At 60.6% G+C, this 114,931-nt stretch carries 104 protein-coding genes, 2 tRNA genes and 4 pseudogenes (2 of these 110 cut by a window edge); 52 read left to right on the top strand and 58 right to left on the bottom strand.

The window, feature by feature from the left end; all coding sequences use genetic code 11:
* The 5 genes from I6F17_RS10025 to I6F17_RS10005 all read left to right on the top strand — a co-directional run.
* A protein-coding gene (locus I6F17_RS10025; RefSeq protein WP_225125817.1) for a DUF692 family multinuclear iron-containing protein crosses the window boundary here: on the top strand, positions 1-561 show its 3' portion. 360 nt of this gene lie to the left of the window's left edge; the window shows 561 of its 921 coding nt (coding positions 361-921); the start codon falls outside the window, past its left edge; the stop codon is at positions 559-561.
* 68 nt (positions 562-629) lie between these two features.
* Positions 630-1,526, top strand: a complete 897-nt coding sequence (locus tag I6F17_RS10020) for a hypothetical protein (protein ID WP_225125819.1) — start codon at positions 630-632, stop codon at positions 1,524-1,526.
* Positions 1,513-3,288 (top strand): class I SAM-dependent methyltransferase, encoded by a 1,776-nt coding sequence (locus I6F17_RS10015; protein ID WP_225125821.1) that lies wholly within the window; start codon positions 1,513-1,515, stop codon positions 3,286-3,288. The genes I6F17_RS10020 and I6F17_RS10015 overlap by 14 nt, the downstream gene beginning before the upstream one ends.
* 104 nt (positions 3,289-3,392) lie before the next feature.
* Entirely contained in the window at positions 3,393-4,820 is a 1,428-nt protein-coding gene (locus tag I6F17_RS10010) for a radical SAM protein (protein ID WP_225125823.1), read from the top strand.
* 24 nt (positions 4,821-4,844) lie between these two features.
* Positions 4,845-5,585, top strand: a complete 741-nt coding sequence (locus I6F17_RS10005; RefSeq protein WP_225125825.1) for a methyltransferase domain-containing protein — start codon at positions 4,845-4,847, stop codon at positions 5,583-5,585.
* 802 nt (positions 5,586-6,387) lie between these two features.
* Here I6F17_RS10005 and I6F17_RS10000 read toward each other — a convergent pair.
* A complete protein-coding gene (locus I6F17_RS10000) occupies positions 6,388-6,948 on the bottom strand; it encodes a LuxR C-terminal-related transcriptional regulator (RefSeq protein ID WP_225125827.1) in 561 nt (186 codons plus the stop codon).
* A 1,163-nt stretch (positions 6,949-8,111) separates the two neighbouring features.
* Positions 8,112-8,831 (bottom strand): DUF4365 domain-containing protein, encoded by a 720-nt coding sequence (locus I6F17_RS09995; protein WP_225125838.1) that lies wholly within the window; start codon positions 8,829-8,831, stop codon positions 8,112-8,114.
* A gap of 199 nt (positions 8,832-9,030) precedes the next feature.
* On the opposite strand from I6F17_RS09995, the gene I6F17_RS09990 reads away from it, so the two are divergent.
* Together I6F17_RS09990 and I6F17_RS09985 are read left to right on the top strand one after the other, a co-directional pair.
* Positions 9,031-9,477, top strand: a complete 447-nt coding sequence (locus I6F17_RS09990) for an MbcA/ParS/Xre antitoxin family protein (RefSeq protein ID WP_225125840.1) — start codon at positions 9,031-9,033, stop codon at positions 9,475-9,477.
* On the top strand, positions 9,474-10,178 hold the full coding sequence (locus tag I6F17_RS09985; RefSeq protein WP_225125842.1) for an RES family NAD+ phosphorylase: 705 nt from the start codon (positions 9,474-9,476) through the stop codon (positions 10,176-10,178). The genes I6F17_RS09990 and I6F17_RS09985 overlap by 4 nt, the downstream gene beginning before the upstream one ends.
* A 110-nt stretch (positions 10,179-10,288) precedes the next feature.
* On the opposite strand, the gene I6F17_RS09980 is transcribed toward I6F17_RS09985, so the two are convergent.
* The 4 genes from I6F17_RS09980 to I6F17_RS09965 form a co-directional block, all read right to left on the bottom strand.
* Entirely contained in the window at positions 10,289-10,810 is a 522-nt protein-coding gene (locus tag I6F17_RS09980) for a hypothetical protein (protein WP_225125844.1), read from the bottom strand.
* A 24-nt stretch (positions 10,811-10,834) separates the two neighbouring features.
* The gene (locus I6F17_RS09975; RefSeq protein WP_225125846.1) at positions 10,835-11,413 is read right to left on the bottom strand and encodes an aminodeoxychorismate/anthranilate synthase component II; all 579 of its coding nucleotides are present in this window, start codon (positions 11,411-11,413) and stop codon (positions 10,835-10,837) included.
* Entirely contained in the window at positions 11,410-12,801 is a 1,392-nt protein-coding gene (gene pabB / locus I6F17_RS09970) for an aminodeoxychorismate synthase component I (RefSeq protein ID WP_225125848.1), read from the bottom strand. Before pabB ends, I6F17_RS09975 begins: the two co-directional genes overlap by 4 nt.
* A 547-nt stretch (positions 12,802-13,348) precedes the next feature.
* On the bottom strand, positions 13,349-13,633 hold the full coding sequence (locus tag I6F17_RS09965) for a Dabb family protein (RefSeq protein ID WP_036015810.1): 285 nt from the start codon (positions 13,631-13,633) through the stop codon (positions 13,349-13,351).
* Between the two features lie 2 nt (positions 13,634-13,635).
* Between I6F17_RS09965 and I6F17_RS09960 the strand changes: the two genes are divergently transcribed.
* The 10 genes and pseudogenes from I6F17_RS09960 to I6F17_RS09915 all read left to right on the top strand — a co-directional run bounded on the left by I6F17_RS09960 (position 13,636) and on the right by I6F17_RS09915 (position 25,560).
* Positions 13,636-13,797: a hypothetical protein gene (locus I6F17_RS09960; protein WP_225125850.1), complete on the top strand. Its 162-nt coding sequence runs from the start codon at positions 13,636-13,638 to the stop codon at positions 13,795-13,797.
* 142 nt (positions 13,798-13,939) lie between these two features.
* The gene (gene bioB, locus I6F17_RS09955; RefSeq protein ID WP_225125852.1) at positions 13,940-14,977 is read left to right on the top strand and encodes a biotin synthase BioB; all 1,038 of its coding nucleotides are present in this window, start codon (positions 13,940-13,942) and stop codon (positions 14,975-14,977) included.
* A gap of 1 nt (position 14,978) precedes the next feature.
* Positions 14,979-15,332, top strand: coding sequence for an aspartate 1-decarboxylase (gene panD, locus I6F17_RS09950; protein WP_225125853.1), 354 nt, complete (start codon positions 14,979-14,981; stop codon positions 15,330-15,332).
* A 74-nt stretch (positions 15,333-15,406) separates the two neighbouring features.
* A complete protein-coding gene (locus I6F17_RS09945) occupies positions 15,407-16,561 on the top strand; it encodes an 8-amino-7-oxononanoate synthase (protein WP_225125855.1) in 1,155 nt (384 codons plus the stop codon).
* Complete coding sequence (bioD, locus tag I6F17_RS09940) at positions 16,558-17,187, top strand: dethiobiotin synthase (RefSeq protein ID WP_036015817.1); 630 nt, start codon at positions 16,558-16,560, stop codon at positions 17,185-17,187. Before I6F17_RS09945 ends, bioD begins: the two co-directional genes overlap by 4 nt.
* Position 17,188: 1 nt before the next feature.
* Positions 17,189-18,451: an adenosylmethionine--8-amino-7-oxononanoate transaminase gene (locus I6F17_RS09935; protein ID WP_036015819.1), complete on the top strand. Its 1,263-nt coding sequence runs from the start codon at positions 17,189-17,191 to the stop codon at positions 18,449-18,451.
* A gap of 1,555 nt (positions 18,452-20,006) precedes the next feature.
* A pseudogene (panB, locus tag I6F17_RS09930) lies at positions 20,007-20,838 on the top strand (3-methyl-2-oxobutanoate hydroxymethyltransferase); the annotation flags it as partial.
* Between the two features lie 234 nt (positions 20,839-21,072).
* A complete protein-coding gene (locus tag I6F17_RS09925) occupies positions 21,073-21,408 on the top strand; it encodes a hypothetical protein (protein ID WP_157784119.1) in 336 nt (111 codons plus the stop codon).
* 678 nt (positions 21,409-22,086) lie between these two features.
* On the top strand, positions 22,087-24,084 hold the full coding sequence (locus tag I6F17_RS09920) for a methyl-accepting chemotaxis protein (protein WP_225125857.1): 1,998 nt from the start codon (positions 22,087-22,089) through the stop codon (positions 24,082-24,084).
* A gap of 888 nt (positions 24,085-24,972) precedes the next feature.
* A complete protein-coding gene (locus I6F17_RS09915) occupies positions 24,973-25,560 on the top strand; it encodes a GNAT family N-acetyltransferase (protein ID WP_225125859.1) in 588 nt (195 codons plus the stop codon).
* A 595-nt stretch (positions 25,561-26,155) separates the two neighbouring features.
* On the opposite strand, the gene I6F17_RS09910 is transcribed toward I6F17_RS09915, so the two are convergent.
* Positions 26,156-26,341, bottom strand: a complete 186-nt coding sequence (locus I6F17_RS09910; RefSeq protein WP_225125869.1) for a hypothetical protein — start codon at positions 26,339-26,341, stop codon at positions 26,156-26,158.
* A 2,770-nt stretch (positions 26,342-29,111) separates the two neighbouring features.
* On the opposite strand from I6F17_RS09910, the gene I6F17_RS09900 reads away from it, so the two are divergent.
* Positions 29,112-29,381, top strand: coding sequence for a hypothetical protein (locus tag I6F17_RS09900; RefSeq protein WP_225125872.1), 270 nt, complete (start codon positions 29,112-29,114; stop codon positions 29,379-29,381).
* 746 nt (positions 29,382-30,127) lie between these two features.
* Here the strand turns inward: I6F17_RS09900 and I6F17_RS09890 are convergent.
* The 6 genes from I6F17_RS09890 to I6F17_RS09860 all read right to left on the bottom strand — a co-directional run bounded on the left by I6F17_RS09890 (position 30,128) and on the right by I6F17_RS09860 (position 35,278).
* Positions 30,128-30,322 carry a nucleotidyl transferase AbiEii/AbiGii toxin family protein gene (locus tag I6F17_RS09890; RefSeq protein WP_249782455.1) on the bottom strand — a complete coding sequence of 65 codons (195 nt, stop codon included), beginning with the start codon at positions 30,320-30,322 and terminating at the stop codon, positions 30,128-30,130.
* 549 nt (positions 30,323-30,871) lie between these two features.
* A tRNA-Ile gene (locus I6F17_RS09880) sits at positions 30,872-30,947 on the bottom strand.
* A gap of 101 nt (positions 30,948-31,048) precedes the next feature.
* The gene (locus I6F17_RS09875; protein ID WP_225125875.1) at positions 31,049-31,876 is read right to left on the bottom strand and encodes an energy transducer TonB; all 828 of its coding nucleotides are present in this window, start codon (positions 31,874-31,876) and stop codon (positions 31,049-31,051) included.
* On the bottom strand, positions 31,873-32,334 hold the full coding sequence (gene exbD / locus I6F17_RS09870; protein ID WP_036015839.1) for a TonB system transport protein ExbD: 462 nt from the start codon (positions 32,332-32,334) through the stop codon (positions 31,873-31,875). Before exbD ends, I6F17_RS09875 begins: the two co-directional genes overlap by 4 nt.
* 6 nt (positions 32,335-32,340) lie before the next feature.
* Positions 32,341-33,090 carry a tonB-system energizer ExbB gene (exbB, locus tag I6F17_RS09865; protein ID WP_225125877.1) on the bottom strand — a complete coding sequence of 250 codons (750 nt, stop codon included), beginning with the start codon at positions 33,088-33,090 and terminating at the stop codon, positions 32,341-32,343.
* A gap of 103 nt (positions 33,091-33,193) precedes the next feature.
* Positions 33,194-35,278 carry a TonB-dependent receptor gene (locus I6F17_RS09860; RefSeq protein WP_225125897.1) on the bottom strand — a complete coding sequence of 695 codons (2,085 nt, stop codon included), beginning with the start codon at positions 35,276-35,278 and terminating at the stop codon, positions 33,194-33,196.
* A gap of 224 nt (positions 35,279-35,502) precedes the next feature.
* Here I6F17_RS09860 and I6F17_RS09855 point away from each other — a divergent pair, with 224 nt between their 5' ends.
* Entirely contained in the window at positions 35,503-35,958 is a 456-nt protein-coding gene (locus tag I6F17_RS09855; protein WP_036015841.1) for a Fur family transcriptional regulator, read from the top strand.
* 351 nt (positions 35,959-36,309) lie between these two features.
* Here I6F17_RS09855 and I6F17_RS09850 read toward each other — a convergent pair.
* A pseudogene (locus I6F17_RS09850) lies at positions 36,310-37,179 on the bottom strand (DUF4238 domain-containing protein); the annotation flags it as partial.
* Positions 37,180-37,544: 365 nt separating this feature from the next.
* Between I6F17_RS09850 and I6F17_RS09845 the strand changes: the two are divergent.
* Both I6F17_RS09845 and I6F17_RS09840 read left to right on the top strand, forming a co-directional pair.
* Positions 37,545-38,252, top strand: coding sequence for a phage exclusion protein Lit family protein (locus I6F17_RS09845; RefSeq protein WP_225125899.1), 708 nt, complete (start codon positions 37,545-37,547; stop codon positions 38,250-38,252).
* A gap of 117 nt (positions 38,253-38,369) precedes the next feature.
* Positions 38,370-38,939 carry a hypothetical protein gene (locus tag I6F17_RS09840; RefSeq protein ID WP_225125901.1) on the top strand — a complete coding sequence of 190 codons (570 nt, stop codon included), beginning with the start codon at positions 38,370-38,372 and terminating at the stop codon, positions 38,937-38,939.
* 54 nt (positions 38,940-38,993) lie between these two features.
* Here the strand turns inward: I6F17_RS09840 and I6F17_RS09835 are convergent, their stop codons facing one another.
* From I6F17_RS09835 to I6F17_RS09825, 3 genes and pseudogenes are all read right to left on the bottom strand, one after another.
* The gene (locus I6F17_RS09835; RefSeq protein ID WP_225125903.1) at positions 38,994-39,209 is read right to left on the bottom strand and encodes a hypothetical protein; all 216 of its coding nucleotides are present in this window, start codon (positions 39,207-39,209) and stop codon (positions 38,994-38,996) included.
* 75 nt (positions 39,210-39,284) lie between these two features.
* On the bottom strand, positions 39,285-40,229 hold the full coding sequence (locus I6F17_RS09830) for a 5'-nucleotidase (RefSeq protein ID WP_225125905.1): 945 nt from the start codon (positions 40,227-40,229) through the stop codon (positions 39,285-39,287).
* Between the two features lie 9 nt (positions 40,230-40,238).
* A pseudogene (locus tag I6F17_RS09825) lies at positions 40,239-40,388 on the bottom strand (SOS response-associated peptidase); the annotation flags it as partial.
* 544 nt (positions 40,389-40,932) lie between these two features.
* Between I6F17_RS09825 and I6F17_RS09820 the strand changes: the two are divergent.
* The 3 genes and pseudogenes from I6F17_RS09820 to I6F17_RS09810 all read left to right on the top strand — a co-directional run.
* Positions 40,933-41,004: pseudogene (locus I6F17_RS09820) on the top strand (SOS response-associated peptidase); the annotation flags it as partial.
* Between the two features lie 692 nt (positions 41,005-41,696).
* Positions 41,697-42,056 (top strand): hypothetical protein, encoded by a 360-nt coding sequence (locus I6F17_RS09815; protein ID WP_225125907.1) that lies wholly within the window; start codon positions 41,697-41,699, stop codon positions 42,054-42,056.
* Positions 42,057-42,108: 52 nt separating this feature from the next.
* Positions 42,109-42,636: a hypothetical protein gene (locus I6F17_RS09810; protein ID WP_225125918.1), complete on the top strand. Its 528-nt coding sequence runs from the start codon at positions 42,109-42,111 to the stop codon at positions 42,634-42,636.
* On the opposite strand, the gene I6F17_RS09805 is transcribed toward I6F17_RS09810, so the two are convergent.
* The 16 genes from I6F17_RS09805 to I6F17_RS09730 all read right to left on the bottom strand — a co-directional run bounded on the left by I6F17_RS09805 (position 42,633) and on the right by I6F17_RS09730 (position 57,378).
* Entirely contained in the window at positions 42,633-43,580 is a 948-nt protein-coding gene (locus tag I6F17_RS09805) for a hypothetical protein (RefSeq protein ID WP_225125920.1), read from the bottom strand. The genes I6F17_RS09810 and I6F17_RS09805 overlap by 4 nt on opposite strands.
* A 34-nt stretch (positions 43,581-43,614) precedes the next feature.
* Positions 43,615-43,983 carry a glyoxalase superfamily protein gene (locus tag I6F17_RS09800; RefSeq protein ID WP_225125922.1) on the bottom strand — a complete coding sequence of 123 codons (369 nt, stop codon included), beginning with the start codon at positions 43,981-43,983 and terminating at the stop codon, positions 43,615-43,617.
* 12 nt (positions 43,984-43,995) lie between these two features.
* Positions 43,996-44,502: a DDE-type integrase/transposase/recombinase gene (locus I6F17_RS09795; RefSeq protein WP_225125924.1), complete on the bottom strand. Its 507-nt coding sequence runs from the start codon at positions 44,500-44,502 to the stop codon at positions 43,996-43,998.
* 14 nt (positions 44,503-44,516) lie between these two features.
* The gene (locus I6F17_RS09790; RefSeq protein WP_225125926.1) at positions 44,517-46,874 is read right to left on the bottom strand and encodes a hypothetical protein; all 2,358 of its coding nucleotides are present in this window, start codon (positions 46,872-46,874) and stop codon (positions 44,517-44,519) included.
* Positions 46,871-47,929 carry an ATP-binding protein gene (locus I6F17_RS09785; RefSeq protein ID WP_225125928.1) on the bottom strand — a complete coding sequence of 353 codons (1,059 nt, stop codon included), beginning with the start codon at positions 47,927-47,929 and terminating at the stop codon, positions 46,871-46,873. Before I6F17_RS09785 ends, I6F17_RS09790 begins: the two co-directional genes overlap by 4 nt.
* 15 nt (positions 47,930-47,944) lie before the next feature.
* A complete protein-coding gene (locus I6F17_RS09780; protein WP_225125930.1) occupies positions 47,945-48,643 on the bottom strand; it encodes a Mu transposase C-terminal domain-containing protein in 699 nt (232 codons plus the stop codon).
* 20 nt (positions 48,644-48,663) lie between these two features.
* Positions 48,664-51,054, bottom strand: coding sequence for a hypothetical protein (locus I6F17_RS09775; RefSeq protein WP_225125932.1), 2,391 nt, complete (start codon positions 51,052-51,054; stop codon positions 48,664-48,666).
* A 28-nt stretch (positions 51,055-51,082) separates the two neighbouring features.
* Entirely contained in the window at positions 51,083-51,388 is a 306-nt protein-coding gene (locus I6F17_RS09770) for a hypothetical protein (protein WP_225125934.1), read from the bottom strand.
* A gap of 11 nt (positions 51,389-51,399) precedes the next feature.
* Positions 51,400-52,134, bottom strand: a complete 735-nt coding sequence (locus tag I6F17_RS09765; RefSeq protein ID WP_225125936.1) for a Tn7 transposase TnsA N-terminal domain-containing protein — start codon at positions 52,132-52,134, stop codon at positions 51,400-51,402.
* Positions 52,135-52,957: 823 nt separating this feature from the next.
* Positions 52,958-53,224 carry a hypothetical protein gene (locus I6F17_RS09760; protein ID WP_225125938.1) on the bottom strand — a complete coding sequence of 89 codons (267 nt, stop codon included), beginning with the start codon at positions 53,222-53,224 and terminating at the stop codon, positions 52,958-52,960.
* Complete coding sequence (locus I6F17_RS09755; protein ID WP_225125940.1) at positions 53,212-53,991, bottom strand: hypothetical protein; 780 nt, start codon at positions 53,989-53,991, stop codon at positions 53,212-53,214. The genes I6F17_RS09760 and I6F17_RS09755 overlap by 13 nt, the downstream gene beginning before the upstream one ends.
* Entirely contained in the window at positions 53,988-54,584 is a 597-nt protein-coding gene (locus tag I6F17_RS09750) for a hypothetical protein (protein WP_225125942.1), read from the bottom strand. Before I6F17_RS09750 ends, I6F17_RS09755 begins: the two co-directional genes overlap by 4 nt.
* 79 nt (positions 54,585-54,663) lie before the next feature.
* Positions 54,664-55,485, bottom strand: coding sequence for a metallophosphoesterase (locus I6F17_RS09745; protein WP_225125944.1), 822 nt, complete (start codon positions 55,483-55,485; stop codon positions 54,664-54,666).
* A 39-nt stretch (positions 55,486-55,524) separates the two neighbouring features.
* Positions 55,525-56,022, bottom strand: coding sequence for a hypothetical protein (locus I6F17_RS09740; protein ID WP_225125946.1), 498 nt, complete (start codon positions 56,020-56,022; stop codon positions 55,525-55,527).
* A 1-nt stretch (position 56,023) separates the two neighbouring features.
* Complete coding sequence (locus tag I6F17_RS09735) at positions 56,024-56,293, bottom strand: hypothetical protein (RefSeq protein WP_225125948.1); 270 nt, start codon at positions 56,291-56,293, stop codon at positions 56,024-56,026.
* A gap of 857 nt (positions 56,294-57,150) precedes the next feature.
* Positions 57,151-57,378: a helix-turn-helix transcriptional regulator gene (locus I6F17_RS09730; protein ID WP_225125950.1), complete on the bottom strand. Its 228-nt coding sequence runs from the start codon at positions 57,376-57,378 to the stop codon at positions 57,151-57,153.
* Positions 57,379-57,786: 408 nt separating this feature from the next.
* Between I6F17_RS09730 and I6F17_RS09725 the strand changes: the two genes are divergently transcribed.
* Positions 57,787-59,256 (top strand): TM0106 family RecB-like putative nuclease, encoded by a 1,470-nt coding sequence (locus I6F17_RS09725; RefSeq protein WP_225125952.1) that lies wholly within the window; start codon positions 57,787-57,789, stop codon positions 59,254-59,256.
* A gap of 24 nt (positions 59,257-59,280) precedes the next feature.
* Here I6F17_RS09725 and I6F17_RS09720 read toward each other — a convergent pair whose 3' ends face one another.
* The 3 genes from I6F17_RS09720 to I6F17_RS09705 all read right to left on the bottom strand — a co-directional run bounded on the left by I6F17_RS09720 (position 59,281) and on the right by I6F17_RS09705 (position 66,495).
* Entirely contained in the window at positions 59,281-62,973 is a 3,693-nt protein-coding gene (locus I6F17_RS09720; RefSeq protein WP_225125954.1) for an SNF2-related protein, read from the bottom strand.
* A 683-nt stretch (positions 62,974-63,656) separates the two neighbouring features.
* Complete coding sequence (locus tag I6F17_RS09710; protein ID WP_225125958.1) at positions 63,657-65,348, bottom strand: ThiF family adenylyltransferase; 1,692 nt, start codon at positions 65,346-65,348, stop codon at positions 63,657-63,659.
* Positions 65,341-66,495 carry a cyclic GMP-AMP synthase DncV-like nucleotidyltransferase gene (locus I6F17_RS09705; protein ID WP_225125960.1) on the bottom strand — a complete coding sequence of 385 codons (1,155 nt, stop codon included), beginning with the start codon at positions 66,493-66,495 and terminating at the stop codon, positions 65,341-65,343. Before I6F17_RS09705 ends, I6F17_RS09710 begins: the two co-directional genes overlap by 8 nt.
* A gap of 192 nt (positions 66,496-66,687) precedes the next feature.
* Between I6F17_RS09705 and I6F17_RS09700 the strand changes: the two genes are divergently transcribed.
* The 6 genes from I6F17_RS09700 to I6F17_RS09675 all read left to right on the top strand — a co-directional run bounded on the left by I6F17_RS09700 (position 66,688) and on the right by I6F17_RS09675 (position 73,185).
* The gene (locus tag I6F17_RS09700) at positions 66,688-67,668 is read left to right on the top strand and encodes a CBASS cGAMP-activated phospholipase (protein ID WP_225125962.1); all 981 of its coding nucleotides are present in this window, start codon (positions 66,688-66,690) and stop codon (positions 67,666-67,668) included.
* A gap of 19 nt (positions 67,669-67,687) precedes the next feature.
* Positions 67,688-69,265, top strand: coding sequence for a DUF2235 domain-containing protein (locus I6F17_RS09695; protein ID WP_225125965.1), 1,578 nt, complete (start codon positions 67,688-67,690; stop codon positions 69,263-69,265).
* Positions 69,266-69,334: 69 nt separating this feature from the next.
* Positions 69,335-69,739, top strand: coding sequence for a hypothetical protein (locus I6F17_RS09690; protein WP_225126107.1), 405 nt, complete (start codon positions 69,335-69,337; stop codon positions 69,737-69,739).
* A 14-nt stretch (positions 69,740-69,753) separates the two neighbouring features.
* Positions 69,754-70,203: a hypothetical protein gene (locus I6F17_RS09685; RefSeq protein WP_225126109.1), complete on the top strand. Its 450-nt coding sequence runs from the start codon at positions 69,754-69,756 to the stop codon at positions 70,201-70,203.
* Positions 70,204-70,205: 2 nt separating this feature from the next.
* A complete protein-coding gene (locus tag I6F17_RS09680) occupies positions 70,206-70,955 on the top strand; it encodes an SOS response-associated peptidase family protein (RefSeq protein ID WP_225125975.1) in 750 nt (249 codons plus the stop codon).
* Positions 70,956-71,028: 73 nt separating this feature from the next.
* Positions 71,029-73,185 carry a 3'-5' exonuclease gene (locus I6F17_RS09675; protein ID WP_225125977.1) on the top strand — a complete coding sequence of 719 codons (2,157 nt, stop codon included), beginning with the start codon at positions 71,029-71,031 and terminating at the stop codon, positions 73,183-73,185.
* Positions 73,186-73,401: 216 nt separating this feature from the next.
* Here the strand turns inward: I6F17_RS09675 and I6F17_RS09670 are convergent, their stop codons facing one another.
* Entirely contained in the window at positions 73,402-75,093 is a 1,692-nt protein-coding gene (locus I6F17_RS09670; RefSeq protein WP_225125979.1) for a recombinase family protein, read from the bottom strand.
* A 245-nt stretch (positions 75,094-75,338) separates the two neighbouring features.
* On the opposite strand from I6F17_RS09670, the gene I6F17_RS09665 reads away from it, so the two are divergent.
* Complete coding sequence (locus I6F17_RS09665; RefSeq protein WP_225125981.1) at positions 75,339-75,608, top strand: hypothetical protein; 270 nt, start codon at positions 75,339-75,341, stop codon at positions 75,606-75,608.
* Here I6F17_RS09665 and I6F17_RS09660 read toward each other — a convergent pair.
* Positions 75,605-75,769: a hypothetical protein gene (locus tag I6F17_RS09660; RefSeq protein WP_225125991.1), complete on the bottom strand. Its 165-nt coding sequence runs from the start codon at positions 75,767-75,769 to the stop codon at positions 75,605-75,607. The two genes, I6F17_RS09665 and I6F17_RS09660, sit on opposite strands and share 4 nt — an antisense overlap.
* A gap of 434 nt (positions 75,770-76,203) precedes the next feature.
* Here I6F17_RS09660 and I6F17_RS09655 point away from each other — a divergent pair, with 434 nt between their 5' ends.
* Complete coding sequence (locus tag I6F17_RS09655; protein WP_249782419.1) at positions 76,204-76,494, top strand: response regulator; 291 nt, start codon at positions 76,204-76,206, stop codon at positions 76,492-76,494.
* 26 nt (positions 76,495-76,520) lie between these two features.
* On the opposite strand, the gene I6F17_RS09650 is transcribed toward I6F17_RS09655, so the two are convergent.
* Together I6F17_RS09650 and I6F17_RS09645 are read right to left on the bottom strand one after the other, a co-directional pair.
* Entirely contained in the window at positions 76,521-76,817 is a 297-nt protein-coding gene (locus tag I6F17_RS09650) for a hypothetical protein (protein ID WP_225125993.1), read from the bottom strand.
* Between the two features lie 116 nt (positions 76,818-76,933).
* Positions 76,934-77,860, bottom strand: a complete 927-nt coding sequence (locus tag I6F17_RS09645) for a Ku protein (RefSeq protein ID WP_225125995.1) — start codon at positions 77,858-77,860, stop codon at positions 76,934-76,936.
* Positions 77,861-78,048: 188 nt separating this feature from the next.
* Here I6F17_RS09645 and I6F17_RS09640 point away from each other — a divergent pair, with 188 nt between their 5' ends.
* On the top strand, positions 78,049-78,978 hold the full coding sequence (locus I6F17_RS09640; protein ID WP_225126008.1) for a 3'-5' exonuclease: 930 nt from the start codon (positions 78,049-78,051) through the stop codon (positions 78,976-78,978).
* A gap of 131 nt (positions 78,979-79,109) precedes the next feature.
* Here I6F17_RS09640 and I6F17_RS09635 read toward each other — a convergent pair whose 3' ends face one another.
* Entirely contained in the window at positions 79,110-79,529 is a 420-nt protein-coding gene (locus I6F17_RS09635) for a hypothetical protein (RefSeq protein WP_225126021.1), read from the bottom strand.
* 15 nt (positions 79,530-79,544) lie between these two features.
* On the bottom strand, positions 79,545-79,745 hold the full coding sequence (locus tag I6F17_RS09630; protein ID WP_225126026.1) for a hypothetical protein: 201 nt from the start codon (positions 79,743-79,745) through the stop codon (positions 79,545-79,547).
* Positions 79,746-80,564: 819 nt separating this feature from the next.
* Between I6F17_RS09630 and I6F17_RS09625 the strand changes: the two genes are divergently transcribed.
* Positions 80,565-83,492, top strand: coding sequence for a PAS domain-containing protein (locus I6F17_RS09625; protein ID WP_225126027.1), 2,928 nt, complete (start codon positions 80,565-80,567; stop codon positions 83,490-83,492).
* A 489-nt stretch (positions 83,493-83,981) separates the two neighbouring features.
* Positions 83,982-84,710, top strand: a complete 729-nt coding sequence (locus I6F17_RS09620; RefSeq protein WP_225126033.1) for a Crp/Fnr family transcriptional regulator — start codon at positions 83,982-83,984, stop codon at positions 84,708-84,710.
* Between the two features lie 802 nt (positions 84,711-85,512).
* On the opposite strand, the gene I6F17_RS09615 is transcribed toward I6F17_RS09620, so the two are convergent.
* The 9 genes from I6F17_RS09615 to ligD (I6F17_RS09575) all read right to left on the bottom strand — a co-directional run bounded on the left by I6F17_RS09615 (position 85,513) and on the right by ligD (I6F17_RS09575) (position 91,383).
* On the bottom strand, positions 85,513-86,184 hold the full coding sequence (locus I6F17_RS09615; protein ID WP_225126044.1) for a 50S ribosomal protein L11 methyltransferase: 672 nt from the start codon (positions 86,182-86,184) through the stop codon (positions 85,513-85,515).
* A 274-nt stretch (positions 86,185-86,458) separates the two neighbouring features.
* Positions 86,459-88,450, bottom strand: a complete 1,992-nt coding sequence (locus tag I6F17_RS09610) for a protein-L-isoaspartate(D-aspartate) O-methyltransferase (RefSeq protein WP_225126046.1) — start codon at positions 88,448-88,450, stop codon at positions 86,459-86,461.
* Between the two features lie 93 nt (positions 88,451-88,543).
* The gene (locus I6F17_RS09605; RefSeq protein WP_225126048.1) at positions 88,544-88,711 is read right to left on the bottom strand and encodes a hypothetical protein; all 168 of its coding nucleotides are present in this window, start codon (positions 88,709-88,711) and stop codon (positions 88,544-88,546) included.
* Positions 88,712-88,805: 94 nt separating this feature from the next.
* Positions 88,806-89,273 carry a hypothetical protein gene (locus tag I6F17_RS09600; RefSeq protein WP_225126049.1) on the bottom strand — a complete coding sequence of 156 codons (468 nt, stop codon included), beginning with the start codon at positions 89,271-89,273 and terminating at the stop codon, positions 88,806-88,808.
* A gap of 245 nt (positions 89,274-89,518) precedes the next feature.
* On the bottom strand, positions 89,519-89,704 hold the full coding sequence (locus I6F17_RS09595; protein ID WP_225126051.1) for a DUF3606 domain-containing protein: 186 nt from the start codon (positions 89,702-89,704) through the stop codon (positions 89,519-89,521).
* Positions 89,705-89,785: 81 nt separating this feature from the next.
* Positions 89,786-89,989 carry a hypothetical protein gene (locus tag I6F17_RS09590; protein WP_225126053.1) on the bottom strand — a complete coding sequence of 68 codons (204 nt, stop codon included), beginning with the start codon at positions 89,987-89,989 and terminating at the stop codon, positions 89,786-89,788.
* A complete protein-coding gene (locus tag I6F17_RS09585) occupies positions 89,986-90,156 on the bottom strand; it encodes a hypothetical protein (RefSeq protein WP_225126055.1) in 171 nt (56 codons plus the stop codon). Before I6F17_RS09585 ends, I6F17_RS09590 begins: the two co-directional genes overlap by 4 nt.
* Positions 90,153-90,458, bottom strand: a complete 306-nt coding sequence (locus I6F17_RS09580; protein WP_225126057.1) for a hypothetical protein — start codon at positions 90,456-90,458, stop codon at positions 90,153-90,155. Before I6F17_RS09580 ends, I6F17_RS09585 begins: the two co-directional genes overlap by 4 nt.
* Before the next feature lie 34 nt (positions 90,459-90,492).
* Positions 90,493-91,383 carry a non-homologous end-joining DNA ligase gene (gene ligD / locus I6F17_RS09575; protein WP_225126060.1) on the bottom strand — a complete coding sequence of 297 codons (891 nt, stop codon included), beginning with the start codon at positions 91,381-91,383 and terminating at the stop codon, positions 90,493-90,495.
* Between the two features lie 535 nt (positions 91,384-91,918).
* Between ligD (I6F17_RS09575) and I6F17_RS09570 the strand changes: the two genes are divergently transcribed.
* The 3 genes from I6F17_RS09570 to ligD (I6F17_RS09560) are packed head-to-tail and all read left to right on the top strand — an operon-like array spanning position 91,919 to position 95,121.
* Positions 91,919-93,598 carry a DNA polymerase/3'-5' exonuclease PolX gene (locus tag I6F17_RS09570; protein WP_225126062.1) on the top strand — a complete coding sequence of 560 codons (1,680 nt, stop codon included), beginning with the start codon at positions 91,919-91,921 and terminating at the stop codon, positions 93,596-93,598.
* Complete coding sequence (locus tag I6F17_RS09565; RefSeq protein WP_225126064.1) at positions 93,598-94,161, top strand: MOSC domain-containing protein; 564 nt, start codon at positions 93,598-93,600, stop codon at positions 94,159-94,161. Before I6F17_RS09570 ends, I6F17_RS09565 begins: the two co-directional genes overlap by 1 nt.
* Before the next feature lie 12 nt (positions 94,162-94,173).
* A complete protein-coding gene (ligD, locus tag I6F17_RS09560; RefSeq protein WP_225126075.1) occupies positions 94,174-95,121 on the top strand; it encodes a non-homologous end-joining DNA ligase in 948 nt (315 codons plus the stop codon).
* A 29-nt stretch (positions 95,122-95,150) separates the two neighbouring features.
* Here the strand turns inward: ligD (I6F17_RS09560) and I6F17_RS09555 are convergent, their stop codons facing one another.
* Positions 95,151-95,975, bottom strand: coding sequence for a ribonuclease HII (locus I6F17_RS09555; RefSeq protein ID WP_225126077.1), 825 nt, complete (start codon positions 95,973-95,975; stop codon positions 95,151-95,153).
* A 464-nt stretch (positions 95,976-96,439) separates the two neighbouring features.
* Between I6F17_RS09555 and I6F17_RS09550 the strand changes: the two genes are divergently transcribed.
* The 8 genes from I6F17_RS09550 to I6F17_RS09515 all read left to right on the top strand — a co-directional run bounded on the left by I6F17_RS09550 (position 96,440) and on the right by I6F17_RS09515 (position 105,911).
* Positions 96,440-97,447: a helix-turn-helix domain-containing protein gene (locus I6F17_RS09550; RefSeq protein ID WP_225126079.1), complete on the top strand. Its 1,008-nt coding sequence runs from the start codon at positions 96,440-96,442 to the stop codon at positions 97,445-97,447.
* 808 nt (positions 97,448-98,255) lie between these two features.
* The gene (locus tag I6F17_RS09545; protein WP_225126081.1) at positions 98,256-100,217 is read left to right on the top strand and encodes an alkyl sulfatase dimerization domain-containing protein; all 1,962 of its coding nucleotides are present in this window, start codon (positions 98,256-98,258) and stop codon (positions 100,215-100,217) included.
* A 21-nt stretch (positions 100,218-100,238) separates the two neighbouring features.
* Positions 100,239-101,639, top strand: a complete 1,401-nt coding sequence (locus tag I6F17_RS09540) for a DUF1254 domain-containing protein (protein ID WP_225126082.1) — start codon at positions 100,239-100,241, stop codon at positions 101,637-101,639.
* 15 nt (positions 101,640-101,654) lie between these two features.
* Positions 101,655-102,161: a hypothetical protein gene (locus I6F17_RS09535; protein ID WP_225126084.1), complete on the top strand. Its 507-nt coding sequence runs from the start codon at positions 101,655-101,657 to the stop codon at positions 102,159-102,161.
* Between the two features lie 102 nt (positions 102,162-102,263).
* Positions 102,264-103,691: a DUF1254 domain-containing protein gene (locus I6F17_RS09530; protein ID WP_346657015.1), complete on the top strand. Its 1,428-nt coding sequence runs from the start codon at positions 102,264-102,266 to the stop codon at positions 103,689-103,691.
* A gap of 11 nt (positions 103,692-103,702) precedes the next feature.
* Positions 103,703-103,948: a DUF3302 domain-containing protein gene (locus I6F17_RS09525; protein WP_225126114.1), complete on the top strand. Its 246-nt coding sequence runs from the start codon at positions 103,703-103,705 to the stop codon at positions 103,946-103,948.
* Complete coding sequence (locus I6F17_RS09520) at positions 103,945-104,886, top strand: biotin/lipoyl-binding protein (protein WP_225126088.1); 942 nt, start codon at positions 103,945-103,947, stop codon at positions 104,884-104,886. The genes I6F17_RS09525 and I6F17_RS09520 overlap by 4 nt, the downstream gene beginning before the upstream one ends.
* Positions 104,887-104,900: 14 nt before the next feature.
* Positions 104,901-105,911 (top strand): transporter, encoded by a 1,011-nt coding sequence (locus I6F17_RS09515; RefSeq protein ID WP_225126090.1) that lies wholly within the window; start codon positions 104,901-104,903, stop codon positions 105,909-105,911.
* A 636-nt stretch (positions 105,912-106,547) separates the two neighbouring features.
* Here the strand turns inward: I6F17_RS09515 and I6F17_RS09505 are convergent.
* The gene (locus tag I6F17_RS09505) at positions 106,548-107,270 is read right to left on the bottom strand and encodes a hypothetical protein (protein WP_225126094.1); all 723 of its coding nucleotides are present in this window, start codon (positions 107,268-107,270) and stop codon (positions 106,548-106,550) included.
* A complete protein-coding gene (locus tag I6F17_RS09500; RefSeq protein ID WP_225126096.1) occupies positions 107,270-108,031 on the bottom strand; it encodes a hypothetical protein in 762 nt (253 codons plus the stop codon). Before I6F17_RS09500 ends, I6F17_RS09505 begins: the two co-directional genes overlap by 1 nt.
* A 230-nt stretch (positions 108,032-108,261) precedes the next feature.
* Between I6F17_RS09500 and I6F17_RS09495 the strand changes: the two genes are divergently transcribed.
* Positions 108,262-108,657 (top strand): hypothetical protein, encoded by a 396-nt coding sequence (locus I6F17_RS09495; protein ID WP_225190420.1) that lies wholly within the window; start codon positions 108,262-108,264, stop codon positions 108,655-108,657.
* Entirely contained in the window at positions 108,654-109,118 is a 465-nt protein-coding gene (locus tag I6F17_RS09490; RefSeq protein WP_225131407.1) for a DUF3883 domain-containing protein, read from the top strand. Before I6F17_RS09495 ends, I6F17_RS09490 begins: the two co-directional genes overlap by 4 nt.
* A 44-nt stretch (positions 109,119-109,162) precedes the next feature.
* Here the strand turns inward: I6F17_RS09490 and I6F17_RS09485 are convergent, their stop codons facing one another.
* Positions 109,163-110,341: a hypothetical protein gene (locus I6F17_RS09485; protein ID WP_225131409.1), complete on the bottom strand. Its 1,179-nt coding sequence runs from the start codon at positions 110,339-110,341 to the stop codon at positions 109,163-109,165.
* Positions 110,342-110,751: 410 nt separating this feature from the next.
* A tRNA-Ile gene (locus tag I6F17_RS09480) sits at positions 110,752-110,827 on the bottom strand.
* 1,011 nt (positions 110,828-111,838) lie between these two features.
* Between I6F17_RS09480 and I6F17_RS09475 the strand changes: the two genes are divergently transcribed.
* Entirely contained in the window at positions 111,839-112,105 is a 267-nt protein-coding gene (locus I6F17_RS09475) for a DUF3551 domain-containing protein (protein WP_225131411.1), read from the top strand.
* A gap of 148 nt (positions 112,106-112,253) precedes the next feature.
* Complete coding sequence (locus tag I6F17_RS09470) at positions 112,254-112,430, top strand: hypothetical protein (protein ID WP_225131413.1); 177 nt, start codon at positions 112,254-112,256, stop codon at positions 112,428-112,430.
* Positions 112,431-112,661: 231 nt separating this feature from the next.
* Here I6F17_RS09470 and I6F17_RS09465 read toward each other — a convergent pair whose 3' ends face one another.
* Positions 112,662-112,850, bottom strand: coding sequence for a cold shock domain-containing protein (locus I6F17_RS09465; protein WP_225131415.1), 189 nt, complete (start codon positions 112,848-112,850; stop codon positions 112,662-112,664).
* Between the two features lie 849 nt (positions 112,851-113,699).
* Entirely contained in the window at positions 113,700-114,050 is a 351-nt protein-coding gene (locus I6F17_RS09460) for an avidin/streptavidin family protein (protein WP_225131418.1), read from the bottom strand.
* A gap of 784 nt (positions 114,051-114,834) precedes the next feature.
* Here I6F17_RS09460 and I6F17_RS09455 point away from each other — a divergent pair.
* On the top strand, positions 114,835-114,931 hold the 5' portion of the coding sequence (locus I6F17_RS09455) for a hypothetical protein (RefSeq protein WP_225131419.1). 443 nt of this gene lie beyond the right edge of the window; only the first 97 of its 540 coding nucleotides appear in the window; it begins with the start codon at positions 114,835-114,837; the stop codon falls past the right edge of the window.

Below are 114,931 nucleotides of genomic sequence, written 5' to 3'. Positions count from 1 at the left end.
TTCTCGCGGGCTGAATCTGTTCGTGTGGCGGCGAGGGCGCGCGCGCTTCAAGATCTTTATGGCGTTCCGCTCGCGCACGAAAACGCTGCGTACTACCGCGTATGCCCCGGTAGCGATTTGCCCGAAGAGGAATTCCTCGCGCGAATGCTTGAATTATCAGGCACCTACCTGCACCTGGACTTGCACAATCTCTACGCGAACGAGCAGAACCACCGCGCGAGGGGGTATTCCATCCGTCGGTTTCTGAGCACCATCCCGCTCGACCGCATTATCACTATTCATATGGCGGGAGGGCGGTGGATCAAGGGTCAATATCACGATCTTCACGATACCCAGGTTGCAGAGGCAGTTTGGGACCTGCTCGATGATGTTCTGTCGCGTGCGCGACCTGGCGCCGTCATCCTCGAATATGAGACCCAATCTCTCTACTGCGATGGAGAAATGGCGGATACCGCGCGTACCACCGATCTAATCCTCTCGGACCTCGAACGGGGACGTAAGGCGTGGGATCGCGCCTACGGGCGGGCGAGCAGACGTACGACGCGCAGCGAGGCTGCCTAGTGGACGCGCGGCTGGTCTGGGATACGTGGCGGCGCGTACTGAGGGACGATCGCCTCGCGAATTGGGTCGTGAATCCCAACTCGAGGACCGAAGATGCCAATGGCTGCACGGCGGATGAGCTTGCAATCCTAGTGGACTATGCGGGAACTCCCGCGCCGACCGAATCCAACATTGGCATGTATCGTCGCGGATTGGTCAGGAATGCTCTGGGTGCGCTAGACCTTGTCCCGCTTACGCGCCGGCTCCTGCACGCGAGTGGGCTGGATGTTGAAGCGGTTGCCTCGGAATTTGTGCAGTCAGGCGGTTACGCGGACAATGGGCCTTACTTCTGGCGAACGGCAGCATGTTTTGTCGCATTTTTGGCCGGTCGTGCGGAGTTCTTCTCCCGCCCGCACCAGGATGTGCTTGCTATCGACGCGGCCGGCGTTGCGCTTGCGCGCCGGCTCGGCGAAGCCGTTCCCCCGATATGGCCCAATACCGCGGCGGAGGCTTTCTCGGCAGAGAGCCCGAGCAGGAATTTGCAGTCAATCCGCTTCGTCGCCCATCCGGCGGCGACGATGATCTCGTCATCCTATGATCTCACCCCATGGATTGAGAATCCGTTTGACTTCGACCCCGGCCAGGACCTCGAAGCCTCTCCACGACATTGGCTGATCTATGTTCCGGTCGCTGAATCCCCCCATGAATATGCGGAGCTTTCGCAGCGAGCTGCCCGCCTCTTTGATGTTCTTCGTGTCCCAAAGAGCTTGGTGGAATTGTCGACGGCCCTGAACGATGTCGCCCAAGCTGATGTGCTCGCGTTGACCGATTCTCTGGCGGGGCTCGGTGTCATCGTAAGCGGATCGGATAATCAACCTAACCCGTCGAAAAGTGCAATTGCCTCCCGAAAAGGAACGCATGCCGTAGATGAGCTCCCTCTTGCTTCACACCTGATCTGCTGCGGCGCGCCCCATGAAGCTGCTTGAGCGCCTTAAGACCTCCAGACCGGACAGCCTTTCCAAGAAGCTGCCGGACGATGCATTTGTCATGCTCGACCCGGCTGTCGAGGTTCTGGATGCCGAGATTGCCGAACATCGATTGCTCAGTCACGGTTACCTCGAGATCGGCATGGTCGTGCCGCCTGGCGAGGGCCTGGTGGATTTTGTCACCACGCTCAGCAACGAGCCTGTTAATGTGGCAGTTCTACGCGCTCAATTCGACGATCAGTCCATGATTGACGAGATGCTGGCTTCGTTGCGCCAGCACGGCTTTATGCACATTACCTCGCAAACAAAGCCGTCGACCGAGGAGCTTGAGCATCTGCGACGCATTGCGGAATGTGCACGCACCGCAAGCTTGCGCCGCTCCATCGTAATCGACCTCGATGGTGAGATTTCGCTTGAGCAGATCTCTACGCGCCTGAAGGACGAAACGCATCCGCCGGAGTTGCTGCTGCGTTGCGCGCAGCTGGCAGATTATAAGTTGACTTTGGGTGAACTGGCCCGCCTTCGCGAGAAAGGCATTATTCGAATGCACCAGACGGTGGTGCAAACGCATTGCCTGTCGAGCAACAGTGAACTCCGGCGTTCCCTTATTCGTCTCGGTGCCGCGGTCTACCTGGACGGAATTTCTTGGGCGGCGCCGAACCATCCGATTGCCGGGCTTGAGGAGATGGTTCGCGATTGCGTCGCCATCCATCTGCTCATGACTCCCGGCCTGTCGATCGTGGACGAGGCTGAGCGGAGGCGCGTTCTGACCTGGGCGACCTCGGCCTTCATCTCAGGTCTGTGCTTACGGCTTGATCCGGACGCTCTCTGGCCCGCCGGAGATGCCGCTGAAGATGATTTTGATGCCATTTTCAAAGCGGTCCGCGCAATCGAGAACGCGCTCGGTGACGTCCTGATCGTCAATTTGCCGAGCGATGAAGTATTGCTGGGCAATGCGGCGTCTTCTGCGTCTCCCGGCCGGGTGTCGGATTTTGCAAAGCGTTTTCGAGCCGCGTACTTGCGATGGCGTCTGCCTTTGTTGAAGGCATGTGAGAACGACAATAGCTGGAGCCAGGTACCTGAAGTCGAAGACAAGCTGGTCCGTGCGCAAGAGGATCTGCTTCCGAATCACCCGGAACTGCTGCTGCTCAAGCCCGGGAGCATCGTGGTCGACGTCTGCGGCGGGCTCGGACGCGTCGCACGACGCTTGTCGCCGGCTGTTGGGGAAGACGGACTCGTCATTTCCGTCGAGATGTTTCGCTGCCTGAGCGATCGGGCGCGCCGGTTCGCCTGTGAACGAAACTTCACAAATCTCGATTTTCGCCCTGGTCTCGCGCAGCGTCTCGCTCTGCCCGATGCGTCAGTTGATGCGGCCGTCAACGAATGGACCGGGGGCATTTGGGAACTGGGACTCGGAGCCAGTATGGTCAAAGAAATGGCGAGGGTCGTACGGCCCGGAGGCCGCATCGCGGTCACCCATCGGCTCGTGCAGCTTCATCTCGCTTCGCTCCGGCAGCCATGGGTCCAGTATGACGAAATCTATGCGTGGATTCGCGAAGCCTTCGTGCATCCGGATCTGACGATCATCGCGGAACGCATCTGGGGTCAAATCGTCCCGTCGCTCATAGGCGAGCATGCAACCCTTTGGCGTAAGCAGTATATGCCGCGCCTGATAAATCCATACGACGTAATCTACAGATACGACGACAGTCCAGATACGCGCGCCGACGTTTATCTTACCGTCATCGCGCAACGGCGATGATCTATCAACTAGGTAGCGCGATAACGTGAGGTGCGACCATGAGATCGAGAGAATCCGCTCTTGAGCAAGCATGTTCGTCGCTGCGACGGCTCGGAATTCCAGCGATGTTGCCGGCACTTCATGCCGCCGGAATCGGCATCAGTCGGGCGGTTCTGGGCGGATCGCACTCGGTGGCGATCTACCCGCCCATCAACTCTTTGACACCGCTCGATTCAAGAAGCGTGATCGATACGATCGAGTGGGGCGAAGAAGCCAGTCTCTATGTTCATATAGCGTTCTGCGAAACCCGCTGCACCTTCTGTCACTACACAGTCGATCACTACGCTGGCCGGGCAAAGCACTCTATCGAGGACGCTAAAGTTGCTCGTTATCTGACCGCGCTAAAACGTGAACTCGCGTTTTGGGGCGCGCGGCTCGCTCGAAGCGGCACCGTGGTGTCATCGCTCTATATCGGCGGAGGCACGCCGCTCGTTCTCGATGAGTCAGCGTTGCGAGATTTGATACGTGCCATTCGAAGCGAATATGATCTGCGGTCCGGCGCGGAGTTTTGCATCGAAGGCAGCCCCCTCACGATCACCGCGCCTGAGGGCGAACACAAGCTGCGGTCTCTTAAAGCCCAAGGCGTTACGCGCCTGAGCTTTGGAGTACAGTCGTTCGATGATGAGGTCCTCAAATATGCGGCCCGCGGCTACCAGCGCGAAACTCCGATTCGTGCATGCGCAATTGCAAACACGATCTTCGAAAACTGGAATCTTGACCTGATCCAGGGGCTCTATAGGGGGTCGACGTCTGAAGTATGGGGCAATCTTGAAGCCATTGCCGAGATCCGTCCGCCACACCTCACCTGGTATCACGGACGATTCGGGGACCGTCCTCAGGGGCACTGGTATAGGACGGAAACAAAGCGAGCGGAGTTCGAGGACGAGTTCACGACACTTCTTGGCCGGATGCTTATTTGGCAGGAAATGGCCGCGCTCGGCTATGACCAGACAGACGGCAACCGCTTTGTGCGATCGCATGAATTTACCGATCCATTCAAGAGGATCCGAACGACGGCGGCGAGCGATCTTCTTGGGCTGGGGGCGGGAGCCTATTCCCATGGCGGCGTCAAAGTGGCGAAGGCAAATTGTCTGGGGCACGTGTTTCGCAATGACCCGAATATTCCGTCATATGTGGATGCCGTCTTGACGGGCAACATTCCGATCGCCACCGGACGCGCCGTCGACGAAGAGGAATTGCTGGCCGCCTCTTATGCGACAGGACTACGTATCGGACGCATCGAGGACGAGAGCCTGCGGTCGCTCCGCTCCGCTCATCCCCAGCTTTCGAGGTATTATGACGCTCTTGTCGACGAGCTGAACAATGCCGGCGCATTAGAGGCTTATCTCGACGATAGGGGCCAAGGCGGGCTGAGACTTTCCGCACTCGGTAAACTCTTTGAAGACGAGGCCTTGTCCCTCTTTTTCAGCCCCGCGGTCAAAAGCGAATTGGCCAGAAGAACGACAAGCGAACGTAAACTGCAGCTCGCATAGCCGGAAAGACCGGGAGAGGTGGTCATGGACAGCTTGGAGCAGTCTGCTGCAAGAGAGAGGGGCCCTACCGGAGATGGCATCCGGGCCGAACGCGCCGGCTGGAGCTTCGGCGGCGACACACCTCAATATTTTGATCGCCACGTCGCACGGTCCATTCCCAACTATGAAGCGGGCCATAGCCTGATTGAACAGGTGAGTGATTTTTTCGTGAAGAAGGACTCAGTCGCGTATGAAATCGGTACTTCAACCGGAACGCTCCTGCGGCAACTAGCGAAACGCCATCCGCACGGCACGCGCTGGATCGGGATCGATAACGAGCGCGCCATGATCGAATACGCGCGTAGCGCTCCGGGCAAAGCGCCGAACGTCGAGTACTTGCTCGCAAACGCATGCGAGGTAGACTACGAAGCCAGCGATTTTATCGTCTCCTATTATACGGTACAGTTCGTTCCGCCACGACACCGCCAGAACTTGATAGACTTAATCTATAAGTCACTCAATTGGGGCGGAGCATTCCTGTTTTTCGAGAAAGTCAGGGCGCCAGATGCGCGGTTTCAGGATATTATGAGCGCGATCTATACCGATTATAAGCTGGAGAACGGCTACTCCCCCGAAGAAGTTCTGGGAAAAGCAAGCAGCTTGAAAGGCGTTCTTGAGCCGTTTTCGACCAAGGGCAATCTCGACATGTTGCATCGTGCGGGGTTTATGGACGCCATGACCATATACAAACATGTCTGTTTCGAGGGATTTCTGGCCATCAAATAGGACTATGTAGCCTATAGTTTACCTTGGGCAGCTGTTTGGTAAAGATTGTCCCTGATCCATTGATCAGGGTGCTGACCCCGCCAACTCTCGACCATCGAGACCGCTTTCCGGACCTTCCCACCATTCCTTCATGGTCGCTGCAGCCAACGCGACCTCCGGCCGTTGCCGTCGGTCAGCCCGGGCGGCCCGTCCATGGCGGCTGAGGCATCGCCGAGTTAGGGCGATGCGGGTCGCCATGCGCCCACCGCAATACGACGAGCTATGACGGCCGGACGCATGATGACGCTCAGGACCACTCGCTTGCGCGCCTGGTTGTCCTTGGCGCTGCTCTGCGCGTCCTCGGGCATCAATCTCATCGGAGAATACTTGAGGTCAATGCCTCCTGGAAGCCAGCGCGTCCCGAGTCACAAGTTCTTGCCCCTGATACTGAGCGATGACGAGCGCGCCCAACTGAAGTCTGACGATGGGGTGGAGGACGGCACAGACACTGGCTCTGAGAGCCTGGATCGTGCTGACCTGTGCTTGACACCGAGCTCGGCATTCAGCGTACCCCGCCCTGCCGAGCGCTTGCACCCCTATCAGGTTGATTTCCTTGTTGAACATCCAGCGCACGTCGTATTCGCGGAAAGCCGTGGCCCATCGCCTCGGATTCGAAGGCATTGGTGCAGCACGGATTTCGGCGTGGGGAGCATCGAGAGAATTTGTCAGAGACGAGGAAGTTGACTGCAGCCACTGCGTTGCCACAGCATGCGCTGGCGTCAGAACGAATGCCTCGATCGCGCGAGCGGACCTCGATTGAAAGTTACCGCAGGCGGGACAACAGAGATACCAACTCGGCTTGCCGTCTCGTCCCGGTCCGTAGAAAAACGGCTTTGAGATGATTACGCGCTGTCCCTGGAGAAATTTTCATATCAAGGGAAATTTCCTTGAGCGTCTTTCCTTCGACCAGCAGCGATCCGAGCCGGGCCTGAGAAGGCGTCAGTCCGAAGATCTCCATCACAGAATTCTGCGACACCTGGAGGGTTTCGTTGAGATCGGTGAGGAGAAGAAGGGCACCCACAGCCGGAAATAGGTCGTCCTCCAATCCTTGCACAAAGGCATCAACGACGACCGGACGGCCTTGGCGTCTGGTGACGACAGTTTGCAAGGTGGTACGACCCGCTTTACTCGATGCGAGACGAATCTGGTTGACCAGCCGATCCAATCTCATTCGTGATTGAAGGTCCGCCGCGAACAGGCGCTTTCCCTTGATCGAAAGATCACCATCAAAAAGACTATAGGCGTCTTCGTTGACATCCAGAACCATGCCGTGACGATCGACTACAATCGCCGGCCATTTCAGCAATCCAAGCGCACCAATCATCCTGCGCTGTTCCCACGAGTGATGCGCATTTCGCTTGGGCAAAATAAAACTCTCTTTGGAACGGCGCCCGTTTCCTCTTCAGTCTTAAGCATTGATTAAATGATCGTGCTTGCCGTCACTAAATAAAACCAACAACCCCACGGATCAGCCGGCAACTTATAGCTGCGTGCTTCTACGTCGACAGTCCCATTTGGGATATGTGTCCCCTTAATCCTAGTCAGTTTCAGACTGCGTCGTCTGCAGCCGGACTTTCGGTCCGGGTCTGCTTGGCGCGTTTTCTTGTTCGATCCGCGCTTGTTGGGCGACATTTGATTGCGTTCGATCCAGAAGCGAAAGCTCAACATGTCACACGGAAGTACAATGGCTTGCAATTTCGTGTCTGCATACATCACGCAAGAGTCGCCGTTTCGCGCCGAATTTTATCTCGTCGGGCCCTGCTGTGCGGGAGTTCTGTTTGATTCTATGTCGTGTTTCTAATTCTGAATGTGGATAACGATAGGAATCCGGCGGAGATTGGAGCATTGAGAGCAAAGGCATTTTTCGATGGATTGGCGATCAAGACCGGGCAACAGCACGCGGCTGAACCGGTTGCGGTGCGTACGAATGGCGGCAAACGTTCTCACTGATCATCGAAGGACTCCATAAGCAAGAAGCCGCGAAGGCAGCTTGGAGCCGCCGATTGTGTCTATGGCGCACCAGTTCGGTGCGTTACGTACTATCAAAACCAGCTGGCATCTCGATCCTGACGTTGGCAACTCCCACGTCGTCAGCGAAGAGCCCAAGAGCCAGGGGGGCGCACCTATCGGTTGATCGAAGAAAACAGCCTATCGGCGCGCACGCTTGCAGATGATGGGAGCTCGGTTGCCACCTCTGGCCAGCTACCGCCATGCGAAGATTCGGAAAGCGCATCACCCGAACGCGAGCGGGGGAAACGTCGCGAACATCGGGCAGACGGAGCTCGGCACTTGCGAGCCCGTTCCATAGCGCCAATGGGCGGTTGCGCCATTCAAATGGTGCGATCAGGACGTGACCTCGCCACAGCGCCCGAGTCTTCCTAACGTCGAGGCCCATTGTGCGTCGCCGAACCACGACCACGCTCTGCGTGCACTCATCAAGTCGATGAAGCCAAAGGTCGTCTTACCTTATCCGACCATCTCGTCCCTTCATCCGCCAGGACAGCCTCGAAGTCCTGGATCTAACTCTTTCGCTCGACCGGTCAGCTTCCCGAAAGCTAGACCTACGATCCTGGGCAAGTGGAGATATTTCGGGGCTGATCTGCGACTGCAGCAAACGTAAACATCGTCAAACGGATTGCGAGATAGTTCGAATCCAAGACACGCTCGATACGGCAACGTTAGACCCCGCCAGCACATCAGCCGCCACCTAGCGCTCTCGCCAAAGTTCAGCGGCGGGATGTGGACGCCCGGTGCGCGCCGGTCGATAGTAATTGCTGCCAATCTATCCGCACAGCTTGGATCGAAAACATCGTCGGCCTTGTCGAACTTAAGGCGCCGTTCATCCCCGCGCAGGCCGCTGGACACGTCCTGCCAGTAAGCCGAGCCGTCCGATTGTCGCCATAGAACGATGATGACCGGGATGTTGTATTTGCGCCAATAGCCGAGGTCTTTGGATTTAAGCGTGTACTCGAAACTCTTGTCGCTTTCGCGAATGTATTTTCCTTCAGCTGTGGCTTTGACCTGGACGCCAAGCAGCTTCCCAAGCGCAGCGCCGGACTTTGGATCCCGGAGTTCGATCAGTCCGTCCACCCCAGCTTCAAGACGCCCGCGCTGCTCATAAATGAAGCCCGTCTCAAGGACGATCTTCTTTACTGCGGTCTCGCCCAGCTCGCCGAGGAGCTGATTGTCGCTGACGGTTTTGGTCATAGCTTGAGCATAGGCGGTTTTTGGTTATTTGCGAGCTATTGTTCTTGTTATGTTCTCGCAGAGCTGGCAGATTACGTCGTTGGCGGACTTCGATTCTCACATCTCAGTTCTATTTGTGTCGATATATCAGTGTCTTAGGGAACACTTGAAAAAAGACGGCTCTGTGTCTATACTTGGATGTGGAGGATACATATAGACAATGACACCCGAAGCATCCACAGAAATCCGGCTACCTACGGATGGAATCCTTGCTCCAGACGCCTTGCGCGATTCGAAGATGCGCGAGCGCCTGTCGGCCCCGGCAGTGTCGCTGTTCCTCAAGCTGACGGATTTGTGGCATCTCTCCGTTGATGACCGCCGTGCGCTCGCTGGCGATATCTCAAGGCCGACCTATCACAACTGGCGCAACGGCAAGATCGGTACATTGACGCGCGATCAGTTGGAGCGCGTTTCGCTGGTGCTCGGAATCCAAAAGGGATTGAGGACGCTCTTTTCCGACGAGGCAAGCGCGACCCGTTGGTTCACCAGTCCGAACCATGACCTTCCGTTTGGCGGTCTCTCCCCCTTGCAGCGCGCGCTCCGGGGCAGCATCGACGATCTCTACTCGGTTCGCCGCTATCTGGATGCCTGGCGCGGGATGAAATGAGTGAATCCCGCGCGAGCATCCGTGCACATACACATCGCCTTATTGCCAGCCGGTATCCAACGGTCGGCATCTTTGACGATTTGAATTTAAGCCAGGAAGAACTGACCGTTGCGTTCCTGCTCGAGTCTGTCACGAACGATCGACTGACGTCCCATTCGGGACGCTTGCAATTGTTGCCTCCTTCAGAAATCGTGCAAGGACCGACCGCCAATATGGTGATGGCGGCCTTTCTGCACGCGGATGAGACTGGCGGCCGCTTCACCGACGGCCGTCTCGGTGCGTGGTATGCGGCGCTTGAAATTGAAATAGCGATTACCGAGACTGTGCACCACAATACGCGTCGGCTTCGCCTCTCAGAAGGTGCCTTTCCTTCAAACATTCAAATGCGGCAGTTGATCGCCGGGATCGATTGCTCGCTGATTGACATTCGCGGACAGCAAGAAACAGGGCCCGAGCTGTACGCTGCAAACGACTATTCAAAGTCTCGCGCCTTTGGACTTGCATTGCGCTGGCCGTCTTCCGGTGACGGTGAGAACGGCATTGTCTTCGATAGTGTCCGACGAAAGGGCGGCAACAATGTTTGCGTGTTTCGTCCATCCTTAATCTTGCTGCCCGTCATGCAGGGCGATCATTATCAGTATAGTTGGGACGGCGAGGGCAGCGTGACGGTCTCGAAGCTCGCGAATATCGACCATAGGTGAGTGAAAAGCGCGTTTAAGGTGCCTTTGGCTGCGGAGCCTTTGCGTATTTCAAATTGGTCAAAGCGACCATTGTTTCCGCGAGACCGGAGTGAATGCTGGAAGGCAATAAATCATAATGGAAAATCATAATGGATTAAACGTTCCAGTTCGATCGCCAGCAATTTGGGAGCCTCGATAGCGGCCTTACCGCAACTGATCAGCAGAACATCGTCGTCCCACTTGTCCGAATTGTATTGCTCACCTGGCTCTTTGACTTTTTGCCATTGTTCGACACTGGGAATGTTTCTTACCCGCTCGACTATATTATTGAAATGGAGCAGTGGCGCGAATGACGTCTTCCTTCGTGCTTCTAGATCGGGTGTTTCGCCATATAGGATAGCTCGGATCGTCTCATTGGTTTCAGTAAGATCTGGGAATGCCATCGCCATAGCGGCGCGAATGCGCGACACTGTTGTGTCGACCTTCTTTGCGGCCAAATGAAGCGGATGACTCTTGGAAGATAAATGAACAATCAAGCCGTTTCGTATGGACTCCAGCAATTCATTTCGTCGCTTCTCGATGTCCTTTTTGATTGCTTGATCGAAATCGAATGGGACAAACCCTCCTTGGGAGATGTTCAGCTGTCTGCTCACGTCGATTGGGCCTACATGCTCGGTTCAACGAGTGGCTGCGAGCCGCAAGAAATTGCTGAGCAGCAGAGACCCGCATTCGGTGAGTATCGATTCCGGATGAAACTGCACGCCGTAAGTTGGTTGATAGCGATGTGCGAGAGCCATGATCTCGCCTTCCTCGGACCGCGCTGTCACCATCAGGTGCGGTGCGGAGGTCGAGTCAAGCTTGATCACAAGCGAATGATAACGACCGACGGAAAGTGCGGAGGGCAATCCCTCGAATAACGGCCCCCCTTCATGCATTATGCGAGAGGATCGCCCATGCATGGGGCGTAGCGCTCGCCTCACTCGTCCGCCGAAAACGCTTCCAATACATTGATGCCCGAGGCAAATTCCGAGAATCGGGGTGCGGCCGGAAAGCTCGCGGATAACGGCCATAGATATTCCCGCCTCGGTTGGAGTGCAGGGACCAGGAGAGATAACGATCGCGCGGGGATTAAGCTTGATCACGTCGGCGACGCTGATCGCATCGTTCCTGACAACCTCGGTTGACGCGCCTAGCCTCTGGAAATACCGGCCGATGTTGAAGACAAAAGAGTCGTAGTTATCGATAATGAGGATCACAGCGGATCAGGTCCTTCACAACCAAAAGCTTCAAAGATTCGCTGTGCCTTCGCAAGCGTCTCAGCATACTCGGCTTGCGGATCCGACATCGCTGTTATCCCGCCTCCCGTATGAAACATGGCTTGATCGCCATCAATAGTTACGGTGCGAATCGCGATGTTGGTATCCATATGCCCGTTAAAACCAATGAAGCCGATTGCCCCGCAATAGACCTGTCGAGCCACTCGCTCGATTTCCGTGATGATCTCCATGGATCGCACCTTTGGCGCCCCCGTGATCGAGCCCCCTGGAAAGCAAGCTCGCAGCAGCGTGACGGCGTCTTGGCTCTCTGAAAGTTCACCTGTGACGATCGAGACGAGGTGGTGCACCGAGGCGTGGGATTCGAGGTTGCACAGCCCTGCAACTTCGATCGAGTGCGGCGTGCAAACCCGCGACAGATCGTTGCGCAGAAGATCGACAATCATGCAGTTTTCGGCGCGGTCCTTCTCGGACGCGACGAGGACCTGTGCGCGGTGCTGGTCCTCCGCGGAATCATTGCTGCGGGCTATCGTGCCCTTGATAGGGCGTGTTTCGACGTTTCGTGCGTCGAGTTTGAGGAAACGTTCCGGTGAGCTTGAGGCAATGGTGAGCGCGCCATAGCGCAACAGGGCCGCAAACGGCGCCGGATTGTGGGACCGAAGCCGGCAGTAAAAGCTAATCGGCTCGAATGAGATCGGCATCCTCGCAGTGAAACGCTGCGCGATGTTCGCTTGAAAGACGTCTCCTGCCAAAATGAGGCCGATGACGCGTTGTATGGCCGCGATGTAGTCGTCAAGGGTGAAGTTGGACTGCCATGCGCCTAATGTGCCAGGGAGTTCCTTTAGAGCTGGGGTCGGCATGTCAAGCAAGGCGGCGAACTGATCGGCGCGACGGCGTGCGCGTTCAAGTCGAGGCGCAGGCTCCTGAGCCGGCCATCCGGTAGAAACGATCCAGCACTTGTGATCCCGATGGTCAAAGCTGATGACCACGTCATAGAAATGTAGGACACATTCGGGCAAAGCGCGATCGGCAATCGCAGGTGGCGGCAATCGCTCAAGTGTCCTGTTTAGGTCGTAGCCCAAATAGCCGGCTGCACCTCCCTGAAAGGGAGGCAGATCTGTTCGGTTCTGTTGCGGATATCTAGCGAGTAGACTGCGGAGAGCTTCCCACGGATTGCCCCCAAGAGCGACGCCGTTGCAACTGGCTTGCCCATTGTTGACCATATAGCTACCGAATGGATCACAGGTAACATATGAGTAGCGTCCCAACTCGCTCCTGGCGGCGCTATCCAAGAAAGTCAGGTTCGGTTGATTTCCCAGACGCCGCATAGCAACGGCCGGTTCGATCCATGGAAGTTCGCGGACATGCATTTGAGAACCAGTTGCTCTGCTCTGTGAGAGGTGTTCCGTTCCATCTGGCCACGCGCTTTTTGCCGGTTGCTGTGTGGGCAGGCGGTCCTCTAAGGAGCCGCCCGCATCTGAAGAAAAGCGCGATCAATCTGATATTCGAGCTCGATTGCGTTCACTGAGCGTCCTTGGAAAGCGAAGTCCGTGCCGAATTCTCCCGGTGAAGCTGCCTTCACTTTCTCGGTGAAATCGGGGTCTGACCATCACGGATTGTCTGTGCGCTGCGACTCACGGGCTCGGTCTTGCTCTCGGCGCTGGCACAGGCCAGCTGTTTGTGGGCCTAAAGAGCTTAGAGGAGGAAAATCAGCCGAGACGAACTCGCCATGCATAATTTGGAGGTTGTTCTTGTTTTGTTGCAGAACTTCCTCAGGAGGCCCCTCGTCAGAGTAACGAACTGGCTAAATTTCGAACTTGCCCCTTCGCCCGACGACCGAGAAGCGACTGTTTGAGCGCCATTGTGTGACGCCCGCAGTGTGCTTTGGCCCAGCTGTCTTTCAGGAGCCCGTATCCATTAGACACTATAGTCCGCCGCGAACCGTAGCTCCCGAAGAGGTCGCACACGCCTGATTGATTCCTGGTATAAAGGATGCCGCTTGTAAGCTGCGAGTTCGGCGTCGCTGTCGAATTCACCGTAAACGACGACATCGATATCGTTCCCGAGTGCATCGCTCTTGCGATTGCGGGCAATCTCCAGCCGACGTGGATGTGGGATTTTCGTGAGGATCGATAGACCTTCGATTATGCCCTCAATCTGAGCTTGGTCCTTGGCGGTGAACAACACGATGTGACGAATCATGGATGGTCGGCGATCTCGGGAAGTGTAGCTGGATTTACTATCTCGAACGTGAGCTCGCTGCAATGGCGGCGCCGGCCGCGCAGCCCCCCCGGTTGGTGCGTGAGCCTTTGCTGACGAACGGCCGCAACATGATCTCGCTCAGCGTAGAAATCGATATTGCGTAGGGCTCTTTCGCAGGAATCATGCAATTTGGATGCATTTCCGCCGTCTTTGAGCGAGAGTACGCCCTTATATCTTTGCCCTCGAAAAAGCGCGAGCTTCACGTGAGTTTCAGAAGGTTCCTACCAAGCTGACAATGATGAATGCATGAATCCTGCCGCAGAAGCCAGGCACTACAATCGCGATAGCAAAGGGCTTGTCCGCTTTGATTGGACGGTCGTCGAGGCTAAAGCTCTGTATGGGCTGCCGTTTGCAGACCTGATATTCCAGGCGCAGAACGTTCATCGCGAAAGCTTCGATCCAAATCACGTCGAGACCGCTAGCCTACTTAGCATCAAGACAGGGGGCTGTCCGGAGGATTGCGGCTATTGCTCCCAGAGCGCGCACTTCGCTACAGATCTGAAGGCCACCCGCCTGATGGATGGTAGCGATGTACTGGCCGCAGCAAAACGCGCCAAGAATGCAGGTGCAACTCGCTTCTGCCTGGCTGCGGCTTGGCGTAGTCCAAACGAGCGCGATCTTGATCAGGTGTGCGACATGGTCAGGGCCGTGAAAGGTCTTGGCATGGAGAGCTGCGTCACGCTCGGTATGCTGACCGCGAGCCAGGCGGCAAAGCTCTCTGAAGCTGGGCTCGACTTCTACAACCATAACGTCGATACCTCGCCTGAATTTTACGGCAGCATCATCAGAACCCGTACGCTAGCAGATCGCATCGATACCCTAGCGCACGTTCGCAGCGCCGGGATCAAGATCTGCTGCGGGGGCATCATCGGCATGGGCGAGCGCATCGAGGATCGTCTCGGCATGCTCGTGCTGCTTGCAAATCTCCCAAGCCATCCGGAAAGCGTGCCGATCAACCTATGGAATGAGGTCAAGGGCGTGCCGGTCAATGAAACCGCCCAGCGTCCTGATCCCATTGCCGTGGCGCGCCTGGTCGCGACTGCTCGAATCATGATGCCAAAGAGCGTGGTCCGGTTGTCGGCCGGACGACAGTATATGACGGACGAACTGCAAGCTCTGTGCTTTTTGGCTGGCGCGAACTCAATCTTCATAGGTGATACGCTGCTGACGACAGAAAACCCCAAGTTGGATCGCGACGCGCACTTGTTGGCGCGGCTCGGCATCACGTCTGAGCTGGCCGAGCGAAAGAGCGCCGAGGATCAAGGCGCTGACTGGCGAGTGTGAAGTGAACATCACCCTCATGAAGGGCAAAATCCATCGCGCTTCCGTGACCGAAGCCGATCTTCACTATGAAGGATCAATCTCGATTGATCGTGCGTTGCTGGACGCGGCGGGGGTTCTGATCTATGAGCGCGTTGAGATCTACAACATGGATACCGGAGCGCGCTTTGCAACCTATGTCATCGAAGCACCGCGTGGGTCCGGTATCATCGGTTTGAATGGTGCTGCGGCACGATTCGCGATGCCAGGAGATAAAATTACTGTCATTGCTTATGCATCCTTCGACGAAGCCGAAGCAAAGGTGTTCCAACCGCGTGTCGTGCTCGTTGACCGCAACAATGGCATCCTCACCCGTTAAGACCTGAGTGGCATGTTCAAGCTCGTCGTCGGCGGCTAAAGCCAAAGCGCCGGCAGCATGGGGTAGAGTGCGCAATGAGCTCGTCGCGAATGGATAAATTCGGACCCTACGTCAAGGCCTTGCGCGCCCTGCAAGATGGTCACCGCTTGCGCGGTCTCAATCCGCGTGCCGGAATTGATTTTTCATCTAACGATTATCTGGCGCTTGCGAGTGCATCGCATATGAAAAAGGCCGTCTTGGCCGCCATCGAACGTGGCACCCCGCTTGGTTCTGGCGGTTCGCGACTTCTGCGCGGCAATTGTCAAGAGCATGAATGCCTCGAGGCGGAAGCCGCTCAGTTCTTTGGCGCAGAGACGGCGCTGTTTCTTGCGAGCGGTTACATCGCAAATTTCGCGGTCCTGACGACGCTGCCACAGCGTGGCGATCTGCTCGTCCTCGACGCTCTGGTTCACGCCAGTATTCATGAAGGCGCGCGAGCTGGCAGGGCTGAGTTTCGCATAGCTGGCCATAACGACCTCGGAGCCATCGAAACTGCGATCCGCGACTGGCGTGCGGATGGGGGAATGGGACGGGTCTGGATCGTCGCGGAAAGCCTTTATAGTATGGACGGCGATTTCGCACCCCTCGATGATCTGGTCGCGCTCGCCGATCGCCACGACGCGTTCCTGGTCGTTGACGAGGCTCATGCTACCGGCGTTTACGGGGAGCAGGGCCGAGGGCTCACCAGCCATTACGGTCGCCGTGAAAATCTCCTGGTTGTACATACCTGCAGCAAAGCGTTGGGAGTGGCGGGAGCGCTTGTCACTGCTTCCGGTGTGCTACGCGACTTTATGGTCAATCGTTGTCGTCCGTTCATCTTCGCGACCGCGCCATCACCTCTAATTGCCGTTGCCGTCACCGAGGCGCTGTTCATCTTGCAGCGGGAACCCGAGCGTCAGCGGCGCCTCACAAGGCTGGTTGCGTTCACGCATCGGAAGATGGAAGCCCGTGGGGTGCGATGTCCTTCCAGCTCGCAGATCCTCCCATTCATGGTCGGTGACAATGCTCATACGATGCGGCTCGCCGCTGCGATGCAGGATCGCGGCTTCGATATTCGCGGAATTCGGCCGCCCACAGTGCCGGCGGGGACAGCGCGCTTGCGAATTTCCCTGACGCTGAACGTCAACGAGGATGATGTGGTCTCCATGGTCGACGCGCTCGCTGAGGAGACGAAGGGGAAGGCTCGATGAGTTTGCGGATCGTCGTGACCGGAACGGATACCGGCATTGGGAAGACTGTGTTCGCCGCAGGCTTGGCCGATCTTCTCGGCGCGAGTTATTGGAAGCCGATACAAGCCGGCCTCGACGGAGAAACCGATACCGAAACGGTCACCAGGTTGGCTCGTCTCTCAACCGATCGAGTCGTGCCGGAGCTCTACCGGCTTCGAACGCCCGCATCGCCCCACCAGTCTGCGGAAATGGACGGGGTTCGCATCGACGCAGCTTCCATAAATCCGCCAGACACGGAAGGGCGGCCTCTTGTCATCGAGGGCGCCGGCGGGCTTATGGTCCCGCTAAGTGGGGATACACTCTACATCGACGTGTTTGAGAGGTGGCAGCTTCCGGTCGTGGTTTGCGCCAGCACAAAACTCGGTACAATCAATCACTCGCTGCTGTCGATCGAAGCTCTTCGAAAGCGGCAGATCACGATTCTGGGTATTGCGTTCATCGGCGAACGCAACCCGGAAACTCAGACTGCCATTCGTGAGATTGGCCGCGTGCGCTGGTTGGGGCGACTGCCTCTGCTTTCGCCTCTCACGCCAGAGGCGCTTCAGACGGCATTCAAGTCTTCATTCCGTGCCGACGATTTCAGTTGAAATGCCGATCCCGAGCTCGCCAATTTGGCATCCGTTTACGCAGCACGCGCTTCAAGGCGAGATGACAAGGATCGTGCGCGGTGAGGGGGCTTACCTTCACGTCGCCGACGGTCGACACATTATGGACGCAATTTCGTCCTGGTGGGTCGTGACCCACGGCCATTGTCACCCACATATCGTCAGCGCCATCCAAGACCAGGCGGGCAAGCTCAATCAGATTATCTTTGCTGGTTACACGCATGAGCCAGCCGAGGAGCTTGCAGTGCAACTCTTGCAGCTCACGCCGCCTGCTCTTGAGTACGTCTTCTTCTCAGATAGTGGCTCGACGAGTGTCGAAGTCGCACTGAAAATGGCGCTCGGCTATTGGAAGAATATCGGCAAACAGCGGACTCGCATTGTGGTGATGCAACACTCCTACCATGGCGACACGGTCGGAGCGATGTCGGTCGGAGCCCGCGGCGTGTTCAATGCGGCCTATGAGCCTCTGCTATTCGATGTCACACCAATCCCGTTCCCGGCAACAGGTCGCGAGCAGGACACGCTCAGTGCGTTATATTCAGTGTGTCGGGAGCAGATGCCGGCGGCCTTCATCGTGGAGCCTCTGATTTTGGGGGCGGGCGGAATGCTGATGTACCCCGCCTGGGTGCTGCGGGAGATGAAGCGGATCTGCGAAGACTGGGGCGTTCTCTTCATTGCAGATGAGGTCATGACGGGCTGGGGTCGAACCGGAACGCTGTTTGCGTGCGAGCAGGCCGACGTCACTCCGGATATCGCCTGTTATTCGAAAGGGCTCACTGGTGGATCGCTTCCGCTCGCAGTGACACTCTGTCGCGCTGATATTTTCGAGGCGCACTATTCGAAAGATCGCAATTTGACGTTCTTCCATTCGAGTTCATATACGGCGAACCCGCTTGCCTGCGCCGCCGCAAAGGCCAATCTGGATCTTTGGCAGAGCTCCGATGCGCGCACGCGCGTGTCAACCCTCGCCTCCATGCAAGAGCACGCAATTCAGCCGTTTCGGGCTGATCCGCGCTTTGCAAACGTTCGTCGGACCGGCACCATCACTGCGCTTGATCTGAAAACAAATGACGCCGGCTATCTCGCCGGCATCGGTCCGAAACTTCAGGCCTTCTTCAAGGACCGAAATCTTCTGCTGCGTCCGCTCGGGAATACGATTTACGTGATGCCACCTTATTGCGTTACAGCCGCAGATATTGATCAGATTTATACCGCGATCAGAGAAGCTGCCGATCTGTTCGCTTGATGCACGGCGAGCAAGAATCGCGAAAGATCCGGAATGACCTCTTGCGGTGAAGACCCTCAAACAGAGCTGAAATATTGCAGGATTTACGCGGCCAAATGCCGTTCATTGCATTATTCAGGATCAAAGTAGCAGTTATAGGTTGGGAAGTTTGGGGCAACTGCTTTCAGGGGCCGCGCCAAGAAGGCGCGCGTCAGGGTCATTCTGCTGCGGCGGCTGCTTCTTGCATGCCCGAAAGTCGGAATTGGCGACGCCGCACGTGATGTGCGGGCGCTGTGACGTGGAAGTGGAGAATGCATGGGACTGATCTAAGTGGCGCCGATAGGAGGCAACATGCGCAATAACTCTCACGATTTCCATGGTGGTTCAGGAAGGTGCTGCGCTATTTGTGGCGGGAAGTTCGGGCTGATCCGCTACTACAGCTGGCGAACGGCGCTTTGCTCCAAAAGGTGCGTCGACCGCTTCAAGTCGCGGCGGGAGGCCGACCAAAAATGGTTGCGCTGGTTGCGAGCAGCTTGACAGGTGCCGCTGAGTGACCTCCCGGCGACAGTGCCTTAGCCGGGCGATGTTTTCGCCCCGACAGGCCATCGAGTCGAGCGAGGCGTTTTCAGGAGTGGTGTGGAAAATTAAGTGACACGGACCTCGGCAACAATCTTTGATTTCAATGCTTACAGGCTGAACAAGGGGACTACGGCTAAGCTGTCATCCGGCCGACCTTGCGCGACCGCCTCCAATGATGCGCTCACATCGTACTATTTCTTTTGGCTTTCTCTCGCATGGACCCCGTTCGCCCTGATGGGTCTGTCCGCAGAACGGGACCCTTCCTGACCGATCGACAGGAATCGGTGTGATGCTGGGAGAAGCAGCTTCCGACTCATTCTTCGGCATTTGCCGCAGACAGGCTGAGAGATTGAGCGGCTATTATGGTATTGGCCACGAACTTCTTGCGAACTCTAGCCCGCCCACGCTCTCCGGCACTCGCATCGATCAGCCTTGCCGAGGTGGGCGGGCAAGGAGGCCCCCAGGAACTACTGCTGAAGCGGCAGAATCCGGTTCTTCGAAATTGGTCTGCCCGCATTGCGCAGTCTATCGGATGGCGATTATCGACCGCCTCGCCGGCGTGCATGCGACACCCGGGAACGGAGCGGCGGCCCCGGTGAGCTCCATGCGGTGGAATAGATCGTGGGTAGAGCTATGGCTTGAGCGGGGGATGCCATGTCTGATCGATTTTCGATTTACAAAGTCTCGCTTGAACGTTGCGGTCGAAGGTGGTCGTGGTCCATCTCCGCGACGAATGGCCCGTTGGTCGTGGCGGGAACGCAACGCAGCCGAGCCGCGGCGCGCTATGAAGCCAACAAAGCACTCTTCCTGTTGTTGCAAAGTGCGCCGTATCGACGGCGGCTTCCGTGTGGTTCGAGCAAATAAATCTGTATCGTCGCGCTTTGGATCGTGCCTTGATCGATGCTTCCGAGGCGGGAGGTGAAGCCGCTCTCCCCTTCTATTAACGAAGCTCTTTCCGTGTCCCGTCCAACGATCAGTGTCGTAGGATCTTCCGCGCATGAGCCACACTTCAGAGTCGCCTTTGCAAGGCTTCACCATTCCAGTCCTGCAGCAATGGAAAACGGAGTGACGTCCCATCGCGATGACGACAGCTTACGATGCGGTCACGGCGCGCATCGCCGACACAGCGGTCGAAATCATTCTCGTCGGTGATAGTGTTGGCAATGTCTGCCTGGGCGCCGACGATAAGCTTCCCGTCAGCATGGAAATGATGAATCATCACCTGGAAGCAGCCTCGCGCACAAGGCCTCGTGCCTTGGTTGTGGCCGACATGCCGTTTCTCAGCTTTCATCTCAGTCTCGATGAGACAATACGCAATGTGGGAGGTTTCCTGCAGCGGGGTGCCGGCGCCGTGAAACGCGAGGGCGGCGCCAAGCGTCTGGGGATCATGCGTGTTTTGGTGGATTGCGACATCCCGGTGATGAGGCATCTTGGTTTTACCCCTCAGAGCGTCAATGCCATGGGCGGCTTCAAGGTGCAGCGAAAGACAAGAGCCGAAGCATTACGTCTGCTCGATGATGCTCACCGTTCAGGAGGCCGGCTGCTTCGCTTTGGGCCTCGAGGGCATTCCGGCCGAGCTCGCGGGACGCGCAAACCGATGCGCTGACCATACCCACCATTTGGATTGCAGCCGGGCCAAGCTGCTCGGGCCAGCTGGTCGTACTCCACGACGTCTTAGGGCTGGTCGAAGGTAAAAGGCCAAAATTCGTCGCGCCTACGCGAATGGGGAGGTTCTACAGGAGGCGCTGCTACGCTGGGCGGTCAGATGTCCGTCAGGGCACACATTCCCTGGGAGTCAGGGATGCTATCGGCTTCCCGAGGAGCTCCGCGAGACCATTGCGAACTGGAAGGCTCCCCGCCAATGCCGGAGATCAGGTCCTAGAGCCCACTCAGAAGAAGCCGTGATGCGGAAATTGGACGATAACCGGCGCGCGAGCGCGGAATTTGAGCGTCGATATGTCGTTGATTGCGTCAAATCAGTGCCGCGAGCGCACTAGTGTGCAGCATTACGCTCCGGTCTTGGCAGGTCGGATAGTGTGTTTGGAAAGGGCAGGGAGAAGGATATGGTTCGCCATTTCTACCGGCTCCGAATGCGCACATTCGCAGCTGCATTGCGGCAGCACAGCAGGCGCGAAATGCTGCAAAAAGTCCGGTTTCAATACAGTCTCATGCAGCTTGGGAATGAATTGAAGTCCTCCGACAAACGCTGTATCGCGGCCGGACATCCATTAGAGCTTGAACGGGGTGCGATCGAAGTCGTTCCTCACAGCCTCGCTTCCCAAGATCCCGCGGAGCTCGACGGCATTGCCGTCTACCGGGAAGCGGATCAACGCCCTGACCTTCACCAGCTCTCCAGCCCTGCGCTGCAGCGGCCATTTCGCAGGCGCGTGAGGCGCTAGCCTGCACGCGATCGCCTCGCTGATATGGTTGCGTGCGTTCGCCACCAGCCCAGGGGCGGCCTGGCTGACTAACGCCTTCGCAGCTTCGCAGAGGTTGCAGCACAACCATGGGCTCCAACGTAGGGCCACAACTTAGGTCGAAAATTGTGCGATTGACGTGAGCGATCTGCTTTCGTCGGATTGCGAAAAAAGGCCGTGCGAAAATTCCGCACGGCCAAGTCAGGGAGGAAACGCCCCAAAGGGCGGCTGAAGAGAGCATAAAGTGAGTGCCCACACTCACTGGAGCTCCAAGCTTGCGCCTACGGTCAAGTCGCGCAAGCCGGATGTTGAAATATCCGTTTCTTGCGCTGATTGAGCCCAAAGTTAGCGCATGCGTCGCATGTTTTATGCGAATTGGAGCGTTCAGATGCAGCTATTCCGTGAGACGCTCAATTCAAAATGATCACGTCATGCCCACGCTCTGTGTTCGTCAAACTGACGCAACAGCAGTTAGGTCGTGCACTGGCGCGGGGCGCGGCGTTTTGCGCACGAGTTCAGGATTTGGAAATCAATCTAAATTAGCCAGCGCTCGTTGTTGATTGAACGAAGCAGGTTGACCCAGTCCGATCAACGTCGCGCGACTTGCTGACCTGCGATTGTCAGCACCGCTCAAACAGATCCGGTCACTTCGAGGGACAAATGGTGAGCAAGAAATTCTCCGGCACTCGCGAACGTTGGTCCGTCCGATGGGGCTTTCGAATCAGATTGCGCGAGCAGATGGCAGTGCTCGGGATTTCTGGTGTGCTGGTCACCGGCGTAATCTGCGTCGCAGCTCTGCACTACGCGAGTATCGTTCAACGAGAGGCGAGCGCGAGCAATGAATTGAAAGCCCGTGTCGTTTCATTGTCACAAAGCTTTCTGGAGTCTGGCCAAATCGCGACCGAGTTCCTCCGCAAGCCCACTGAAATGTCGATCAAGACGCATGCGGATCTTCTTGATCGCCAGCTCGACGATTTAAGTCGGGTCGAAAAACTGATCGGGGAGTTGCCCGGCGATGATCCGCTGCGGCAGGCCGCCTCCCTGCGGCCGGTAATTAATCTCTATGCGACCCGCTTTGGAAACGTCGTTGCAGCACAACGCAACCTAGGCTTCAATGAAAATGAGGGATTTCAGGGCAAGTTGCGCATAGCCGTGCACGCGGTCGAGGAGCGATTGAGACAGGTGAAGCAGCCGCGCCTCACGATCTTGATGCTGATGATGCGCCGCCATGAGAAGGATTTTATCTTACGGGGCGAGGAAAAATACGCAGATCAGCTTTCCGCCAGGGGGATGGAGTTCGAAACCGAACTTGCTCAGGCAAGCCTGCCTACGGAGGAGAAATCCCAGCTTCTCGAGCTGATGCGGGCGTACAAGGCAAATTTTATTTCATTCATGGTGACGCAGCAGACGCTAAGCGATCAGGTGGATGATCTTCGACAGATTCACGGCCGCATTCGCCCGGCAATCGCAAAGGTCGTGTCCGCGGCAGACGCGCATGCGCACGCTATGGAGATCCGAGCCGGAGAGATTCGGCAGAGGCTGGTCTGGCTCATTGGACTTGCAACGCTGCTCGCGGGCCTGTTCAGTATGCTTTTCGGGCAGCGCATTGCCAAAACCGTCGCCTCGATGACCGCGGCCATGCGCCAGCTAGGTGAGGGGCGGTTCGATGTAGTATTGCCGGGCCTCGGTCGAAAGGATGAGCTCGGCGATATGGCTGAAGCGGTAGAAATGTTCAAGCTGAGAGCTCGTGAAAAGCTGCAGGCGGAGCTCGATGCTAAGGTCGAACGGGACCAGGCTGCTGCTGACCTGCGTAAGGCCGATATCGCTCGGCTTGCGGGCGAATTCGAAGCAGCCGTAGGGCAGGTGATCGAAGCCGTTTCGTCCGCCTCGACGGAGCTGGAAGCCTCCGCCCGGAGCCTTACCTCCTCTGCGGTTGAGAGCCGCCAACTCTCGATGGATGTTGCCTCATCATCCGACGACGCGTCCGCCAACGTTCAACGCGTAGCGACCTCGACAAGCGAAATGGCTCTAACTATCGCTGATGTAGGCTGGCAGGTCGAGGAAGCAGCGGAAATGGCGCGCGAAGCGGTCCGCAAGACCGAGCTCAGCGATCAGCGCATGGTTGCTTTGGCGTCCGCGGCGGAGCGGATCGGCAGCGTCGTTCAACTTATTGCGGCGATCGCGCGGCAGACCAATTTGCTCGCGTTGAATGCGACAATCGAGGCTGCTCGCGCAGGCGATCTCGGCCGCGGCTTTGCAGTTGTCGCCGAGGAAGTCAAATCCCTCGCGATGCAAACCGCCCAAGCGACCGTTGAGATTGGCAAGCAAATCAACGACATTCAGGCTGCGACAACTGAAGCTGTCGGCGCGAATGCCGAAGCCGGCGCCATCGTTGCTCGCATTTCCGACATCGCTATGACTGTTGTCGAAGCCATCGGCGAGCAAAAAGAGACCAGCAAGAATGTCGCGCTCAACTTACACGAAGCTGCGAGCAAGACCACTCAGGTGGCGGCGAGCGCTGGTGAAGTTACTCATCGCGCCAAGGCAACAGGAGGGGCTTCGATGCAAGTGTTGAGGTCTGCCGAACTGCTGTCTGAGGAAAGCTCTCGGCTGAAGCACGAACTTGGAGGTTTCCTCAGGAGAGTCCAAGCGGCATAATTAGACAAACCGCAAGCTCGCATCTTGCGCGCGGTGACGTAAGCGCCTTTCGGCTGGAACCAACCGGAACGGCGCTGCGCGGCGAAAAATGTTGCAGCGTGCTTCTCCAAGGGAGACGAGTCTCTTTCGTCATCATGATCGCGGTAGCGATCACAGGTGTCTAACAAATCGACGCGACCTGACGTTACAGCAGACCGACGGTAGAGTGCCATCTCAGTCAACCTGCATCAATAATTGCCGCGCTACTCGGGCTGGCCACCTAAATCCTCACGCGAACTTGATCTTCCGGATAGACTTAGCAGTGCAGCGGATCCCTGTCGCCCCGCGATCGCTGCGGGCTTCGCAACATTGTTTATAGAGCGATCTAGAGTTACAAACGGATCGAGAGAAAATCGTCATGGAGGCGAGAACGCTCTCGGAAAGGCGAATTGGCTCGCCTTGCAAAAAAAAGCTGCGCGTCGTGAATCTTAGAAAGGTAGTTCTCCGGTTAGGCCGAAAAAGAGTTTGTCTTCGACTGGGCTTGGTCCGTCGTTGTCTGAGACTGTTCGTTCGTCAATAGTGCTCTCCTGAGAGGAGCGCTGATGAACTGGAATGAGGTCGTTGACGAATCCGTGTAGAGGGTAGGCGCGGGCAAACAATGGTTCGTGTTGTCACGTGCATCAATTCGGGTCAAACGTTCGGAGAATGAGAAGGCGTCGCGTTCACTTTCAAGCGTTTCGTTGTCCTTACAGCGGTTAGCGACATCAACGCCTATTGCCTCCAAATGTTGTGAACAGGGCGTCATCTGAATGTCGATATGGGGGCATATCTGCACGAGCACGTATGCGGCGGCACCTTTTGCTCTAGGCTGGTGGTGCGGGACGTGTTCTGGTTGAAGGAGCTTGTGACATGGTGAGCACGCGTGAAGTGTCTGTCGATGACGCCAGAACCGTGACCCGGATGGTTGGAGCTCTACTTACAGAACTCGGCGCTCGCCACGTGCAGGCTGAACTGGATGCTCGGCTGGTGGCCGACCTGCTTGTGAAAGAGCGCATTCATGGATTTCTCGGTTTTGTCGAAGAGCGCGCTGTAGGCATTATCATGGTGGCGGAAAGTATCTCGCTTTTCGCGCGCGGCTCCTACGGAATCATCACTGAACTCTATGTCGTACCGGATCACCGCTCGTCTGGGGTAGCGATGAGCCTCATCGAGGCGGCCGTGGCCCTCGGTACCGAAAAGGGCTGGGGGCAACTTGAAGTCGGGGCTCCCAGGCAACCGGTGTGGAGTCGCAGCCCGAATTCAGCGTTGTATTTGAAGGCCGGCTTTGCTGAAATCGGTCCGCGCCTTAAATTGCCACTACACCAGGTAACTAGTTCCCCGGCAAAACCTCCGACCCCTTCGCGATTAGAGCGTAGGCGACGAGATGTGCTGCGCCGCCACACTCCGGACACAGCTGTTGCAGGGGCGGGTTCGCCTGCGCCCAATTTGTCCTGGTGAGGCTTGCAAGGCTGGTTTGAACGGGGCCGACAACTAGGGCCGCTACCGCTGCCACCGCTGCTACATTCCATGGAATGGAGTTCGCCGGCGAGGGGCCTTAAGCGCCGCGGCTGCCTCTGTTGTGTCGTTCCTATACACGAAGCCACCATGCGGGTTGCAAGAAGCCGGAGAACGATCTTCTATGGCACGATCGCACGCGCGTGGCATGGCGGACCTGCCATCCGCGGACCGTTAATAAGGGGGGACAGAGCCCCTCTCGAACTGGCAACAGGGTCTTGGCAGCGAAGTCGAGACACCCGATTAGATTAAGAGAATTGCGGAGCAATAGCCTTCAGGAGGATGGAGGAGCACGGTGCTCGGACTTTCTAACCTTCAGGGCTCGCCTTTTCATGGTCGCGGTCAGTTTCTTGGTTTTGGATCTTTCCGGTAGTTTAGGATGTGACCGCTCAGACGATCCAATTGACTCTCCCTCTTGATTCCTTTTCATCCGTCCCTCTCTAACAAGGGGCTTACGCCCGAGTGACTCATCAAAACATCAGGAGTCGAGATCACACAAAGGATACGCCGCGCATTCAGAAGATTGTCGGATTACACCTCAGGATTCTTGTTGGTCTGCCAGGCAAGCGTTCTGCAGCCGGTGCCTGATCGCGCTAAGTCTGTTGCCCAGCTTGCCCACCTCCTGAACAGCAAGGTCTCCAAAAACGAACCGATCGAGCTTTTCCTGCTTCGCGGCGATAATCGCGAGACGTTTGCTGGCGTTGTCTGCCAATGAAAGATGCATGACCCGGGCATCCCGCTTGCATGGCTTGATGATGCAGCAATCTCTTCCTCTCCAGTAGCTTCGATTGCGTGGTGACGAAAGATGGATCAACCTTCATCAACTTTGCAAGCACTTTGACCGGAATACCCTCGTCCTCGTCCAGGTCCGCCAACCATCAAGAGCATCATTTGCGCCCCGGTAATGCCAAGCGCAGCAGCGCGCCGCAATGAAGAAGATCATTCAGGCACGCATTGATCAACCGGATCTCGCGCGTGAAGCGACGGACCTCCTCGCCATTCTCAGCAGGTCTGTTTGCGGGGGGTGTTGTTAGGGCGGACGAGTTCGGCGCCATTGTATCCAAGGTGCTCGATCGTCAACTTTGTTTGGGCTCAACATTCGACAGAGACCAGGCTGTTGGGCCGACCGACTGCGAGCTGCGGAGTACCGGGCGTAGGTCACTATCCTGTCGCTCCGCTCCCGGTAGTCGCCGCTTCGATGCACATGTGCCGCAACTTCGCACGATCGCGAAGGTGGAATTCGCCGAAAATCTCCACTCGAGCGAGGAATTTTGGCGTTTAGGGGCGCCGCATGCGCGATGACCGTCTCGCTAGGGCTGCAAGACTACAATCCAAGAGTGAAGCATCGGAATTGGCCCAGCAGGCGGTAGGGGCAGACCGGGAAAGGGTAGGCGAGCGCACAGGGAGCAGGGAGCTGAGGCAGACGATCGATTGAAGCAAAGCGGTATTGGATTTTCGGCTACTCGATCAATTCAACTAGAAAGCGCGCTGTGCTATCATCGCCTTTCAAGTTGGGGGATTCTCCGATGTTGGACGCCACTACAACAGCACTTCTGCGGGAGATCCTAAAAGCCGTCTGTGTAAACGTGCCTGGGAGTGATGGTGGCGTGCGGGCACATGTCGCCTCGAAGCTTCTGGAAGCCGCCAGCAAAGGTGAGAGGACGCGCGAGCGTCTCGAGCAGATTGGCCTCGATGCGCTTCGCCACGCGCCGAGCATGTGGCGGTAAGCGACCGGAATGATGCCGACGTCAGGTGAACATTCCGAATCTCAGAGTTGACCGTCTCGGAGAAGAAGGCGCTCCACGCAATCTTAGGTCAGACCGCTTACAAGAGCTCATTCCCTGAAAACTCAGCGTTGTGGGCAGATTTAGAAGCCGCCGTCCAGCCAACCGACCGGGCTCCATGCACTCGGTACACTTGGTAATCCTGTCGATGGGGCGATATGGCGTCAGAAAATCGAACTTGGGAGAGTTACCAGAGTCTCAGCTCTCGCTTGCTTCATCTTGCTCCCGTTCCCGCGATCACCGCCGCGATGAGGCCGGGGCTCCCGCAAGCAGGCCGGTTTCGAACGAGTTGCAACTGCCATAGACGGCAGCCATTTCGGAAGGTTGAGCTTAACAGGAGCTTAGGAGCTAAATGGTTCGACGTAGGGCTTAGGTGCCGCTGCGGCAGTTCTGCATTCGTAAAAGACTTGGCTAACCGACCCGAGGGCGGGCCGAGTGCTCGCGACGCATGCTGCGGTGAAGATCGAAAGTATTGTGTGAGGGTGGCTATGTTCCCTCGGGTTTGGAAGCCCACTTAAATTGCTGCGGCTCCAAACGTCGTTGAGCTATGGTGCATTGACCGGTGGCATGGGCGCAGTCGGTCGCGGCACGAAGTCAGTATGGAGCTGACCGCGTGCGGACACCATGATCGCAAAGGTCACAAGAAGAATGAAAAAGCCGCGCATTTGACGAAATCAATCCGAAAGCCATGTAGCAACTATGAAACGTCTCGCTCCGATGCTTTCACATGGGCCGCGAATCGATAACTGCGAACCCGCGGCTCGTGAGGCGCGAACACCTTCGGTTCGCATAGGCCGGTAATGCATTATGCTGGTAGTGCTGCCGCAAAACAGCAAACTCGCCCTGATAACGACGAAAACACGCATCCTCAACCGAGAAAGGAAGGAATTTTGCATCGGATTTGAACAAAAATGCTGATCGGGCGGGAAAGCAGCGGCGGCTGTATTCGCTTCTTTGGCGCAGTCGAGGACGGCTCCATGCGCGATCACGACCTTGTTTCGGGTAGCCTCTTGGCCCTTACCGTTGTCGGTATCGCGCTTCTCTGCTCTAGCTTGCTCGCATTTGCCTTGATTTAGAGCGCGGTAGCAGAAGTCAGGGAAGCCGCAGAGTTCTGCCTGCCGACCGAGGCAACAAGCGGATCCTGGAATACTCGTGGTGGACACAGCACTGCCGCCAAGAAGTGCCTGGGCTGCTTCGGACACGACGAGAGCACTATCGCTATTTCGATTTGAGCTAGGGGCGGCACCTCGATGACAGCAGATCTTCTGGAGCCACAAGAGCTGTTTGATTGACCACGAAAAGGTATTATTCTGATATCCGCGACGGCGGCCAATTCATCCGCGACGATGAAGGTGTGGAGCTGCCCATATCAAGACTGCGCTCGAAGAGGCGACAACTGCGCTCTCCGAGATAGCGCACGAATGGGCTAGAAGCAGGCCCGCATCACTGAATGGCAGTTGAAGTTCGCGATGACCATGGCCTTGTCTTGCAGCTGGCATTTCCAGCGTCCAAGGGGAATGTGATGAACAACCACGTTCCCATCCGGAGCGTTGATGCTGTTTCAACAGGCGGCCGCCCCAATCTATTAGATAAGCGGCTGGAAGATAGAATCCCATCGTGTTGCGCGAGGGGAAACCGAATTGGGTGGGGCGAGACTGAAATCGACGAGTGGCCCCGCGGCAAAGTTAGCGGCAAGAAAGTGCCGACTCGATGAGCAAAAAAACGGCGAGTGATCGGCCATTTTCGCCGCTAATTGTCATGGACGCAATGCTAAGTTGTTCCGCAGCAACTGGCTGGGGGAGCAGCATGGTCAACGCATTTCGCAACACGGTTATTGCTGTCACTTTTATTGCAAGCGCCAGCGTCAGCATTGTGTGGGACTTTAACAGCTACATCGCCTGTGCCCTTGCGCTAGTAGTCTCATTCGCGGCCGGCTATTGCGTCGAGCGCGCCTTCATCCATCGGTCACATCGCGAGTGATCCACCTCCACGGCGCGGACTGGCATTCGGCAGAGGACCTACACGACGGTATATGATCGCCATTCAAGCTTGTCGGATGAGCGACCGTTGAGACACGTCGCACAGTTCACGCTGATCGGCCTTTATACCGGTACGCGTGCCGGCGCCATAGCCACTGCTTCTCCGTTTCGGGCCGAAGGGAAATCATTCGTTGACCTCGAAAGCGGATTTTCAACGGCTCGGCGCTTGGCAAGCAGGCAAGCACCAAACGTCAGCCGCCCGTGCTTTGCCCGGCATGCTTCTTGCCCGTCTTCGACGATGCGCGCGCTTGTTGTGGGCCTTGTAAGCGTCGGTGCCGATGAAGTTCTGAACGTCAGGCTGCTTGAGTAGTTCATAAACATCGTAATAGTGCCGCATGAATTCGACCGAATCGCTGCCGTCGGCCTGCTGCTTACGGAATTTCGGTCTGGAGCTTTTCAACGAAGGTGTAGCGGGGATCATAGCAAGGCACCGCCTTGGCGCGATTGTCGATCACGTCCACTTTGTGTGCTGCAGCATGATCATACACCCAGGAGCTGATGTCCTTCGGTGCGTTCGGGGCCACGGTATCGAAGCCCGCCTCAGCAGGACGCCGTCGCGCAAGCCTTCCATAGCTTCGACCACCGTCTTGTAATTCAGCTTGATCCCACCGCTTCTGTAGTTGGGCACATCGTCAAACTCGCTATCGCGCTCGACACTGCTAATGCCGTCGATCTTGATCGTCTGGGCTAGAAGTCTTTGCGCGACTGGATATGGGCGGGTTTGTTCTGGTTCTTGCCGGTCTTTACGTCTCGGCCGGGCGGCGGCTCGATCAGAATATCGATGTCCTCCGAAAACCGGCCAATGATCTTGTCACCCTTGGACAGCGATGTGCCGCCTTTAGTTGGAAAGTATAGCTCAGCTGCTGAAGGCCATAGAGGCAGTGCATGATCCAGTAGTCTTTTTCGGCCAGGGCCGGATCAATGCCCTTCTCATCCGCCACAATCCGGATCAGATCCGCAAACTGCGGGTGATTGTGGAGGAAATCACGCGGCATGCAATTTCGCCCGCCCTCAGTGCACGTCCGAAGAACTTCTTGGCGCGCTCGCTTCCGTACTCGCGCACAGCACGACGCAAGCGCTTTTGATCGCATTCAGCGGCACGCTCCGCCACACGCCTGAGAACTTCATCCCTGGCCTGTCGACACGGCCCACGAATTGGCCCGATCTCTCAGCCTGCGCCTAACCAAGAAAGGCCGAATCCGGTTCGGGTTCCTTCGCACCGGCCATCGAGACCCCCCTCGGTTTTCTCAAATCCTAAAATCGACAGAAAATAGAGACGAAATTCGTCAGTTGCGCCAGGAGGATCTGAGATCGGGTCGTTCACAAAATGAAATCGAGTCGTTCTTGAAGCGGAAATCGAGTCGTTTTCAAACTGTCCGCATACACTACTACTACTAACTACTACTACTATCGAAGGAGGAGGGCGAAGCGTGGTGGGCCCGGCAGGACTCGAACCTGCAACCAGACCGTTATGAGCGGCCGGCTCTAACCATTGAGCTACAGGCTCCGCCGCGAGGCGGCTGCGGCAAGCGCGGCCAGCAACGGTGCGCGGTTCGTCACTACGATGCAGTCCAGCACTGTCACCGCAATTCCGTCCATACCGTTCGGTTAGCTACGATCAAACCTGATCGGGACGGAAATCGTCAGCGTGTCTCCGCCGTGACCGGCAGGAGGCGTCGGCACCGGACTTGCGCGTCGCGCGAGGGCGACAGCCTCGCTGTCGAGAGCGCTGTCACCTGAGGAGCGCGCCAGACGCGCCGACACGACACGGCCGCCCCGGTCGATCGTGAATATGACCGACGCAACCCCTTGGCCGGCGCCCGGGGGGTAGCGCTTGTGTCGATTGAGATGCGCGGCAAGGGCGCTTTGCCAGCTTGCGGCAGATGCAGCCGGGGCGCGCGCTGCGCTTGGCGCCGGTGCGGCGAAGCTGTCCGCGCGCTGTTGCGTCCTGACGCTGGGCGCACTCGTCTGTGGAGCGGCCCGTTTCGGCGCTGGCCTCTTGGGCTGTGGTTCAGGTGGTTTCGGCGGTGTCAGCACAGCATCCGCACGCTCCGTCTCGGGCAGCTTGGGAATGTCGACCTCGGGATTGCGGGCGGCGGGCGGTTCGATCGGTTGGGACGTCTCTTTCGATTCTTCCGGCGGCTTCTCCTGCGGGGCAGGAGTTGGATCGGGTGGGGTTTCCGTCACCTGCGGTCCGGGAGCGACGTCGGCCGCCGTCGGCTCCGGCGCGGCGGTGAGTGGTGCGAGCTCGATCATGATGGCGTCCGGCGGCCCACCCGGCATGGCCTGCGGCGCCGGCCGGTTAATGCTGAGCCACACGCCTCCCGCATGCAGCGCGACCACGGCGAGGCCGGCCGCCGTCCAGCGCAACGCCGAGGGCAGCGTCGCCTCGCCGCCGATTCTGCCGTCAGGGTCGCGCCAGTCGATCGCCGTCATGGCTGCGTCGCGGCGCCCGAGACCGGGATCGTCGCCTGCCCGGTATCTTCGAGGCCGACCAGCGCGATCTTGAGGTAACCCGCCTGCCGCAGCAGATTCATCACGTTCATCAGTTCGCGATAGGCGACGACGCCATCGGCACGCAGGAACACGCGCTGCTCGCGGTCATGGCCGGTCTGTTGATCCAGAATTGCCTGCAAGACGCTGCGCGGCACATCCTCGTTGCCGAGCGCCAGGCTCAGATCCTGCTTGACGGTGAGGAACAGCGGCTTGTCCGGGCGCGGTTGGGGCTGCGCATTGGACACCGGCAGATCGACCGCGACATCGACCGTCGACAGCGGTGCAGCCACCATGAAGATGATGAGCAGCACCAGCATCACGTCGATGAACGGCGTAACGTTGATCTCGCTCAGTTCATCGATGCCGCCGTCCTGCGGGTCCTTGAGTGATACGGCCATGGCAGCTCACTCCGCAGCGGCGCGGCCGCGCTCCAGCGCCACCACTGATGAGAGCAACCCGCGGTCCTGCCGCTCCAGATCGCGCGAGACGTGCTGAATGATCTCGCCGGAAGCATCGGACAACAGCGCCCGGTAGCTTGCGAGCGCGCGAGCGAACACGTTGTAGATAATGACGGCCGGAATGGCTGCCACCAGGCCGAGTGCGGTCGCCAGCAGCGCTTCGGCAATGCCCGGCGCGACCACCGCAAGGTTGGTGGTCTTGGACTGCGAGATGCCGATGAACGAGTTCATGATGCCCCACACGGTGCCGAACAGGCCGACGAACGGGGCAGTCGCTCCGATCGTCGCCAGCAATCCGGTGCCGCGGGCGATGTCGCGGCCGGCCCTGGCCTCGATGCGCGACAGCGCAATCGCAAGCCGTTCCTTGATGCCGTCGGCCGACAGATTCGGCGAGCGACGGCATTCGCGCTCGGCGGCTTCCATCAGGTCGGCGACGTCGCCCTTGCCGGTCCAGCCGGCTTCGATCTCCTCGCGCGCCGCTTCCAGGTTGCCGGCGCGGACAAGTTTGCGCACGCAACTGCGTGCCCGCCGCCGGGCGGCCATCAATTCCAGGCCCTTGGCAAGCCAGATCGTCCAGGTCACCAGCGAGGCGAAGGCCAGCCCGATCATCACCGCTTTCACGACGATGTCGGCCTGCATGAACATTCCCCACGGCGACAAGTCGTGAGGTAGCGTGGCCGCAGCGTCACTCAACATAACCTAAGTCCTTCCTCATCGCGCGAGCGATGTCCGCAGTTGCAATGGCTGCCGGACATCGCTCGCCGTTCTTTCGATCACTTGGCGACCGGATCCGAGCCGCTCAGAATTTCACGGAGGAGAACACCCGGATATTGCGTCCCGGTTGCAGAACCTCGTCCTTCTTGTAGGATTGGTGGAAGCGGATATCGTCATTCAGCAGGTTCTCGCCTTTCAGGCCCAGGCTCACCTCCATGGGCAGGGATCCCGTCGGCACTGTGGTCGTGTAGCTCAGCTCGGCGTTGAGAAGATTATATCCAGCAGTCGGCGTCTCGAACGCTCCGAGATTGTGTTGCGCGAAGGCATGCAGCAGATTGACCCGCGCGATCCAGTTCGGATCCCGATAGAAGATTCCGCCGCCCAGCCGGTGAGGCGGAATCTTGGGAACGAAGCTGCCATCCGTGAACGTGGCGCGGACGAAGTCGTACTGTGCCTCGACGCCCCATACGCCGTTCCAGACCTTGGCAACGTCATGCTCGACCTGAAGCTCGCCGCCCACGAACTTGGCGTCGCGCTGCGAGTAGATGATCTGGTCGAACGTCGCGCCGGGAGTGCCGCAGGAGGCGAAGTCGTCACCGCACCTGACGCCGGTGAAATTCTTGAAGATGAAGTTGTCGAACTTCGTGTAGAAGATCGACGCATCGAACCTTGTATCGCCACGGCCGCGCTTCAGCCCGAGCTCGAGAGAATTGGCTTTCTCGAGCGTCATGGTGGGGTCGCCGATCTCGAACGTCCGCGGCGTGTCGTGCGGTCCCTTGTAGAACAATTCGATCGGATCCGGCGCACGCTCGACATGCTGTGCCGTGACCCGCGCGACCATCTCGTAGGGGAGGTCGTACAACAGTCCGGCGCTGGCGCTGACCGGCGCGAAATCGCGGCTGACCGGGAACGTCGTCGGATCGTTGGGCGGCGGAAGAAACGAGGCCGGGAAGCGCGCGCCGGTGCCGTTGATGTCCGTGCGCTCGGCGCGGACGGCGCCTTGGGCGCGGAGCGCGGATGTGACCTGCAGTTCCTCGAACACGAAGGCCGCGACGTTCTGTGCGCGGGCGGGGGCGAGGAGCTGTTCGTCCGCGCCTCCGACCGACAGATCGCGCCGGCCCCATTGCAAGCCGACGGCGCCTCTGAGCTCGCCTAGTGCGGTGTTGACGGGCAGATGCGAGATTTCCGCACGTGATTCGAATTCCCGGTTCCTGAACGTCGAACCAACCTCGGCTGCTGCGCCAACGCCGTCGATTTCCAGATGCTTGTAGGCGGTATAGCCGAGCCAGTACTTGATCGTGTCGATTCCCCCTTCGCGAAGCCGCCACTCGCCGCGGCTGCTCCACTTGGATTGGCGGAGGTCGATATGGTTCTTCACCCGGGCCGACTCGATGCCCGGAATGAAATAGGTCATCGCCATGCTCTGGTAGGACAGTCCGACAAAGCCATCGTTGAAAATGTAGGAGCCGCCGAGGCTTTGCCCCTGGGAAGAGTAGCTCGAGTTCTCCTGGACTCCGCCCGGAATGCGGTAGTCGCCGGCGCTTCGTTTGAATGCATCGAGGTGGAGCGCAAAATTTCCGCCGCCCGCGTCGAGCAGGACGGCTCCGTCCTTGCCGTTGCTGACGCTGTTCAGGCCGCCACGCGCCTGAAAAGCGATACCGTTTGCCGGCACAAAGGTCGGAATTCGCCCGTTATTGGCGCTCACGACACCACCGATGGCCTGCGAGCCATAGCGCAGCGTACCGGGTCCGCGAATGACCTCGACTTGGCCGCTCATGAGCGGATCGATCGTCACCGCATGGTCTTCGCCCAGGTTCGCCATGTCGCCGGAGCCGATGCCATCTTCCTGCGTGCGGACGCGGAAGCCGCCGAGACCGCGGATCACCGGACGACTTGCGACCGGGGAGAACGATGTCGATGAAACGCCGGGTGTCGTACTCAGGGTGTCGCCAAGAGACGCTGCCCCGCGGCTCAAGGCCTGCTGAGGGGTGACCACCGACACCGAACTGAATGACGGCGCCACCGGTATCGACTGAGAGGTGGCCCACCAAGGGACGTTCTCGCCGGTCGTCTGGCCCGATTGTGCGATCGGGCTGGGCGATGTGACCACGATCTCCTCGAGTTGGACCGTCTGGGCATGCGCACCCGTCGACAAGGCGAGCGCACTCACCCCCACAGCCCATCGATACAACCGCATGCCAGCTGCCCCTTATTGCGAGTTATTTGCAATAAGGGAATTGCATGCCTGCTTCCGGAAGTCAAACTATTGCAACTAAGTCGCAAAGGCAGAAGGGCCTTGGACGCGGGCTTATAGCGGGAACTGCAGGAAACGAGTAGGGAGGTCACGTGCTGATCGCAGGTAAGCTGTGACCCGCGCCACCCGATAGGGCGCTGATGCAATCAAGGCTGAATGAAGAGTTTGAGCGGCTGTGCCGCGAGAAGGGTTTGCGGCTGACCGGGCCGCGCCGCGTCATTCTCGATGTGCTGGCCACGGCATCCGATCACCCGGATGCGATCGAAGTGCACAGGCGCGCGATGTCGATCGATCCGAGCATCGCCATTGCGACCGTTTATCGCACCGTGCGACTGCTCCAGGAGTCGGGGATTCTGGAAAGCCATGCTTTCGGCGATGGCCGGGCAAGATACGAAACGGCAGGCCGGGAGCATCATGATCACCTGATCAATATCGAGACCGGTGATGTCATCGAATTCCGTTCCGATGAGATCGAGCGCCTACAGGAAGAGATTGCGCGCGCTCACGGCTTTGAGATCGTCAGTCATCGCTTCGAAATATTCGTCAAGCCGCTGGAAGCGGGCAAGCGAAAGAAGGCGTCACGGAGCAGGCGGTAGGGAGCAGCTCTGCGGGTTTCTCGCGTCGACGTCCATCGTTTCGCGACAACCGTTCCTTTGCCTATAGCCGTGATAATGTTGTGGGGCCACTATTAGAACGACTCGGCTATCCCGTTGATATCACACGATCCAGCATTTTTAGAGCGACTCGATCCTGACTATTAGAACGACTCGATTTGCCGTTTTTCGTTTTTAGAACGACTCGATCTCGCAAGCCGCTTAGATGACTACCAAATTGGGCGCGGATTTTTCGCAGCTGGTGTTGGCAAAAGGGCGGGCCGGCATTGTCGTCTATTTAGGTTTCAGCGCCACGACTATCGCGTCTTCAGGCTTTTTACCGGCATCCAGGAATCACTTATCCTGCGCAAGTGTGGCGCCGCTCCGCAGCTCCCCTGCCTCGTTCTTGAATTTGAACTCGTGGTCACGCGCGTAGACCTGATTTCGCGCGTTGCTGATGATAAAGCTGTTGATCTCACCGACTGCTTTGGCGTCGGCTTCGATCACGTTCTCTTCCCCTTCGAACGATCCACGGAGGCAAAGAGTGGGCGAGAGCGCGAATATTACTTCGGTTTCCTTGAGGCCAAATCCCGGCGACAGCCCTCCAGGACCCTTCCCGTCTTTCCATCGCAGGCAAATCGGGTCATCCGTCGTGACAAACGTCCCTTCCTGCGCCTCGATGATTTGCCACTTCCGATGCCAAAGCTTCTCGGTGAGAGGGTCGTGCATGTCGATTTCGAGTGCCATGAGCAGCGGTTTCGGCATCGGGAAGCGTTCGTCCGCCAAGACTTTCTGGACCTCCGCGACCGTCGTGCCGGTCGCGAGCATGCCGGCGGCAACAGCCTGATCGACCGCGGCTTGGGTTCTGAATTCCTCTGCGAAATGAAGCCGAGCCAACTGATCGTGGATTTGGCTGAGCGCGTCTCGTGTGGAGGGGTTGCGTAGCGCAAGGGCAGCCATAAAATTCATGATGTGCGCACGGTCCTCTTCTCCAGCGAGCGACTTTGCTTCTTTCACTCGTTCAAGAGCCGGTGCCATTTCCGCTTCGAATTCGGCGAGCGCCTTTTCGAGCTCGTTCTTGTCCATACCTTCCAGATCGATGCGATTGAAATAATTCTCCGCCGCCACACCTTCTGGGGGCGGGCGGAAGGAATGCCCGGTCGGACGGTTCACTGCGAACAGCTTCCCCTTCTCCCCTGAGAAGCCCCGAAGGTAGAAGCGGGGGACGTAGTGGTGCGATGGGTAGCCCGATCAGAGGGGCGGTCCACCGGAGTTGCTGCGGTCCCAACGCTTAAGACGATGCTCGATGAGGGCAGCAGACTGCCCAGGCCGTCAACAAACGTCGCCAAATAGAATGCCGTTAGGTTGTCCGGCGAGGTCAAGTTTCGAAGTTCTATAAGTAAGAAGATCGACAACCGAAACCCGAAAGGCGAACTGAAATGACCTAACCCTACGAACCGCTCCCGGCGAACGACACTGCGGTGCTTATGGAGCCTTACTTCCAGCTGCTTGGAAGCAACCCGTCGTACATCGCTCCGGAGCGCGCGGACGAACTGGCGACCAGCGTCTTCGGAGGCGCTCTATGGGATTTGATCGCCAAGAAAGGCGCCCCGCCCGGCGGCGTTCAGCCGTTCCTGGCGAACCCCGAAAACCGGAGCATCGCCGTCTCGTATTCCGGATTGGCGATGGTGTGGTGCATGGCCGTGTTCGGCGTCTTTTTGCTCGACGTCGTCAAGGCCAACCGCGGCGTCGTCGAAGGCCCTGTCAACATCGGGAGGGAGATGCAGAAACTGCGCGGGTATCTCGTCTACGCGAACAAGCTGCGGCAGGTCGACATTCCATGGCCGGACGATTTGATGCCTCCGGATGTCAACTCCAGCCATGAAGTAATCCAGGAGATCAACAACGTCATCCTCGGCGCGGTCGCCTGGATCCTGCTCCATGAGGTCGATGTGCATCGGCAACATGAGGTGGAGAGCTCAAGGAGCCTGAAGGACGAAGAGGAAGCCGACGAATTCGCGGCCGCCTGGGTGTTCGCGAAGGTGCCGGACGACCGACAGCGCGAGTTCAGGATCCTGGCCGTCGGGGTTGCGCTGGCCTGGCTGCTCCTGTTCGCGCCCGTCGCCGGCGACGCCAAGCACCCTGCAGCCTACTCGAGGGTGATGCACGTGTCGTCCTATTTCGAGCCGGCGGTGGACAGCGTCGCTCTGGAGGTGGTCGCCCATCTGTTCAAGGCTCTCTTTTTTCCGACGGAGATGCCGCCGACATTCACCACGCCGGCGGAGCTCTTCGACTAGACCGTCAGCCAGCTTCGGAAGCGGTCGACGTGATTTGGAGCCCTAATGGATACTCTGGGCTTGCCGCAAGCTAACTAATCCGTTAAGTACCGAATTCGTAACATAACGGGATGTGTCGTGCTCGAGTTCAAGAGTGTCGAAGATTACATCGATGCCTTCCGCCGGAATTCACAGCTGGCGGTGGTCTCCGTGCAGATGGCAGCCGATTACCGCGGCGTGACCCGCGCCGCCATCGAGCGGATGATCGCCACCGAGCAGCTTGAGGTGATCAAGATCAACAGCACCCGATGCATCAAGCTTCAGGGGCTGATCGACCTTGCCGAAGCGTTCGAACATCAGGTCCAGGTCGCGCGAAAGTACCTGGAGGAGGCCGCTGTCGCCCAGGTCATCCTTTTCTACGAACAGGTGATGCAGGCGCTGGGGCTGTCGAGGACGGTGCCGGCTGACCGCACCAAGGTCGGTAGGGTGCTTGGGCGGGTGTCGGAAATCAGCTTCGAGAAGGACGGCATTTTGCTGTCCGCCATCGTGCACAGAAAGACCGCGGGTCACACCGTGCCCGGCCCCGGCTTTTTGACCTTGGCCGAAGAACTTGGTCTCGAGTGGGATGACGAGCGCACCTTCGTCGACGAGCACGTCAAGCGCGTTTTCGACCACTACGCCAAGGGTAGCCGCCGGAAGCGCTCCTGACGCGAGCGTCGTTGGCCACGATCAATGTTCTATCGTACACGGCCAGGCGAAACGTCACGACTCGCCGGGCCCGGTGAAGATCGACGTCGGCGGTGTCGTGCGCGACAAGGGCAAGGGCAGGGGCCGCTCGGTTGGCGCCGATCGCGATGTGCCGCCCTTGGCATCGTACCGCTTGGCTAGATCCAGCAGGCGACGCCGAGTGAAAGGGTCGGCCCGCTCGGCGATAACGCGAACCCGATGGGCGAGACCTTGGTAAAACTCCTGCTCCATGACGCAACCCCACGACCTTGATCGGTGAATTGGCGGCAGCGACGCTCGTGGAGTCAAGCCCGGCGGTGGTCGCAGTTAGAGCCCCGCCGGGATAATCGGCTCGTCGGGATCGTGCGGGCCGGGGACGTGGCCGGCCGGCACCACTCCGGCTGCGCCGAGCACATGCTTTATCTGGTCGTCGAAAAAGATGTGCGCGCCCAGGGCCTTCAGGATCGGACCCTTGGAGCGGACGCCCACGAAATGCGCTTCGTCGGCCGGCGTCCCCCAGTCACGCAGGGTGTGCACCACGCGGGCATGGGCGGGCGCGTTGCGCGCCGTGACGATGGCGATCCGAACCCTGCTGACGCCTTGCTCGTTCAGGAAGATCTTCCGCAGGATCGAGAGTTTGCGCAGGAACTTGCCGAAGGGTCCGCCGGCCATCGGCGTCTTCGCGTTCTCCCGTTCGTGGGCCAGGAAGGCCTGCAGCCCCTGGTTCTTGAAGAGTTCGTCTGACTCCGCGCTGAACACGACGGCGTCCCCGTCGAAAGCGATGCGGACTTCGTCGCTGGGATCCTCTTGGCGGGCTTCCGGAGCCGTGCCCAGCTTCGCCGCGGCAGCTCCCGCCTCGATTGCCGCCTGCACGTCGGCGATCTCGTTGGACAGGAAAAGGTCGAGCTCCCAGGCGGAGATGAAGGGGCCGAGAGAGCGGCCGCTGGTGAAGCTGCCGGCTTTGATTCCCAGCTTGTAGTGGTCGATGGAGTTGAACGCACGAAGGGAGAGGTCTGGTGAATTCCTCGAGAGCAGGAACACCTCGACGTAGGGCTTTTGATCGGGCTCGTTCAGCCGCAGAAGCCGCTCCACGACCTCGAATCCCGGACCCTTGCCGATGAGCGTGTCCTCTCGCTCCAGCTGCAGCGCCGCATAGGCCTCGACGCCTTGACTCTGGAAGACCGCGTGCTCCTCCTCGAGATTGAAGAGGGCGCGGGTGGAAATGCCGATGCGAAGCGGCTGCGCTCTGAGGGTCTCGCGGATGTCGGTCATGAGGCTCGTCTACCCGACCTGATCTTCCTTTGTACCCCGTGCCACGATCCGGAGCGTACCGTCCGGAAGTGGCCGCTGCAGTTTCAGGGCCTCCTCGGCGGGTGCCGTCATCCAGGTCTCGACCTCGTCCGGCGTCGTCAGGATCACCGGCATCGCCTTGCCGGGGACCTTCAGAACCAGTACGCCGCGCCGAACCCCATCTTCGAGGAAGTCGCCCACGACCGCTTTGCACAAAGCACTGATGTGCTGTCCGACGCTTTGGCTCCTCGTCAGGTCCAGCGCCATTAGCATCCCCAAGGGGACATTCGTGTTCTGGTACGCCGCGGTCTGCTCTCCGTAACTCTCGAGCAGAGCACCAAAGGAGCAATCATCCGACTCCCGCTTGATCTCGGTGATGATCCGGACCCGCCCCAGATCATGAAAGACATCCGCGCGTCCCGCAGCCACTCCTCTTACTTCGTCATGCGTACCCAGCTTCGAAGTATGAAGGAAGCGCAAATAATCCTGCTGCAACTCCTTCTCGAGAGGCTCGCTCCCATCCGCGCTTTCAAAAAGGTAAGCGCCCGTGGGATCCTGCGCCGCCGTTGCGTCGAGGCGGAATTCGAGAAACAGCAGGGTCTTCAGGGCGAGCGCCAGAAAATCAGATCTGACCTCCTAATACCGCGCAAAGGCCTGCACTTCCGCGAACTCGATCCTCACGTAAGGCGAGACCACCAACGACCTCTACGCGTTCCTGACGACGGAGGCCAACGTGGAAGTCTTCGCCATCCATCCGAACCGGATCTCGCCTGCAGTCGCAACGCAGAGGGGGCGGAAGCGCAATCAAGGCGGCAATTCGCAGCCAGCGAAGCCCAGTCGACGCCGATCACCCAAGAAGGCCGCGAAAGGCGCCTAACTGGATCCGAGGTCGCGCAAAACGGAAAAACACCCCCCTAGAGTCCATTGCTCTCGCGCTTAACCGCACGGATAAGCCAGGCGGAATAACTGAGTGGCACCAGTGACCTATAAAATCGAGTCACTCTTAAAGCCGGGAATCGAGTCGGTCTTATTCCGGAATCGAGTCACTTTTTCGATGTCCGCACACTATTATTTGTGCGGCCACTTTGAAAACGACTCGGCTATCCCGCTGAATTTCCACGACCCCGCTTTTTGAAAACGACTCGATTTCCACTTTGAAAACGACTCGATCGCCCCGTTTTTCCTTTTGAAAACGACTCGATCTGGTAAGTGCCTGACAAGGCGCTGTTATTCAGGCTGATTTTTTCGCGAAACGCCCGCGAGTGACCCTGTTTTTCGGCGCGAGCAAGACGCTATGGACGGCCTGCTCACAGGTTGCAGCAGCGGGACTTTTATATGGCCAATAAGGTTTGCCTTCGCGGCAACAAATATTGCCGCAGTGGCTGCGAATGAGACCCTCGTGAAACCTTCGGCGGCTATACGCTCCAGATCGAAATAACGGAGCAAGTCATGACAGCCCGCCGACGCACGGAATTCGCCGCCTTCGTCCTCGATCTGATGGACTTCATCGAGGAGAAGATTCGCGAGGCCATGGACGACGAGCGCTCGCGGGCGCCCGCTATCGGCGAGGCCGCCGGCGCGGTGCCGGTGCTGCGCGACCGGCTGCAGGAGAACGACGTCGTGAACGCAAACTTCATCCTCGCCCTCGGCAACGTGATCGAGACGCGGTACGCCCCCGACTGGTGGGGCAACTTCGCCAAAATGGACCGGAGAGAATTCGAAGATGCCGCCCGGGATCTTGTTGGGCCGGAAGGGCGCCTCGCGCTCTTACGGAAGATCGTGGCGGAGGCGGAGGCGGACGCCTCCTAGCAAGCTTTTCCAGTCGTGACCGACTCGGTTAGCCTTTCGTTGGATCTTCCGGATGACGGCAGAGACCGCGATGGCCACTGAGCCGAAGCTGAAGGCGCCAAGGAAAGCGAAGCGGCGGCGCAAGCCGGCGGAGGCGTTCGTCGACTACGTCGTAGAGATCGAAAGCTGGGATTTTAGCTACTGGCTGGCACTCAACACGCTGCGCGACCCGCTCGATCCCTATCACGAACACCGGCACCTGCAGATCAAGGGCCGGCTGCTGCGGCCGGCGGGCCTGAGTACCGATCGGGCGGAGGTCTCGCTGTTTCCATCGACTAACATGGAGGAAGCCAGGCGCAAGGACTTCAGGCCGATCGCGGTTGGAGCGATCGACGTCTATCCGGAGAGGCTGGACGCGAACCTCAGCATCCCCTCGGACGCGTTGGTGCCGATCCTGCATATGCTGACAGCCGAACGCTTCAAGTTCGTCGTCATGAGGGGATCGAAATTCCGCTTCCGCAGCGCTCGCCTGCACAGTTTAAGCTTGGCCGCGGCGCTCGGCGAGGACGACTTGCCGGCGGAGGAGGAGGCAAGTTCTTAGCGCGCCCGACCGATCATCAGCAGTATGCCGCCAATTTGCGGCAGCAGCGCCAACAGCATCAAGCGCAGCATGGCGAAGCCATCGGCCCCTGGTTTGGCAGTTCCGGCGGTGAGCCAAGCCACGATCTTCGCGGCCGCGTCGGTTTGCGGGTCTGCTGCGCGTTCGACCGAACTCAACACGGACTCGAGCGCGCGCTGGCGATCCGTCACGGCTTGCTCGCGCTCGCGGCAGAAGCGGCCGACCCCGCCGGCGCATTCTCGGTTACGTGACGTCACGGCATCACGTAACGCGTCTCGCGCCATCGTTACGGCGGGCGTGACGCGTGACGCCCGCGCGAGCGTCACGTCGGCGATGTTGACTGAGGCGAACCCTATGCCAGAGGTGACGGCGAATACGAAGGTCATGGACCATACCAGCCAAGCCACTGTTGCCGTGGCCCGCCGACGTGCCTGCCAAAGCTGGATGGCCGTTGGGGGCACAGCGAGGGCAACGAGATCGCTCGCGACGCCGATCGCGAGAAAGAGCCATCCGGCCAGATCGGTCGAGCCCAGCGTATGGGCAAACCAGCCGTTCATCGTGAGACCTACGCCGGCGAGTGCGAGGGCTGCCGCCGTCAAGCCGTAGGAGCTGATCGAGCGCCCGCGCGTCACCTGGCGATGTGACTCCGTGACGTTGGCCGTGAATGGCAACGTGACGGCGAGGGTGACGGGGGTAACAGGTAATGCGACGGGGGTGTCGTGCGTGAGGGTGACGTTGGGCGTGACTGGCGGCGCGACGGTCGTTGCGTTCGACGCATCGTTGTGCATGACGGGCAGCGCAGGAGCGAGCCCAATCTGGCGCTGCTGCCGCTTGCGCTCCCGATAGGCACGCTGCCGTTCGGCGCCCGTTTTGGGTCGACGAGCTTCGTGCTGGGAGATGGTCGATGAAATGCCGTCGTCAGCCATTGGAAGCCGCTCCTGTCAGCTCTGAAGGGGTTGGTTAGAGCGGGTCGTTGCCGCCAACGGCATCGAACACCGGCTCCTCCATCGCCTGCCTGGACCACGACCCCGTCGGATTCGCGCGGTCCAGGAGTTCGCGGGCGGCGGCGCCGAGACCCGCGGACTCGAGCACGCGCATCTGGAATGCGTCGCGGGCGGCGAAGTCCTCTTCCGAGAGGTCTTCGTCGAGGAGGCTGAGGGGCGCTTCCAGATCGCGGCTCAGGAAGTGCCGCCAGTCCTGAAATCCGCACAGGCGGGCGGCGAGCTCGACGCAGGCGTAATGCTTGAATTCGACGCCCAGACCGCGCAGCACCTTGCGCAGCCGCTTCGCCAAGCCCTTCATGCGCTTCTCGGACATCATGACGATCATCGTGTACTCCTCTTACTGGGTGACGTTGGGAATGTGCGTATCGGCGGCCGCGACGTAGGACTGGCGCCAGCGTTCGATGTCGTGGCCGAGCTCCATGAGGGTCGGGAACCGTTTGTCGCGGAGGAAAGTGCTGAGGTCGCGGAGGAGCCGCTCGGCGGCAGCCGTCGTGCGGGGCGTCGGGCTGGCAGTGACCGAGATGCCGTGCCGCCGGGCCCAAGCCTGCAGCGCGGGGTGGAAGTCGCCCATCAAGGAGCGGTATGCGAGGCTATGGTCCATCCAGATCTGTTCTGGGCGGCCCGAACGCCGAACCAGCCGTTCCAGCGCGGCGATGATGTCTTCGATGACGACGAGGCTAACGGCGGCGCTCAGCGGACGGCGCGTGCCGACGTCGGCAACCAACATGACGTAGGGCCGGCTAGGGAAATCCAGGACCATGAAATCGACCGCCCAGGTCTCGCTCGGGCGCGTCTCCCGCAAGGCCGGCGTCCTGGACATGAACGGCATCTTCAAGATCTTCACTCGAATTCCTTTCTTCATTTCTCAGGGGAGGGGGCGCGGTCCGAAGGCCGGCGCGTTGTCGGACCGTCATGGGTCGCGAGCGCGATCCCGAAGCGCTCGAGCGCATTCCAGACCGAGGTCTTGCTTGTCTTCACGCCGCGGTCGGTGATCGCTTCGTAGATCTCCGCGAGCTTGATCGTCGGCTGCCTGGCGACGAGATCGCGCAGGAAGGCTTCGTGCTCGTCGAGCTTGGAGCGATAGCCGAACTTGCGCTCGGCGGTGGCGCCGGTCTCGCGCCAGACCTCGAACCAGCGCTTGGCCTTGCGGTAGGGAAGGCTCATGGCCTCCGCGGCCGCCTTGGGGCCGGCGCCGCCGGCGACGGCCTTGATGAACCTGGTCCGGACGGTGTCGTCGGCCGCCGCGAGCGAGGCCTTCATCTGCGCGGTGTCGGCGACGGCTGCCTCCAGCAACGGCTGGACGGCGAGGCGCAGGTAACCGAAGTCGCGGTTTTCCTGCAGCGCGATCTCGGGATGGACGCCGTTCGACCGCAGCCACGTCGGCACGCTGCGCGGATGCTTCCCGCTCCGGTGGGCGATTTCGGCGACGAAGATGTGGACGCCGGCGAGGGCGTGGACGTCCATGGTCGAGTAGGGCGTGAAGCCGGAGCCGCGCTGCGGCAGCAACTCGGGCCTTGCGTGAGCCAGGCGGGAGACGAAGGCCACGTTGACGTGCAGGATCTCGGCCGCTGTCGACTGTGCGATCCACTCGGACGGTTGGTAGTCCAGGGGAGCGCGCATCACGTGCTCGGACACTCCCGCGACAAACGCATCGACGTCTTCGACGGCGAGGCTGAAGCGGAGATTGCGGCTCTTAGTGCCCTTGTCGAGGATCTCGACGTCGCCGGCGACGATGGCCGAGATGATGGCCGCCCAGGGCGTCTCGCCGGGCCCCATCGAACGGGCGGCGTACGCGATCGAGTGGCATTTGTCGCGGGCGGGGCGAGCCTTCGACCAGATATTGTCCATGAGTTCGTCGACGGACGACTTGGTGTAGCCGCGATAGCCGGGCACCAGGCCGCGGACCGGCCCTTCCAGCCGGCGGATCAGGCCGCGATCGACAAGGCTCGGCAGCACGGTGGGCGGAAGCCCGAGCCGGCCGGCGGTGGCGAGCTCGCTCAAGGCGTCCTTCAACTGGGCCAACAGGGGGATCACGTCCGAGACCTTCATGCGCACCGGCGACCGCACATGGGCGCGGACGACGGGGATGAGGCCGCTCTTGGACAGGCGCCGCACGACGAAGGGGCGGATGCCGAGCGTCTCGGACAGGGTCTCGATCGTCATCATCGACCGGTCGGCGTCCGCACCCTTGCGCACCAGGTAGTCGTTGCGGCTCGTCGTCTGCATGGAGGCCCTGATCATGCCGCCGAGCAGGTCGCGAATCTTCGGTTCGATGTGCTTGTCGTAGGTGATGTAGGCGAGGGCGCCCAGCTCCTTGCGCCGCCCGAAATACTGGGGACGGGCGTCCATGTCGGCGCGATAGCGCTCGGAAAGAGCGGCGAAGCCGGCCTCGCTGCCGATGATGCCGCGGCCGGCGGCCGCGATCATATCGGGCGTCAGCGCCTCGAAGTGTTCGGCGGTCTTGCCGCGCCCTTGGGCGTTCTTCGCGCTGCGGGCCGGGTCCAGCGTCAGGCCGGACGCGAGCGCGATCGCGGTCTCGAACAGATCGCCGTTCGAAAACTCGCGCCATGCTTCCGGCAGCAGCCGGCGGGCGGCCTGCTTCTTGACGGGATCCGGATCGACGAGCCCCACTACGAACCCATAGGCCTCTTCGTCCTCCACCGACGCGACCGGCTGCGGAAAATCGCGCAGGTCGGCGTCGCACTTGTCGCAGAGGGTCGGCACGTCGGCGCGCAACCAGCCGAGCTTGCGCGTGCACGCCGGGCAGACGCCGAGCAGCTTTTCGTTGGTCTGGAAATCGTATCCGAACGGGCGGAGCTCCCAGGGCGCACGGTGGTATTGCGCGATCTCGAGGGCTCTCGGCGACACCCGACGGTACTTGGTTTCGCGGAAATGAAGCCGGATCTGGGTGCCGAAAAAGTCGATGCTCTCGGAGCCGGAATGCCCGAACTCGCCCAGCCGGTATGTGCGCGAGACGATGTCTTCGGGCGTGCACCCGATCAGGGCGGCGATGCGTGCGATCTCATCCGGATCCGTCAGCGTCGTCGCGATCGACACCGCATTCGGCTTGGTGGCATCGGCGAGCTTGAGCATCGTGGCGTGGTTCCTGACGGCCGTGACCGACAGCGCGCGGCCGAGGTAGCCGCGCAGGCTCTCGTCGACGTGCGGCGCGCCGACGGTCGCGACGAATCTCCGGAGCGGCGTGCTGATCGTCATGCCGCCTCCTTGCCGCCGCGCTTGTTCTTGGCTTCGGCCTCCGCCTTGAGGCGCCCCAGCGTCGATTTGTTCGGCCCCTCCGCGAAAGGATCGAAGCCGGGCTTCGTCTGGTTGCGATTGAAAGCCCGGAAAGCGGACTCGATGTCGCTCCATTCCAGGGAGCCGCGGCCGTCCCGGAACGCGCGCTCGAGCGCCATGCGCAGCACGCGGCAGGCGACGCCCAACACGCCTTCGCACATGTCGTAGACCTTGGCGCGGTCCTCGAGCGTGTCGACCCAGCCGAGGGCGTGGTCGACGACGCCGGCGGCGACCATCTCGTCCTCGAGCCGCTTGAGGAATTTGAAGAAGTAAACGCGATCCTTGGCGGACTTGATGTCGAACGCTTCCAGGGTGACCCTTTCCTCCGGGACGCAGCGGTTCTTCAGTTCCTTCGAGATGTGGAAGAGATTGAGCACCTCGTCGGTCCCCAACATGACGATGCTGAAGACGCCTTCGTTGAGCATGCTTTTGATCAGCATGGCCATGCTCTTGCCGACCTTGCCGCCGTCGTGGCGGAGCATTTCGTGTGCCTCGTCGATGATGAGCAGGACCGTGCGCTTCCTTCTGGCGATGTGATAGATTGCACGCGAGACGAGTTGGGCATCGATCGGGCCCGACTTGGGGATGACGTCCTTGGCCGCGTCCCCGTACTGTTCGAGGACGACGCCGAGGAAGGCGCGCGTGTTCTTCACTTCCCGCATCGTCACGAAAAGGACGGGGATGTCGTCGGCCGGGAACGCTTCGTCAGCGTTGATCTCCTGCAGCACCTTGCGGATCGAGGTGCTCTTCATCGCGCCACTGGGCCCGATGATCGGCAGCAGCCACATTTCCTCGAACTTGATTGGGCGACCTCGCGCGGCGATGCGCTCGGCTTCGTTGTCGTCGACGACGCTCTTGGTGTCGTCGAGCATCCAGCGGATCTTCTTGCGGATATCGCCGAGGCGCGGATGTTCGAGGACGATCTTACGGAAGCGGCGCATGCGCTCGATGCCGTCATTGATGGTCTTGTTCGTCATTTCGGTTGCTCCTTGTTACTTGCGCTTGATGCGGGAAACCCGCGTGGGAGCCTTGGTCTTGGCTTCGGCCGTCTTCAGCCTCTTCGTGCGCGTGGTCTTGGCGATCGCGGCCTTGCTCTGCTTGCGCTCGCGCGGACTGGGCTCAGCGGCATCGCCCTGGTCGAGCTCGACTTTCACGATGTCGTCGTCGGCGTCGCGCCGCACCTGGCGGCTGCCGCGCATCGGCATCCCGCCGGCGAGCTTCTCCCAGTGCTCCCGGAGCAGCTCACGGGCTTTCGCCCGATCGGCTTCCGTGATGAACGCGAGGTCCTTGTTCCTCGCGAAATCGCGCAGGCGCGCATGCTCTGCGAATGACATCGCCGGGATGTCCACCGCCGGCACCGTGATCCAGCGCGGAGCCGGTCGGGCTGTGTCGTCCCACACGAAGATGCTGGAGGCGTCGGACGGATCCTTGATCCTCGCCTCGACGCGCATGCGCGCCTTCGTGCCTGCCAACATGTTGGCGAGCGCGGAGTTGTAGTAGCGGATCCCCTTGAAGAGGATGCCCGCCGGCGTGAGCGTAGCGAGGTGCGAGCCCGCCGGGACGATCGCGGGAACGGGTTCGTCGAGGGCGGGGATCGTCTCGCCGGCGACCGGCTCTTGCGCCGTCTCGCGGGCTTCGTTGCGGATGAAGCCGCGCAGTCCATTGATGATGTTGCGGATGAAATTGCGCATTTCTCTTGGTCCTTCTGCTGCTACCTGCCTTCGTCGGCTGCGGTTTCGTCTTCGGGTTGCTCGGTGGCCGCCGTGGCGGGGGCCTCGTCGGGCTCGCCCCAGCCGACGTCGTCGCCGTCGTCGTCGACGGCGGGAGTGCCGCGCGCCTGCGGGTCGCCGGTCGGATCGCCGCGACGTTCCTTCACGTAGGCGTCGTGCTCGGCCTGCTCGGCTTCGGCCTTCTTGCGCTTCTTCGTGCGCTGGCCCTTGGCGACGGTCGCCTTGCTCGGCGTGCGCCCCTTCGGCGGCTGCTGATCGCGGTCGAGCAGTTCGGCGGCGAGCTGATCGGGCACGCCTTCGGGCTCGACGCGGTTGAGGCCGGCGGTCGACGCCTCGACCTCGACGTCCTTGATGTCGTCGAGCGTGATCTCGGGCATCTCGTTGGTCGTCGTGTCGTCGAACTGCCCAAGGTGCCAGGCGAGCCCGCGCCGCGCCTGGCGGCTGTTGCGCATCGGCATCTCGCCGGCGAGCTTTTCCCAGTGCCGCCGCAGCCGGTTGTAGGCGTCCCAGCGCTGCTCCTCGGTCGAGAATTCGAGGTCCTTCGCCTTCGCGAACTCGCGCAGGCGGTCGTGATGCCAGAAGCTCAGGCCCTTGAGGAATTCCGGATCGGCGTTCGGCATCGTCACCCAATACGGCTTGGGCTCGCCGCCGCGATTCCAGACCGAGATCGAAGAGGCGTCGGCCGGATTCCACTTGACGACCACGCGCGCGCGCGACTGCCCGAAGGTGCGCGGGTCCTGGCTGCGCTTCTTTTCAAAGCGGACGAGATCGTTCAGGAGCAGCGAGGTCACGTTCTCGTCGTGCCAGCGCATGTTCTTGAACTTGATGCCGGCGCCGGAGATGGTGGCGGTGTCGACCCGGCCGAGGATGTGGTCGAGGGCCTTCACGTCGCCGATGAAGCGGCGGCGCTGGATCGCGAGGCCCTCCTGCCAGACGCGGGCCGGCACGGCGCCGATGCCGTCGTGGCGGTCGTAGATGTAGACCTCGATGAATTCGTGGATGAGCTCGTCGAGATCGTCGAGCGTGACGAGCGCGTCCTTGCTCGGGTCGAGGCCGACCTGACGCATGATGTAGGGGTTGTATCTGACGGCGCCGGCCAGCTTGTGGATGACGCCTTCGTTGATCGTCCTGAAGGGGCGCTCGCCGATCGCCTTGTACTGGGGCGTGTTGGCCGGCGCCCAATGGATGTCGGTGCCCAGGTTGCTCATCGCGTGCTGGAACGACGGCGCCTGGTGCGCCCAGTCGCGGTCCAGGAGCAGCTCTGTGAGATTTCCCCAGCCGTCCCAGGGCCGCTTGATCCACGGATAGAGGCGCTGGACGTAACGCTTGTTCTTGTTGACCCGCTTCAGGGTCAGCAGCGCCGAATACAGCGACGGCGGCTCGAAGGTGATGCAGTAGCCGAGCGGCATCCTGGTCGCCACGTCGAAGCACATGGTGAGCTGGGGGCGGCCGAGCGGCATCAGCGTCGTGGAATCCAAGACGAAGACGTCGAGCGTCGTCGAATCCATGATGCCGAGCTCGAGCGGGCGCTTGGCGGAGATGTGCCGGCGGAAGCCGTGGATCTTGCGCCAGGCCTCGCGCGGCGTCGTCTTGCGCGCCAGGTTGTCGTAGGTCATCGCCTTGTCGATGCGGCGGCGCAGGACTTCCGCCTTCGGCAGCTTGAACCGCTTCTCCTCGGGCAGCCCGCGATTGAGCTCCTTGATCTCGTCTACAAGGAAACCGTAGGCCGACTTGTGGGTCTGCGCGCGGGATGAGTAGTAGTGGTCGACGGCCTTCTTGAGCGCGACCTCGACTTCGTCGGCGCAGCGGCGCTTCGACGACTGGCCCGTCATCTTCCTGAAGGCCTCGAGGGGGCGCTCGCCGGGCCGGCCGCAACCCTTGGCATAGTGGCGCAGTCGCGCGACCTGAACGCGGAAAGGCTTGTCCTTGCCCGGGGGGATGTCGTTGGTTTCGAAGCCGAGCTGGAAGCAGATGGGCCGCCAGCGGCTGATCAGATTCTGAAGCCCGATGTCGCCGAGCGGGCCGCCGCCTTCCTCGTCCCACTTCTTGGTATAGAACTGGAAGGCGAGCGCCCGCCGGCCTTCGGCCGTGCTCTTCGCCTCCTTCTTCTCCTCGGTGTCGTCGGGATCGGTCCAGCCCTCGCCGGGCCCGAATTCGCGGAGCTCGATCGGATTGCCCTCGGCGTCCTGCTGGACGAGCCGGATCTCGCTGCGACCGTGCATCTCGACGAACTTGTGCTCGAGCAGCGGGAATTCCTTAGCCCCCTGCGGCTTGAACATCATGACGTTGTGGTTTTCCCAGCGGTCGAACTGGATCAGCCCCTTGGTCGGGTGCTGAAACAGGTCGCCCTTCTTGACGTCGATCGTGGACATTCGCGTCTCCGCTGCCGTGGTCCAGCGATCACTCGGGACGCGCGCCGCTGTCCGGCCCGCCGTCCGGATGGGCCGGGTACGACGGGATCTCGGTCGGGCATCCCCGGGCGTTCCACTCCGTCTCATGGATGGCCTGCCGCAGCGCGAGCAGCGTGCTCTCGATGCTCAGCGGCTCGAAACCAACGTGGTGACCGAGCGGCATTCGCGTCGCGAGGTCGAAGAACACGGTGAGATGCGGGCGGAGTGTCGGCGCCTTGGAGCCCAGGGCGGAGTCGTCGAGGGTCGTGCTGTCGATGCTCGCGGAGGGCTGCGGGCGGGACTTGCGCTGCGACATGTCGGGACTCCTCATTTGCCGGTTTGAACGGCGGCCTCTTCCGTCAGCACGACGGAGGTCCGCTGGGTGATGCGAAGATCGATGTCGACGCGCACGTGGCGGCGCACGATCAGCGCGCGCAGGCGCGCGGCGCCGTTCGGGCTCCATGGATCATCGATGCGGCTGAGGGCGGCGACCGCGTCGCCCCAGGTCATGGTGCCGCCGCAGCGCCGGGCGGCCTCGCCGAGGCGGAGGTAATCTTCGGCCGCGACCGCGGTGAAGCGGTCCATCCGGATGTGCTGCGCGTTCGCGAGCGCGTGGCCTTCGGCGAATTCCTTCTCGGCGACGACGACGCGGAATTTCCAGCCGCGGAGCCGGCAGACGGAACGGGCGAGCCACAGCTTGAAGCCGTAGAGAGGGTCGCGCTTGAGATCCTTCTCGGTCTTCTTGATCTCGACGATCTCGATCTCGCCGCCCGCGAGGGAGAGCTCGAAGTCCGGCAGGTACTGCAGGATGCTACCGTCGCTCATCAGGAACTCGAGCCGGAACGGCTGGGCCAGATAGTTGCGGACCTCCCAACGGACCTCGCAGATCCACATGAACTGGCGCTCGGCGATGGACTCCCATCCGAATGTCCGGCCGGCCTTCAGCGAGTTGAAGTTGCCGGTCGGCTTGCCGACGACGGCGGCAACGATGGTCCGCAGGGGCCCGCCACCCTTGGCGCGCACGATCCGGACGGACTCGAGCTTGGGGCGGTGCTTCGACATGGCGGCTCGCGGACTAGCCGGCCCGGGCAATGCTCCGCCGTTCGCCGGGAACGGGGTTCCCGGCGTCTAGGCGGTGAATTGCGGGGATCTGCGAAAAACCGGACAGCGCGAGGCTTGCCATCCCCGCCCCGAGCTGCTCAGGTGCGGGTCTCTGTGATGGTGGTGTCCGGTTTTTCGCAGAACTGGCTACCCCCTGAACGAAGGGCGGTCCCGTACCAGCGGGGCCGCTTTTTCGTTTTGGGCCTTGAGGGGTCGTCCTTCTCCTTCGGTTGGGCCCTGGGTTGCGGTTACGGGCGCGACCATGACGATCGCGCTTTTCGGAGTCGAGTCGGTTTTGGGCCGCTTACGGGCTGCGAACCGCCCGTTTCGGCCTCCTCCAGACCCGGTTCAGGGCGGATCGGGACCCTTCCTATGGCGCCGCGGCATCGACCGAAGCCGGGATCCGGCGCGCAGGATTTCAAGGATTCGACCGCCTGGAGTCGTCGTCGCGGAATTTTCGCTCCGCGGCCTCGAATCGAAAATCGCGGAATTCGAGTCCTTGAAATCCTGTCCACGAGCCTGGTCGGTCCGCGCCGCCGCCGGGCGAGCCTCTGCGGGGGTCTTCATTGCCGGATTTCGGACCCCCTCGGAGCGTGCCGATGACCCTCCCGAGGAGGCCTGCGATTGTTGTGGATAACCGCGGAGAAACGTCCTTGACGGACCGGATTCGACCTCCACTTCGGCCGGAATCGTTGCCCACGCGCTCGGACCGCGTGTCGGGATTGCCTTGTCGGTCCTTGGACGGGGGTCGAACAGCGTGAACATTTCGCTCTCCTCGGACGTCCTAGAGCTCGACCCAGTCCGCCGTCATGGCCGCTTCGCATGCCCGCTGCAGCAGAACCCAGACCCTCTGCCGGCGGGCATGGGCGAGGACCTCGAATTCGGCCAGGCCGGCCGGCTCCCCGGTCAGAGGGCTGGCCGTTTGCATGGCGATCACGTGATAATCACTGATATCGGACAGGCCGCTGACGTTTCCGATGTGCATGGTCCCGACCGGCCGACGCAGCGCGCCGCTGCCTCCCGGCCACAGCTCGATGGTCACGACGAGCACGACGACGCCTCCCTGTCGAATTCGGCGTGAACCCGCAGCGCGGCGGCGGCCGCCGCGAGCCGCTGCACGATCCGGGCCGGGCCGGAGCCGGGCCGGAACGCCGCGACGAGGTCGGGAAGGTCGAGATCGGCGGCGATGGCGTCGTCGATCTCGATGGCCGGCGCCCGCTTGGCGAAGCGGCCGATCGCCGCTCTCAGCACTGCCGCGTTCGGGGACGCGAGCCGGATCGTCATGTCGGCGGCTCCGATCAACGCGCGCGGGAGGAGGCCGAGGTCGGCGGCGATGCCCACAACCGACTGGCCGGCCGACAGGGCGAGCGAGACCGACGCCGAACTGGTCGAGAAGCCTCTCTCGCCGGCAGTCGGGCCGTGCCGGGTCTGCTGCTGCCAGCGCTCGCCGAACGCGGATCGGAAGTAGACCGCGACCGGCAGAACCCACGCCACGCTTGGCACGTGGACGATTGCGCATAGCGCCTGGTTATGGCGAAGCCGGCGGCGCTGGTCCGGCGTCGTGGCGGCGTCGAAGACCGCTTCGACGACTGCGGTCACTGCTTCCGGGCGGTCGCCAGGCGGAGCCGCTTCCTCCTCGGGGTCGAGCTCGAATTTTCCCTCGATATCGAGCTCGTCGTCCTCGAACCGGCCGAGCTCTCGGTCCCAGATGCGGTCGATCAGGACCGTGCGCTGCGGCTTCGCGTGATGGCTGTCACGTCCTTTCGGAGTCATGCGGATGACGGTGCCGGAGGAGCGGCCGCGTGTGGGCTTTTTCATGTGCGGGATCTCACTTGGGTGGATGGACCGAGCGGTCCGGACGTCAGGTCGATTTCGAGGAGGTCGGCGCAGGCGAGCGCCATCACGGCCGGCGACGGGTCCAGGCTGCTGCGGAGGGTCTCGAGCAGAGTGCCGAGCGGCATCGGCCCTTCGTCCGCGAGGACCTTGAGGATGCTCAGCCGCAACGGAACGGCGACCGGCCGGTCCTTGTAGGACCAGGCCAAGCGCGCGTTGGATCTGCGGGGCTCGGCGCGCAGGTCCCCCGCGGTGACGACGAGTTGCTGAAGGCCGAGCTCGCGCAACGCGATCTGGACGAGGCCTTCGGCATCGAGATCGCGGACGCGCCGCGCGGGGACGACGTCGAGATGGAGGCGTGCGTCGTCCCGGGTCAGGATGATCGCATCGAGGTCGACTTCTACTTGCGGGGACCCAACATGCGCCGTCGCAACGTGGGAGATCGCGCGGACCGCCGGATCGAGCGACGCGTGAACGAGCGCTTCTCGGAGCGCAGGGTGGCGCGCGGGGACCGGGGCCGCGCTCTTTGCGGACGAGAAGAGGTGGGGATGGCCGCTGCGGGGACGGGGACGGAACATGATGAAGCATCCGAGGTCATGGAAGGAACGGGCAGGCTCTCGGTGTGCGTCTGGCTGTCGGTATCCATGGCCGTCCCTTTCAGATCTCGATGATCAGCTTCTCATTGAAGTTCGGATTGTCCCAGGCTCGATCGCGGGGCGGCCACGGGCCATACCCTTTTGCGTTGCTCACGGCGCGGGTCTGACCGATCACGGCGTCGAAGGACTCATGGGTATGCGCGAAGACCCATAGGTCTGCGGGCCGCAACGCGCCTCGGCCGTCGTCCGGCGCCGGCTCCATTAGTCTCGTCAGATCGCTGCGGTAGGCCGGATCCAGGGCGTGGTCGCTCCCCGGCCGCGGCGCTTCAGAAATCTGTCGCACCGGCGCATGATGCGTGGCGACAACCAGGCGGTCCGCGCCGCGCTGCTTGCGCATCTCTTCCTGCAAAAACGCTACCGACTTGAAGTGTCGCGCGACCGCGTGGTGCGGTAGGAAGCGTTGCCGGTAGTGGTTGATCCGGATTTTCCGGAAGTCGTTCATTCTGTCGGCGGCGAGGGCCATCGCGCCGTGGGCGTCGCCGTGCAGGGCGAAGTCGGTCCAAAGGGTCGCGCCTGCGAAAATGACGTTGCCGATGCGGACGCTCTCGTTTTCGAGCACGTGCACGTTGGTGCCGGCGGCGGCTTCCTTGGCCTTCTCGAGTGTGCGGTCGATGTCCTCGCCATAGGCTTCGTGGTTGCCCATGACGTAGATCACGTGCCGGTCCGGCACGCGCTCCATCAGCCACTTCACACCGCGCTCGGCCTTCGGGACGAGATCGCCGGCGATGATCAGCACGTCGAAATCCGGACGCTGCTCCGCCGTCGGAAGGTCCCAGCCGCGGGTCAATTCGAGATGGATATCGGACATGATCCACAAGCGCATGTCAGCGATCCTGCTTTCGCGAGGGCGGCGGCACCTCGGTCAGGTGTCGGTCTCGCGGCCGTACGTCGCGAAGTAAATGTCGGCATGACCGCGCCACCTACTGAACCGGCGCACGTTCTCGAACCTGGCCCCGTAACGGGGCGGGAGGATTTCGCCGACAGCGTCATCGGTGCAGCGGGTTTCGAGCCAGCCCCCGTTGTTGAACAGGCGACCTTCGCGGCCGCAGACCTCGCACGTACAGATGGACCGGGCGACGGCTAGATTTACGGCATGGCCGACCTTGTCCTCGGTGTCCTCGGAAGCTTCGGCGTCCCAGACGGCGCGCAGGATGCCCATTTTCTGCTTGATTTGGACGAACTCGAACGTCTCGCCCTCGCGCAGCGCGACTTCGATCCGAGCGCAGAGGCGATCGAGCAGGTGGCGCCAGCCGCGTCCGCAGAGCGGGTACCCGGCTGAGCGGAAAGGCTCGTCGGCATTGATCTTGAAGAGGCGTCGATGACGCCGCATGAGGTCGAGACCCCAGTCCTCCGTTGCCATCTCAATGTTCCTCCCGGTCCGGGGTGAACGGACCGACGTCGACGAAGACGTCCGTCTCGCGGTTGTAGTGCCGGCGCAGCGCCTGGCGGCGCCTCCGAGAACACACCATGACCTGGATGTCGTCGCCGGGCTGCGCCGCCGCGATTGGCCGCAGGCCCTCGGCACGCGCCTCGCAGCGGGTCGTCAGCCAGGCCGGGCAGAGAGTGGACCAGCCTTCGGCGCTGGCCCGGTCACCGACCGGTTGGAAGAGGTCTGAGTAGGTCCCAATCACACGATACTCCAAGCGTGGATGACGCCCGACATTCAGGCCCCCACCACGACGGTGCTCGGACCCAGTGGAACATCGTGCAGATGTAGCTGCACCAGATTCTCGCAGGCGAGCGCACAGACGGCTGCAACAACATCGCAGTCAAGTCGAAGCCGGTCCTCCAGCTCCACAATGGGTTGGGGGCCTGCGTGGAGGGCTACGGAAAGCTTTAGTCTGTCGGCGAGCGATACGCGCCGGCTTGCGTGCGTCCAAACGTTTCGCGCGTTCGAATACTTCGGCTCACTAAAAATGTCTCGCGCATCTCGCTCGAGCAACTGCAAGCAATAGCGACTCAGAACGAATTTGTGACGGGCGTCGTCCTCTTCGCTGTATTCGGGGCGTGCCTCTTGGGCACGGAGGAGAAACGCACCGATTTCCGTTCGAAGCACAACACCCGCGAGCGAGACCCGTGGACATTCCAGCAGGGGACCGTTTCGATATTGGATTTCTTGGACGGAAGCATCCAAGCAAGCTTGTTCAAGCGCGTGAAGAAGAAGAACATCGTGCGCCGGTATGGAAACCAGGCCTCGGCACTTTGGAGATCTCAAGAGCCACGGCCGAGGATCGCGATGGGAAGACGTTGAGACTCGAATAAGCATGATCGAAACCTGAAGAACCCAAACTCTGGCTGACCAAAGTTAGCCCGCGCCTCGTCGCTCAATTTCGGCAGCGCCCAGTCGTCTCGCCGTTCTCTGAAAATGATGCCCGGAGCGCAACCACTCTCGATGTCCGCTATAACGGACATTCTGATTTTCGCAAAGCTTCCCTTAGGTCCTATCGGAAGGTTGTCCAGCTCGACGGAAGTATCTTTCGAGGTAGGTTCAGCGATCGAGAACCAGCAATTCGGACGGTTCCACCCTGAGCGCCGCCGCGATGCGAACGATGGTGTCCAGAGTGGGATTGGCCTGTCCTCGCTCGACGTCAATCACCGAGGCGCGGCGGATACCAGCTTCGTCGGCCAAGTCGGCCTGGGTCAGCTTGAGCGAGCGCCGAAGGTGCCTGACCTTCTGCCCCAGGGCTGCTCTGACCCGCTTTTGGGATTTCGCCAACGACTCAGATCCCGCCACGGGCTCCCCGCAAAATCCTTCTTTCGTGCAGCAAACACGTCAAGACGACGATCATCCCATGCCATGGCGCTGTCGCGCACGCCATAGCGAACTCATCATTTTCAAGGACTCGAACGCTGCCCTTTCCCAAGGGCTTAGCCCTTCCCGTCAATTCGCGCGAACAATTATAAATTGGTTTTTCCGAAATTCAACGCCGCGATCTTTGTCCGGATGGGCTTCGATTTCAGCCAAGCCGCTTTTAGTTCCGCGCGATGCTCCAGCGCTGTCTTACCGCTCAGCAGCACAGAGGAGGTGGATTCACCGCCCCTATCGAAAGTGCAGAGCGGCACCTCTTGCGTGCTCTCGATACGGAAAGCATTCTAAAGATCGAGAGCGCCCTGGAGGCAGCACGTGACTGTGACAGCTTCGATACTGTATAACCTTGTCGAATGCCCTCAGCGCGTTGCTTTGGACGCGTTCGGTGATGTCGAGAAGCGAGACCAAATCAGTCCTTTTGTCCGGTTGCTCTGGGAAAGGGGCAGTTTGTTCGAGCAGGAAACGATATCCAACTTGCAGATCCCCTTTCTCGATCTTTCGGCCGCCAACGAGGTCGACCGTGAGCGGCTCACGCTTGATGCTATGAGCAAGGGCGAGCCGTTGATCTACGGAGGATGCATAAGAGCCGCTGATCTGTTTGGAAAGCCGGACCTGTTGCGCAAAGAAGTCGGCGGCTACGTCCCAGGCGACATCAAATCAGGGCGCGGCAAGGAGGGTGGAGATGACGATCATGACGGCAGGCCGAAGCGCCACTACGCCGTCCAGCTCGGTCTGTACGTAGACATCCTCGAGCATTTGAATCTTTCGGCGGGACGTCGGGCGTTCGTCTTGGATATTCGTGGAGACGAAGTCACCTACGACTTCAGCGACCTTTCCAGTCAAGACCTTTGGGGTGACTACGAAGATGCGCTCGCCGAAGCGCGATCGATACTGGCGCGGCAAATCGTCCCGCTTCCCGGCTATGCAACTTCCTGCAAACTTTGTCATTGGTATAGCTTTTGTATCCAACAGCTCGTCTCGACGGACGACCTGACGTTGATCCCATTTCTTCGACGGTCAGATCGCGACACGATGAATGATCAGATACCCACGATCGCCTCGCTTGCGGCGATCAATCCGGAAGCGTTCATCAAGGGCAAGAAGACCTCATTCGCCGGCGTTGGTGCGGATCGCTTCCGCGCCTTGCAGGCACGCGCCGTCATGCTGAAGACACCGTCGCCGAAGCCCTATTTGCGCGCGCCGATAAGACTGGACTCCTTCTCAGTCGAGCTGTTCTTCGATATCGAGGTCGACCCTCTCCGTGGAGTTTGCTACCTGCATGGATTTGTCGAGCGGAAGAATGGGGACAACGACACTGAGCGCTTCATTTCATTCTTTGCTGACGAGCCGACGCCGATAGCAGAGCGCGAGACTTTTGCCGCAGCTCTCGACTATTTTGCCTCTCGGGAAGGCGCTGCGATATATTATTACAGCAAGTACGAACGGACAATCTACCGGAAGCTTCAGCAGAAGTATCCGGACATCTGCACACCTGAGGACATAGAACAGTTGTTCGACCCACGAAGGGCGATTGATCTGTACGGAGATGTCGTTCTGAAAGCGACAGAATGGCCCACCAGAGATCATTCGATCAAAACCTTAGCCAAATTTCTGGGCTTTGAGTGGAGGGACACGCATCCCTCGGGAGCCGCTTCCGTTGAATGGTTCGACCGCTGGTGTCGGGAACGAAGTCCGATTATCCGGCAACGTATACTCGACTACAATGAAGATGATTGTCGCGCCACCCGAGTGCTGTTGGACGGAATCAGAGGACTTGCTGATTGACGCCGGTAGTTGCTCGGTCCTGGACTAGACAGCCGCCGGAATCCATCCCTTCGGCGTGCGTTTGCCTAAGGCCAAGCGGCCGACGAACAAACCTTCGTCGATCGAGTATAGCAAACCGGCGTGTTGAACTCGCAAACCTAACATTGTGCGAACCTCAGAACATAGGGCCAGATGCCGCCTATCCGGCGAACTGAGGGCGGATACAACACGGCAACGACCTCCGCGCAAGGCGTCGGATGCCTTTAGGGCGATCTCGGTCCAGCGATCCGATGCGTCCGTCGTGTGGCGGATGCCATGCAGCAAATCACTCAGCGGCTGAAAATAGGGACTGGCGCCGGCGGCGGCGAAGTCGACGTGGAAGGAAATTCCGGTAATGCTACAGACCCTAAGATCGTCCGGGTGCGATCTGCGCCCGCTCCAGATACAAGGTCGTGCTTCGCTTGGAGCACAGTATTTGCCCCCAGCCGAACGGATCGCTAGGCGATGCTGGACGCGAGCGCCAGAAGCGCTGCTGACAACAAGCAACCTTCTCAGCACGCGAGAATCCGTGACCGTGCAGCGTTCAAGCTCGGACGGCAAGACGGCCTTCCCCGTGACGCTGCAGTGCTTGAGTACGCCGGGCCGAACGAACCTCCCGGTGATTTCGCACCGTTCAGCCTCTTGTTGTGTTATCGGTTGCCGTGTCTCATGACAAAGGAGAAACTCGTCTTTGTGGCCCGTTTGATCAGATACGACTGATTTCGACGTCTGGTCGCGACGATAGGGTCTCCCCGAGATGTCACTGATGGCCAATTCGCTCTTCAGTATCTCGATGCCGGTGAAATCGCACCGACCAAAGTGCTCTGGTTCCGCCCGTTTACCCGTCAGACTACAGGTTTTGAGAAGCACACTAGCGACAGCATTTCTTGTGACCGCGGAGAGTTCCGCTTCGTCCGTCAGGACTAGTTTGCCGCTTTGGCTGCAGCGCAGCGCGTGGTCCGGGAGGGCCATTCGGCCGCTGACTTCAGAGGTGACAAGTAGGTGCCGCAAGACATCCAGGCCTGTCATGGCGCAGTGGCCTAGGCATTCCTTCGGCGCGAACGTGCCGCTGCTATCGCATCTGCCCAATTCCGGAGCGGAAAGGCAATCGCCCGTCCGCGGGATCACCGTCAAACGGCTCTCATAGTGCCGGCCTTTGTCGAACTTATAGTGCACCTCCGTGGTCACCTCGCGATGAATGCCGCCCTCGAGCGCGACGACAGTTAGCTGGAGCCGCGGCGTGAAGTCGTCTTCCATCTTCTTGCGCTTCCGGGCGTCATCGCCAGCGGCAGCCATTTCCTGAACGCGCCGTTCGACATAGAAACGACAGAACTCAGCGATGCCCTGATCGCGACCCGCTGCATCGGCCAGGCGATCGGTATCAACTCCGAGATGCTGAGCGTTCTCGATGGTATCAGCTAATTTATAGAGACCCGACCGGACGGCGTGTGCTCGGTGTTCGCCGGCCAAACACTCCACTTCGACGAGGCGTTCGTAGCTGTCGTGAGCCACAGTCGCGCGTACTCGGACAAGCGCTTTACCTTGAAAGCAGCGGCGCACCCCTTCCACCTTGGTCGTGATAAGCGATGCGCCGAAGCTGTCGACCCAGCGACGCGAGATTTCATTTGCCTGGCCGGCCGGGTCTTCGTCCGAATCCTCCACCTGATGAACCCCGGTGGCGATCATTCGGCTCACTAATCTCGAAAACGCGGCTGAACCGGGTGCGTACAAAGTAGCGCGGCCCTTGCGGTCGGCTTCTTCGAAACAAATCAATTCGCGTCCAGTGTCCTCTTCCAGTAGATAAAGGCCCCCCTCTTTAGGCGTCACCGTCGCTCCAAGACTCTTGAGACCGGCAAGCGCGAACTCCCGTGACTCCATCGATCTCACGATCGGAGGAAGCTTGGGGGCCCGCGGTCCGACATATTCCGCACCATCCATGCTGCCGAGCATGTCGTTGATGTTAGCCTCTTCCGCTTCCAGCTTTTCCTTAGCGTCGAGAATGCTTTGTTCTGCCTGCTTCGTGGCTTTTTCGAAGTCCTTACCAGCGAGCGCCGCCAGCACTAGCCGAAGGATCCTGTCCTCGAAATCGTCCCCATCCTCATCATCTACGCCAGACGCCTCGAGAAGCGACTCGATGTCGCCTATGGCATGCGAGGCCATCTGCAGCTTTTCCATTAAACGACCGACGATATACTCTTCGAACGTTCCCTTCAGCGTGATGTTGAGGATGCTGACGCTCGCATGTTCGGACGCGAGCCGCTGGATTCGGCCGATGCGCTGCTCGACTATCATCGGATTCCAGGGCAAGTCGAAATTCACAAGCACGTTGGCGACCTGCAAGTTCACGCCCTCTGAACCCGCTTCGGTCGACACGATCACATGGCAGGCGGGGGGATTTTCCCAGAAGCGGGCGATGGTGTCTTGATTACGCTGCCCTGAGGTGCCGTTGATAATTCCGACCCTGAGGCCCCGCGTCTCCAGGAAAGCCTGAACCGTCGTCTGCGTCTCGAGCCGGCCAGTGAACACCACCATGCGCCACCGCTCAGGGTTTTGACGCATCAATTGATCGATCAGCGATCCGAGGCCGTTCAGCTTAGCGCAGGTGCTCATGCCATCGACGATGCTGCATACGGCGGCGGCCAACTCCCGTGGCACGGTTCCATTCCGAGCCATGTTGGTGAGTTGGGCCATCAGTGCATGAGGACTGCTGGTGAGTGCCTGCAGAATTCCAATTTGAGCGAGCCGATTCAGCTTTTGAATCGGTTTGCTGATGACTCGGATAAGCTCGAGCTCGGCGACGGTCGGTTCGACCCGGTGAAGCTGGACGACTCTATCCGGGAAGTACAATTTGGCGTCGCCGCGCCGCACCCGAGACATGTAGCCATACACTATCGAGCGAAACTCCTCGCGAGCTTCACTCTTGAGCTGACGAGCGGTATCGCGCTTGTCGGCGATGAACTTGCGGGCGAACATGCCCTCGCTTCCGAATGGGTTCTGGTGGCCTCGCGCGACCGTAAGGAGGTCGACGAGAGAATAGAGGTCCCACAACCGGTTTTGAATTGGCGTTGCCGTAAGCATCAGAACGTAGCGAAAGCGCCTTTTTTCAAGAGCCTCCTTGAACCGCAGCGCAACCTGTGGCGGTGGATCGACGCCATAGAGGTTTCGTAGTTTGTGGGCCTCGTCGAGCACCAACATTTGAAAACGATCTTCAGGGATCTTCTCGAGGTGCAGGCGTGCTGAAGCATATGTCGTTATCACCGCGCCAACATCGTCCGGTTCGGCGGTTATCAGCTCTCTGCCGGTTGCGATTTGAGCAGGGATATCGAATTTTGCCTGTAACTCCGCTTGCCATTGCGGTCCGAGGAGTTTTGGACAGACGATGAGGATCTTAGAGATCCTTGTGCGCGCGATAAGCTCGCTGGCGATCAATCCTGCGCTGATGGTCTTACCCAAGCCAACGTCGTCGGCGAGCAGTGTCACCGGTAGCCGGCGGCAGAACGTGATAAGATTAGAGACCTGATGGTGGTAGGGTTGTAGGCGGTCTCGCCATCGCTTTTCGGATTTCAGGTCTTTCCGCGTCTCGATGACGATTGGATCGGTCAAATCCCATTCAAGCGCCGCTCTGTACAGTTTGTATTCGTCTGGAAGGACGCTGCGACGCAAAATTTTCGTCTGAAATTCCGATGAGAACGCCGCCATTCCTCGCAAAACCTGAGCACTAGTTGTTCAAATTCCGGCAGCATGCCCGGTTTGGCGACCGTGGGCAACCTTTGCGAGTAGTTGGGGGCGGCGAGCGCGTCTCCAATGGAAAAGGACGACGCCGGCCTCGACCGGGAGTTCACTGAAAAGGTGCTCTCGTCGCGCGACATCGAGGCGCTCATGCGCCAGGGCTGGCGGTGACCAGTCCCGAGAGCGTAATGACGTCTCGGACAGGTCAACCGACTTTCGCCATCGCGGTTAGTTGCCCCTCACTCCCGATTTCGCAGTAGGTCGTCGCACTTCCCGCTATAAGAAACACCATCGGATACGGGTCATGCTTTCCATTTGCTTGCGCCACGATCGGCGGTCCACCCAAGATGGGGTCGGATGCCTCTCAGGATGGGTGTGCCATTCGCCTACGAAGCTGACAGCGCCGGCGCTCTCCAACCATTCCCCCTCGGCCGCAAGCTGATGTCCCCTGTCCCGTCGGACGAAGCCGAACCGGCTTCGACGATCCCCCGGCATCGGAACCGTGCAGCGCACGACTTGGATGTGGGGTCCCCGATAGCTTCCGAGGAGAATCCCGCCTGCCTCGCGATCGGCTTCGGAGCCGGTGGTGTACCGCGAGATCGCTTGTGCGACGCCCTCGGCCACCGTCACCAAGCGCCCCTTCGTGAGGAAGATCATGCGACGGAGCCGCCGCACGCCGGACAATGATCAAGCCTCTTTGGGTTAGTGTCTCCGATCTGAACGGCCTTTCGGTGATCCATCGTCACCGACCTCCACCTACGCCGAAGGTCACCGTTCGCCCAGTCCAGAGCCATGTCGCAGGCGAGACCGGCGGCCGTCGCCGCTCGCGAAGACGGAAAGGGAATAAAGTGGGCGTCGCCACAGGCAAGATTTCTGCCGCTCTCGATGTCAGCTTCGTCACGCACCAAACGAAACCTCTTGGGGCCGCTCAGGTCGGGTCTCAGGCACTTCAAGCAAGCCCAATCCGGGCCGTCCGACATGAAGCTGACCGCGGCCGCCCCGTTTCCCTCGATCCACACGTACAGCATGGGCGGGAAGTTCGGCCGGTTGGCCACGGCGCGGTCGTTCAATGCGATCGAGAGTGCTTCCTCGCCCGTGGCGTCGACAACGAGGTCATGCCGGTGAAGCGTCTCCAGCGTGTTCAGTATCGAATCCGGAACGCTCTTGATTTCCAGCTGCGGAAGCTGCTCCCGCAAAAACTCTGCGCAAGCGTCGGCCTTATTCCGGTTTAGGTAGGGCGCTCCCAGAAGATGTCGGCCCAAGTTCGCACCCTGAAGGATGTCTGCGTCGGCGAGCGTCAGGCGGCCGCCGTCGGAGCCCGTGCCGCTCTGCGCGAATTGCTGCGCCAGGAAGCCGCCGATCGTGCCGCATCCGATGAGCAGTATCCGCTTCCCCGCTAGATTTTTCATGCGGCCAAGATTCCTCGAGAAGATGTAGTTGCCATCCACCGGCACGCCGACGTAGCCGGAGATCTTCACAGCGCCCTCGATGCGCTTGAGAACCTTCGCCATTCTTGCGCGCCTGTTTTCGAGAAATTCCGACTTCCGGTAGGCTTTCGCGATTTCGGCGGACACGAAGAATCTGCCGTTCGGCGCTGACAGACATATCCATTGAACGTGCCCCGACTTCGAGCGGCCAAATGCCGCTTCCGTCGCACCCAAGGCCTCGGGCGCCATCGATTTCAACCACGTGTTCAAACCGGAGAGGTCCTTCGGGGGCCAGGGAAGCTTGGGGTCGAAAGACAACGAGGAAACGCGTATGACCGGGCAGAGGACACCTGCGTCGGGATCTCTGCCTGTGTTCTTCTGGTGAAGACGCGCGTATGGCGATTTTCCCTCGGAGACCAATATAGCTTCATTGTCTGGGTTGGCATCGAAGCGCAGAATCTGAATCTTGGCGTCGCCCTGGAAATCCAGTGGAAGATCCACCAAAACCTTGCCGTCGGACCAATAGTCTCCGAATTCGTCCGCCAGATCGCCGGCGAGGCGACCGCGCATAGCATCGCGAAGAACCTTGTCGGCCTGCTCCAAACATTGAATGATCGTCTCCCCGGGCTTGTACCGGTCGAGCACGATCGATTTTGCGTCGAGGTAGCAGAAGGTGCCGTTCGACCTGAGCACGTGCGGAATCTGGCCGTTCGATCCGGCCTCCGCGTCGAGCAGCCTGATGACGGGCGGTTTTACGAAGTCGACGTCATCGACGGAAACGACCACGGGCACCTTGAGGCCCGTTTCGTCGAGCAGCCCTTTGTAATGCAGACCACTCCGCGAGGCGTCCCGCCGAAACTTCCGTTGCGTGAACGCGTCATGGATGCGACGAATCGCGGTGGCTTCCCTTTTAGGCACTGACCGACTTGCCGACCGTAGGAGCCGCCGCGATCCGCGCAGGATGAGAGCGAACCTCGGCGTGCGCCGCCTTCGTGACATCGATGAGGCCAGGCTGGTCAGGAATCCTTTCCCCGAACAACTCGGTCAATTTGACGATGGCCTCATGCGGATCGAAGCACTTTTCGACGATTTCGGTCAGCGTCCGGTCGAGCCCCTTCGCCATCGCGATGGCCATTTTCCGACCTTCGTCGCTAAGTCGAGAATCAATTCGTTCATCGTCGTCGGCCGGGTTGTAGACTGGGCCCTGAAGAAGCCGGGGAAGGCGCTCGGCCACCCGCAACAGAGCCAGGTCGTCCCGGCTCGGCACGTTGGGCCGCCCCAGATCCTCGAACGACTCCCACGCGCAGACCATTAGCAGGATGGACGAAACCTCATCGAGGTGAGGGCTGTTGTGATCGCGCCATGCCTTGAGGTATCGGCAGACGCGGCGCAACACCTGGTCATAGATCTGGACCGCGTCCACGAACCAGTCGTGGATTTTTCGAGGGTCCGACGAGATCCAGTCGTGCTCGCGGTGTGCGAGAAGGACGCAGTCCGAGGGAAGCGCGTCCCACCGGTCGACGCCATCGGCTCGGGCATCCAAGGCGATGCCGTCCAGCGTCTTTGCCATCTTCGATTCGACGAGCCTGGAGAACTCGGCATCTGGAATCGCGTAGAGCGGAACGTCGATATGAGCGATCGAGGATATCACCAGCCTGGTGCAGGTCGGCTTGCGCGCGAACTTCCAGCCTTCCTTCTTGGCGAGCTTCTCGAGCGCCGCATCGACGAACTTGAAGAAGCTTGCGGCCGCTACGGATGGTCTCTTCTCGCCTTGAACGAAGGTCATCGGCAGATACGTGCCGTCGTCCAGGTCCATCTGCTGGGGTGGGGTCCACGCCGGATTGTTGATGGTCCTATAGACGTAGCTGCCTTGCATGTAAAATTTGGGTCGCACTGTCACCCCGAGCTCGGCCTTCGTCGCAGCGGCGAAGGCCTCACGAAGGCATTGCCTGATCTTCTCGCGGGCATCCATGAGGTCCCTGCGGTCGCCGTCCGAAAGGTTGAGGTTCTTGAGGAAGGACGGTGCGTCGCCAGACGCATGCAGCAGCTTCGAGACGTTCGCCATGATCTAATCTCCGAATCTCAGCGAGGGAGATGTAGACGGTGGACAAAGCCCCCTGTCGCACAACCGCGCGGTATCGAACTCTACTCTGAGTCGTTAAAATCCTTGCAGAACATAGATCGAACATCCATGTGGTAAATGGGTTCCGCAAGTGCAACCCGTTAAAATACCGCCTTTTTGTCTTCGGGAGATCCGATGCCTTTTCAAATACTTGCATTAAGTGGCGGCGGCTATCGGGGTCTGTTCACCAGTTCGATCCTCACCAAGCTGGAAGCACAAGCGAAACAGCCGTTGGCGGAATGTTTCGACCTGATCGCCGGTACGTCGATCGGAGGCGTGATCGGCCTTGGCCTCGCTCTGGGCAAAAGCGCCGAATCGATCAGGCAAATGTTCATCGATCATGGCGAGGCGATCTTCACTCGGGGCGAGCCACCTACCTCCCACTTCGGGAAATGGAAGGCGTTCCGATCCCAATGGCGTCGTCCCAAATACGACGGCACCGTCCTGCGGGAGAAGATTGAGGCGGTGGTCGGGTCGACGACCCGGCTCAGCGACGCGAGGACCAGGCTCCTGATTCCTTCCGTCAACATGACGAAAGGGAGCGTGCAGATGTTCAAGACGGCGCATCACCCCAACTTCATGAACGACCACAAACTGCTGGCCGCCGACGTCGCGATGGCGACGGCTGCAGCGCCGCTGTATTTTCCGATGGCCAAGATCGAGAACAGCAATTTCATCGACGGAGGCGTGGTCGCCAACGCTCCTGACATGTGCGCCGTGCACGAAGCCGTGCACTTCCTGGGTCAGGAGATGGAGGACATCCACGTCCTCAGCATCGGAACCACGACGAGCAAGTTTTCCCTGCCGAGTTCGCTCGGCAGAGACTTCGGGCAGAAACTCTGGCTCGAAAACGGCAGGCTCATCTCCACGATCCTATCGTCGCAGCAGCAGCTGGTCGACTTCATGCTGAAACATCAGCTTAGCGACCGCTACGTGAGGTTCGACGAGCAGCCGTCTCCTGAACAGACTACGGACCTTGGTCTCGATCTTGCGACGGCGAACCGCCGGCAGACTCTCATCGGCATGGCCGACGGCTGCTATCAGGCGCTCAGCAACAATCCGAGAGTCATCGATATGCTGGCCTACCGCCGGCCCGATCCCACATTCCATCATTGACGATCGAGGATGATGCACGATGGTCAAAAACATCATCATCTTCTCGGACGGTACCGGCCAGGCCGGCGGCTTCCGTTTCGACGAGGCGCGCACGAACGTTTACAAGATGTTTCGGGCGACCCGCTGCGGGCCGGACTCCGACATCGATCCGCGCGAGCAGGTCGCCTTTTACGATCCTGGCCTCGGTTCGCAGGCGGACGGAGCCAACGTATTCGGCAGAGCATTGCGGTGGATACACAACACCGTGGCGCAGGCGACCGGCTTCGGCATTACCCGCAACCTCATCGACTGCTATACAGCGCTGATCCAGCTATGGCGCCCCGGTGATCGCATCTTTCTGATCGGATTTTCACGGGGCGCCTATACCGTGAGGTGCCTGGCTGGCATCGTCGCGCGTTGCGGAATTCCGACGCACGCCGACGGCAACCCCGGGGCTGCCATCAAACTCGACGACCGTTCCGCGAAAAAGCTCGCCTCGGAAGCCGTCAAGCACGTTTACCAATTCACCGAGCCGCGCAAGACCAGTCAAGCGACGCCGCGCCAGAAGTTTCTATTGGAGACCCGCGAGCGCCTCGCGCGCAATTTCCGGCAACGTTACGGATCCGCCGATCCGACCACGCCCGACGGCGCGAACGTTTACCCCTATTTCATCGGCGTGTTCGACACCGTAGCGGCACTCGGCAATCTGCCGACCTTCCTCCTGTTCTCCGGCATCTTCGTCGCCGCAGTCGCGGCATTCGCCGGCATCATCCAAGCGGTCGTCGGGCTACTGCCGACCGGAAGCATTTTAGCGCGCTTCACGTTCGGCAACGTGTTCTCAGGCGTGATCGCGCTCGCAGCGTTCGCGGCCGCGGCCGTCTACGTCTATACGCACGTCAAGTGGGATTTCACCGTCGAGGGCCACGGTTGGAAGGACAAGCTGCGCACGGTCCATTTCAACGAGCTATGGATGAAGTTTTACGATACCGAGCTCAGTGCTCAGGTGAGTTACGCAAGGCACGCGATCTCTATCGACGAGAACCGCAAGGACTTCGCTCGCGTCGGCTGGTCGAGCCCGCGCGGCGCCGGCAAGGACTCGAACGGCATGCAGTGGTTCGAGCAGGTCTGGTTCGCCGGCAACCACGCCGACATCGGAGGTGGCTACCCTGAGAACGAGTCGAGACTGTCCGACGTCGCTCTCGATTGGATGACGCGCTGGGCTGCGGCCGTGCCGAACGGACTGAAGTTCGATCGGAGCGTGCTGAAAGTGCGCCCATATCCGGAAGGACCGCAACATGACGAAGTCGCGGCCGGCTTCGCCTCGATCCCGCGGTGGACTGGCGTCACTTGGATGGAGAAGCATCGGGAGCTGCCTGGCGATGGCGCCATCATGCACGCAAGCGTCTATCGTCGCTTCGATGGTCGCGACGTTCGCCTGACCGATGCTTTCGGGGCCTATCGGCCAGTGACGCTCCAGACGCATGAAGATTTCAGGCGGTTCTATGAGGGCAACGCACCGTTCCCCGCGAATTCATACGACGGCCAGAAGCATCTCGCCGGGGAGCCGCCCAGGTTCCCGGTTGAAGGAGGTTCGGAAGGCGGTGCAGCGGGGGCGTAATCGATGTCCCGTCTTGCCATGCATCGCTTCCTTCTCGACTCTTTGTTCTTGATATGTTCTTATCGTCGCATGACAGACCGTCCCGCGAGCTGGCGCATGCCGACCCGAGCCCAAATGGAGAAGATGGGCGCTCCCGTCGGCAGAAAGATGCTTCCTGCGCGCGGGCTGGCACCGAACGACGACCTCCCACCCGAATATTGGCAAGCGCTCCTAGCCGACGCTCGCGCCGACGAGGCCAATCCGGTCGCCCGTGCATCCGGACGCGCGCTGCGGCTGAACGAAATTCCCAAGCATTTACTGAGGGTGGGCTGCCGGCGCTGCGGCCGAACCGTCGAGATTCAGAAGGCCGACGCCGTCCGGCTGTACGGTCCGGACGCGGTCTGGAAGGACGTCGGGCAGCGGCTGCTGGACAACACGTGCACGATCCGGACCGGGCGCCATGAGGAAGACGGCTGTTGGCCGTCATACGACTGATGGCGGCCCCGGCCGTGGCGCCGAAGCACCATCCCACCCCGCTTAGCGGCGGCGACCGCAAGGCCCTGCAGAAGGAGCTCGGCCGGGCCCGCGCCATGACGGGCATCCTCGCCGCCCAAGCCGCCGAGGCCCGGGCCAAGGGAGAGGCGCTGATCCGGACGGCCGACAAGCTGCTCGCGGAAAGCTGGAACGAGCGCATGTGGGCTGATGGCGAGCCGATCGATCCGTCGCCAACCGTCGACCAGGCAATCAACGGCGGCTATAGCTGGCTGCAGATCGAATGCTCGCGCTGCAAGGCCGCTCGCGACGTCGATCTGGCATCGCTTGCTCACCCATCGACGACCTTCGTGCACGACTTGGCCAGCCGGCTTCGTTGCAGCAAATGCGCCAAAGCCGGCAAGCGCCCGGCTGCCAACCTGCTGCAGCTCGCCCAGCGCGCCCGGCATCCGGATCCGGAGACCTAAGCTTGTGTAATCTCTACTCGATCACCACCAACCAGGCTGCCATCAGCGCGTTGTTCCGTGTCGTCAACAGGTACGTCGGCAACCTCGCGCCGATGCCCGGCGTCTTTCCGGACTACAAGGCACCAGTCGTTCGCGATGGCGCCGAGGGCCGTGAGCTCGTTACTGCTCGCTGGGGCATGCCGTCGTCCTCGAAGGCGCTTATGGACGCTACGAAGAAGCGGGCAGACAAGCTGCAGGCCAAGGGCAAGACGGTCGATTTCAAGGAATTGCTCCGGATGGAGCCGGATTCCGGAACCACCAATATCCGCAACGTGCAGAGCAAACACTGGACCCCATGGCTCGGTCCGGAGCACCGCTGTGTCGTCCCGTTCAATTCGTTCTCCGAGTTCAACAAGGCCGAAGGCGGCGACATCTGGTTCGCCCTCGAGGAAAGCCGTCCTCTCGCATGCTTCGCGGGCATCTGGACCAACTGGACCTCGGTCCGAAAGGTCAAGGAAGGCGAGACCACCAACGACCTGTACGCGTTCCTGACGACGGAGCCGAACGCGGAGGTCGGCGCCATCCATCCGAAGGCGATGCCAGTGATCCTGACGACGCCCGCCGAGGTCGAGACATGGATGACGGCGCCCGCCAAGGAGGCCCTTAAGCTGCAGCGGCCGCTACCGAACGGGACGTTGAAGATCGTTGCTCGGGGCGTGAAGGAAGATGCTGCGCCCGCGACCACCGAAGTCCGCGGCTCGGGCCACCTGTAGCCGTCGCGGCGCTTGACTCAGAGGACTGCCCTCGAACAAAAATAGAACGAACGATTCTGCCCCGAAGGTCCGCTTGGCCAAACTGCCCCAACTGCCCGTCTACTATTATCTCGACCACTTCGCCGAAATGCTGGGGTTCGTGCAGCGGACGTACGCCTCCGTGCTTGGTCCGGAGCATCACGCCTTCATAGCGCGGTTCGAGGCCCTTCCGAGAGATGCGCGATGCCTGCTGGTCCGAATGATCAACAGGCGCGGTGCCATATTCAACCGATCCTTGTTCAGCTACCCAGAGATCGATGACGTCGAGCGTGCGGCATCCGATCTGACCGCGGCCGGTTACGCACGGGAGCTCGGCGAAGCGGACTATGCGGCCTTCGTCTCATGCCTGCCAAAGGACATCCTCGTCACCGGCGCGCAGGCGGCCGGGCGAGGAGACGTCCGCAAATCCTGGTCCAAGCCGAAGCTCATCGATTATTATCTACAGAGCATTCCTTTCTCCGTCGCCGCGCAGCACTGCGGCGCCCGCAACTTCATCGCGCTCGATGGCACGCGGCCAATCGAGTTCCTGCTCTACCTTTATTTCGGCAAGACTGAGGTAGACCTGAAAAACTTCGCGCTACGCGACTTGGGCATTCTCCGCACGAATCGCGAGACCTCGTTCAGCGCACGCTTCACCGATGCCGAGGAGGCGCTCGTTTCGTTCTATTACAGCCGGGTGCTGGACAGCCTGGAGGACCGATCGGAAGCCGTTCACAGACGGGCCGCCGTCGACGTGCTGGCGGGCCCTGCCTGCCCGAGCGAGTTCGCCGCCGATCTCCGCAGCCGAGCCGCGCATCAAACTGGGCTTTTCTTCGAGAAAGCGGGCGAGAGCGATCTCGCCCGGCAGCTCTATCGTGCTGGGCCTTCCCCCAATTGCAACGAGCGTTTGGTTCGCCTGCTCTACAACACGGGCGACAAGGCCGAGGCCGAAGCGCTGCTGCAGCGGATGATCGATGATCCCGCAAGCGATGGCGAACTCCTCTTCGCCACGGACTTCTACGCCCGTAAGTTCGGCGGCAGGCGTACAGGGCTCTACACCGAACTTCTGCGGTCCGGCCGCACGATCACGGTCGACGACACCTATCGCGGCAATCCCGAAGCGGGCGTCGCCGGCGTGCTGCGGCGCAGGCGCACCGAGGTTTTCTTCACTGAGAACGTGCTGTGGCACACACTGTTCGGCCTGCTGTTCTGGGACGAACTGTTCGAGAGCGCTCGCATGCCCAGCGGGTTCGATTTGCTACCCCACTGTCTGAAGGACCGCAGCTTCCGTCGACTTTTCGCCGCGGCGATCGACGAGAAACTAGCAGCTATCGTGTCCGGATCCGCCCTCCCGTTGATCCTCCGCACCGTCGCGGCAAGATGGGGCCGTCCGAACGGGGTTTTCAGTTGGGACCATGTGCAAGTGGAGGCGTTGCGCGCGCTGCTCGAAGGGGTCGATCCCGCCAGCATCGCCAGCATGCTCCGCAGCATGTGTGAGGATTTCCGCGGGATGCGAGACGGCTTTCCCGACCTGATGCTAGTGCGAGCCGGCAAGGCGTCCTTCATGGAGGTCAAGGCGGAAGGGGATGTGATCCGCCGGAACCAACTGACCCGTCTCCGTCAGCTCGGTGAAGCCGGCATCGTGGCCGAGATCGGTCGGGTCGACTACCGCTTCGACCCCGAGCAGGATTACGTGGTGGTCGACATCGAGACCACCGGCTCATGGTCGAACGGCGACCGAATCACCGAGATCGGCGCGGTAAAGGTGCGCAACCACCGCGTCGTGGACGAGTGGCACTCTCTGCTCAACCCGCAGCGTGCCATTCCGGCAAAAATCGTCCAATTGACCGGCATCACCAACGAAATGGTGCGAGACGCGCCTTTGTTTGCAGAGGTCGCAGATTCCTTCATGCAGTTCATGGCCGACGGCATCTTCGTCGCCCACAACGTCAGCTTTGACTACGGTTTCGTCGCCTATGAATTCGACCGCATCGGGCGGCGCTTCAGATTTCCGAAGCTCTGCACCTGCGCCGGAATGCGGCGGCGGTATCCGGGACACAAGTCTTACGGACTCGGGAAGCTTTGCGAGATCTATGGAATTGAGCTTGAGAATCACCATCGAGCCCTCTGCGATGCGCGAGCTTCGGTGCATCTGTTGAACCTCATCAATCAAAAGCGCAGCGAGGAAAGAGATATCGGTCAAGCCGCGTAGCCCTTCAGAGTCCGATCAGACCCCGGGAAGCAATTCCTCTAAATCAATTCCGATAATGCGAATTTTCGCTTGTGCCGTCGGGCAAAACAGTGGTTCATAAGGTGCTGGTCCTCGCAGATACCGGAGCCAGCCCGATGGCAAACGACGTCGACACCTCCTCGGAACTGTCCAAGATTGCGAAACTCAACGGTGACTTCCGAAGGAACTACGGCACTTTCATCGGAGCGATTTTGTATCTCCGCACTGTGAGCGCCGCGCGCCGAAGCCCTTGGCTCTGGGCTGGCGTGATTTCGATCGCTTTTTCGGCGGTGCTGAGCTGGCTGGGGCGGCACGGGTGGTCTTTGCCAGCGTTGCCTTGATGGCCCTGAACAATTCTCTCCTTTCTCGGTAAAGCTCGCCGCGATGGCGACGCAGGGAACCTGATGAGAGCCAAACGTAGCGTCCGGACTTCAACGAGGCAGGCAATAGCACATAGTCGTCGATCCTCTTGTTTGCCGCATCCAGCCGCATCACAGCGAGCAACCCCGATGGGATCTGCCTACGGTAGGCTTTCCATTGTGGCGCGCGATCCTCTCCGCGCCGCGCCAGACGTCGCGCGACGAGAAACGAAACCAGGCGTTTGCCTCCGACATCAAGGCCTATGCCGTCCAGAACGAGCTCCACCTGAAGACCAAGGTCGGTTCGCAGCGCCTCCGCGAGTTCGTCGGCATGCCTCGCTTGTTCTGCGGCCCAAAGCTCCCGGGTGTCGATCCAGTCGCAGTCGCGCGGCGGCACGTATCCGATCAGCGCATAGGCCTTTCGCAGCGAACCGAAGTGCTTCACGTACGAAGAGACGTGATTGAGGCCGAGAGTCGTGTTGATGATGCGCGAATTGAGCTTACCGCGCCGGCGGAGCGTGAGACGAAGGCGCAGCAGCATCTCATTTTCCGGAATCTCCACGCGGCGCTCGGCAAGCAGTTTTTGGGCGCGTGCGAAGATGCCGGGGTCCACAATTGGCTCGATCGCCGCAGCGCCCCGCACCCAGGCATGATCCGGATTCTTGACCAGCTTCTGCCCCAGGCGCCGTGAGGTGCGATTGTAGATGGTCTTGCCGATGTAGTTCTCGTTCGCGAGGATGGTGGGGATCATGCCGTCCGTCCAGGGGCGGCCGTTGTGATTGGCGATGCCCGCGTCGTTCAGTTGGCGCCTGATGTCGCTGTACGATTTCCGCCCGTTGACGAACTGGTCGAAAATAGTCCGGATCACGGCGGTCTCCTCGGCGGAGCCGGTCTGCAGTCGAACGCGATCCGATTGCAGAGCCTTGAACTGGCCCTTTCCGAGGAGGGCCTTGGGATGTTCGCTTTCGTCGACCATCAAGCGTCGAAGGCCGTAACCGACGGGAGCGCCCACCCGGTATCCGAGGCTCGCGACCCGACAGTGTCCCGCATGCACCTTGACCGAGAGTTCTCGGCTCCATTCGGCGGCCATGCCGCGCTTTAGGTTTTTGGCAATCCCTGAAACGAAGGTGCCGTCGTTCCTGAAGAGCTCCGCGCAGTATTCGACCTGGACGCCGCTCCGCTTGCACAGGAATTCGTAATAGGCACTCTCGTCGACGTCCTGGAAGCGGCCCCAGCGGCTGACGTCGTAGACGAGGATGTGATCGAAGTCGGCTTGGCCCGACTGAACGTCCTCGATCAGTTCGATGAGACCGGGCCGCCCCTTGATTCGGAGGCCGCTGCGGCCCTCGTCCGCATAGGTGCGGACGATGGTGAGACTGTTCGCGTCGGCATAGGCGGCGATGGCCGTCATCTGGTTTTTGATCGAGTAGCGCTGGAGTTCCCGCGACATCCGAACGTACTGCGCCGCCCGCCGCGCTCGGGTCCGCCTCGCCAAGCTTGTCCCTTTGGGAACAACGAGCCAGTTACCCATGCACCCCTCCTGCTACTTAGAGGTACTCTTGACCGCAAATACGCCCCCGCATGCCGAATAGCAAAGCCGGCCCAAAACTGCGGAGAGCTGGCTTCCTGGGGCGGCGCTGCGCCCAGGGCGTTCTGCACAGCGCTGCGGGAACACGGGGACAACCCAAGCTCTGCCGATCGCGAATCCCTGGCCCGTGCTAACCGCCCGGAACGAGCGGGCGGGCTGAAGGATTCGTCCCGGCAGGAGCGATCTCGATGCTGATGACGAACGAACGGCGGCCGGCGATCCGGACGCTACGCGGCTGGGCAATCGGCGTGCTGCAGGAGGCAGGCGCCATCCATGAATGCGAGGAGCACGGCTGGGCCAAGGACCGGGCAGACCCCCACGCCCGAGAGCGTGCCATCGATATCGCGCGGCATGAGCGGCCGCCTGGCGTCTCTCCGGAGGAAGCCCTGGCCGAGGTGCGCGATGTCCTGGATTCGATCGGTGAAACCTGCCCGGAGTGCCCGGCAGGCCCCGGTTAGTTCGGCTGCGCTGTCGCACTGCTCGGACGGCAACGGATGCGGGCGAGCTCGAGCCAAGCCTGCGCGAGCAGGAGCCAGCGCTGCCGCTCGGACCCCTCCGTCAGGACTGCCTCCTTCACTGCCTCTTCCGCACGGAGTTCGGGATCGAAGTCGTTGTCCATGATGCGGAATATCGTAGGCGGCCAAGGTTAACGGCAAGTGGCACCGGGTCCGTAGGAATGCGGGCTGCAGGTTTGCCGGCAACCTGGTGGTGGCCAGATCGCGAAACTCCGCCCGCCGCGCGTTGGAGCGGCATGCCTCGATACTTCTTCAACATCACTAACGGGCGGCCGCACGAAGACCCCCTCGGCGAGGAGCTCCCGCACGATCGTGCCGCTTGGCGCGAAGGGATGCGCAGAGCGTGCGAGATCGAAGATGTGCTGGCGCCAGGCGGCACCTGGGAACTTGAGGTGCGGAACGGGGAACGTCCAGTCTTTCGCGTCGAGGTCAGATCCGAGTGGTTGGGAGACACGGAAGCTTAGCGCCATGAGCGACCCGGTGAGCGTACTTCTGGTCGAAAGACGATCCTCTGGTCCGTGAGTTCGTCGTCGCAGCCTTGCGCGATGCCGGCTATCACGTGATCCACGCGAGCACGGGCGAGGAGGCGCTCGCCTGGTGCAAGCGCCGCGTCGCGGATGTGCTGGTCACGGACGTGCGGCTTCCCGGTGAGGTCGACGGTTGGCAGATCGCGGAGCGCTGCCGCGAAGATGACCCAGACCTGCCGGTCATCTACGCCACCGGTTATTCGCCGACACCGTCGCGCCCGGTGTCCGGCAGCCGCACCCTCCGGAAGCCTTTCCATCCGGACGAAATCGTCCGGATGGTGAAAGAGCTATCACACCAGTAGCAGATCGCCCGCCGCCGACTTCGCCGTCACTGCTGACCCGGCTTCTTGGCCGGCGGGCCGCTCTTGTTGCCAGGCAGCCCCTTGATGTTGGAGGTGTCCTGCTGCTGCACCGTCGGATTCTGCTGGTTGAGCGTCGAGCTGGAGCCGACCGTCTCTCCCGGTTTTGCGGCCGGACCATTCTTGTTGCCAGGCTGGCCGGCGATGCCCGCGCCCGAGTTCTGGGCGCTAGGCGCGGACGAGACATCAGGCTTCGTCGTCTGGGCAAATGCGGCCGGAGCCAACATCGCCGAGGCCAACACCAGAGCGCTCGCGATGGATCTCATTTTGAATCCTCCACTGTGAGTTTCGGAATCGCGGATTGCGATTGCTGGAGCCCGAACGTGCGGTCACGTCGTACGTTCCTAGCTGCCGCAAGTAGGTGAGGTCTCCGAGGGGCTCCTCAAGCCGACTTCCGACGCGCCCCTGATGCAGGCTTTTTTGCCGCTGCTTCCTTGGCCGTCTTCTCGCCGGCGATCGGCATCAGCATCTCCTTCTGGCCGGCGGACGCCTTTCTCGCCTTCTTGGCAGGCTTGCCCGCCGTCGTCGGCGCGGCTTCCTTGCCGACCGAGCGGCGAAGCGCCTCCATCAGGTCGACGACGTTGGTCGCCGCGGGCTTGGACTTTGGCGTGATCGGCGTGCCGGCCCGCTTCTGGTTGATGAGATCGATCAGCGCGGTTTCGTAATGGTCCTCGAACTTCTCCGGATCGAACCGCCCGGCCTTCTGGTTCACGATGTGCTTGGCGAGATCGAGCATGTCCTTAGTGACCTTCACGTCCTGGATCTCGTCGAAATAATCCTGCTCGCTGCGTACTTCGTAAGGGTAGCGCAACAGGGTGCCGACGAGGCCCTTGTCCATCGGCTCCAGCGCGATGATGTGCTCGCGGTTGGTCAGCACCACCCGCCCGATCGCGACCTTGTCCATCTCGCGGATGGTCTCGCGGATCACCGCGAAGGCGTCGTGGCCGACCTTGCCGTCGGGGCGGATGTAATAGGGGCGGATCAGATAGCGCGGGTCGATGTCCGACCTGTCGACGAACTCGTCGATCTCGATGGTGCGCGTGGACTCCAGCGCGATCTCCTCGAGCTCCTCCTTGGTGACCTCGATGAACTGGTCCTTCTCGAGCTGGTAGCCCTTGACGATGTCCTCGTTGGGCACCTCGTCGCCGGTGTCGGCGTCGACCTTAAGGTATTTGATGCGGTGGCCTGTCTGCCGGTTGAGCTGATTGAAGCTGATCTTCTCGCTCTCCGACGTCGCCGGGTATAGCGCCACTGGACACGTGACGAGCGAGAGTCTCAGAAACCCTTTCCAGTTGGCTCGGGGCGCCATGTACGCAGAACTCCGGTTCGGGGCGGCCTGGATTCAAGACGAACGGAGCCTGCCGGTTCCGACATGCTCCGGGCCGCCAACAGGAAAATTGGCCACCTGCCCGCAGCGCCCTCGGGCACGTCCGAAAACGTCGTGAATCGCTTGTTTTCCAGGTACCTCGTGGAGCTTTTGGCCGGTATTGTGGGCCCATGGACGCGCTAACCCAGCCCCTCAGAGACGGGCAAACTCTGAACCCGGCGGACCTAGCCGCAATGGCCGAGGCATTGAGCCTGTCGCCCGACTACCGCGTGCTTCGTCGTCTGGTCGCCCGGACTACGTACATCCCAACCATCGGCCAAGAGGTCAGGACCGGCATTCTGCTCGACACCGAGACGACGGGCCTCGATCACGCCAAGGACGAGATTATTGAACTCGGCATGGTCAAGTTCGACTACACGCAGGGCGGGCGGATCGTCGGCGTCAGAGACACGTTTTCCGCCTTCAACGAGCCGAGCGCGCCGATCTCCGCCGAAGTGACGGCACTCACCGGCATCACCAATGAAGACGTTGCCGGCCAAAAATTCGACGATGCCGCGGTCACGGCATTCGCCGAAAGCGCAGTCATAACGATCGCGCATAACAGCGCTTTCGACCGGCGGTTCGCGGAGCGCTACTGGCCCGTGTTCGAGCACAAGGCCTGGGGCTGCAGCATGAGCGAGATCGACTGGCGTAAACATGGCTTCGCGGGCTCGCAGCTCGGCTATCTGCTGAACGGCGCCGGCTACTTCCACCAGGCGCACCGGGCGGTCGACGACTGTCACGCTCTGCTGGAGGTGCTGGCATCCGAGCTTCCGACCACCGGTTCGACAGCGCTGGCGCTGTTGCTGGAGACCGCCCGCAAGCCGACGATGCGGGTCTGGGCGGAGCAGACCGCATTCGAGCTCAAGGACTCGCTGAAGCGGCGCGGCTATCGTTGGAACGACGGTAGCGACGGGCGCCCCAAGTCCTGGTTCAGGGACGTCGACGAGACCGCGCTCGACGACGAGATCGCGTTCCTCCGGACCGAGATCTACATGCAGGATGTCGAGCCAACCGTGCAGAGGCTGACCGCTTTCACTCGCTTCTCCGGACGGATCTGAGGCTCAAGCGGAGCACCGCCGCACAAGTGGTTTGCCCGATGGCAAGCGGTCTTTAATCGCGCTGTCATGGGCGCAAACAAGTTGCGGCGCTACGCTTGAGGGCTCAGCTTCGCTGGCGGACTTTTCTTCGACTAGGAGGCGTTTGCCCTGGCTCGTTCGCCGGCCTCGCGGCGGCGTTCTCGGCGTTCACGCCGCCGCTTCGCACGGCCGGCGGGCTGCCGCAGCGGACGAACCGGCGCTATCTCAGTTGCCGGCGGCGTAGCCTCGCGGACCGCAGCCGCCTGGACTGGCTCAGGCCGCGGCCGGGCTTCCATGAACCCGAGCACCTCCCGTCCCTTGGAAGTCAGCCTCCATCCCCCACTTGTGCGCTCAACTAAACCTTGAGACCAAATGTCGAGGTCCGGCACCCGCGACGCAAGACGCTTGGTCCGCTGGGCCCAATCTCGTCCGCTGGTCGCCAATATGGCCATGTCGCGCTTGAGGTCCTCCATCACAGCAAACCCATCGGGATATGCTACCAGGATCTTGAGGACTGTGACCTGGAAGTTCACGCCCGGCCCTCCGGATCAGCGCCACATCGTCGGGGCCTGCGAGAGGGCATCGCGACCGACTTGCTTAAGGCCCTCCCGAGAAACCTCGCCTCTGGTAGCCGCCTCCAGGATCTTCGAGGCCACGTGGGTACGTGCACCGATCTCGCGGTACGGGACTCTTTCGCATACTTCATCGAGGATCGCGCGCAAAAGCGCGGTGGTTGCCGTGTCGAACATGAGATGCCCCCAGGAGGGAAAGTCGCATCTTAGCTCACTTTTCCCGACTTGGATTCAGACATGTTAACGTTTTTGCGGCAAATGCTCCGGAATGAGGAGCGGAGTTACGGACGCGTCAAACGCGAGGCGATCGCTCGCGCCGTCGGCCCTGAAATCTCTGCATAACGACGTCTGCATTCTGACAAAATACAGACTCAGCGCGGATTAGGATCGACGAGGGCTGTTGACCCCGGCTGTGTAAAAACACGAAAGATCGAAACACGACTAGAATGAGGTCGACCTTTAAGACGGTCTTGAACGAGTAACTTCTTCTATCTCCCTCAAGCATCCTTCCGTTTCCACACAGCCAGGACCCACAGCCGAACGGCGAGCGCGGGGTGTTCGCACGCAACGCACGGCGATGGCCTTGCCTCCGATGCAGCGGGTGCTTTTCAAAACGCGCGAGGGACTAGAGCGTGAGCTCACAAAGCTCGACGACGGAACGGGGGAAGGCCGACACTGCCAACCTAAGTTAAGGCCACCCGACGGCAGCGCTGCTATGCCTGATTCACGTACTAGCCGGGGCGGTCACGTCTCGGCTGCGCGTGCTCCGTCACCAGCAGCATCCGTGACCCTTCCTTTACCGTCGCGACACCATGGAGGTGCTCCAACCCTGATGGTAACCCGTTCACTCGTTCGAGAAGCTCTTGGGGGCCGTAGTGCTGCCGCCCGCGAGTTGATCGCCGACCGCGTAGTCGGCATTGAGATCGACTTCGGCTGCCCGGCCAAGGCTGCGAGGGGAGCGGCCACGGGCCGATCTTGGGGCTTCAGTAAACTGCAATGACGAGCACTGCCGATTCCGGTCCCTTGGTGAAGGGGGTCGATGACGTCCTGATCACAGCCGAGCTGTCGAGTCGAGCATCCTCGATCCCAGACTACGAAGCCGAGAGCCGAGCGCTCGGGCTCCTGGCTCAGAAGATGGCCACCAATCCACGCGGCGTACTCCAGAAATGCGCCGAACTGGTCATGGAATTGTGCCATGCGGACTCAGCCGGCATCAGCATTCTGGAACCCGGCGGAACAGGCGGTATCCTCCGCTGGCATGCCGCAGCAGGCAGGTTTGCGCCGAACCTTCATCGCACCATGCCCCAGGAGGCGAGCCCCTGCGGGACGGTGATGGAACGCAACAGCATCCTTCTGTTCAACGAGGCCGAACGGTTCTTTCCGGCCCTTCGGGATGTTGAGCCGCAGATCTACGAGAACCTGCTCGCTCCTTGGCACGTGAAGGGAAAGGCGGTCGGCACCATATGGGCCATCAAGCACACGCCCGAGGGACGGTTCGACGCGGAGGATGCGCGCGTGCTGCAAAGCCTCGCCCGCTTCGCCGCAGCCGCGTTCCAGATGACCGCCGCCCTCGACGAGGCCACAGCCGAACGGAATGAATTAGAGCAGCGCACCAAAGCCCTGCACGCGAGCGAAGCTCGGCTCGCGGCAGCCATAGACCTCGTCGGTCTGTCGCCATACGCCTGGAACCCGACCACGGGAGCACTGGAATGGGATGTCCGGCTCAAGGCGATGTGGGGGCTGCCGCCCGACGCTCATGTTGACAAGGATGTGTTTCTGTCCGGCATCCATCCTGAGGATCGCCGGCGTGTGGAGACGGCTATCGCCGAATGCATCGATCCTGCTGGTTCTGGCCTCTACGCCATCGAATACCGCGTCATCGGGATCAGGGATGGGATCGAGCGCTGGGTCTTCTCCCGTGGCCGAACCGTATTCGAAAATGGTCAGCCGATAGGGTTTACCGGAGCTGTGCTCGACATAACGACACGCAAGTTGGCGGAGGAGGCTCTGCATCTGAGCGGGGAACGGCAGGCTTTCCTGCTGAAGCTCAGCGACGCGCTGCGCCCTTTGGCCAATCCTTTCGAGATCAAGAGCGAGGCAGCCCGCGTGCTCGGTCGTCATCTCGGGGCCGGCCGAGCGGCCTACGCCGATGTGGAGGCGGATGGCTCACACTTCAACGTCGATCGCGACTACACTGATGACGTATTGAGCTTCGCCGGCCGTCATCGGTTCGAAAGCTTTGGCCGCGCGCTCGTCACGGGTCTCCGGGCCGGCCGCACCGTCTCGGTGGCCGACGCGGAGCGCGACGGGCAGTTGGACGAGGCTGAGCGGGCGGCCTACGCCGCCGGCAAGGTCCGCGCCGCGGTCGCGGTCCCCCTGGTCAAGGGCGGACGGCTCTCGGCCGTCCTCTTCCTGCACTTCCCCGCGCCGCAGGAGTGGACCGCCCACCGTGTGGCGCTCGTCGAAGAGACGGCCGAACGCACTTGGGCCGCGGTGGAGCGCGCCCGCGCCGAAGCCTCGCTGCGCGAGAGTGAGGAGCGGTTCCGGCAATTCGCCGACGCGTCCGCGGCGGGTCTTTGGATCAGAGATGCGAACAGCTTGGAAATGGACTTCGCGAGCCCTGCTATCGGCTCGATCTACGGCGTCTTACCCGATGAGTCGCTTGGGAACGTAAAGCGGTGGGCGGCGCTGGTCGTGCCTGATGATCGAGATGAAGCGCTTACTCGTTTAGAGGCTGCGCGCGGAGGCCAGACAGTCATCCACGAATTTCGCATCCAGCGGCCGTCGGACGGTGCATTTCGGTGGATCAGGAACACCGACTTCCCGCTCGAGGATGCCGATGGGCGCGTTCAGCGGGTCGGCGGGATCGCCGAGGACATTACGGTCGCCAAGCTGGCCATAGAACACCAAGGCGTGCTTCTGGCGGAGCTTCAGCACCGGGTGCGCAACATCATGGCGGTGATCCGATCCATGGCACTGCGCACCGCAGACGGCGCTGCTGACGTCACGGACTATCGGTCATTGCTGGAGGGGCGCCTGTTGGCACTGGCGCGGGTGCAGTCCCTGTTAATCCGCGAGGCCAATGCCGGCGGTTCTCTTCGAGAGATCATCGCAAGCGAGGTCAGTGCACAGGCGCGTCGGGACGATCAGTTCGACCTGGACGGGCCTGAGATCAGGCTGTCGCCCAAGGCGGTTGAGGTGCTGACCTTGGCCTTCCATGAACTGGCGACCAACGCGCTTAAGTACGGCGCGTTCTCGGTCCAGGACGGCAGGGTACGCGTGTCGTGGAAGCCATTCGAGAAACGCGGACGCGCGTGGCTGGCGCTGGAATGGACGGAGACCGGCACTCCGCCACGCGAACCGTCCAAGCGTCGCGGGTTCGGCAGCGACCTCATCGAGGGCCGCATCCCCTATGAGCTTGGAGGAACGGGGAAGATTAATCTCGGCCTCGGCAGCGCGCACTGTCGAATGGAGTTTCCACTCAAAGAGGGAGAAAGCATTCTCGAGACGGATGCGCCGACGCCTGTGACCATTTTCGGAGGAACGCTCGATATGACAAATGCACCTGATCTGACCGGTCGAAAGGTCCTCGTCGTCGAGGATGACTACTACATCGCTGGCGACACGGCCGCGGCGCTCCGCGGAGCCGGCGCAGAGGTCCTCGGCCCTTGCCCAGACGAGGACGCTACGCTCGAACTTTTGGGTTCACAGATGCCTACTCATGCGGTGCTGGATCTGAACTTGGGCGGCGGCGGTCCGAAGTTCGCGGTCGCTCGCTTGCTGAAGGAACGCGGTGTGCCATTCGTCTTCCTAACCGGCTACGACCCCAATGTTATCCAAAATGAGCTGGCGGACGTCGTCCGACTGCAGAAGCCCATTCCCCAGCGGAAGATCGTGGAGGCTGTCGCGGATCTGAAGGCCTGACGTCCACACGTGGCCCATCGGCATAGTTGCGCCCGACAGTCGGCAGCCCGCTCGCGAAGGCATTGCGGACTAAACTATCACCCCCGCGAGGTCGCGCACCTCTGAAACTGGGAAAACTCCGACGCCGAAGCGCCGGAGCCTCCTGTGGCCTCGGTACTCCCGGCGTGCCAAGGATCATCCCGGAAACCACTAGCTTCTATCGCCGTGTGGCGCCCTGAACAATGCGTGTTCTGGGCTCACGTGTCATTGACGAATGTCAAGCGCTGGAGGTGCGAAGTCGAAATTCACGCGGACCGACCCCGGGCTAAAGTTATACTACGTTAGCTAAATACTGATCCATGATGCGTTTTTGGAACGATCCAATAACACCGCGTTGGTTCCGTATCGCGGGCAGACGAGTATTGGGCGCCGGCGCTGAGAGTTCACACTCCCGCCTACTAAGGCCGGAGTGTCAAAGACATTTCGGGCCGCCCCTTACAGGAAGATCCAATGTCAGCGAACCTAGCTTCTGCATTAATCACCAAACTGACTGTATCTAACCGTCTCGACAGTGATGACATACGTGCCATCCAGGCGCTTCGGATACGACAACACCGTCTCGGAGGCAGAGAGATAATCGTCTCTGATGGCGAACGACCTGAACATTGCTGCCTGATCGTGGAGGGGTTCGCTTTCCGTTCAAAGACAACGCTTGATGGTGAGCGACAGGTTCTTTCTATCCATATCCCCGGGGAGGTGCCTGATCTTCAAAGTCTACATCTCAAGGTGATGGATCATGACCTGATGACCGTCACGCCGTGCGTGCTAGGCTTTATCTCGCACGAAGACTTGAGACACCTGACCGGCGAGCGACCGAACCTTGCGGCAGCGCTTTGGCGCGAAACGTTGATTGATGGCTCCATATTCAGGGAGTGGATCGTCAACGTGGGAAGACGGGAGGCTCTGCCGCGAATGGCGCACTTGCTGATCGAGCTTTACAAAAGGCTCCAAACCATTGGGTACGCGCGGAATGGAGAGTTCGTCTTGCCAATTACTCAGGTCGATCTTGGGGATTGCCTTGGACTATCTGTCGTCCACACCAATCGTGTGCTTCAGCACCTCAGGAGAGAGCGCCTCTTGGAGGCAGACAGATCGGAGTTCCAAATACTCGACCACGATAAAATCGAAGCTCTCGCGGGATTTGATCCAACCTATCTTCATCTTGCTCCCGACAACTAGACCTTCCTTTGCGCTCCCACGTCAATTCGCAAGCAGACGCATTCTTCACGTACTACAACGAGAGACCAACTGAGCTTCCCGGAACTCAGAGCCGACTCGGCGTCCCTCAAGGTGCGAATGGCCTGCAGCCAAGCGGCCTCGTCGTCCGGCAAGTCCTGCGTGTCTGTGAAGTCCTCACCGGTCGAGATCGTAAAGGTGTAGAGGGGCATTGGCAGAAAACCGCCGGTCATTCGGCCGGTTCCTGTCGAGAGGATCGAATAAGCAGAAGGGGCGAGTCTATAAGGTCTCCTGTTGGCTCTAGCCGACTCCCCAGGCCTGCTGCGACGTCAACTTTGTAGAGGTGAGCTGACGAGGCAGTGCAGGCTATAGAGGCAGCCTACGGCGCTTCTGCTTACCTGGCTTGAATGCACTAGGCCGTCACGAAATCGAGGGAGTGTGACACCGAATCGGCCGGTCAGGTGGTACACAGCAGTGGTCACAAATCTCGCAGCCGGGCGTTCTAGGAATCCTTGATTTTCGGCGGATTTGGCGCGTCGGCTTCGACCCTATTGGACCGGCTCGGATCGAGGTTCGTCACACGGTTCATGTCGAATTTTTCGACGCTTCAATTTCGAGAACCCCAACTACACCAGCCTGAGCGACGAGGCTCATGCCGGCTGGATCCGGCTGCAGACCGAAAGCCGTCAAACGGTTCTGACGGAAACCCCTGTTCTGGAGGCGGGCCCTGTAGAGGGCTGCAGCATCCGGCTTAGTGTCGCGCGCCTGAATTCGTCGCGACCACGACTAACGCCGCGCAACCCAATTACAGACAATCCGGCGAGATGGTCCAAACCGCCGTATGCTTGATCTCGGCGTCTTCTAGGTCGCGGGTCACCGGTACGCGATAGTCGGCGAGACGGACAAGTTTTGCCTTCGGAAGGAAAGAGCGCCCGGGATCGCCGATTAAGATGGTTGCGCCGGCGCGCGCGTGGTCGGCCAGAAATGCGAAGGCACGCGCCGCGGTGTCCCGTTCATAGAAAATGTCGCCCGCGAGGATGGTGTGCCATCGGTCGTTTAGTTGAGTGTCGAGCAAGTCCCCGCACGAAGTGAGGTGAACCTGGTTGACCTCCGCATTGAGTTCGGCCGCCGCGATCGCGAAGGCGTCGATGTCGGACACGGTCACCCCCACCGCGCCGGCCTTCATCGCCGCGATGCCAACGAGTCCGGAGCCAGAAGCGATGTCGAGAACGCGCCGGTCCCGTACTGTATCGGGATGATCGAGCACATAACGCGCCAAGGCTTGGCCGCCTGCCCAGGCAAAGGCCCAAAAGGGCGGGGGGAGGCCGGCCTCGTTCAGCTCATTCTCGGTCTGCTGCCAGAGCGGCAGCGATTCATGGGCGAGGAAGACCGTGATTTCGGGCACCAGCGGTACCGATCGCAGCCGGGTGTTGGCGCGGATGAAGGATTGCGGGTCGGCAATTGTCGTGGCTGTCAAGGCGGGCCGTCGCTGTCTCGGTCCCCTGATGACTAGCACAACCGTCTCGCACCGCGAAGGCGGTCGCAGTCCGTTCCTGTTCGGACATCGCATCTCCTACCACTTGTCCCTTCTAGTGTCAGACCAAATGCTGGACCATGGCGGGGGCGACGCCGAGCATGCTGGCAGCCTCGAGATCAGCGAACATCAAGGAAGTCGGACGTAGGTTTAGGGTGCGCTATGTCCTCCAGCGCGCGGTGCGTAACGGTCGCGCGGGCGTTCGGCGAAGCGGCCTTCACAGCCCGAATGGATAGGTGTCCGGGACGCTGGTAGGGCGATGTTCCATTTCCAAGGGGCAGACGGGGTGCGTTTCGTCGAACCACACGAAGGCGTCGAACTGCTGAGGCAGCGAGCATTCCGCGTAATGGCTTTGCAGTTCGGTGTTTGGACGGTAGATGACGCCGATGAAGCGTTCGAGGCGCGGCTCGAGCAGGCGACGCCGGAGACCTTCGTCCCGACGGAATTCCAGCAGGCCGCTCGCCGCACCTGCGTCATGGAAGAGACGTTCATAGCTATCCGGCCGAGAAGGCCGCACCGGCATCACTTCCATTTCGGCGTCCCAATCCGACGCGGCAGCGACGGTGCCGGTGTGCGTACCGAATCCGATTAAGGATGCTGCTTCCGCGAACTTCTGCCGGCAAAGTTGACCGATGTTGAGTTCGTCACGAACGGCGCCCATCTCGGTATAGCGGGCGTCTCCGATGTGCGAGTTGTGGGCCCAGACCACGGCCTTGGATCGAGGGCCTTGCGCGTCAAGAATATGGCCCAAGGTCTCGAACATGTGCGTGTCGCGCAGATTCCAGGATTCGGCGCCGCCATAGTACATGATGCGATAGTAGCGCTCGGCCGCGGCGATCAGCCGGGCGTTCTGGGCGGCGTCTAGGAAGCCGTCCGGATCGTTCGCGGCGTAGTCCAGTTCCTTCTTCAGGATATCTTGGCACTGTCGAAGGATCTCCGCCTCGCATTTCCGATAGCCTTCGGTCAGGACGGCGCGGCCGTAGGTCGAAGGCTCTCGCTGCCAAGGGGTCAGGCATCCGTAGCGTTCGCGGGCTACCGCCGCGGCGTCGGGATCCACCTCGTTGAGGTAGGCGAGAACGGCTCCGATCGAACCCCGCATATTGTAGATGTCGAGGCCATAGAATCCCGCCCGCTCGCTTGCGGGCTTCGCGTCATTATGGTTGCGCATCCATTGGACGAAAGCGGCGACATCTTTATTGCGCCACATCCAGGTCGGGAAGCGCTCGAAGGGCCTCTCGCGCGCGCCGCGGGACGTTCGGTGACGAACATACCGGTCGACGGCGGCGGCGTCGGGCCAATCCGCTTCGACCGCGACGATCTTGAAGCCATGCTTCTCGATCAGGTGGCGCGTGATCGCGGCGCGAGCCTGGTAGAACTCCGACGTGCCGTGACTGGCTTCGCCCAGCAGAACGACGCGAGACTGCGCGAAGCGATCCAGAAGGGCTCCGAAGGTGGGATCGCCGAAGTCCGGCAAGGGTTCGATGGCGGCGCCGATCATTTCCGGCAGCGAGCGGAAGCGCGTGCGCCCGGGGACGTGATTGCTGGCGGAGCGCGTGCCGTCCTCGGCCCATCCGTGCTCTCCGATCAGGGGCACGAAGCGGACGGCGCCGAAGGTTTCCTCGGCATATTGCGTCTCGCTCAGGCGCGTGACCCGCAGCAGCGACTGTTCGCCTTCGAGATCGCCGACCGGCATGACGAGGCGCCCGCCGACGGCTAGTTGCGCCTTGAGCACATCCGGTACGGTCGGGCCGCCGGCGGCGACCAGAATGGCGTCGAACGGGGCTTCTTGCGGCAGGCCGCGGGTGCCGTCACCGGTGTGAACGATGCAGTTATCGTATCCTAGCGCCGCGAGACGCTTTGCGGCGATCCTCGCCAGATGCCCATGTCGCTCGACGGTGTGAACCGTTCCAGCGAGCCGCGAGGCGACCGCCGCGGCATAACCCGAACCGGTGCCGACCTCGAGCACCTTGTCTGCCGGCTTCAGCTCGGCCGCCTCGCTCATCAACGCGACGATATAAGGCTGCGAGATGGTCTGCGCGTTCGCGATCGGCAACGCACAATCCTCATACGCGAATTCCTCGAAGCCGGATTCGACGAACCGCTCGCGTGGGACCTCTGCCATGGCATCCAGAACGCGTCGATCGCGAATGCCGCGGCCGGCAAGTTGCACCTCGACCATGCGATTGCGAAGTTGGACGGATTCGGCCATCGCAGCACCTCCTTCGAAGTTCTGGTGCGAGAAGCCAATCGGGAGAGGCCAGTCCGGTTCCTTTCGATGCGCCGAGTGCCCGCCAAGTCGTGGCTAAGCCGCCGGTTCGGGCTTGCCTGCGGGCGACGGACCGGGGACTCGGGCAATCTCCTGCCACGCCAGCGCGAACATGATCCAGCGTTGCCGTTCGGCTCCATCGGCCTCCGCAGCGAGCTTCATCGCCGCGACCGCCTCGCGCTCGGGGTCATACTCGATGTCCATCGGCGAATATATAGACGCCGATGGTAAACGATCACGGAGCGATCGGACCGTAGGAATCCGGGGATCCGATCAGAGCGGATCCCGCTTCGGACCACTACTTGCTGCGAAGTGACAGGCTGATGCGCGTGACGATGTCGTCCCAGTCGTGCTCCTCGCTGGCGGGGTAGTTGATCAGCACGCAATGAACCAGCCGGCCGGCGAAGTTGCAGCGGTTGTACCAGACCTTGTCCCCCTTGTAGCTAGAAACCGCGAAGAAGCGAGGCGTCACTCGCTTGTACTGAATGCGCGGCGGCGGATGCTTTTTGGCGAGGAACGCAGCCGGCGAATCGTTCGCAACATTGGGGGCGGACTGTATCGTGATGTCGGCGCGGCCGTCGGCGGTCCGGAAGCGCTGACCGTAGCCATCCAGTCGACCCGCCTCCTCGGTGAAGATCGAGGACGGGAAGTCGACCGATGTGCCGGTCTGGGCGATGCTGTAGGTCGTCCACCTGACCGGTTGCGCCGAGACGGCCGATGCTAAGGCAGCGCATGCAAACGCCATCGCCCATGCCGTCGCTTTCATCGAAATCTCCTCCCGACCTTTCCCAGCGCTTTGCTGAATGTCTTGGCGTGGGAAAAGCTGAACGACGGAGTACGTTCCAAGAAGTCCGTCGGTCGAAGAGCTACCGCCTTCCTCGCGTTGCCCAGACCGCTCTCGAAGACGAGATCGCGTTCCTGCGGACCCAGATCTACATGCAGGACGTCGAGAGCCAGCCGTGCAGAGACTGACCGCATTCACACGGTTCTCCGGCCGGATTTGAGGGAAGCCTAGCGGCCGAGACGTTTCTCGACGCGCTTGCGGCTGTTGCCGACCTTCATGACGGCCTTCTTCACCGCCGATGCGGAGCGGCCGGTCTTCTTCGCTTCGTAGCGGACTTCGTAGTCCTGCCCCTCGGCGACGCGAGCCCGGTCCTGCTCGCGTCCACGCGCGGTCTTCTTCTTCGCTGCCGCCACGGGCTCCTCCTCTTGCGAATGTTTGATGAGGTGCAACGCCGCAAGGAATCGCGAGTTCCGGGCCGGCTTCGCTGGGACGCTTCAGTGACCGCAAGGATGGCTCGGAACGATGGGCGCCCACCCGTCAAGCAAAAGGCCGTCCCAGGAAATGATGCCTTCATCCCATTTCGACGCGTGCTCGCGGTACATCGAAGCCCACTGAGGGCTCCATTCGATGATCTGGTCGTTGAGACCATCGTGAACGCGGCACGGCATATCGGGATCGAACGTGTCCATCGAGTTCATGCCGGATGTCCGGTATCGACGTCCTTCGGCGTCTTCTTCTCGCGCTGCGGCGTCATCTTCGCCGAGCTTTCCTTGCCGGGCACGCCGCAGGGACCGAGCTCTTCGCGCTGGACGTCATCCTCGGGGCGTTCGGGCTGCACGCCATTCATCGGCTTCTCGGGGCTCATTCCATCCGCGCCTTGTCTTTCAGATCGCGGATCCGGATGTCGGCTTCTTCCTTCGAAGTCACGATCTCCGATTCGTCCGGCACGCGCGCGATTGCACTGAGCCTCTTGAGCTCGTCGAGTTGTCCTACAGTGGGTTTTTCCATCTTCGAATCCTTGAGGGCCTGCACGACAGCTTCGTCGTCGAGCACATCGAGCAGCTTGTTTATGGTTTGCTCGCAATCTCTGGGGCCGGGCTCGACATGCCGGGCCAAGATGCCTTGTGCGTCCTCCAAGGCCTTCGCAACTCGCCTTTCCGGATCCATGCCGGTACTCCACATACTCCGCAGGAAAACGCGGCTATGATCGGCGCGTTCCTTTGCTCAGCCCCTTGAACGAGCTGGCCCGCAGCAGACCTTCGGAGGTGATGTCGCGGTACTCAATGTCGGCATAGAACTTGGGTTCGACCCAAGTGGCCTTCGGCTTTCTGATGGCCTTGGTCAGCTTTTGCTTCGGGCTTACCACGGTGTCGAGCGCCTTGCGGATCTGCGCTGAGGTGGTTCGGCTCCATCCGGTCCCGACCTTTCCCATGTAGACCAGATCCTTGCCTTCCTTCTTGCCCAGATAGAGCGCGGCCACGCCCGATGGGTCCTTGATGAAGCCGACCACGGGAAACTTGCCCTTCTGAACGACCTTGATCTTCTGCCAGGCCTCCACCCGGTCCGATCGGTATGGTGCATCCACCCGCTTGGAGACGATGCCTTCGTAATTCAGCTTGCTGGCTGCCGCGAACAGTGCCTGGCCGTCCCCTTCGTGGTGCTCGCTATAGAGGACGGGCTCCTTGAAGTCGCGCTGCTCAATCAGATCCTTGAGCAGCCTCTTCCGCTCAATCTGCGGCTCCTTGCGCAGATCTCTGCCGTCCAGCCAAAGCAGATCGAAAGCGAAGTAGACCAGTCGATCCTGATCGCCTCTGCCGAGGTCTGCCTGCAGCTCGGAGAAGTTCGTGCGCCCATCAAGGATGACGACAACCTCGCCGTCGACGATCGCCTGTCCTTCGATCTCGAAGGCGGCCGCAATCCTAGAGAACTTGCTGATCCAGTTGTAGCCGTTGCGGGTGTAGGCCCGCCGGTCGTCACCGTCGATCCGGAGCTGGATCCGGTAGCCGTCGTATTTGACTTCGTGAATCCATTGGGATCCCGAAGGTGCCTTGATCTTCAGGGTCGCCAACTGGGGTTGGATGAACCCCGGCATTGTAGGGACCTCGGTCTTTTCGGCCCGAGGCGCCTTTGTACGCTTTGCCACGCTACTCAACTCACAAAAAACCCGCCGCTGGGTTGGGGCCGACGGCGGGCAGTCTACCTACCTCAATCAACGAGTCTCGCAACTTCGAAGGCGGCGAGGAGTTCCGGGGACCGCACTCTTCGCGCATTTGCGCCGGGCCGCGACGGGCGATCCAGTCTTCGCCGAGCCCATCGAACTCCCACCGAGAACCGGCGTTTACTGACATCATGTCAGACGCATTCGATTACTTCCGCGCCTATGCCCTCCGCGCTCTCTGCAAAGCCAGATCCATGCCGCGGGGCAGGATGAAACATCTGCAACTGGTGGCCGGCCGGATCTACAATCTCCTCAAGAAGGAGGCTGCCTACGGTCCCAATGTTCAGCACCTTGAGGACTTTCGCGCAGCTCAGAAGCTCGAGGCCTCTCTCGATCGCCGGCCAAGTGACCGCTCTGGCGGACGCCCTGCTCCGGCGGCGCTGCAAAGCTCGCATAGGGAGGCCGGCTGATGCCTTCGCTCGACGCGCGCGGAGTGGCAAGTCTTCTGCGAGAGTACGCGCAGCGCACCGCCTTGCGAGGCGGCAATCCCTACCGGGCGAAAGCCTACTCTCGGGCGGCCGACAGCCTGGCGGCCCTAGCGGTTCCTCTGGACGTTCTCATCGCCGAAGATCGACTTACTGAGATCCCGGGCGTTGGAGATGCTATTGCCGACATCATCACCAAGGTTCACAAGACGGGCAGTCATCCCAGCCTCGAAAAGCTACGGAAGGAGATTCCTGGGGGCGTGCTCGAGATGCTCGCTGTACCCGGCCTTCGTCCGGAGAAAGTGCTGCGCCTGTACAAAGATCTCGGCATCGCCTCGCTGTCGGAGTTGGAGGCCGCCGCCAAGGAAGACCGCATCAAGAAGGCGAAAGGACTCGGCACCGCGCTGCAGACCAAGATCCTGCAGAACCTCGCGATCGCCAAAAGCGGAGAAGGCCGCCTCCACCTGCACCGCGCCGCCGCGCTGCTCGCGCATGCGAAGGACTCGATTCGCAAGTCCCGTCCCGAACTCAAGCGGGTGACGATCGCCGGCGATTTCCGCCGCGGCTGCGAACTCGTCGGTGATCTCGCGATCGTTGCGGAGGCTGCCAAGCAGGACAAGTCATCGCAGCCATCGGCCGACGGGCTGCAAATTCGAGTGTCCGACCGCAAGCACTTCGGCGCCGCCCTTCTCTTCGCCACCGGCTCCGCCGGCCACATCGAGCAGCTCCAAGCCTTGGCGGCCGAGAAGGGGCTGCGGTTGGACGCCGACGGCTTGCACAGGGGCCGCACGCCGATCGTCGGCGAGGAGGCCGAGATCTACCGCGCCCTCGGTCTGCCCTTCATCGACCCTGAGCTCCGGGAGGGGCGCGGCGAGATCGAGGCGGCTCTGAAAGGCAAGCTCCCTAAGCTCGTCACCGACCAGGACCTGCGCGGCATCCTTCACTGCCACACCGATGCCTCCGACGGCACCGAGACCCTGGAGACCATGGCTAAGGCCACGCGCCAGCGGGGCTTGGAGTATTTTGGCGTGGCGGACCATTCCAAGTCTGCCCACTATGCCGGCGGTCTCTCCGTTGAGGAGATCGCGCAGCAGCACCGGGAAGCCGATCGACTGAACAAGCGCTTCGGCAAGGACTTCCGGATCCTCAAGGGTATCGAGTCCGACATCCTGGCGGACGGGTCGCTCGACTATGACGACGACGTTCTGGAGCGCTTCGATTTCGTGGTCGCCAGCATTCATGGGCGCTTCAAGCTGGATCGCAAGGCGCAGACGCAGCGCCTGCTTCGGGCCATCTCCGATCCTCACACCACCATCATCGGCCACATGACAGGGCGGCAGCTTCAGCGGCGGCCCGGTTACGAGATTGACGTTGAGAAGGTGCTGCGGGCGTGCGCCAAGCACGACGTTGTGGTCGAGATTAACGCCCACCCATGGCGGCTCGACCTGGACTGGCGCTGGCACCAGGCGGCCCTCGACTTCGGTTGTATGCTGAGCATCAATCCCGACGCGCACTCGATCCCAGAACTCGACCACATGCACTGGGGCGTTCAGATGGCCCGCAAGGGCGGTGTCCCTGCCGACCGGGTCCTGAACGCGATGACGCTCCCGGAGATCACGCGCTATCTGCGTCAGAAGCGGCGCTCGTTCGCCCGCGCCGCCTGATGTCGCAGGGGCACGATCTGGCGCTCGCGGGCAGGGTCGTGGCGGTCGCCGCCGATCGCGGGCACCACTTCAGCAAACCAACTCAGGAGCGCATAATCCTGGTGCAAGGCCACGGCGTGGAAGGCGACGCCCACGCCGGCCCTTTCGTCCGGCACCGCTATTTGGCACGCCGCCGGCCCCGCCTGCCCAATCTCCGGCAAGTCCACTTGATCCCGTCCGAACTCTTCCCGTCCCTCCTAGAAGCTGGCTTCGAGGTTGGCGCAGGCGACCTCGGCGAGAACGTCACCACCGCCGGATTGGACCTCGAACGGATGCCACTCGGGACCTTGATCGAGCTCGGGCCGTCCGCGGTCGTCGAGCTGACGGGCCTCCGGACGCCCTGCGTCCTCATCGACCGCTTCCGAGCCGGCCTCAAGCGACAGGTGCTCTCGTCGGCGGAAACGGGCCCTGCGTTCAAATCCGGGGTGCTGGGCGTAGTCCGGGCCGGGGGACCGGTTGTGGCCGGCGACAGCGCGCGGGTTCGCCTTCCATCCTCCTCGTTTCGGCCTTTGCCGGCCCTATAGTGAGCCCCTGCCATGGCCCGACAATCGACCTTGCCTCTTAGCCTGCAGCCCATGCTGGCCACGTTGACCGATGCGCCGTTCGACGATCCCGATTGGGTTTTTGAGGACAAATTCGATGGTTTCCGCATGGTTGCGGAAATCCGGCGTGGTCGGGTCGCGCTCTACAGCCGTAACGGGAAGATCATCAGCCACTCCTATATCGAGGTCGCGAAAGCGCTAGAGGGCGTGAAGGCGGACGCCGTGATCGATGGCGAGCTCGTCGCGATCGGCAAAGACGGCGTCTCCCATTTCCAACTGCTTCAGAACGCCCTGCGCCATGAAGCCAAGCTCTTGTACTGCGCGTTCGACCTCATGTTCGCGGACGGTGAGGATCTGCGCGCGCTGCCGCTTCTCGAGCGCAAGAAGCGGCTAAAGAGCATCCTGCCGCGCCACAAGCTGATTGCGTTCAGCAAGCACCGCAAAGGCAAGGGGACGAAGTTCTTCGCAGTAGCGGAGCGAAGGCATCTCGAAGGCATCATGGCCAAGCGCGCCGACAGCCCGTACGCGTCCGGACGCCGGACCGCCGACTGGCTGAAGGTGAAAACGGCGCAGCGGCAGGAGGTGGTGATCGCCGGGTTCACCGCGCCCAGGCGAACCCGGCCCTTCTTCGGCGCCCTTGTGCTGGCGGTACGCGAAGGCGAAGCCTGGCGGTACATCGGCCACGTCGGCACCGGCTTCAGCCACCAGGTTCTCGGAGAGCTTCACGGCAAGCTCCTGAAGCTCAAGACGCCCAAGTCGCCCTTTCCCGCCAAGGTAAAGGATGAGCAGGTCACGACGTGGGTCCGTCCTTCACTGGTCGCAGAGGTGAAGTTCGCGGAGTGGACCAGCAAGGGAGAGCTGCGCCAGCCGGTCTATCTCGGCCTGCGGTCCGACAAAAAGGCCAAGGATGTCGTTCGCGAAAAGAGTTCGTCGCGAAGATAGCGCCGCCGAGAAGAGACGTCCGCGCCCGGTCAACCGGCCGCGCGCTCGGCTGCTGAAGGCCACGGCGGCAGGGGCGGCAACCCGAGAGCCTTGCGTACAGGTCCAAACGATCGCCTGTGAGCTGCGCATGCGCCGAGCCTGGCGAGAGCTTCGTAATGAGCTGGCACCGGGTAGCCCTTGTGATCCGCTAAGCCGTAGCCGGGGTGACGGACGTCGAGCGTCCGCATGACCCTGTCGCGCTCGACTTTCGCAAGGATAGACGCAGCAGCGATGCTCGCGGACTTGGCGTCGCCCTTGATGATGGCCTGCTGAGGGATATCGACCTCCTTCAATCGCTTCGCGTCGATCAGCAAGTGCTGCGGCGTCAATCCCAGTCCCCTGACCGCGCGCTGCATGGCCTGAATGCCTGCCCAATAGATATTGATCACGTCGATCTCCTCGACCTCGACGAACGCCACGCACCAACTCTCAGCCTTTGCCTTGATCTCCTTTGCGAGTTCCTCGCGTGCCGCGGCGTCGAGCTTCTTCGAGTCGTCGACCCCGACGATCCGCGTGCCGGGTTTCAGAATCACCGCACCCGCGGACACTGGCCCCGCAAGAGGACTCATTCCGGCCTCGTCCACGCCTGCCACGGCATGAAGGCCGCTTGCCCAGAGAGAGGTCTCGAAGCGGAGCATCTTGCGGAGGCGCTGCCCTTCGGACCTGTTTTCGAAGCGCCGCTTATCGATCGAGGCCAGGATGGCACGTGCTCCCGCGCGGCCGTCAGCTCGCAGGATCTGCTCGACGCTGGCCTCGAGTGGTCGTTTCTCGACGACATAGCGCCGACGCAATACATCGAGCGAATATTGGGACATTGCGGCCTTGGCTGGGACTGACTGTGGGAGCGTGTCGGAGAACTTTGTGGCGATTGTCTGAAGTTGAGCCAGGCCGTCTCCATCGACTGTGCAGCGTTAGCCGAAGGAAGCGGCGGCCTCGCTTTGGCGCCGCCGGAATTTAATCAATTGAGCGCCCCCCGTCCTGGATCAGCCTGCACCCGCTGAAAGCCGATGCTGCGACCAACGGGCTTATTGCCAACATAGGTTAATCCCCCTAAGGTCTACCCCGCCAGCAAGAACAACGAATACGTGTCGCAGGGAAATTCCCTGCGAGGAGATGCTCATGCCGCCGGCAGACGCCGCACCGTAGCGCTTCGGCGAGGGGCCAGGCTTGGACTGCTGCCCCACCTCCAGAACGGAGACTTCGAGACTTCAGGACGAGCGAACTCGCCGTGCGCGGGATCGCCACGACACGACGCGACCTATCGTTAGGGAGAGGCGAGGTGGGACGGGCCTGGACGACGCAAGACGATGTTCGGTTGCGCACCGAGCGCTTCAACAGCATCGAAAATCTGAAGAACCCGATCGGCAACTCCCAGATCGAAATCGTCCAACTCGGGCGGGGAAGGCTTTCCGGCGAGATCCTGCACGGTCGGATAGAGGACATCGCGTTCAGTCGCGGACAGTTCTCCCTCGGCGTACGCGCCACCGGCGTATTCAGCCCGGACAAGGTCGTTGTGGGGACCCTTCTCTCCTGCTCCGGAGGATCTCGCAGTCTAGGCGACGCCGTCTTTCCGGGAGACGTCCTCATGCATCCGCCCGGAGCCGAGCATGATAGGCTCTACGAAGGCGCTGCACGGTTCGCAGGCGTGATGTGCGACCCCGCTGAGATTTCGGACTTGTTCGCGGCCGAGGAGCAGGTCTCGGATCCGGAGTTCTGGACCAAACGCAGGCACTTCCGCTTCACCGATCGCCGCACTGGCGCGCTCGGCGCGTTATTGGCGCTGCTCGCGGGCCGGCTGCAACATGGCGGCATCCCTCAAGGGGCGGCCGCGGAATATTGGAAGCGCTCGGTCCTTGACGCCTTTATCGGTCCCGTCGCGATGGAGCCGGGGGCCGGCAGGGAGCGCCCCGTCCCGTCGTCGACGAGGATCGTGCACGACGTCGAAAGATACCTCCAGAAAAACGGCAATCGGGCCGTCCACGTCTCCGAGATCTGCGAGAAGCTCAAACTCAAGCGACGAACCCTGTATCGCGCCTTCGACGAGGCCCTCGGGATCGGACCGATCGAATTTCTGAGGGCAAAGCGGCTGTCCATGGTCCATCTGCGCCTGCGACAAGCAAGTCCCGGGGAGACCGGCGTCCTCGATGCCGCGACCGAACTCGGCTTCCTGGAATTCGGTCGATTTGCGCAGCAGTATCGGGCGCTCTTCGGTGAATATCCTCGCGAGACGCTTCACCGAAACGCTCGCAAGAAGCTGTCCGATCGAAAAACGTCCTCTCATCCCTGACGATTTGGCACGATTCGCATAACGCCGCGGTCGTGTCCGAGTCTAAGCTGCTCACGCGTACCTTGGCTAACTATGCTCGCTAGAAGAGTTTTTTTCGGCGCGGGCGAGCCCGGAGGGAATTGGAAGCATGCGTGACATTGTTTGCGGCGCTGTCCTTCGTTCAGTCTCAATCCCACTCTTCACAATATCCCTGGCCGTCTCATCGCTAGATCAGGCAGCGGCGGCTCCCATGCCGCCGCCAACGGCCTTCCATACTTCAGATCTAACTTCTCATGCCATCGAGGTGCGAGCCGCCGCACGGGGAGGGCGTGCGGTCGTCGGCCCTAGGGGCGGGGCGGTCGTACATCGAGGCGGCGCCGTCGTCGGCCCGCGGGGGTCGGCCTATCGCGGTCGAACGGTCGCCGTCGGACCGCGCGGCAACGTTGCCGTCCGCAGCACGACAGCGGTCGCGGGTCGCGGCGGATGGGCGCGTCCCGGATGGTATCGCTGGCCCGCTGGTGGCGCCATCGCCGCAGGTGCCGCGATCGGTTTCGTCACCGCCGCGACTGCAGCGGCGTGGGCCGGTGCCGCGCCGGCGCCCGGCATGTGCTGGTACTACACGGATCCTTCCCGAACACAGGGCTTCTGGGACTATTGCCAGTAATTTCGGAGCGGCCGAGGAGATCCGGACGCAAGAAGTGCCTGGCTTCCGCGAATCCTTCGCCGTCTCTGCCCGACAACCGCAAGGACGCAGATGATGACGCATCGAGGTGCCGGCCGACCAAGTCCGAACGTCAACCGCCGAGAGATCGTCGCGGGAGGGTCCGCGTTGGCTCTTCTCGGTCTTCCGACTGGCCTCACCGCTCCGGCCGAGGCGCAAGCGGTGTCTACCGGTATTCAGCCGAAGCCCGCGACCGAGGCTACGAAGGCGGCCAACGATGAGCTCCGGAAGTACCTCAATTTCGACGACATGGAGGATTTTGAGAACGCCACGCGTGGGCTCATCGCGAAGCCCGAGACGCTGACGATCCGCGACGAGAAGGGTGGCATCGTTTGGGATCTGGAGAGCTACAAGAAGTACATCGGGGTCGACAAGCCCGCGCCCGACACCGTGAACCCGAGCCTTTGGCGCAACGCGCAGCTCTGCATGCAGTATGGCCTGTTCAAGGTCCATGAGCGCATCTTCCAGGTCCGTGGCTACGACCTTGCCAACGTCACCTTCGTGCAGGGGGACACCGGTTGGATCATCCTCGACACCGGCAGCAATCTCGAAACCGGCAGGGCGGCCTACGACATCGTCAGCCAGCACCTCGGCAAGCGTCCCGTCCTGGCCGTGGTCTATAGCCACAGCCACGGCGACCATTTCGGTGGCGTGCGCGGTCTCGTCGACGAGTCAGATGTCAAGTCGGGCAAGGTCCAGATCTTCGCGCCGCAGAACTTCACCGAGCACGCCATCAGCGAGTTTGTCATCGCCGGCAATGCGATGGGCCGCCGCGGCATCTACATGTACGGGCCTCTGCTGGCCCGCAACCCACAAGGCGGTGTCAACGCCGGCCTCGGTCAGACCGTCGGGCACGGCAATTCGGGTCTCATTCTGCCCACGCGTGAAATCAAGAAGACGGGCGAGGAGATCACCGTCGATGGAGTGCGCATGGTGTTTCAACTGACGCCGGGCACGGAAGCGCCGGCCGAGATGAACACGTACTTGCCCCAGTTCCGGGCGATGTGGATGGCCGAGAACACCACGAACACGATGCACAATATCCTGACGTTGCGGGGAGCGCAGGTTCGCAATGCCTTGAACTGGGCCAAGTACATCAACGAGACCATCGATCTTTACGGCGAGGGGACGGACGTCAAATTTCAGGCCCACCACTGGCCGATGTGGGGCAACGACAAGATCATCGCGTACTGGAAGAAGCAGCGTGACCTCTACAAGTACATGCACGACCAGTCGGTGAACCTGATGAACCGCGGCTACACCGGGGTCGAGATCTCCAACATGATCAAGCTGCCGCCCGAGCTCGACAAGGCCTGGTTCAACCGCGGCTATTACGGTTCGCTGAAGCACGACAGCCGCGCCGTGTACCAGTTCTACATGGGCTTCTACGACGGCAATCCGACGACGCTCGACCAGTTACCCCCTGAAGATGCCGCGAAGAAGTACGTCGACTACATGGGTGGCGCGACTTCGGTGCTGCAGAAAGCGAAGGCGGACTTCGACAAGGGGGAATATCGCTGGGTCGCGGAAGCGCTGAAGCATGTCGTCTTTGCCGATCCGAACAACAAGGAAGCAAAGGAGCTTCTGGCGGACAGCTATGAGCAGATGGGCTACCAGGCGGAGTCCGGGCCGTGGCGTTCGGTATACCTTCAGGGCGCGCTCGAGCTTCGGAACGGGCTGCCGAGCGCCGGCAGCATCGATACCGCAGGACCCGACACGATCAGGGCGATGCCGCCGGAGATGACTTTCGACTATCTCGCCGTGCAGCTCGACGCGCAGAAGGCGGCAGGCAAGAGGCTTTCGGTCACGATGGACTTCAGCGACCTGAAGGAAGCCTACGCATTGATCGTCGAGAACAGCGTGCTGAACTACTCGAAGAAGCCGACAGCGACGGAAGCGAAGCTAACGCTGACCAAGGCCACATTCGACCGCATCCAGACCGGCGAGATCACGGCGGACAAGGCCATCGCAGCGGGAGACATCAGGGTCGAGGGCCGAAAGGAAGCGGTGACCGAGTTCGTGGGCTTGTTCGAAAAGCCGCCGTTCTGGTTCAACATCGTGACGCCGTAGTCCGGCCGGGGAGACCAGACAGTGAAAAAAGCCACCCTTCTCCTAGCGATGCTGATCGCAATATCAGGAGCTTGCCCTGCCCCGGCGCAGTCGCCCGGCGATCGGCTCAAGCAAAGCCGCGCCGTTGAGGCGGTGATCTGGGGCATGCCCGTCGTGAACTACGAACTGATGCGGCAGGAAATGCTGACGAAGACGAAGGCGCGGGTCGGCGAAGTCGTCTATTGGGGCCGTGCACTCGACTGGATGAACCAGACGCTGACGCCGAACCCCGACACCATCTATTTCATCACGTTCTTCGACACGCATGACGGGCCCATCGTCATCGAGGTCCCTGCGGCCGACGGGAGCGGTTCGCTCAATGCCAACATCGTCACGATCTGGCAGATGCCGCTCGAAGACGCCGGGCTGCTCGGCGTCGACAAGGGAGCAGGAGGGAAATTCGTCATTCTGCCGCCAGGCTACGCCGGCCCGTCTCCGGCAGGAACTACGCCGCTTCAGTCCGATACTTTCGAGGGATACGCCCTCATCCGCTCGAACCTGAAAAGCCATAGCGATCCGGATGTCGCGGCGGCGATCTCCTACGGCAAGAAGCTGAAGGTCTATCCGCTGTCCGCGGCGGCAAATCCGCCGCCGACGGCGTTCACGGACGCGAAAGACGTCCTGTTCGATTCCACCATTCGCTTCGATTCCACATTCTTCGAGAACCTCTACCGGGTGGTGCAAAGGGACACTTGGCTGGAGCGCGATCGCGCGATGATCGACCAGCTTCGGACACTCGGCATCGAGAAGGGAAAGCCGTACAAGCCGGATGGCAAGACGCGCAACATCCTCGATGCAGCGGCTGTCGAGGCCAAGGCGTGGCTTGATGCGCGCTATGAAGCGGGCTGGGAAGTCTTCTATCCCGGCACTAGCTGGCGCCCGGGTGGAGTGCCGGAACTCGCGAAGGCCATGTCCGCGCGCTATGCCGAACTGGACTCTTATCCGCTGGATTGGCGCGGTATGATCTATACGCTCGGCTATATCGGCATCAAAAGGCTTGGCGTCGGCCAATTCTACCTGCTGACACCGAAGTCGAAGGATGGGCAGAGTCTGGACGGCGCCAACTCCTACAGGCTGACTGTGCCGCCGAACGTCCCGATCGACCAATACTGGTCGGTCACGGTCTATGACCGGCAGACGCACGCGCTGGTCAAGAACATGCACCGCGCCAGCCGCGCTTCCAACAGCGCCGAAGTGCAGAAGAATTCGGACGGTTCGATCGACATCTATTTCGGTCCCAAAGCGCCGTCTGGCAAGGAATCGAATTGGGTGCCGACCGATCCCGAACGCGAATTCGAACTGATGTTCCGCGCGTATGGACCGAGACAGGAGTTCTTCCAAAAGAAGTGGGCGCTACCCGACGTCGAAAAGTTCGCGGGCTGAAAGGGAAATTCTAATATGACGATGGGTGCGCGGTTCGCCAAATGGGGGCTCGGTTTCTTCGTCTTTGGTTTATTCCTCACCTTCGGCATCATCGGCCACTACTGCGTCGGAGCAAGCGCCGACGCAGGTGAACTGTTCAGGCGCAATGTCACGCTTTGGTGGGCGTGCCCGTGGACGCTCTCCGTGGCGATCGTGCAGGGTGGTGGCCTCGGGATGGTCGCGCTCGGCTTGACGTTGCTGCTGAGCACGGGTCGCGCAAACGGCAGGTCGACAGGCGATGGTCTTGCGTTCTGGCTCTGCATTATCGGTCTGCTCGGCGTGTTCGCTGTCGGCTATCCCGGCTACTTCGCCTTCAACATGATCTGGCCGAACTTCTACTACGTGCCGAACATCACGGGAAAGAACGCCTGGCTGCTCGGGCAGACCTTCTTCTTCGCAGTCTACTTCACCGGCGTGATCCTGACGTTCAACACAGTTCGTCACGCTCTCGATGACATTCCTCGCCAACGCTTCGGCACCTAGGAGTCCAATATGGGGACGGCAATCGGATCCTCCTTCAGTCGGCGGAACGTTTTGCTCGCCGGAGCCACTCTCGCCGCGGCAGGCGGCATCGGGCAGGGTCCAGTGTTCGCAAACGCCCAGACCGCGCCGCTTAACCCGCAGCCACTTCCGCCTTCGCCGAAATGGGCACGCTCGCTTCCGACAGGTCCTGACACCCGCATCAAGATGACGATCGAGTACGCAAAGCTTGTGGCCCGCGACGCCTACTTCTGGGCGTGGCCGCTGGTCAACATCTACAACCGCCGGCTCGCATTCAAGGATCTGCCCGAGATCGTCCTGTCTGGTCCGGCGCCGATTGCGCCGCTGAACCGCTTCGGCATGCTCACCGATTACATCGAGCCGGAAGAAAGGCTGGTTGCCTGCCCGAACCAGGACGTCGTCTATGGAGCGGGGGCGCTTGCGCTCGACCTCTCGCCGGTGGTGATCCAGGTGCCCGATTTCGGCGATCGGTTTTGGGTCTACCAGATCGTCGACCTTCGCACCGACAGCTTCGTGCAGCTTGGAAAGATGTACGGGACCACACCGGGTTTCTATCTGCTCGTCGGCCCAAATTGGCAAGGTGAGGCCCCAAAGGGCATCACCCGCGTGTTCCGTTCCTCCACCAGCACCGGGTTCGTCGGACCACGCATCTTCCAGGACGATGCCGCTGAGGACAAGCAAGCGATCCAGTCGGTGCTGCGCCAGGTGATGATGTATCCGCTCGCCGAGTTCGACGGAACGATGAAGAGCACCGAATGGAGCAGGCTGAAGCGTGTGCCCGCCGGGGCGACAGGCGAAACCGAGTCGAGGTGGGTGTTTCCGGAGAAATTCTTCGAACAGCTCGCAGACGTGCTCGCGGATGCGCCCGCTCTGCCCGGCGAGGAATCCCGCTACGCCCAGATGCAGGCCTTGCTCGAGGCCCTGAAAGCCAATCCGGCATGGAAGGAGCCGTTGGCGAAAACGGTGGCGGAAGTCGAGGACGAGGTCATCAAGCCGCTCTTCGAGTTCCGCAACTGGGGCCGGCAGCTCCAGCATCACTGGAGCACGATCGTCAACGAGTCGGCCTTCGGCACGGATTACTTCACGCGAACGGCGACCGCGAAATCCAACATCCTGGTCAACGCGCCGAACGAGACCAAATATTTCTATCAGGATCTGGACGCAGGCGGTGGGCGGCTGAACGGGGCCAATCGTTACACGGTCACGTTCGGGACGGACGAGACCCCGCCCGTGAACGGCTTCTGGTCCTTGACGCTCTACAACGAGCATCACTTCTTCGTTCCCAACGAGCTGCGCCGCTATTCGCTCGGCACGAAGAACAGGGGGTTGAAAACGGCTGCCGACGGCTCCTTGACGATCTACGTCCAGGCCGAACCGCCACCGGAGCCTAACCGCGCCAATTGGCTGCCGGCGCCGAAGGGCGATTTCTCGCTTTACATCAGGGCGTACTGGCCCAAGGCGCCAATATTGGACGGGTCATGGACCCCGCCGCAGGTGAAGAAAGTGACCTGAAGGTGCAGATCATGAGCGGCCTCGATCTCCTTGCCTGGATCGTGCTCGCCATTCTGCTGGCGGTGCCCTTACTTGTCATTTGGCTGATGGGGTCTATGCCGGGCCATGTCGCCAGACGGCGTGGACATCCGTGGGCCGAAGCGGTGGGTGTCGCCGGCTGGATCACTCTGATCTTCGGCTTCGCACTGTGGCCGATCGCGATGATCTGGGCGTATGTCGACGCACCCACCAAGCGCACGGCGGAGCCCCGGCCATGATGATCGCCCTTATGGCGCTCTATCTGGCGCTGCTGTTCTCGTTGGTATGGCTCGGCGCCATCCGCTTCAACGCGTTCTGGAAGACATCGCCTCTGATCGTGCTTCTGCTCCTCAACATTGGGCTCTTCATCCCCATGGGCTGGGGCGCGCCGCAAGGCAAGGCACTGGTCTATCGCAACGCTGTTTCGATTGTGCCGGACGTCGCCGGCGAGGTCGTCGAGGTGCCGATTTCGCCGAACACGCCGTTGCAAGAGGGCGACGTTCTGTTCCGGATCGACCCGACACCCTACGATGCGCAGGTCAAGGCGATCGAGGCGCAGCTCAAGCTGTCGAGCACCCGCCTGACCCAGATGACCTCGCTGTACGAACGGGACGCCGGCCGCGGCTTCGACGTCGAGCAGCGGCAATCCGAGGTGGACCAACTCAAGGCCCAGCTCCAAAACGCGCAGTGGAATCTCGGCAAGACCGTCGTGCGGGCACCGGCCGACGGCTACGTCACCAACCTCGCGCTCCGCGAGGGAGCCCGCGTCGGAAACCTGTCGGTCTCGCCGGCGATGGCGTTCATCGATACCTCCGCGACCCATATCGCGGTCGAGATCGACCAGATCGACGCGCGCTACGTCGCCCCCAGCCAAGAGGTGGAGATCGCCTTCAAGTTCGCTCCGGGGCGGATATTCACCGGCAAGGTCGAGAGCATCCTTCAAGCGGTCGCGACCGGGCAGACGCAGGTCTCGGGCCAGGCGGTCATGCCCAAGGCGATCGAGACGGTGCCGTTCGTCGTGCGCGTCACGCTCGACGACGGCGAGATGGCGAAGACATTGCCGGCGGGCTCCACGGGCACCGCCGCCGTTTTCACCAACCATGTGAAGGTCAGTCACGTCATCCGCCGCGTGCTGCTGCGGCAGATCGCGATCCTCAACTACGTCGTTCCGTTCTGATAGTGGAGGGCACCATGATGACAAAAGCAACATTCGCGGCCGTGGCGACCCTCGGATGGGCGATCACTGCGCTTCCTTCCGACGTCCGGGCGGACGCCGGCGGTGTCGGCTTGTGGCTGCCCGGCATTTTCGGCAGCCTCGCCGCAGCGCCAGGCGTGCCTGGCTGGTCGTACGCGTCGATCTATCTGCATCTGCAGGCCAACAGCGCAAGCAGCCAGAACTTCGTCACCAGCAACGGGGCGCGGGGCACGGTGGTGACCGGCCTCAACGCCCACGGTGACGCGCTCGCGCTAGGCATCACCTACGTGTCGCCGATGCCCGTTCTCGGCGGCCAGGCTGCGTTCTCGATCGTCACCGCTCCCGGCAACGTCGGCGTTGGCATCGATGCCACCCTGACTGGACCGAGGGGCAATGCCGTCTCTGGAGGGGTCAGTGACAATCGGACGACGCTATCCGATGTCTTCTACCAGGGAACCCTAAAGTGGAATCAGGGCGTCCACAACGAGATGGTCTACATCACCGGCAACATACCGAGCGGGACCTACGATCCCAACCGGCTCGCCAACCTCAACCTCGGCTTCGTCGGCTGGGACGCAGGGGCCGGCTACACCTACTTCGACCCGAAGGCCGGCCACGAATTCTCGGTGGTCGGCGGATTCACCTACAGCCTGCCTAATCCATACCTCCAGTACCAGAACGGCATCGACTTCCATGTCGACTGGGCGGCATCGCAGTTTCTGAGCAAAACGTTCCAGGTCGGGCTGGCCGGCTACTTCTACCAGCAGATCACGGACGACACCGGGCCGGGCGCGAAGCTCGGCGGCTTCCGCGGACGGGCGATCGGAATCGGTCCTCAGGTCGGCTTCATCTTCCCGAAGCTGTTCGAAGGCTACTCGGGCTATCTCAACATCCGAGGCTACAAGGATCTCGAGGTCGAGAACCGGGCGAACACCTGGAGCACGTGGGTGACGTTCGCGGTCTCGCCGGCTCCCCCTGAACCCGCGAGCAAACCGGCGCGTAGATGATATCGGCGCTCTCGGGGCGGAGGGCGTCGCCTCCGGATTCGCCATATTCGAACTAGAATTCGCGCGACGTGGGCCGCTCGGAGCAATTACGCGATCACCGCCGAATCCTTGGGCGCTCCGCCGCAATAGCGCCCGTTCCCAAACGCCTCGAAAGCTGCCGAAATTGACGACCCTGCGACCAAAATAAGTGGTACACAGCGGTGGTCACAAAACCGGGCCAGGTTTTTCGGGAATCCTTGTTTTCCGCGGGTTTTTGCGCAATCTCGGCGAAGCGGAAGAGAGTCCCACTCTCTCCGCCAAGTGTACTGCGCACGCTGTCTTCGCCTGGGGCCCTCGAAGGTCTCATCCTGCTTGAACCACGGGGGACGCATCACGTCCGCATAGGGTGCCATCAGTTCGAGTACGTGTGCGGTCAATTCGCGAAACAAGCCTGCGGATTGGTTGGCGCGCGCGGGATTGTTCTCCGAGTGAGTACCGTCAGCGCGCCGTCAAGCTGGAGTCTAGGAAAAATCGTCAGGGAGGCGGCTTCTGATCTCTTCGCTCACCTCCTGGCTTGGCAACGCTTTGCTCCATCAACGCTTTGCTCCATCGTGGTCTAGCTTAGGCTGATCCGCGAATATGATCCGGATTAAAGCCTTAACGCGCCCGAATCTGGAAGTTTTCGAGACTTTCCCGGATGTCGAACTGAGTTGGCTCGCTCGCCTTGTCCGGTGACTTCGCCCAGAGGTAGGCGGAGCCTTCATCGAGTTCTAGGGACTCCGCTTTGAAACCGCCGCGCTCAACAAGGCAGACAAGATCATCGGGCGGAATAAGTCCGTAGAAGGAGTACCCGCGAAGAGAGTCCATCAAGAAGCCGTTGTCGTACGGCCTGCAATTGGGAAGCCTCTGCATTCGCGTAAAGTCCGAGTTGCGGTAAAGAGATACAAACAGACAGGAGCAGCCCGGCTTCAGTTTGGTTCTCATCAACTGAATGATGCCCATCCTAACGCTTGCGGAAGGAATCACCGAAAGTACGTTAATGCAGAATCCGCGATCGTACTTTCGACTGTGGGAAGCAAACTGGTCGACTGTGTATGCGTGGACGTGGTTTGACTTCTTCACGTAGTCGCGGATTGTTGTTGGGCGACCACGGATCATCTGAGTCCTCGAAAGCTGGACTTCAGAGTCTACAAGCGCGAGTTCGTCGGTGGTCCTCGCAATTGCCCGTTCGTAGCGGAGCTTGCCACAACCAAAGTCGAAGCTGCTGTGCACAGGCTTTAGCTGCGCGATCAGTTTGTTCAGGTAGGACGAGCTCTGAGCCTCCGGCTTGGCCGCGTTTTCGCTTCGGATGATAATGTCTTTCCCGATCTTGTACCTCATCAAATTGCCTCGAAAACCTGGCGGTTTGCGGCGTTCGCCTCGGCATCGCTGGCGATCTGCTGTACCTCCGGCTCAACCCTTCGTTCCAACTTGGTGTAGCGGAAGTGCATGAACAGCAAAAATGCCACCGAGGCCGACCAAAATAGGATGAGTAGCCAGGCGGAAGCCGCGATGGCCGAGAACAAAGCGCAAGCGGCGAGTATGGCGAGCCCTTCGAGCGCGACCCAAAAAAGAGTCCAAGACTCGAGCGCGCTTTCAATGTCGTGTTTGTCGACGAGCGTTTTCTCCTTTGTGCTCGAAGCATATTTGTAGAAGGTATCCCGCATCAGATGCGAGCGATCTCGTTTGATGTTGGCGATCTGCCGAGCGGTCATCTTGGCGCCTGACGTGAGGGCCAAGGGTAAAAGGATGTTCGCGTGATCAAATCGGGCTCGAATTCCGAAGACATCAGAAATGAGGTCGTGAAATCTGGTTGTGCGGCTAAACAGCATGATCGCTAGAGCGATCACGACGTTTGCGACGCTCACCGTGGCCAAATCAACGGAAGTGATCTGCGGCAGTTTCGCCAGCGCGGCGAACTCTTTAAGGCCGGGTAGCTCCTCCAGGCGCTTGAAGACGCCATCAATCCACGGATCGTACCTAAGTAGAAACGTGCAAATAAGCCCCAACCAGAAGTCCGCGACCGCAATCTTCCAAAGCATTTCTTGGTAATTCTTCGGGGCTCCGAAGAAAGGCGTCAGAACACGAAAGAAAGAATCCATTTTTGTCCTGAGGTTGCGCAAACATATCAATAAACGTTGCAATTGATTCAGAAAGCGTTAGATTGGTCAATTAGCAAGGAGTCGAATTTCCCCGGCTTCTCTCTATCGGCCAGCTAAGCATTGGGTGGCCTCCCTCGTCGAAAAACACTGGAGAAGCGAGCGCCGCCTCTCGCATTTTGCGGATTTGGCGCCGCCTGGTAGGATTCCGGTCGGGGGCAGGGAAAGTAATCGTGGACGCCGAGGGGGCAGCGCCGGGGGCCAAGGGGACCGATTGGACGGCCGAGCAGGTCGCCATCGTGGTCGCCAACTATTTCCTGATGCTCGAGCGGGATCGGGCCGGCGACAAGATCAACAAGGCCGACCTATACAGGAGGCTGGCGCCAGAGGTTGGGCGGTCCGAGAAGTCGATTGAATGGAAGCTCCGCAACGTGTCGGCAGTCTTAGACGAGCTTGGGATAGCCTGGATCCCTGGGCTCCTCCCGGCCCACAATTACCAGGACTCCTTGGTGGAGGCCGTTGAGGCCAAGTTGGAGCAGCATCCTAAGGCGCTGATCGAGCCAGTGCCGGTGAAGCCGCGCTTCGCGTCGGCGGGAGGGCCGGTTCTGGTGCCGCGGCCGTCGTTTTGAATTCGAACCCGCGGGATGATCAGCCCGCGCTGCGGCGCTTGATTGGCAAGTACGATCCGGCCATTAGGGACGAGCTCAACCGCTCGCTAGGGCGCGCCGGCGAGGAGATGGTGCTCGAGTTCGAGTACGACCGGCTCTGCCAGGCCGGCCGCAAAGATCTGGCCAAGGAGCTGGACTGGCCTTCCGACCGAGGGGAGGATCACCGGGGCTACGACATCAGGTCATTCGATCCGGACAACGGTGAGGAACGGCTGCTCGAGATCAAGACCACCAACGGACATGCTCGTACTCGGTTCTGGTTGTCCGGCAACCAGGTTGCGACGGCTGCCCTGAATCCGTCGACCTACCGCATCCGAAGGGTTTTCCACTTCCAGAATGGCGCGGAGATGTTCGATATCAAGCCGCCGCTAGATGCGGGCCTGTGGCTGACGCCGGACAAGTACGTGGCCGTGCCGAGGTGAGCGCTCTTTCTTGGTTTATGAGGAATGGAATTTCCGCCGCGAATTTATTCACAGGGAGCTAGGCGTGGGCCGGTCTCCGTCCTTCCCTTCCATTTGTCGCCGACCTTCTCGATGAGGACGAAATGTCGCGATTGGTCTGGAAACTCGGGAAGCTTGACGTTCAGCTTGTCTAGGTACCGGCTTGCACAGCGTCCCGGTGAGATAGCCTTGAAAGCCAGGTTCTCGATGGATTTTCCGTTCACCAAGTTGGCCGATCCAGACAAGACTTCGCACTGCTCGTCGTTCATCCCGATGAAGAACTTGGCATGGAAGTCCTGCTTTTTGGTGTTGGCCGCGACAAGCCTGCTTTCCAAGCCATATTCCTGCAGAACGTGGTAGTCGAGGCCTTCAACGTCCTGCAGTAGCGATTTGAACGACGTGAACTCTTTGCTCCTTGTGATGAAGGCCGCCTTGTTCGGATCCAGAAGGCCGAGAAGCCAATTCCAGATATCCATCTTTTCGGTGTGCGCCATCCACTGATGCCCGACAAACGGCGACGCCACGATGATAGCTTTCGTCGTCAGGTGCCATCTGATCAACAGCTTCTCCAGGATCGCCATGGCCTCGCTTTTCGTGAACAGGCCAGCAAGTTGATCTTCCAGCGAGCACCCGGTGATGTCGGCCAGAAGGTACTCGTCGAGCGATTGTTGCATCGATCCGTCCTGCAGGAATTTCGCATAGAAGGTCGCGACATGTGGATGCCCGCAGGGGCATGTTAGTGGTACGCGTACGACGACGTGATCGCAGCTTGGAAACATGCCCGTGGAGAGGCTGTAGTTGATGGCAGCCCCGTATTCCTTCTTGACCCCGTCGAGAACGGTCGAAAGCGCATCGCGGGCGACGACTTCGAGGTTCGCCTGGACTCGGTCGCAAACGTGGATCGGGGTCGTGGCGTAGTTGAACCGGTGTTCGATTTTGTTCGGTTTAAGATTGTGGATCGCCACACCGGCCGCGATGTCTTCCGCGGGACCCAGGTAGGCCCCTTCACATCTTTCCGGAACAAAAAAGGAAGCGCTGGCTGAGTCTGGATTGATAAGCTTGATGACGAACGGGACCTGGCAACCGTTGCAGGGGAATTTCCAATACCCTTCGTCGTTGATCACATTGAACTTGATCTCGCGGTACCGGTGTGGCTCGCCGCAACGGGGGCATTTGGCAGAGAAGTTTCGGGTCGAGGAACTCATGTGGGGCTCAGGTGGGACGGGGCATGCGCGGCAGCGTAAAGGTCAGAAGATGCTCACCGAAGCGGCCGACTTCAATGCCCGAGATGACCAGGTGCGTGGTTATCGTCGGCGGAAGCGTGCGTCCGGAAGGCAACGCGTGCTGAGATTGGCTTCTTAGCAGCCCCTGCATATGGACGTGACGCTGGTCCTACGAAGTCGTTGCCGGCGACGCATTGATCGCTGCAGAAGTCTGTTCGAGCGAAAAGACCCCCCTCGCTTTTTTCGTCCGCAAGAATCGGCGAAAAAATCGAAGGGAAATTCGTCAGTGATCTCAGTGAGATCTGAAATCGAGTCGTTTCAAAAAAGAAATCGAGTCGCTCTAAAAAGGAAATCGAGTCGTTTTCAAAGTGTCCGCACATTATTGATCCCGCTGGTGGGCCCGGCAGGACTCGAACCTGCAACCAGACCGTTATGAGCGGCCGGCTCTAACCATTGAGCTACGGGCCCCGCCGCCGGCGACCGCTGAAAGACAGCCCGAACGGTGCCCGGGCTCCTTTATAGGGTGGCAGGCATTCTGGCAACGCCAAAGAAGGCGTGATCGAGCCACGCGAACAGGCTGACTGACCAGTGAGCTTCTCGTAGCGCTCCAGCGCAAGCGCCGGCACCGCCTCACCATGGCACCGATATCCCATGCGTCCGGTATCCAATCTGATTAAAACCGTGGTTGCTGTGCCGCCCTTCTTCGCCGATCGCTAGGACTTGCACGCACGCACCACGGATCTGATTTTGCAGGTCAAAACGTGCGAGCCGCTGCCGATCTACAATCATGATTTCGCGTTGAGTATTGCCGATGAATCGAGCACGCCGGCACTATGCAATTGCGACACTGCACGTGAAACTGTTTCAATGGTCAGGCAATCAGCGATGTTTTCTGCGTGCTGCAGGCTATTGGTAGTCAAGCAAAGGTACGTCAGACAATCGCGTTAGTCTCAGCGACCGTCTCACGAGTGTGCCGCTTAAGTGTTCTGCGTGATCGCTTTGGAAGCGGCTAGCACAGGTGAGACAAGGCCAGACCCCTAAAGCAGATCGGTCGCGAAGCGCTCTCCAAATCCCCTAGCATGGGGCGCTAGGTCCTGCGTATCGCGCTGGCGTGCAAGGACGTTCATGAGTTCCTACGGCGCTCGCGTCGTATATTTTGCTCTTTTACTCCGCTCGGAATGGCGCAGTCGCGCAAAACACGCATTTCGTTACGGAAAGCCGCAGGAAAGCCGCTTGGAGGTCCGGGCGATTTTCGGCAAATGGTGACGACCACGGTGCCGTCCCGTTTCGCTCCGGCCCTCTTATTGCCTGCGCCCTACCTGTATCCGGCGTGCCGCTTTCGCGCTGGTGGTTACGGACAAGCTGAACGCTCTTTCCGGTGGTAGACCAGCTGGACCGGCGATGTGCGATTGACTAAGGTCAGATGGTTCAATTCAGATCCTCCATCCTTCAGCGAACTTAACGGAGGCAAGAGATCTCATGCGCGACTTTCTCGTTACCGGAGTGCTCATACTTCCCATCCTCGTCGGCTTTGGATCGCCTTCGACCGCTGGTTCACGGGTTCACTCGCAGACCCCACCGGCTCGCCAAGACGTTTATTGCCTGCAGGGCCGTACTTGGGGATATCCGGGCAACTGCCAGTTCTCAACCTATAGCCAGTGCATGGCTACCGCATCCGGTACATACGCCTATTGCGGTATCAATCCGATCTATGCGTTTGAGCGACAAGGAAGACAATTGCGCTAATGTGGAGGAAAATTGCGAGATGCGCTAAGCGGCGGCTTTGGACGCGAGATCGCGCTGCCGAAAAGTTTGCCGTTCACCCGCCCTTACCTGCCCAGGCTCTGAACACAAAAGAATAGGAAGAGACGGGGAACAGGTGTAACTCCGATCGATGAAAACATTTCGCGCGGTTGTCCTCACACTCGAGGGCGAAATCATTCTGACGATTGCTTTAGTTTGTGCCACCGAGGACGAAGCCAAGGCACGTGCTGAGGATCTGCTCGAGGACGATCCTGTAGAACTCTGGGATGGCCCGCGCAGAATTGCGCGCTTCCAGCCCGAGCACTAGCCAGCCCCGCACGGGGCACGGCTTCTCATCGTCTCTCCGAATAAGATGCAGAAAACGATCGGCGAAGCCTGAAAATTCCGCGCAAATATGCGATCTGGTGCTTTTTGTTGCGCCGACAGCATGGTCTGTAAGGCGCGTGCAACATGGCAAATGCTTGAGATGGACTTCACGCGGACCGAATGGAGCGGCTGCAGCGAAAGTTTTCTTCCCGCCGCAGCTGAAGGGCTAAAATCATCCGATGCGCAGATTTTCTGCGGACACTTTGCCTGAGCTGGCTGTCTTGAACTCGAAGTCGATCCGGGCGTAGCCGGTCTTCTCAACCGCCCCAACGTGCAGGAATACGTCCGCTCCGCCATCATCAGGCTTGATGAAACCGTAACCCTTCGTCGCGTTAAACCACTTTACAATGCCAGCCGCCACGTCAGTATCTCCAGCTAAATGACCACGATGTAGCTAGTTGTTTGCGCAACGATCAAATCCTTAACTGGTGGGTGCACGTGACAATCGCAATCCGCTTTGCAGGCTATGGCGACTGGCATTCGCGCCCGGACGGCCGATTGCGGCGGCGATGTCTGCGACTGCCATTGCGGCGTCCCGACGTCAGAGGAGACGCGGGAAGTTTACTTGCGAGAGGCGTCTCAATCGTGTCTTCGAGCGCTCGCTCCTGAGTGATGGTCACCGCCGCTCGTTCCAGTGAAGCAAGAAAGGCGCGTCCCCCTTCTGTTATGATCCAGTGCCCGGAGTCTCGCTCAACCAATTTCTGCCCGAAAGTATTGAGACCTGGTGCCCGCTCGGCCAGTCGCTTCATGCGAGCCGTCCACTCCGGGCCGCTGGTGTAGAATACTGTGAGGTAATTCTTTAGGACGGCGAGACTGGCGCGGCCCTCCGGTTGGCCGGCGAGAATTTTAAGTATCGAGAGCTGAAAACTCACATCCGTCAACCAAACGCCGCAACACGAACGCCGTAGATATTAGCGGCACCCCTTCTGGGCCCCGAACTCCGTTTCAAAACGAGAACATGAAGAGTAATGCTAAATGCGCGGAACGTCCCAAAGTCTGGATACAAGCTTAAACAGCCGTTTCGAATCCGGGAAGGGGCCTTTTGATGTTATTCATGGGCTATGCCGGAACATTGGGCTGCCAAGCATCCAAGCTGCGTGACGCTGGACAGCCCAGAGCTTTCCGAAAGGCAAGCCTCAACGTCTCACAGCGACCAGCCAAATTCGCGAGAGCGCCAGTCGAAGGTCGCGACGTTGCAAGGAGAGTGAGACTACCATACGCGCGTGAATGTATCGGCTCCCTTCAACTTGCTGGGCTTGCCGTTCTGGTCAACGTAGAACAGCGTCCATGACGTTGGCATTTTGGAGCCATTAATTTTGCCAACCCAGCGGGTAAAGGAATTGCACTGGGCAAAAGTGACAACAAAATACAAGCCCCTGGGACTAACGGCTCCGGATGCGGGATAGGGGATGTCTTGGCACGCAAAACCGTGAGCGTGGTTTGTGAAAGTTCCTTGTATTGCCCCGCTGTTGGCGGACAAAACGAACAGTTCTGAACCCCGTTCATTCTTCCAGAATGAAGGAGCAGGAAGACCCTGCGCGGTGGCCTTGCTCGATACCATGAAACATTGGGCAAGCAGCAAAAGTCCTAGAGTCTCTTCATATTCAAACCTCGAAAGAAGTAAGTCGCGTGAGGGTAGCAACACAGACCGTGTAATTTGGTACAACTTGAGGTGACGTTCGCTGTCTTATCTTGCATTCGGCAGTGGAATCCGGCGCATATACCCGAAGTCGCGCCGGATCCTGGCGGTCTACGGCCTGAATCTCCCGAAGAGTGGTCGCGGTGTGCGCGGTAAGCCGATGCTCGGCTACTTTGATGTGACGCGAGCGCTCCCGGTCGCCGAAATGGTCGGCGCGGTGCGGGTACCAGAGGACGAGAGCGACATCGGTCTCGCGATCTTCGCCAATTGCGCGTCGATTTGCTGGAAAGCAAGTTTGAAGGTCTCCCGGCGTCTCGCAAGCAACCGGCTGACTTCGACGACCTCGCATCTCAGTCATCGCTGGGTGCGTTAAGCCCCATATCCCACCCGTTTTCGCCGCTGGATCGGCAAAGCCATAAGAAGGTTTGCGTTTACAATGGAGCACTCCTCGGGGAGAGATCGTGGGAGTCCCGAGGAAAGTCATCCGTCATCTTGGTGTGTCAGTGCTCACTTAACCCCGCCAATTCTTGGAGTTTCAACGGCAAGGAAGTGGCCGTAACAGCAGCAAGGTAGCGCTGGCTCGCGGAGCACGTCGTGAACTGAGCTTGAGCACTGGCAATATTGCGCAAAGAGGTGCTGTCGCCGACAGTACCACTTGACGGTTGGCCGGTATGGCGTCAACGACAAAAGCCAATAGGAACTGGACATGGATGTGATTGATCAAGCGAACGCCTCGGATTTGCCACCCGACTTGCACAGGCCTTCAAGGCGCTTTTCTTGGATCCTCGTGCTTTTGGCCGTCT

The sequence above is a fragment of the Bradyrhizobium sp. NBAIM18 genome (assembly GCF_020193825.1).
In the GTDB taxonomy this organism is placed as follows: Bacteria; Pseudomonadota; Alphaproteobacteria; order Rhizobiales; family Xanthobacteraceae; genus Bradyrhizobium; species Bradyrhizobium yuanmingense.
Note: the sequence above shows the minus strand (reverse complement) of the source record. Positions and strands in the feature narration are given on the sequence as shown.

What these genes read in the sequence shown, in the direction of transcription:
- bioD (WP_036015817.1), top strand. Translation starts at nt 16,558, where the DNA reads ATGAGTTTGCGGATCGTCGTGACCGGAACGGATACCGGCATTGGGAAG.
- I6F17_RS09650 (WP_225125993.1), bottom strand. Translation starts at nt 76,817, where the DNA reads ATGAGATCCATCGCGAGCGCTCTGGTGTTGGCCTCGGCGATGTTGGCT.
- exbB (WP_225125877.1), bottom strand. Translation starts at nt 33,090, where the DNA reads ATGTTGAGTGACGCTGCGGCCACGCTACCTCACGACTTGTCGCCGTGG.
- I6F17_RS09960 (WP_225125850.1), top strand. Translation starts at nt 13,636, where the DNA reads ATGGTCGGCGATCTCGGGAAGTGTAGCTGGATTTACTATCTCGAACGT.
- I6F17_RS09935 (WP_036015819.1), top strand. Translation starts at nt 17,189, where the DNA reads ATGCCGATCCCGAGCTCGCCAATTTGGCATCCGTTTACGCAGCACGCG.
- I6F17_RS09670 (WP_225125979.1), bottom strand. Translation starts at nt 75,093, where the DNA reads ATGGGTAACTGGCTCGTTGTTCCCAAAGGGACAAGCTTGGCGAGGCGG.
- I6F17_RS09775 (WP_225125932.1), bottom strand. Translation starts at nt 51,054, where the DNA reads ATGTCCACGATCGACGTCAAGAAGGGCGACCTGTTTCAGCACCCGACC.
- I6F17_RS09470 (WP_225131413.1), top strand. Translation starts at nt 112,254, where the DNA reads ATGAAAACATTTCGCGCGGTTGTCCTCACACTCGAGGGCGAAATCATT.
- I6F17_RS09915 (WP_225125859.1), top strand. Translation starts at nt 24,973, where the DNA reads ATGGTGAGCACGCGTGAAGTGTCTGTCGATGACGCCAGAACCGTGACC.
- I6F17_RS09640 (WP_225126008.1), top strand. Translation starts at nt 78,049, where the DNA reads ATGGACGCGCTAACCCAGCCCCTCAGAGACGGGCAAACTCTGAACCCG.
- I6F17_RS09600 (WP_225126049.1), bottom strand. Translation starts at nt 89,273, where the DNA reads ATGAAAGCGACGGCATGGGCGATGGCGTTTGCATGCGCTGCCTTAGCA.
- I6F17_RS09525 (WP_225126114.1), top strand. Translation starts at nt 103,703, where the DNA reads ATGAGCGGCCTCGATCTCCTTGCCTGGATCGTGCTCGCCATTCTGCTG.
- I6F17_RS09745 (WP_225125944.1), bottom strand. Translation starts at nt 55,485, where the DNA reads ATGCGCTTGTGGATCATGTCCGATATCCATCTCGAATTGACCCGCGGC.
- I6F17_RS09805 (WP_225125920.1), bottom strand. Translation starts at nt 43,580, where the DNA reads ATGGCTGACGACGGCATTTCATCGACCATCTCCCAGCACGAAGCTCGT.
- I6F17_RS09990 (WP_225125840.1), top strand. Translation starts at nt 9,031, where the DNA reads ATGACACCCGAAGCATCCACAGAAATCCGGCTACCTACGGATGGAATC.
- I6F17_RS09660 (WP_225125991.1), bottom strand. Translation starts at nt 75,769, where the DNA reads ATGGACAACGACTTCGATCCCGAACTCCGTGCGGAAGAGGCAGTGAAG.
- I6F17_RS09720 (WP_225125954.1), bottom strand. Translation starts at nt 62,973, where the DNA reads ATGGCGGCGTTCTCATCGGAATTTCAGACGAAAATTTTGCGTCGCAGC.
- I6F17_RS09810 (WP_225125918.1), top strand. Translation starts at nt 42,109, where the DNA reads ATGACGGCAGAGACCGCGATGGCCACTGAGCCGAAGCTGAAGGCGCCA.
- I6F17_RS10010 (WP_225125823.1), top strand. Translation starts at nt 3,393, where the DNA reads ATGTTGCCGGCACTTCATGCCGCCGGAATCGGCATCAGTCGGGCGGTT.
- I6F17_RS09925 (WP_157784119.1), top strand. Translation starts at nt 21,073, where the DNA reads ATGGTTCGCCATTTCTACCGGCTCCGAATGCGCACATTCGCAGCTGCA.
- I6F17_RS09995 (WP_225125838.1), bottom strand. Translation starts at nt 8,831, where the DNA reads ATGACCAAAACCGTCAGCGACAATCAGCTCCTCGGCGAGCTGGGCGAG.
- I6F17_RS09875 (WP_225125875.1), bottom strand. Translation starts at nt 31,876, where the DNA reads ATGACGGCGATCGACTGGCGCGACCCTGACGGCAGAATCGGCGGCGAG.
- I6F17_RS09945 (WP_225125855.1), top strand. Translation starts at nt 15,407, where the DNA reads ATGAGCTCGTCGCGAATGGATAAATTCGGACCCTACGTCAAGGCCTTG.
- I6F17_RS09500 (WP_225126096.1), bottom strand. Translation starts at nt 108,031, where the DNA reads ATGGATTCTTTCTTTCGTGTTCTGACGCCTTTCTTCGGAGCCCCGAAG.
- I6F17_RS09620 (WP_225126033.1), top strand. Translation starts at nt 83,982, where the DNA reads ATGTCAGCGAACCTAGCTTCTGCATTAATCACCAAACTGACTGTATCT.
- I6F17_RS09920 (WP_225125857.1), top strand. Translation starts at nt 22,087, where the DNA reads ATGGTGAGCAAGAAATTCTCCGGCACTCGCGAACGTTGGTCCGTCCGA.
- I6F17_RS09800 (WP_225125922.1), bottom strand. Translation starts at nt 43,983, where the DNA reads ATGATCGTCATGATGTCCGAGAAGCGCATGAAGGGCTTGGCGAAGCGG.
- ligD (WP_225126075.1), top strand. Translation starts at nt 94,174, where the DNA reads ATGGCCCGACAATCGACCTTGCCTCTTAGCCTGCAGCCCATGCTGGCC.
- I6F17_RS10005 (WP_225125825.1), top strand. Translation starts at nt 4,845, where the DNA reads ATGGACAGCTTGGAGCAGTCTGCTGCAAGAGAGAGGGGCCCTACCGGA.
- I6F17_RS09475 (WP_225131411.1), top strand. Translation starts at nt 111,839, where the DNA reads ATGCGCGACTTTCTCGTTACCGGAGTGCTCATACTTCCCATCCTCGTC.
- I6F17_RS09835 (WP_225125903.1), bottom strand. Translation starts at nt 39,209, where the DNA reads ATGGAGCAGGAGTTTTACCAAGGTCTCGCCCATCGGGTTCGCGTTATC.
- I6F17_RS09565 (WP_225126064.1), top strand. Translation starts at nt 93,598, where the DNA reads ATGTCGCAGGGGCACGATCTGGCGCTCGCGGGCAGGGTCGTGGCGGTC.
- I6F17_RS09590 (WP_225126053.1), bottom strand. Translation starts at nt 89,989, where the DNA reads ATGAACTCGATGGACACGTTCGATCCCGATATGCCGTGCCGCGTTCAC.
- I6F17_RS09765 (WP_225125936.1), bottom strand. Translation starts at nt 52,134, where the DNA reads ATGTCGAAGCACCGCCCCAAGCTCGAGTCCGTCCGGATCGTGCGCGCC.
- ligD (WP_225126060.1), bottom strand. Translation starts at nt 91,383, where the DNA reads ATGCCGGGGTTCATCCAACCCCAGTTGGCGACCCTGAAGATCAAGGCA.
- I6F17_RS09605 (WP_225126048.1), bottom strand. Translation starts at nt 88,711, where the DNA reads ATGGACATCGAGTATGACCCCGAGCGCGAGGCGGTCGCGGCGATGAAG.
- I6F17_RS09505 (WP_225126094.1), bottom strand. Translation starts at nt 107,270, where the DNA reads ATGAGGTACAAGATCGGGAAAGACATTATCATCCGAAGCGAAAACGCG.
- I6F17_RS09785 (WP_225125928.1), bottom strand. Translation starts at nt 47,929, where the DNA reads ATGACGAACAAGACCATCAATGACGGCATCGAGCGCATGCGCCGCTTC.
- I6F17_RS09695 (WP_225125965.1), top strand. Translation starts at nt 67,688, where the DNA reads ATGGTCAAAAACATCATCATCTTCTCGGACGGTACCGGCCAGGCCGGC.
- I6F17_RS10000 (WP_225125827.1), bottom strand. Translation starts at nt 6,948, where the DNA reads ATGATTGGTGCGCTTGGATTGCTGAAATGGCCGGCGATTGTAGTCGAT.
- I6F17_RS09910 (WP_225125869.1), bottom strand. Translation starts at nt 26,341, where the DNA reads ATGCATCTTTCATTGGCAGACAACGCCAGCAAACGTCTCGCGATTATC.
- I6F17_RS09700 (WP_225125962.1), top strand. Translation starts at nt 66,688, where the DNA reads ATGCCTTTTCAAATACTTGCATTAAGTGGCGGCGGCTATCGGGGTCTG.
- I6F17_RS09585 (WP_225126055.1), bottom strand. Translation starts at nt 90,156, where the DNA reads ATGAGCCCCGAGAAGCCGATGAATGGCGTGCAGCCCGAACGCCCCGAG.
- I6F17_RS10015 (WP_225125821.1), top strand. Translation starts at nt 1,513, where the DNA reads ATGAAGCTGCTTGAGCGCCTTAAGACCTCCAGACCGGACAGCCTTTCC.
- I6F17_RS09755 (WP_225125940.1), bottom strand. Translation starts at nt 53,991, where the DNA reads ATGAAAAAGCCCACACGCGGCCGCTCCTCCGGCACCGTCATCCGCATG.
- I6F17_RS09645 (WP_225125995.1), bottom strand. Translation starts at nt 77,860, where the DNA reads ATGGCGCCCCGAGCCAACTGGAAAGGGTTTCTGAGACTCTCGCTCGTC.
- I6F17_RS09770 (WP_225125934.1), bottom strand. Translation starts at nt 51,388, where the DNA reads ATGTCGCAGCGCAAGTCCCGCCCGCAGCCCTCCGCGAGCATCGACAGC.
- I6F17_RS09485 (WP_225131409.1), bottom strand. Translation starts at nt 110,341, where the DNA reads ATGAGTTCCTCGACCCGAAACTTCTCTGCCAAATGCCCCCGTTGCGGC.
- I6F17_RS09610 (WP_225126046.1), bottom strand. Translation starts at nt 88,450, where the DNA reads ATGGCCGAATCCGTCCAACTTCGCAATCGCATGGTCGAGGTGCAACTT.
- I6F17_RS09705 (WP_225125960.1), bottom strand. Translation starts at nt 66,495, where the DNA reads ATGGCGAACGTCTCGAAGCTGCTGCATGCGTCTGGCGACGCACCGTCC.
- pabB (WP_225125848.1), bottom strand. Translation starts at nt 12,801, where the DNA reads ATGCATGTCCGCGAACTTCCATGGATCGAACCGGCCGTTGCTATGCGG.
- I6F17_RS09790 (WP_225125926.1), bottom strand. Translation starts at nt 46,874, where the DNA reads ATGACGATCAGCACGCCGCTCCGGAGATTCGTCGCGACCGTCGGCGCG.
- I6F17_RS09625 (WP_225126027.1), top strand. Translation starts at nt 80,565, where the DNA reads ATGACGAGCACTGCCGATTCCGGTCCCTTGGTGAAGGGGGTCGATGAC.
- I6F17_RS09555 (WP_225126077.1), bottom strand. Translation starts at nt 95,975, where the DNA reads ATGTCCCAATATTCGCTCGATGTATTGCGTCGGCGCTATGTCGTCGAG.
- I6F17_RS09690 (WP_225126107.1), top strand. Translation starts at nt 69,335, where the DNA reads ATGACAGACCGTCCCGCGAGCTGGCGCATGCCGACCCGAGCCCAAATG.
- I6F17_RS09460 (WP_225131418.1), bottom strand. Translation starts at nt 114,050, where the DNA reads ATGGTATCGAGCAAGGCCACCGCGCAGGGTCTTCCTGCTCCTTCATTC.
- I6F17_RS09515 (WP_225126090.1), top strand. Translation starts at nt 104,901, where the DNA reads ATGATGACAAAAGCAACATTCGCGGCCGTGGCGACCCTCGGATGGGCG.
- I6F17_RS09570 (WP_225126062.1), top strand. Translation starts at nt 91,919, where the DNA reads ATGCCTTCGCTCGACGCGCGCGGAGTGGCAAGTCTTCTGCGAGAGTAC.
- bioB (WP_225125852.1), top strand. Translation starts at nt 13,940, where the DNA reads ATGAATCCTGCCGCAGAAGCCAGGCACTACAATCGCGATAGCAAAGGG.
- I6F17_RS09830 (WP_225125905.1), bottom strand. Translation starts at nt 40,229, where the DNA reads ATGACCGACATCCGCGAGACCCTCAGAGCGCAGCCGCTTCGCATCGGC.
- I6F17_RS09535 (WP_225126084.1), top strand. Translation starts at nt 101,655, where the DNA reads ATGACGATGGGTGCGCGGTTCGCCAAATGGGGGCTCGGTTTCTTCGTC.
- I6F17_RS09630 (WP_225126026.1), bottom strand. Translation starts at nt 79,745, where the DNA reads ATGTTCGACACGGCAACCACCGCGCTTTTGCGCGCGATCCTCGATGAA.
- I6F17_RS09580 (WP_225126057.1), bottom strand. Translation starts at nt 90,458, where the DNA reads ATGGATCCGGAAAGGCGAGTTGCGAAGGCCTTGGAGGACGCACAAGGC.
- I6F17_RS09985 (WP_225125842.1), top strand. Translation starts at nt 9,474, where the DNA reads ATGAGTGAATCCCGCGCGAGCATCCGTGCACATACACATCGCCTTATT.
- I6F17_RS09750 (WP_225125942.1), bottom strand. Translation starts at nt 54,584, where the DNA reads ATGTTCCGTCCCCGTCCCCGCAGCGGCCATCCCCACCTCTTCTCGTCC.
- I6F17_RS09815 (WP_225125907.1), top strand. Translation starts at nt 41,697, where the DNA reads ATGACAGCCCGCCGACGCACGGAATTCGCCGCCTTCGTCCTCGATCTG.
- I6F17_RS09855 (WP_036015841.1), top strand. Translation starts at nt 35,503, where the DNA reads ATGCAATCAAGGCTGAATGAAGAGTTTGAGCGGCTGTGCCGCGAGAAG.
- I6F17_RS09740 (WP_225125946.1), bottom strand. Translation starts at nt 56,022, where the DNA reads ATGGCAACGGAGGACTGGGGTCTCGACCTCATGCGGCGTCATCGACGC.
- I6F17_RS09520 (WP_225126088.1), top strand. Translation starts at nt 103,945, where the DNA reads ATGATGATCGCCCTTATGGCGCTCTATCTGGCGCTGCTGTTCTCGTTG.
- I6F17_RS09665 (WP_225125981.1), top strand. Translation starts at nt 75,339, where the DNA reads ATGCTGATGACGAACGAACGGCGGCCGGCGATCCGGACGCTACGCGGC.
- I6F17_RS09965 (WP_036015810.1), bottom strand. Translation starts at nt 13,633, where the DNA reads ATGATTCGTCACATCGTGTTGTTCACCGCCAAGGACCAAGCTCAGATT.
- exbD (WP_036015839.1), bottom strand. Translation starts at nt 32,334, where the DNA reads ATGGCCGTATCACTCAAGGACCCGCAGGACGGCGGCATCGATGAACTG.
- I6F17_RS09900 (WP_225125872.1), top strand. Translation starts at nt 29,112, where the DNA reads ATGAGCAAAAAAACGGCGAGTGATCGGCCATTTTCGCCGCTAATTGTC.
- I6F17_RS09780 (WP_225125930.1), bottom strand. Translation starts at nt 48,643, where the DNA reads ATGCGCAATTTCATCCGCAACATCATCAATGGACTGCGCGGCTTCATC.